The organism is Methyloversatilis discipulorum (assembly GCF_000527135.1).
Lineage (GTDB): Bacteria > Pseudomonadota > Gammaproteobacteria > Burkholderiales > Rhodocyclaceae > Methyloversatilis > Methyloversatilis discipulorum.
In genome coordinates this window covers 3,728,715-3,841,525 of the sequence record NZ_AZUP01000001.1, presented here as the reverse complement: position 1 = coordinate 3,841,525, position 112,811 = coordinate 3,728,715, and the positions used below count along the sequence as shown (strand labels likewise).

The window sequence follows — 112,811 nt, the reverse complement described above, 5'->3', positions numbered from 1 at the left end:
GCACTGCGCGACGTCGGCCAGCTGGCCGAGTGCCTGCTCCCGGTGCTGGCGCGCGGCGAAGGCGACATTGCCGCGGTGCTCGAACGCTACGGCCGGCTGCGCCGCACCGACCGTGCGGCGACCGGCGGTTTTACCGACGCGCTGGTGCGCATCTTCGGCATCGGTGCCGGCCACCCGCTGCTCGGCCCGCTGGCCGGTCACGCCCGCGGCGCCGCGCTGGCCCTGCTCGACGCCTGCCCGCCGGCCCGCCAGTTCATCGGCCGGCGCATGATGTTCGGCGCGCGCGGTTGGTAAACGGCGGCAACAGTGCGGTGAGGACGCAGTTCCTCGCCGCGGCACCGGCCGGCCCCTAGAATCCGCGCACCCGATGCCCGCCGGCTGCGCATGCTGTTCAATTCCTACGCCTTCCTGTTCGCCTTCCTGCCCGTCGCGCTGGCGGGCTACTTCCTGCTCGGCCGGCGCTCGATCACGCTGGCGGCTGGCTGGCTGGCGCTGGCGTCGCTGTTCTTCTACGGCTGGTGGGACGCGCGCTACCTGCCGCTGCTGATCGGCTCCATCCTGTTCAACTACCTGACCGGCCGGGCCATCGCGACGCGCGCCGGCACGCCGGCCGCCGGCCGCCTGCTGGCACTGGGCATCACGGCCGACCTCGCGTTGCTGGTGGGCTACAAGTACAGCGCGCTGTTCATCGACACCGCCAACAGGATGGCCGGGCTGGGCCTGCCGGTGCCCGACATCGTGCTGCCGCTGGGCATTTCCTTCTTCACCTTCACGCAGATCGCCTTCCTCGTCGACGCCTGGGCTGGCAAGGTGCATGAGACGCGGCTGGTCAGCTACACGCTGTTCGTAACCTACTTCCCGCACCTGATCGCCGGGCCGGTGCTGCATCACGGCGAAATGATGCCGCAGTTCGAAAAGGCCCGGAATTTCCGCCCGCATCTGAACAACTTCCTGATCGGCGGCAGCATTTTCGTGTTCGGTCTGGCGAAGAAGGTGCTGCTCGCCGACAACCTGGCGCCGCTCGCCGGCGCGGTATTCGACCGCAGCAGCGACCCCGGTCTGCTGGTCGCCTGGGGCGGCGTGCTGGCCTACACCTTCCAGCTCTACTTCGACTTCTCCGGCTACTCGGACATGGCCATCGGCCTGTCGCGCCTGTTCGGCGTCAAGCTGCCACTGAACTTCGACTCGCCCTACAAGGCAGCCACCATTTCCGACTTCTGGCGGCGCTGGCACATGACCCTGTCGCGCTTCCTGCGCGACTACCTCTACATCCCGCTCGGCGGCAACAAGCACGGGCCGCTGCGCCGCTACGGCAACCTGATGGTGACCATGCTGCTCGGCGGTCTGTGGCACGGCGCCGGCTGGAACTTCCTGCTGTGGGGCGGCCTGCACGGCGCCTATCTGTGCATCCAGCACGCCTGGTCGTCGATGTTCCGGCTGCCGCGACCGCTTGCGGTGCTGGTCACCTTCGTTGCGGTGGTGGTCGCCTGGGTGTTCTTCCGCGCCACCAGCCTGCCGGTCGCGCTCGATCTGCTGGCGGGCATGGCAGGCGTACATGGCGTCGGCCTGCCGGAGGCGATCGGCCTGCGCCTCGGCCCGCTGGCGCCGGTGCTGCAGCGCCTCGGTGTCGAGTTCTATGGCGGCGGCGGGGAGCAGTTCGTCACCACCTGGATCTGGGTGACGGTCGCGGCCGTCATCGCCTTCGCCTGCCCGAACACGCAACAGATCCACGCGCGTCTCAGACCGGCGATCGAGAACGTGCGACCACTGCGCCGCGGTCTGCACTTCTCGCTGCGTCCGCGCTGGGCGATCGGACTGGGCCTCGCCAGCACGCTGTGTGTGCTGGCGCTGTCGCGGCCGTCCGAATTCCTCTACTTCCAGTTCTGACCATGACGCCGCGCCGCCGCTTCGCCCGCCTGTGGATCGTCACGCTGACGCTGTCGCTGGCCGTGGTCGCGCTGTTCAACGCCGTCATCGACCCCTGGGGACTGCACGGGCTGCTGCGCGTCGACGGCGTCAATGCGATCAAGATCCGCCCCGAGCGGGCGATCGGCGAACTGAAGCTGGCGCGCGCGCTGCGGCACCGGCCGGACGCGCTCATCCTCGGCAACTCGCGCGCCGACATCGGCATCGATCCGGCGCACGGCGCGCTCGCCGCGCTGGCACGGCGCCCCTTCAACCTGGCCGAGCCGGGCGCCGCGCTGACGGCGCAGGTGCACCAGCTCGAAGCGCTGCTGGCCGCCGGACATCGGCCGCATCTGCTGCTGGTCGGGCTGGAACTGTTCGACCTGCTGAACGCCGAAGCGCTGCGCCGCACCCACTGGCGGCCACGCGATGACCTGCAGGCGCAGCTGCACGCGACGCGACTGCAGAGCGTGATCACACTGACCGCACTGGGCGACAGTCTGCTCACGCTGCGCGCGCAGCGCGATCCCCACGCGGCCACGCTGCGCGACGATGGCTTCAATCCGCTGCGCGACTATGAGGGCATGGCGGCACGCGAAGGCTACGCGCCGCTGTTCCGTCAGCGCGCCGCCGAGAACGCCCGGCGCGTCGGCGCTCACCGCTGGCCGTCACGGCTTGAGGCGACCGCCGACTTCATCGCACTGCGCCGCCTGCTCGAACTGGCCGACCAGCACGACATCCGCGTCGAGTGCTTCACCTACCCCTATCACGCGCACATCCTCGGTACGCTGCACCGCGCCGGACTGATGGACGAGGTCTCCGCCTGGAAGCAGGCGCTGGCCGGCACCGTGCAGGCCGCCGCCGCACGGGGCGCTGAGGCCCGTCTATGGGATTTCATCGCCGTCACGCCCGAAACAGCCGAAGCGGTGCCGCCGCCGGGCGACCGGCGCGGCGTCACGCGCTGGTACTGGGAGGGCGGGCATTTCAAGGCAGCGCTCGGACACCGCATGCTGGAGCGCATGCTGGGCACGGGCGGCACCGAGGACTTCGGCCGCCCGCTGCCGCCGGACGCCGTCGCCACCGATACGCTGGCGCGCGACGTCGAAGCGCTGCTGGCGGAGCGCGCCGATCTGGCCGCCGATCTTGACCGCGCCTTCGCCACCGCCGGGCTAGACTGACCCCCGGATACGCCCCACCGTCGGCGGGCTTCGCTGCAGATTTTCTCTGCACCGCCGCATCGGGGTAGAATCGCGCCCCTGCCCGTCCGTATACCGTCCCCACCCACCATGCAGTTCGTCGGCTTCAACCTGCGGAACAACCTTTTCGTCGCGCCCATGGCCGGCGTGACCGATAGACCCTTCCGCCAGCTGTGCAAGAAGCTGGGTGCCGGACTGGCCGTATCGGAAATGGTCACGTCCAATTCCCTGCTCTACGGCAGCGCGAAGACGCAGCGCCGCGCGAACCACGACGGCGAGGTGGCACCGATTTCGGTACAGATCGCCGGCGCCGACCCGAAGATGATGGCCGACGCGGCCCGCCACAACGTGGACCGCGGCGCGCAGATCATCGACATCAACATGGGCTGTCCGGCGAAGAAGATCTGCAACGTGATGGCCGGATCGGCGCTGATGCAGGACGAGCCGCTGGTCGAGCGCATCCTCGAAGCCGTGGTCAAGGCAGTGCCGGACACCCCGGTCACGCTGAAGATGCGCACCGGCTGGAACCGTGACAACAAGAACGCACCGATGCTGGCGCGCGTGGCCGAGCACTGCGGCATCCGCGCGCTGGCCATCCACGGCCGCACGCGCGCCGACCAGTACACCGGCCACGCCGAGTACGACACCATCCGCGCGGTAAAGGCCGCCGTGAACATTCCGGTGATCGCCAACGGCGACATCACGACGCCGCAGAAGGCACGCGAGGTGCTGACCATCAGCGGCGCCGACGGCGTCATGGTCGGCCGCGCCGCCCAGGGCCGGCCTTGGATCTTCCGCGAGATCGAACACTTCCTCGCCACCGGCGAACTGCTGGCACCGCCCGAAGTGGCGGAAATCCACCGCGTCTGCCGCGAACACATCGAAGACCTGTATGGCTTCTATGGCACCGACAGCGGCGTGCGCATCGCCCGCAAGCACATATCCTGGTACACGAAGGGTCTGGTCGGCTCCGCCGCCTTCCGCCACGCGATGAACCAGCTCGAAGGCACGACCGCGCAGCTGGCGGCCATCGACGAATTCTTTGGCCGCATGGCGGCCGACAACGACAGGCTCGCCTACGAGCCGGAATCCACCGAAGACGAGACGCAGGTACTGGCCGCCTGAGCGCCTGAGCACGGCGCAACATCGGGACGGACCATCAGGGAGACGCCGCCATGAGCGGACGCAGTGACATTGCCGAGTGCGTGAGGCACTCGCTGGAACGTTATTTCCGCGATCTGGATGGCGAGGCGCCGAGCGACATCTATGACATGGTCCTGCGCCAGATGGAGCGCCCCATGCTCGAGGTGGTGATGCGCGAAGCCGAAGGCAACCAGACGCGCGCTGCCGACATGCTCGGCATGAACCGCAACACGCTGCGGCGCAAGCTCACCGACCACGGCATGATCTGAGCGGCGCCCCGGGCCCGCCCCACCGAATTCCTCAACCTCCCACTGGAACGGCGCATGAAAGTACAGCGTGCATTGATCAGCGTATCCGACAAAACCGGCATCGTTGAATTCGCCACCGCCCTGACCGGGCTCGGCATCGAACTGCTGTCCACCGGCGGCACCGCCTCGCTTCTAGCCAATGCCGGCCTGAAGGTGACCGAGGTGGCCGACCACACCGGCTTCCCGGAAATGCTGGATGGCCGCGTCAAGACGCTGCACCCGCGCATCCACGGCGGCCTGCTGGCCCGGCGCGAGGTCGAGGCGCACATGCAGGCGCTGGCGGAACACGACATTCCGACCATCGATCTGCTGGTGGTGAACCTCTACCCGTTCGAGGCGACGGTGGCCAAGGCCGGCTGCACGCTGGAAGACGCGATCGAGAACATCGACATCGGCGGCCCGGCCATGGTGCGGTCCGCCGCCAAGAACTGGCGCGGTGTCGGCGTGCTGACCGACGCTTCGCAGTACGCCGGCGTGCTCGACGAACTGCGCGCGAATGGCGCGCTGTCCGACACCACCCGCTTCGCGCTGTCGGTCGCCGCCTTCAACCGCATTTCGAACTACGACGGCGCGATCAGCGACTACCTGTCGGCGCTGAACGCCGACGGCACGCGCAGCGAGTTCCCGGCCCAGTCCAACGGCCGCTTCGTCAAGATCCAGGACCTGCGCTACGGCGAGAACCCGCACCAGCGCGCCGCCTTCTATCGCGACCTTTACCCGGCCCCGGGTTCGCTGGTCAGCGCGAAACAGCTGCAGGGCAAGGAGCTGTCGTACAACAACATCGCCGACGGCGACGCCGCCTGGGAATGCGTGAAAAGCTTCGACACCGGCGCCTGCGTCATCGTCAAGCACGCCAACCCGTGTGGCGTGGCGCTCGGCGCCACGCCGCTTGAGGCCTACCGCAAGGCCTTCGCCACCGACCCGACCTCGGCCTTCGGCGGCATCATCGCCTTCAACACGCCAGTCGACGCCGCCACCGCCGAAGCGGTCAGCGGCCAGTTCGTCGAAGTGCTTATGGCGCCCGCCTTCACCGCCGACGCACTGAAGCTGCTGGCGGCCAAGGCCAATGTGCGCGTGCTCGAAATCCCGCTCGACGGCGTCGATCCGAAGGGTGCGACCGCCTGGACGCGCGGCCGCAATTCGCACGACGTGAAGCGGGTCGGCTCCGGCCTGCTGATCCAGACCGCGGACGAACCGGAATCGCTCGAAGGCCGCCTCAAGGTGGTGACCCAGCGCGCGCCGTCCGCCCAGGAAATGACCGACCTCACCTTCGCCTGGCGTGTCGCCATGTACGTGAAGTCGAACGCCATCGTCTATTGCCGCGACGGCGCGACAGTCGGTGTCGGCGCCGGCCAGATGAGCCGCGTTGACTCGACGCGGATTGCGCGAATCAAGGCCGAGAACGCCGGTCTGACCATTGCCGGTTCGGTGGTGGCGTCGGACGCCTTCTTCCCCTTCCGCGACGGCGTGGACGTGCTGGCCGAAGCCGGCGCCAAAGCCATCATCCAGCCGGGCGGCAGCATGCGCGACGAAGAAGTGATCGCCGCCGCCGACGAGCACGGACTGGCCATGGTGTTTACCGGCACCCGCCACTTCCGTCACTGAGCTGTACCCGCGCACGATTGAAGAAGGACGTGAAATGAAACTGCTGGTCATCGGTTCGGGCGGGCGCGAACACGCCATCGCCTGGAAGCTCGCGCAGAGTCCGCGCGTGCACAAGGTCTACGTGGCGCCGGGCAATGCCGGCACCGCGCTGGAACCGAATATCGAAAACCTGCCGATCACCGATTTCGCCGAGCTGATCAGCTTCGTCGAGAACGAGAACATCGCCTTCACCGTGGTCGGCCCGGAAGCGCCGCTGGCCGCAGGCGTGGTCGATTGCTTCCGCGTGCGTGGCCTGAAGATATTCGGCCCCACCCGCAAGGCGGCCCAGCTCGAAAGCTCTAAGGACTTCGCCAAGCAGTTCATGGTGAAGAACAACATCCCGACCGCCTGGTACCAGACTTTCACCGACGCCGCAGCTGCGCGCGCCTATGTCGACGAGATGGGCGCGCCCATCGTGATCAAGGCCGACGGCCTGGCGGCCGGCAAGGGCGTCGTCGTGGCGATGACGCTGACCGAAGCGCACGCCGCCATCGGCACCATGCTGCCGGGCGACGACGGCGGCAAGTCACGCGTCGTGATCGAGGAGTTCCTGCAGGGCGAGGAAGCCAGCTTCATCGTCATGTGCGACGGCATGAGCGCACTGCCTCTGGCCACCAGCCAGGACCACAAACGCCTGCTCGATGGCGACGCCGGCCCCAACACCGGCGGCATGGGCGCCTATTCGCCGGCGCCGGTGGTGACGCCGGAAATCCACGCCCGCGTGATGCGTGAAGTGATCCAGCCGGTGCTGACCGGCATGGCGCTCGACGGTCTCCCCTTCACCGGCTTTCTGTATGCCGGCCTGATGATTTCGCCGGAGGGCGACATCAAGGTGCTGGAATTCAACTGTCGCATGGGCGACCCGGAAACCCAGCCCATCATGATGCGGCTGAAGACCGACCTGGTCGACTTGATGGAAGCCGCGCTCGACTACAAGCTGTCGGAAGCCAGCACCGACTGGGACCGCCGCGTCGCGCTCGGCATCGTGATGGCCGCCGCCGGCTACCCGGATGCGCCGCGCAAGGGTGACGTGATCAACGGCCTGCCGGCGGCGACCGCGGAAGGCCACGTGTTCCACGCCGGCACCACCGAGCGTGATGGCAAGGTGGTCACCAACGGCGGCCGCGTCCTCTGCGTCACCGCGCTCGGCGATACGGTGAAACAGGCGCAGCGCGCCGCCTACGCGCTGTGCGACCAGATCCAGTTCGACGGCGCGCAGTTCCGCCGCGACATCGGCCACCGGGCGGTACGGCGATGAGCACGCGGGCGGAAAGTGTCCGCGCCTGGCTACTCGACCTGCAGGACCGCATCATTTCAGGCCTGGAGAAGGCGGACGGCTCGCCCTTTCTGACCGACGGCTGGGTGCGCGGTCCGGAGGAGAGACTGCAGGGCGACGGCCGCACGCGGCTGATCGAGGAAGGCAAGCTGTTCGAGCGCGGTGGCTGCAATTTCTCGCACGTGCGCGGCGACACGCTGCCGCCGTCGGCATCGGCCAACCGCCCGGATCTCGCCGGCGCCTCGTTCGAGGCGATGGGCGTGTCGCTGGTGCTGCATCCGCGCAACCCCTACGTGCCGACCGTTCATCTGAACGTCCGCTTCTTCACCGCGCAGCCGAAGAACGGCGAGGCCGTGTGGTGGTTCGGCGGCGGCATGGATCTGACGCCGTACTACGGCGTGGAAGAGGACGCCGCCCACTTCCACCGTACCTGCCGCGACGCGCTGGCCCCCTTCGGCGCCGACACCTGGGCACGCTACAAGAAGTGGTGCGACGACTATTTCTATCTGAAGCACCGCAAGGAAGCGCGCGGCATCGGCGGCGTGTTCTTCGACGATCTGGGTGCCGACGGCGAAGTGAGCTTCGATCACGCCTATGGGCTGACGCAGGCGGTCGGCAACGCCTTCCTCGACGCTTACCTGCCCATCGTCGAACGCCGCCGCGACACGCCCTTTGGTGAGCGCGAACGCGACTTCCAGGCCTACCGTCGCGGCCGCTACGTCGAATTCAACCTGGTGTTCGACCGCGGCACGCTGTTCGGCCTGCAGTCGGGCGGGCGTACCGAATCCATCCTGATGTCGATGCCGCCGGTCGTGAAATGGCGCTACGACTGGCACCCCGCCGACGGCTCGCCGGAAGCGAAGCTCTACACCGACTTCCTCCCGCCGCGGGACTGGGTATAGCAGGCGTGCGCGAAGCGTTGCTTCGCGCCTGCGCAGCCGCCCGTTCGTCAGTCCGGCGCGAGCGCAGCCCGATAACCAAAAAAACGGGCACCTCAAGGGTGCCCGAACCGGGACTGCAGGAAGAACTTTTTGGCTTGCCCGCCGGCCTTCAGGCTTGTGGCCCTCGACCGGCGAACCCGCTCAAACTCAGAAGCGATAGCCGATACCGACCGAATACAGCATCGGGTCGATGCCCAGCTTGGTCACCTTGGCGCCGCCGGCGCCCTTGATGAAGATGTCGGTGTCGATCGCGACATACTTGACGTCGAAGTTCAGGAACCACTTCGGCGCGATCTGCACGTCGGCGCCCACCTGTGCCGCCCAGCCGAAGCTGCTGCGGTCGATGCGCAGCGGCACGCTGCCGCCGAGAACGGTGCCGGCATCCAGATCGACGCTGGAGAAGCGCGTGTAGTTCAGGCCAAGACCGGCGTAGGGGCGAATCTGACCTTCCGGATTGAAGTGGTACTGCAGCGTCAGCGTCGGCGGCAGGTGCTTGACCGAACCGATGCCCACACCGCCCAGCTCCACGTCATGCTTCTGCGGATAGGTCAGGATCAGCTCGGCCGCGATGTTCTTGGTAAAGAAGTAGGTGATGTCGATTTCCGGGAACACCTTGTTCTCGGCTTCGACATCGATCGGCAGGCCCAGACCGCCCGAATTGTCATTATCCGGGTTCATGTACAGCGCACGTGCGCGCACCATCCAGTTGCCTTCGTCAGCCGCGTTGGCCACGCCTGCCACGGCAGCCAGTGCTGCCACGCCCACCCACTTGATCGCCTTCATTTTTACTTGCTCCAGAGGATTTAAACCGCATTCAGTGACGGCAGTATCCTCAAGAGCCGAAAACCCCACGTTGACCAAGGTCAATCGGCGGTGAAGTCTCCGCGGCGGAGCTTTTCGATACGTTGTGCGCTATCCGGATGGCTTGAAAGCCAGCCCGCAGCCGTGCCATCCTCGCGCGCGCCGTGCGCGCGAGCGAGGCGTTCGAGCATGTCGGCCAGCGGCGCCGGTGAGCGCCCCTGACCGCGCAGCGCGCGCGCCGCGTAGGCGTCGGCTTCCTCTTCCATGCCCCGGGAATAGCCCGACTGCAGCAGCACGGTCGGCGCCATCGCCAGCAGGCTGCTCACGTCACCGGCATACCAGGTCATGAACAGCGCGACGGCCGACCCCTGCAGCACCATGCGCATGCCATGCCTGAGTTCGACGTGCCCGAGTTCGTGCATCAGTACGGCCAGCACCTGTTCGTCATCGTCGGCCAGCGCGACCAGTTGGTCGGTGACGATGAGCGAGCCGTCGGGCAGCGCAAACGCGTTGGCACCGACCGATCCGCCCGAGCGGAACAACAGCCTGTGCGGCAGCGCGCTGCGCGCGGCGAGCGCCGAGCGCAACTGCTGCTGGCGCGCCTCGCCGAGTTTGCTCGGTGCCAGCAGGCGGTCGTCGAGCAGTTCGAGCGCCTGCTGTGACATGCCCGCCACCACCGCCGGCGGCACATGCGGTGCCGCCATGCCGGCAGCCCAAGGCAAGCCGTAGCGCGCGCCCAGCCAGACGATGAGGATGAGCGCTGCGACGGCACCGAGCACGAAGCGGGCGTCGAAGGCCCAGCGCACCGTCGCACGGTCGCGATGACCACTGGCGTCGAGCAGCAGCGCCAGCGCGGCGTGATCGCGCACCTCGACGTGCGCACCGTCGGCGAAGGTGATCAGCCGCGGCGCCGACCCCATGGGCTCGGACAGACGCAGCGAAGACAGCGGCTCGCGACGCGCGACGCCTTCGGCCTGCACGTGCAGCGCGTCATCGTCGAGCTCGATGGTCGCCGCATGCGCCCGCGCGCTGACACCGTCGAAATACAGGGCCGCCACCGCTGACGGCATGTCAGAGCGCGATGTCGACGTCGAACAGATCGGCCGCCTCCTCGCCAGTCGCCGCCACGTCCTGCGACTGACCGGCGACGAAGTCGTCGAGCGGACCGGCGCTGATCATCGTGACGCTCTCGATCCGGTAGCGCGCGAGGCGTATCGCGGCGAAGGGCATGAACAGACCGAAGGTGCACACGATGGCGATCAGGTTGGTCAGCGTGATCGCGTACAGCGTGCGGGCACGGGCACGCGACTCGAAGCGGTGCGGACCGAGCTGCGTGTTGTTCCACACCACGTTCTGCAGGCGTGCAAGCAGATAGGGCTGGACCAGCATGAGCACGGCCAGCCAGCCGAGAAACAGAAGCATCGGCAGCATGGACATGCTTTCCGGCCCGCCGCCACTCAGCGCGAAGAGACCCACCATCATTGCCCCCATGACGAGCAGGCCTGCCAGAAGGAGCAGGAACAGGACGCCGTACATCCTGTAAAAGGCGGACACCGGTACATCCAGACGAAAACGCGTTGCGCCGAAGCGTGCATTGTCGATCTGATAGCGCTTCATGCGCTGGTGCCACATCGGCGCCAGCAGGTAGAGCGTGATGACAGACAGCAGCGGCCACATCAGGAAGACCGAGTAAGCGCCTCTCTCGTCGCCATCGAAGGCGAAGCGCAGGCCACGCCAACTCGTATTGCGGGCGCGGAACTTCAGCGAACGCATCAGCAGCATCGGCATCACGGCCGCGAGCACGATGGCGACCGCAATGCCGAGGTAGAGCGAGAACTCGAATGACAGGTTGTAGGCGACCAGCAGGATGACGCCGATCACCCGCCCTTTCAGGATGGCGCGCGGATCGCCGTGGTAATCGAAGGCCGCTCCGCCCAGCGTGGTATGGCGATGGAAGTACTGCAGCCGCCTGACCTTGGCCCAGGCGGAGTAGATGCCCAGCGTGACGATGCTGAGCAGCAGGTTCACGATCCAGATGCCGAAGTACTCGGCGCCGCGGCCGGAGAAGATGAGCGCCTCCGCGTGCGGCGCGCCGGACGGCCCGAAGGGGTCTGCAGGCGGCTGCACCGCGACGTCACGTTCAAAGGGATTGTTCATGTCTCGCCCGCGCCGATGATCACGCGCGGATCATGACATAGGCACAGCGGCGAGGTTCACTTCATCAGTGCCGCAGCACGGAAATGTGCCCGCGCATCGTCAGGTCGCTCCAGGTGTTCGGCCAGCAGCGCCAGTTCGACATGGACGATGCGCGACGGCTGCACCGCCAGCGCCGCTTCGAGATAGCTCTGCGCCTTGCCCCACAGCTGCTGCGTGCGGCACAGGCGACCGAGTGCAAGCAGCAGTTCGGCGTCGTCCGGATGGTCGCGCAGCCAGGCCTCCGCCCGGGCGATACGCGCCAGCGCGTCGCTGCCATCGGAGTGCGCATACAGCGTCATCAGCGACGATTCCCAGCCGCGCTCGATCTGCGCCTCGATCAGCTTGCGCGCCTGCGCGAACTGGCCGGCCGCGACCAGCGCCTCGCACATTGCGCGCACGACCTGCGCGTCCTCGCGCTCGACCGACGGCAGGCTCTTCCAGTAGGCATCCAGTTCCGCCGGATCGACGTCGTGCAGCGCCCCCATATGCGCCTGGCGGCGGACCGGTGCCGCCTGTTCCGGCGTCAGCGCGCGATGCTTCTGCAGCAGTCGCACCACGCGCAACAGACCGCCCCAGTCGCCGAGGCCGCGGCGGGCGCGCATCGCCAGCCGCAGTGCGGCGACGTGGCGCTGACCGCCGGACTGCAGCACGTCGATGCGCTCCAGCGCGTCACCGTATTCGCGGCGGTCGGTCAGGATGTCGGCTTCGGTCATCAGGCGCGCGGTGCGCAGATCGTCGAAGCGCTCGGCCTGGCGCAGCCACTCGTCGGCCTGCACCTGCTCGCGCATCGCGTGCGCTGCGCGGGCGCCGATCAGCGCCGCCAGCCCGGGCGACTCGCCGCCCTCGACCGCCACCCGCGCGCTGCGCTGCGCGTGGCCGTAACGGCCTTCGAAATACAGGCGCGCGGCGTCGCGCAGCGCGGTCACCGCACGATGACGGCGCTGACGGGCGCGATAGCGCGCGGCGCGCGCCGGCATGCGCATCAGGCCGTCGATGAAGTGGAACAGGCTGTACAGCAGCGCGACACCGAGCAGCAACGTGACGATGAACAGGTTCAGCGACAGCTCGACGCGCCACGGCGACCACTGGATCAGCACGAAGCCGTCATTGTGTCGGGCGGCGATGACCAGACCGACGGCCAGCGCACACAGGCCGAGCAGCCACAGCAGCAGGCGCACCATCAGCGCTTCTCCTCGCGCGCGACGGTCGGGCGCTGACGCTGCGCCTTCAGCTGGGCCAGCGCACTCATCGATTCATTCAGCCCCGGCAATGCCTCGCCCGGATCGACCGCCGCCAGCTGGCGCAGCGTGACCAGCGCGTTCTCGGTCTGCCGGGCGCGCGTGTCGTAATAGCGCTCCACCCATTCGCGCGCCAGCCGGATGTCCTCACGCCAGACGGCACCATTGCGCTGCAGCAGCGCGACGCGCGCGTTGATCAACCGCAGTTTAAGGTTCTCGCGCAGGAAGAAGCTGTGTTCCGGCGACAGCAGCGCCGGGTCAGGACGGTCGAGACGTTCGATGCGCACCAGCAGGCGCACCTCCTCCCACACCGCCCGCGCCAGCCGCTCCACCAGCGTCGGCTCCGCTCCCTTGTCGTCACCGCCCGCTGCCGGCGCATCCCGGGCCGGCGAGCGCTCGAAGGCGAGCGGCAGCCCGTCGACGACCGCGAGCAAGGTGTCGATGCGCAGCGCCTGACCGGACAGATCGGCCATCGGTGCGCGGCGCAGCCGTTCCATGTCGTTCGCCATGGCACGGCGCAGCGGCAGGTAGCGGCCGGTATCGACGCGCGCCAGCCGTGCCTCGGCGCCGGACAGCGCGCTGAGCGCGAGCTTGGCGTCACCGGCCAGCTGCAGCTGCTGCTGACCCAGCACCAGCGCGTGCTCGACTTCGGCCAGCACGCGCTCGTCGTAGCTGCGCACCAGATCGTCGGCCAGGTACTCGTAGGCCTCGATGCGCGCCCGCAGCTCAGTCAGCTGCACTTCCTGACTGCTCAGCCGTGTACCGTAGCCGGCGATGCCTGCGGCTTCCTGTTCCGTCGCGCGGGTGGCCTGGGCCGCCTGCTCGCCGACCACCTCGACTCGCCGATGCAGCTCCGACTCCAGTGCGCGCATGCGCTGCAGCATCAGGAAGCTTGCAACGCCCAGCGCGACCAGCAACAGCAGCGACAGGCCCAGCGCCCACAGCGGGACGACGCCTTCGCGCTTCGACGACGCCGGCTGCGAGGCAGCTGCGCCGACAGGGGTGACAGGGGTATTCGGTGGTGTCTGCTCGCTCATGTCGTCAATGAAGGTCGCGCGACGGCGACGAAAAGTAATCGGTCAGACCGGCCATCAGGCCGGCATCAGCGGGATCGGTCTCGATCACGCGGGCAAAGCCCTGTTCGCGCGCCTGCTCGGCGATGCGCGCGTGTGGCGCGAACAGCGGCAGCGCGCGCAGCGCGTCGGCGCAGTCCAGACCGGGCAGCGCCAGCAGATTGCGCAGCGACTCGGACGAGGTGATGGTGAGCGCGTGCAGTGCGTTGCTTCTTACGGCCTTGCACAGCGGCGCGCCATCGCGCGGCGGCACGCGCCGGTAGCAGGCGATGTGTTCGACCGTCGCACCGCGCGCGCGCAGCGTGTCGCCAAGCAGTTCGCGCCCGCCGTCACCGCGGAAGATGAGCACCCGACGCCCGGCCAGCGCGGCCGCCGACAGTTCGGGCAGCGCCAGCAGCGCCTCGGAATCGAAACGTCCCTGCTGCGGCACCAGCACGCGGGCGATGCCGCGCGCGCGCAGCGCCTGCGCCGACTGCTCGCCCACCGTGGCGGCCGGCAGTGCAGCCGGCCAGGCACGCCGCGGCAGGATCAGGTCGAGGGCATGAGCGACCGCGTTGGCGCTGACGAACACCGCCAGCGCCGCGTCGTCCAGCGTCGCTGCGGCCGCTGTCACCGCCGCGGTGTCAGCCAGCGGCTCGATGTCGATCAGCGGAAATTCGAGCGGATGGCCGCCAGCCGCGCGTATCGCGTCGCTGAGCGCAGCCGCCTGCGCGCGCGGGCGGCTGACCAGCACGCCGCGTCCGCTCAGCGCGCCGCGCGGATTCATCGTCCGGCCAGATCGTCGAGGATGGCCTGTGCGCCGTCCGCCAGCAGGGCCTCGACACAGACGGCAGCCAGTTCGTCCGGCTGCGCGATATTGCCGCGCGCCTCGGCCATCGCGATACGCGAGCCGTCCGGCATCGCGACGCGCGCGCGCAGCCACAGCGCGCCACCGTCGAGCACGCAGTAGGCGGCCAGCGGCACTTCGCAGGAGCCGGCCAGCGCGCGCGACACCGAACGTTCGGCACGTACGCAGGCTTCGCTGGTGCCGCACACCAGCGGCGCCAGCCAGGCCGCCACTTCCGGCCGCGACGACAGCGCCTCGATGCCGAGCGCGCCCTGACCGGCTGCCGGCAGCGACAGTTCAACCGGCAGCAGCGAACGGATGCGGTCGCCCAGACCGAGCCGCTTGAGGCCGGCCGCGGCGAGAATGATCGCGTCGTACTGGCCCTCGTCGAGCTTGCGCAGACGGGTATCCAGATTGCCGCGCAGGCTGCTCACCGCGAGATAGGGGAAGTTCGCGCGCAACTGCGACTCGCGCCGCAGGCTGGAGGTGCCGACCACGGCACCCGGCGGCAGTTCGTCGAGGGTCGCGTAGCGCGACGACACGAAGGCGTCCTGCGGAACCTCGCGCTCCAGCGTGGCGACCAGCGCGAACTCGTCGGCCAGCGTCATCGGCACGTCCTTCATCGAATGCACGGCCAGATCGGCACGGCCTTCGAGCAGGGCGGTTTCCAGTTCCTTGACGAACAGACCCTTGCCGCCGACCTTGGCCAGCGGGCGATCGAGAATCTGGTCGCCGCGCGTGGTCATGCCGAGGATGTCGACGGTCGTACCCGGGTACAGCGATGACAGTCTGTCACGCACGTGTTCCGCCTGCCACATGGCGAGACGCGACTCGCGCGATGCGATCACGATGCGCCCGGGCTTCGGGTAAGCTTGGGTTTCCTGCTGCGGTACCGACTGCGCGCGATCCGCCGCAATGAGGTCCGCCGGGCCGGCCGGATGATCCATATGGAAAATAGGCGTGTGGTGATCAGTTAGGTGAACACACCGCGCGCCGGCGTGAGCGAGTGCCTACAGGCAGCGCGCGAATCGGCCCGAATTCTAGCAGCCCCGGATGGAACATCGCATCGCCTCAGCCAGAGCAGGCCGGCGGCGCGCATGAATCAGACACTCATTCAGGACCCTCTTCGAGGAAGGATTGCCAGTGAATCAACAGGCCCAGACGCCGGTTGCGGTGCACGATCGCGCCACGCACGACAAGGACCAGCCGCTGTTCGACGACATCCGCCTGCTCGGCCGCATGCTGGGCGACGTGGTGCGCGAGCAGGAAGGCAGCCGCATGTTCGAACTGATCGAGAACGTTCGCCAGCTGTGCGTGCGCTTCCGCCGCGACGACGACCTCGACGCGCGCGCCGAACTGGCCAAGCTGCTGAACGGCCTGTCGGACGACGATTCCATCATCGTCGTGCGCGCCTTCAGCTACTTCCTGCATCTGGCCAATATCGCCGAAGACCAGCACCACATCCGCCGCGCCCGCGCTCACGCCATCGCCGGCGATCCGCCGCGCCCGGGCACGCTGGCCAACGCACTGCAGAAGGCGCTCGACGCGCAGGTACCGGCCGACGAAATCCTCGCCTTCTTCCGCGACGGGCTGGTGGTGCCGGTGCTGACCGCGCACCCGACCGAGGTGCAGCGCAAGAGCATCCTCAGCCAGGAAATGAAGATCGCCCGCCTGATCGACGAGCGCGACCGCATGCGGCTGACGCCGGAAGAACTGGAAGAGCGCGACGAGGCGGTGCGCCGGACCATCACCTCGCTGTGGCAGACGCGCATGCTGCGGCGCACCCGACTGTCGGTCGCCGACGAGGTGATCAACGGCCTGTCCTTCTACGACTACACCTTCCTGCGCGAACTGCCGCGCGTCTACAACTCGGTCGAGGATCAGCTCGAAGCGGCGTTTCCGGAACACCGGCGCGAAATCGGCAACTTCCTGCGCATGGGTTCATGGATCGGCGGCGACCGCGATGGCAACCCCTTCGTCACCGCCGACGTGCTGCGCGCGACGCTGCGCGTGCAGTCGTCCAAAGCGCTCGATTACTACCTTACCCAGGTACACATCCTCGACACCGACCTGTCGCCGACCACGCTGCTCAACAACGTCAGCGACGAACTGCGCGTACTGGCCGCCACCGCGCCGGACAAGTCGCCGCACCGCGAGGACGAGCTGTACCGCCGCGCGCTGGCCGGCATCTACGCACGCCTCGCGGTCACCGCGCGCACGCTGGACCAGCACGAGGCGCTGTGGAAGGCGGTCGGTGACGCCGACCCCTACAGCAACGCCGAGGAGTTCGTGCGCGACCTCGACGTGATCCACGACTCTCTGGTCAGTCACAAGTCGGCGCTGATCGCGCGCGGCCGCCTGCGCCGGCTGCGCCACGCCGCGCGCGTGTTCGGCTTCCACCTGGCGGCACTCGACCTGCGGCAGAACTCCGACGTGCACGAGCGCGTGATCGCCGAACTGCTGGCCAACGCCCACGTCTGCGGCAACTACCTCGAACTGCGCGAGGAGCAGCGTATCGAGGTGCTGATCAACGAACTGGGCACGCCGCGCCCGCTGACCGCGCCCTTCATGCAGTTCTCGGCCGAAACAGAGGGCGAGCTGGCGATCGCGCGCACAGCCGCCGAGATGCACAAGCTGTATGGCGAGGCCGCGCTGCCGAACTACATCATCTCGAAGACCGACGGCGTGTCCGACATGCTGGAAGTCGCCCTCATCCTGAAGGAAGTCGGTCTGCTCAATGTGCATGAGCGGCAGGCGGCGATGAATATCATCCCGCTGTTCGAAACGATCGGCGACCTGCGCAACGCCCCGCGCATCATGGACCGGCTGTTCACGATTCCGATCTGGCGCGTGCTGCTGGACGCGCGCGGCGAGGCGCAGGAGGTGATGCTGGGCTATTCGGATTCGAACAAGGACGGCGGCTTCCTCACCTCCGGTTGGGAACTGTACAAGGCCGAAACCAAGCTGGTGCAGGTGTTCAAGCGCCACGGCGTGCGGCTGCGCCTGTTCCACGGCCGCGGCGGTTCGGTCGGCCGCGGTGGCGGCCCGAGCTACCAGGCCATCCTGGCGCAGCCGGGCGGTGCCGTGCAGGGACAGATCCGCATCACCGAACAGGGTGAGGTGATCGCCTCCAAGTACTCCAACCCGGATGTCGGCCGGCGCAACCTCGAAGTGCTGGCCGCGGCCACCTTCGAAGCGACGCTGCTGGGCAAGCGCGAGGCCGCCGCGCCGCCGGAGTTCACCGACGCGATGGAAGAGCTGTCGGGGCATGCCTTCAAGGCCTACCGCAACCTCGTCTATGAAACGCCGGGTTTCGAGAAGTACTTCTGGGAATCGACCGTCATCACCGAAATCGCCGAGCTGAACATCGGCTCGCGCCCTGCCTCGCGCAAGAAAGGACAGAAGATCGAGGACCTGCGTGCCATCCCCTGGGTGTTCTCGTGGTCACAGTGCCGGCTCATGCTGCCCGGCTGGTACGGCTTCGGCTCGGCGGTGAACGCCTACCGCGCCCAGCACGCCGACGGCATGGCGCGGTTGCAGGCCATGGTGAACGAATGGCCCTTCTTCGCCACACTCATTTCCAACATGGACATGGTGCTGTCGAAAACCGACATCGCCATCGCCAGCCGTTACGCCGAACTGGTCGAGGACGAGGCGCTGCGCACCGCCATCTTCACGCGCATCCGCGCCGAATGGCAGGCCACGCTGGACGCCGTACGCCAGATCACCGGCGCGCAGGAACTGCTGTCGACCAACCCGCTGCTCGCGCGCTCGATCCGCAACCGCTTCCCCTACATCGAGCCGCTGAACCACCTGCAGGTCGAACTGCTGCGCCGCTTCCGCGCCGGCAACCGCCACGAACGCACGCGCCGGTCGATCCACCTGACCATCAACGGCGTCGCGGCCGCGCTGAGAAACAGTGGGTGATGAGGTGAGGGTTTCGCCGAGCACCGCTCGGCGCTCACCGAATGAGTCGGCCATGCAGGGCCGACTTCCATAGCTTCTGTTTCGGCGAGCACTGCTCGCCGCCCATCGAACCGGTCGGCCATGCAGGGCCGACCGTCGATGATGAGGTGAGGGTTTCGCCGAGCACCGCTCGGCGCTTACCGAATGAGTCGGAGCTTACCCGCCGTCGTCAGCCCCGCTCCGTCCCCCGGATGTCGGCAAACTCCGCCCTGACCTGCGCCCACTGCCGCCGGCTCACTGGCAGGCGTTCATCCAGCCCCTTCAGCACGACCGCCCAGTGCCCTTCGGCGCCGTCGCGCACGTGCTCGAAGCCGATCACGGCGTCGCGCGCAACCAGACAGTTGCGGTGGATGCGCACGAAGCGCCGGGCGAATTCCTGTTCCAGTGCGGCGAGCGCTTCTTCCAGCAGGTATTCGCGGGCGGCGGTACGCGCGGTCACGTATTTGAGCTCGGCACGCAGGTAGAGGATGTCGGCCACGGGCAGCAACAGGATGCGGCCGCGTTCGCTGCACGACAGCTGGGTGCGCCCGGCCTCTGCCGGCTGCACCCGTCGCTCGGGTACCCGGCGCAGCGCGTCGAGCAGCCGGTTCGCGCGCACCGGCTTCATCAGGTAGTCGACCGCCTGCAGTTCGAAGGCGCGCACCGCATACTGGTCGTAGGCGGTGCAGAACACGAGTACCGGCGGCCGCGGCAGCGCCGCCAGCCGCGTCGCAAGTTCGACGCCATCCATGCCGGGCATGCGGATGTCGACCAACGCAACGTCGGCCTGATCGTCGGCCGCCAGCGCGGACAGACGTTCCAGCGCCTCCTGTCCGTTCGCCGCCTCGCCGACCACCCGGTTCGGCAGTTCGTCCGCGATGTCGGACAGCAGCGCGCGCAGGCGCAGGCGGGCCGGGGCTTCGTCGTCGGCGATGAACACGCGCAGCATGCTCAGCCCCCCACCCGGTATGGAAAGCGGATGCGCACGCGGTACAGCCCGTCCTGCTCGCCCGCCTCCAGCTGCGCTTCCAGGTCGAAGAAGAGCATCAGCCGCTCGCGGATATTGTCCAGCGCCATCCGGTTACCGCTGCCGTGGCCGGTCGTGCCGTCGCGCGGCGGCGCCGGATTGTCGATCTCGACCACGACGTCGCCACCGGCGCGCTGCACGCTCACCCTGACCTCGCCGTTGCCGGCCAGCGGCTCGACGCCGTGATAGACGGCGTTTTCCAGTAGCGGCTGCAGCATCAGCGGCGGCACCCGTGCGTCTGCCGGACAGCCCTCGGTCTGCCAGCGGACGCCCAGGCGGTCGCCTAGACGCAGGGTTTCCAGCGCGATGTACTGGCGACACAGCGCCAGTTCGTCACCGAGCGTGACCAGATCACGGTTCTCGCGCATCAGCACGCGGAACAGGTCCGACAGTTCCTCCAGCGCGCGCTCGGCCCGGCGAGGGTCGTCGCGCATGATGCCGAGCACCGCGTTCAGGCTGTTGAACAGGAAGTGCGGCCGGATGCGCGCTGACAGCGCCATCAGCCGCGCCTGCGCGATGGCCGGGCCGAGCGCGCGCTCCTGCACGGTGAAATAGATCATCGCGGCGGCAGCGGCCAGCAGCGCCCAGACCGCCTCGCGCACCGGCCACGACGGCATCGCGTCCACGTCCCAGCCGCCGAGCGAGGCGGTTGCCAGCACGCTGGCGAGCGCGACCAGACCGGTCAGCGCCCAGCCGCTGCGCGCGCTGAGCCGGGCGAACATCGGCGCGGCCAGATAGAGCAGCAGCAGTGACAGGATGAGCGCCGGCTCGACCCGCGCCGCCATCTCCGCCGCATCGAGCGGCAGCGCATCCCAGCTGCGGTTGCGCGCCAGCAGCGCCAGCGCCGCCAGCGCATTGACCAGCAGCACGGTGCGCAGCATCACGCCGAGATTGCGCCAGTCGGGCGCGCGCGCCGGCCTCACGTCCGCCCCCGCGCCGCGCGCACGCAGGCCGGCGCGTCGGGCTTTGCGCCCCGCTGGCCTATAATTGGCGGTTTCCCGCAGCGTGCCGAACTTCTTTCCATCATGAGCGCATCTTCGCAGTCCGAGCCGACCAAGGCGTGGTCGGGCCGTTTTTCCGAGCCCGTGTCCGATCTGGTGAAGCGTTATACCGCTTCGGTGTTCTTCGACCAACGCATGTGGCGGCAGGACATCCGCGGCTCGCTGGCCCATGCCGCCATGCTGGCAAAGCAGGGCATCATCGCGCAAGCCGATCTCGACGCCATCCGCTCGGGCATGGCACAGATCACGCAGGAAATCGAAGCCGGCCAGTTCGACTGGAACCTCGACGACGAGGACGTGCACCTCAATATAGAGAAGCGACTGACGGCGCTGGTGGGCGATGCCGGCAAGCGCCTGCACACCGGCCGCAGCCGCAACGACCAGGTGGCGACCGATATCCGCCTTTGGCTGCGCGACGCGATCGACACCATTCTCGCGCTGATCGCCGACTTTCAGCGCGCCGTGCTCGACCTGGCCGAACACCACGCCGCCACCCCGCTGCCCGGCTTCACCCATCTGCAGGTGGCGCAGCCGGTCACCTTCGGTCATCACCTGATGGCCTACTTCGAAATGCTGCGACGTGACGCCGAGCGCTTCGCCGACTGCCGCAAGCGCACCAACCGGCTGCCGCTCGGTTCGGCCGCGCTGGCCGGCACCACCTTCCCGATCGACCGCGAATTCGTCGCCGCCGAACTGGGTTTCGATGAAGTGTGCTTCAACTCGCTGGACGCGGTGTCCGATCGCGACTTCGCGATCGAGTTCTGCGCCGCCAGCAGCCTGCTGATGACCCACCTGTCGCGCCTGTCGGAAGAACTCATCCTGTGGATGAGCCCGCGCGTCGGCTTCATCGATCTGGCGGACCGCTTCTGCACCGGCTCGTCCATCATGCCGCAGAAGAAGAACCCGGACGTACCGGAGCTGGTGCGCGGCAAGACCGGCCGCGTGAACGGCAGCCTGGTCGCGCTGCTGACGCTGATGAAGGGCCAGCCGCTGGCCTATAACAAGGACAATCAGGAAGACAAGGAACCGCTGTTCGACACCGCCGACACGGTGATCGACACGCTGCGCATCTACGCCGACATGATGGGCAGCACGACGGCCGCCGACGGCAGCAGGGTGTTCAACGTGCGGGTCAAGGCCGAGGCAATGAAAAGCGCGCTGCGCCAGGGCTACGCCACCGCCACTGACCTGGCCGACTGGCTGGTCAAGCGCGGCCTGCCCTTCCGCGACGCGCACGAGGCAGTCGCCCGCGCAGTGCGGCTGGCCGAACAGAAGGGCTGCGACGTGTCCGACCTCACGCTGGACGAGCTCAAGTCCTTCTCGCCGCTGGTCGATGAATCGGTGTTCGCGGTGCTGACGGTCGAAGGTTCGCTGTCGGCCCGCAACCACGTCGGCGGCACGGCACCCGACCAGGTGCGCGCCGCCATCGCCCGCGCGCGAGCGCGGCTGGCGACCGGCTGAACAGGGGAATGCGCTTGAAACCGACAGGCACGATGACCACCGATATCACCGCGCGGCGCCTGTCAGCGGCCGCGCGCTGACATGGACCTGCTCGGCAAGTACCGCATCCTGCGCCTGCTCGGCGAAGGCGCCACATCCAAGGTCTTCCTTGCGCACGACCCTTTCGGCCGGCGCGACGTGGCGATCAAGATCGTCGCCCGCGGCGACGACAGCGGCGCCAGCAGCAGCAAGTCCGAGCGCTACCAGCGCAAGTTCTTCGTCGCCGAGGCCTCGCTCGCGGGCAAGCTCACGCACCCGCACATCGTGCAGATCTACGACGCGGTGGCCGACGCAGATCCGGCCTACATCGTGATGGAGTACGTGCCGGGCGGCACGCTCGAACCGTACATTTCACCGGACAGCCTGCTGCCGGTCGGCGACGTGCTGGAAATCATCTTCAAATGCTCGCGCGCGCTCGACTTCGCCTGGCGGCTGGGCGTCATCCACCGCGACCTGAAGCCGGCCAACATCATGCGGGTCGAGGACGGCGCGGCGGTCGGCGGCACCAATGTGAAGGTGTCCGACTTCGGCGCCGCGATGTCGGTGTCGGCCACCGAAACCCAGGTGTCGGGCGTCGGCTCGCCGGCCTACATGAGCCCGCAGCAGATCAAGGAACACCCGCTCAATCACCAGACCGACATCTTTTCGCTCGGCGTGGTGATGTACCAGTTGCTGACCGGCCAGCTGCCTTTTCAGGGCAGCAACAACTTCAGCATGATGTACCAGATCACCCACGCCGATCCGGTACCGCCGTCGGCGCTGCGGCCGGAGCTGCCGCCGGTGCTGGACGACATCGTGATGCGCGCGCTGCAGAAATCGCTGGACGACCGCTACCCGACCTGGGACGCCTTTTCCTTCGACCTCGCAGAGGCCTTCCGAACCGAAGCGCAGCGCGACCACGGCAACCGCATCGCCGACAGCGAGAAATTCAATTCGCTGCGCCGGCTCGCCTTCTTCCGCGATTTTTCCGACGTCGAACTGTGGGAGGTGGTGCGTCTGGGCGAATGGCACCGCGTGGCCGGCGGCCAGATGCTGCTGCGCGAAGGCGACCCGGGCGACGGTTTCTTCATCGTCGCGGAAGGCGAAGTGAAGGTGACCAAGGGCCGCAAGCTGCTCAACGTGCTGTCGGCCGGCGAATGCGTCGGCGAGATGGCCTGGCTGACGCCGGAGCGCGGCACCCGCGGCGCCGACGTGTCCACGCTATCCGAGGCGGTGGTGATCCACCTCGCCAACGCGGCGCTCGAACACGCGTCGGAAGCCTGCCGCCACCGCTTCGACCGCGCCTTCCTGCGCATCCTGGTCGAGCGGCTGTCGCTGGCCAACCAGCGCCTGACCGGTGTCTGAGCGGATGCAGACACCCGCGCCGCCGACCCCGCCCGACGCCCCCGCACCCGGCAGCTCGCTGGGCCGCTACCAGCTCAGGCGCATCATCGGCCGCGGCAGCACCAGCACCGTCTGGCTGGCATGGGATCCGCAGGCGCAGCGCGAGGTGGCGATCAAGTGCATCGACCCCGATGTGCTGAACGACCACGCGCGCGGCAGGCTGCACCGCAATCTGCTGATCAACGAAGCGTCGCTGGCCGACAAGCTGCAGCATCCGCACATCGTCGCCATCCACGACGCCGTGGTGACCGGCGATCAGGCCTACATCGTGATGGAGTACGTCGCCGGCGGCACGCTCGAGGCGCACGTGCAGCGCCCCGGTCTGCTGCCGGTGGAGCGCATCGTCGAACTGATGTTCAAGTGCACGCGCGCACTCGACTATGCGTGCCAGCTGGGCATCACGCACCGCGATATCAAGCCCGCCAACATCCTGCTCACCCGCGACGGCGAACTGAAGCTGACCGATTTCGGCGCCGCACTGTTCACCGCGAACGAGCGGACCCAGGTCGAGGGAGTCGGTTCGCCGGCCTACATGAGCCCGCAGCAGGTACGCGAGATGCCGCTGAACCACCAGACCGACATCTACTCTCTGGGCGTCGTGCTGTACCAGCTGCTGGCCGGTGAGCTGCCTTTCCAGGCGAGCAACAAGTACAGCCTGGTGTACCAGATCATCCATGTGGATCCGCCGCCGCCATCGGTGCATCGCCCGGGCCTGCCGCCGGCGCTCGACGCGGTGGTGGCGCGCGCGATGCAGAAGGACATCGCGCTGCGCTACGCGACCTGGGCCGAGTTCACGCACGATCTCGCGCAGGCCTTCCGCAACCGCCGGCTCAAGCCGCGCGAGGACGAATCAGGCGCCGCCGAGCATTTCCGGCTGTTGCGCACGCTGACCTTCTTCAATGAATTCAGCGACGTCGAACTGTGGGAGGTCGCTCACTTCGCACGCCAGGAGCGCGTCGCCGCCGGCACGCTGCTGATGAAGGACGGCGAGCAGGGCGACCGGCTCTACGTGCTGGTCGAGGGCGAACTGGCGGTGTGCAAGTCGGGCCGCACGCTGAACATACTGACCAGCGGCGAATGCTGCGGCGAAATGTCGGTGATCGCCCGCCGCGACCGCAAGCTGCGCGCCAACGACGTGCAGGCGAACACCGACAGCCTGCTGTTCGCGATCGACGGCGAACGCATCCGCCGCGCGTCGGAAACCTGCCGCATGCGCTTCTACGAAGCCTTCCTGCAGGTGCTGGCGGCGCGTCTGTCGTCGGCCAATATGCGTCTCGCCGACAGCTGGGGAGGCGGCGGCGAATGAACGTGCTCGCGACGCGGATTGCCGCCGCCCTCGGCGCCGACTGCACGGGCGCCGTCGAACTCGCGCCGGGCCGCACCCGGCGCGCACTGAAGATCGATACCGGCGACGCGCCGCTGTTCGTCAAGCTGCTGCCGGCTGACCGGACAGCCGTGTTTGAGGCCGAGACGGAGGGACTGGCGCTGCTGCGCGATACCGGCTGCTTCCGTGTGCCGGTCGTGCACGGCAGCGGCACGGCCGACGACTTCGCCTGGCTGGCACTTGAATGGCTGGACCTAAAACCGGTAACCACCGATGAAGACGGGCGCGCTTTCGGCAAGGCGCTGGCAGCGCTGCACGTAGTACACGGTGAGCTGTACGGCCTGCCGCGCGACAACTGGCTCGGCGACAGCCGTCAGGAGAACGGCACATCTACGACCTGGCCACTCTTCTATGCGCAGAAGCGTCTGCGGCCGCAGCTCGAACGGCTGATCGCCGAAGGCGTGCGCGGCGAGCTGATACGCAACCTCCAGGGCATCATCGAGCGCGTGCCGGCGCTCTTTCTCGAATACCGCCCGCCCGCCTCGCTGCTGCATGGCGACCTCTGGCATGGCAATGCGGGCATGGCCGACGGGCAGCCCGCAGTGTTCGATCCAGCCGTCCACTATGGAGACCGCGAGGCGGACTACGTGATGACGGAACTGTTCGGCGGCTTCCCGATCTCCATGTACGCCACCTATCAGAAGAGCGCTCCGCTGGACGCCGGCGCCGCATCGCGACGCGGCCTCTATCGGCTCTATCACCTTCTGAACCATACCCTTCTGTTCGGCAGCGCCTATCTGCGGGAAACCGAACGCACCGCAGCACGACTGCTCTCCGAACTGCGTTGAAGGCGCCTTGCCGCGGGCTCTCCCGCAGCGCACCCGAGGGCCTGTTGTTTTATGAACGTACGTTCACATCTCGTTGTTTAGGCGAGAAAATAATCCGGAAAAGTTTTTGTGTGCAGTGCAACAAAAACATGTTGACATCACGTCGACCCGCCCTATAATCGTGTTCATGGTGCAGCGCAATACGAACCTTCTGGCTACGTAGTGTGTCGCACGATTTAGGTGACCTCGTGGGTGTTCCCGGTTTTACCGCCCGGTCGTGGTCGCTCTTTCAACTAAATGTACGGAGATAACCACCATGGCCTTCACCCCCGAAAATTTCGCCGCCGCCAACAAGAACGGTATCGAAGCCCTGCTGACCCTGGCCAACACCGCCTTTGCCAGCACCGAGCGCCTCGCCGCTCTGAACCTGAACACCGCCCGTTCGCTGCTGGAAGACAGCGTCGCGAACGCCAAGACCCTGATGGGCGCCAAGGACGTGCAAGAGATCGTGTCGCTGCAGAGCGGCCTGGTCCAGCCGGCGATCGAGAAGGTCGTTGCCTACTCGCGCAGCGTCTATGAAATCGTTTCGCAAACCCAGGAAGAGCTGAGCAAGGTCGTCGAAGCTCAGGTCGGCGAAGTCAACAAGGCCGTCACCTCGACCCTGGACCAGGCTGCCAAGCAAGCTCCGGCCGGTTCCGACGTCGCCGTCGCCGCTGTCAAGTCGGCCATCGCCGCCGCCAACAGCGCCTACGACAGCATGGCCAAGGCTGCCAAGCAAGCCGTCGAAATGGCTGAAGCCAACGTGAACGCCGCCACCTCGGCGACCGTGCGTGCCGTCGGCGCCGCCAGCACGACCGCGAAGAAGAAGGCCGCTGCCTAAGTCTTCAAAAGCAGTCTGAAAAGAGCCCCGCCTCGTGCGGGGCTCTTTTCGTTTACGCACCCGCTTTAAGCATCCTGTTGTACGGCCTCAGTCGGACGTCATCACGAAAGCGCTCACGTCGCCCGCCACATTGACGCCATAGCCGGCGATCTGACCTCTATCGTTGATCGCTCGCGCCAGCGCCAGGCGGCGCCAGCCTGCCCGCCTCACCTCCGGCAGGTCCTCAAGCACTGTCAGCCTCTCCGTGCCGAGGTCATAGAGCACCGCGCGCCCGCCCTGTACGCCGACTACCTGCCCGCGATTGTTGATGTCGTAGGGCTCGAACGGAATCTCTATCGTCGTGCCCTGCACCTCTCCCGGTCCGGCCGGCGTCCACACGAAACCCCGCCCGTCGAACACGCCGACGACCTGTCGCTGGTCGTTGATGCCGCGTGCCTCGCCGCTGACGCTGGCCGGCGTCGGCAATTCTCCGATCGGCTGCGCACGTCCGGAAGTCGGGTTCCATAGCCACGGCGGATGCGGTGTGACGTGGGCGTGACCGGCGACCCAACCCAGCGGGGCGATCGCGCGTGCGACACCCGAGCCGCCAAGGTCCGATGGCAGCGGCGTAATGCCACGGGCGGACTGCGAACCGCCATGCTGCCATGTGAACGCCATGTCGACCACGAAGGAGCGCCCCACTTCCTCGCGAAAGCTGCCCACGACCTCACCCGTCTGATTCACCGCGAACAGCTCGCTCCCGAGCACGCGCCGGCCGGAAAACCGCACCGCTTCGACGCCCCCACCCGCCCAGACGACTGCCATCTTCCGACCGCCGGCGCTGGTCCGGCAGTGTCCGACGATCAGGCCCGCGTCATTGATGCCGGCGGCGGCGCATGCGTCCGTGCCTTCCGACCGCGGCAGCGGCGTCAGACTGGTACCGCGACGCCAGACGAAAGCACGAGTGCCGTCCGCGTCGCTGCCGTATCCGACGACCTCCCCGGCTTCGTTGATGCCGTAGGCCTCGCTGAAATGCGGACCACCGGGCAGGTCACCGACATCATCGATCTGCCAGCATCCTGCCAGCGCAGCCGCAAGCGTGAGGACTACACAGGCTCGCGCCGTCGACACGCGATTCATCGAACACTCTCCACACGGAAATTCCGTGCGGATAGTGAATCGTCGTATCGACGATGTCGACCGGATCTACGACCCGATCGTGAACGGCGTCGTGATCAGGAGCACGACAGCCCGCACGGCATCTTCAGTTCGGGTCCGCGTCGACCTCGAGACCGCGCTGGATCACCTCTGCACGCATGGCTGCCAGCGCCGGTCCGACCTTGTCCGGATCACCCTTGGCCCCGAGCTCGATGTGCGGTCGTGCCCGCTTCGCGTTGCCGAAGCTGGGCAGGCTGAATACGGTGACACCGTAGTCGCGCTCGATTGCCTGCATCAGATCGAGCAGCCGGCTCTCGTGCGCGTCGAACACGAAGAACGACGCCTCTGCCCAGTTGCGGGTGTGATGCAGGTGCCGGTACTTCGTGTCCAGCACCCATTGCATCATCGGCCACGCCATTTCCGGGAAACCCGGAACGAAGTGGTGGTCGCCACAGCTGAAGCCGGGAATCCGATTGAACGGATTGGGAATGATGTCGCACCCTGCCGGAAACTCGCCGAGACGCAGACGGTTCTCGGTCACCTCGGCGCCGAAGCGTGCGCGGATCTCGACCTCGGCCGCCGGGTGCAGCACGCAGTCGACACCCAGCGCCGCCGCCGCCGCCTGCCGCGTGTGGTCATCCGGCGTGACGCCGATGCCGCCACAGGAGAACGCGATGTCGGTCGTCGCCATCGATCGACGGAAGGCGTCGATCAGACGCGGCCGTTCGTCGCCCAGGTAGCTCACCCAGGACAGCTGCAGGCCGCGCTCGGCGAGCAGTTCGCGCACTTTGGCAAAGTGTCCATCCTGACGGCGGCCGGACAGGATTTCATCGCCGATGATGTAGAGGCCGATGGCCATGATCGCAACTCCTGTTCAGCGCTCTACGCGCTGAATGTCGTGATGAAAGGAAAAACTGAGGCGTGATCGAAGTCCGTGATTCAGAGTCCGAGCTCGGACCACATCGCATCGACCCGCCTCTTCACGTCGGCATCCATCTCTATCGTGCGTCCCCATTCGCGGCTGGTTTCGCCCGGCCACTTGTTGGTCGCATCCAGCCCCATCTTCGACCCGAGGCCGGCCACCGGGCTGGCGAAATCGAGGTAGTCGATCGGCGTGTTGTCGACGATGACGGTATCGCGTTTCGCGTCCATGCGCGTGGTCATCGCCCAGATCACTTCCTGCCAGCTGCGGATGTCGATGTCCTCGTCCACGACGATGATGGTCTTCGTGTACATGAACTGGCGCAGGAAGCTCCAGACGCCGAACATGACGCGCTTGGCGTGCCCCGGATACTGCTTGCGCATGGACACCACCGCCAGCCGGTAGGAACAGCCCTCCGGCGGCAGGTAGAAGTCGGTGATCTCGGGAAACTGTTTCTGCAACAGCGGCACGAACACCTCGTTCAGCGCCACCCCCAGCATCGCCGGCTCGTCCGGCGGCTTGCCGGTGTAGGTCGAGTGGTAGATCGGATTGCGGCGCATGGTCATGCGCGTGATCGTGAACACCGGAAACTCGGCCACTTCGTTGTAGTAACCGGTGTGGTCGCCGAACGGCCCCTCCGGCGCGTGCTCGTAGCCGGTCGGATGGCTCGCGTCCGGCCGCAGTTCGCCTTCGAGCACGATTTCGGCGCTGGCCGGCACGTCCAGATCGTTGCCGATGCACTTCACCAGTTCGGTGCGGCTGCCACGCAGCAGGCCGGCGAACTGGTACTCCGAAAGCGTGTCCGGCACCGGCGTCACCGCGCCCAGTATCGTCGCAGGATCGCAGCCCAGCACCACCGACACCGGGAAGGGCGTCCCGGGGAACTTGCGCGCATGGTCGCGGAAATCGAGCGCGCCGCCGCGGTGGGCCAGCCAGCGCATGATCACCTTGTCCTGCGCGATCACCTGCTGGCGATAGATGCCGAGGTTCTGCCGCTTCTTGTCAGGCCCGCGCGTCACCACCAGACCCCAGGTGATCAACGGTGCCGCGTCACCGGGCCAGCAGTGCTGCACCGGCAGGCGCGACAGATCGACCTGACTGCCTTCCCACACGATGTCCTGACACGGCGCCGACGACACCTTCTTCGGCGCCATCGAGAACACCTGCTTCAGCATTGGCAGCTTGTCCCAGGCGTCCTTCAGACCCTTGGGCGGCTCGGGCTCCTTCAGTATGGACAGCGTGCGCCCGATGTCGCGCAGCGCTTCCGCCCACTTTTCGCCGCTGACGCCCATGCCGAGCGCCACTCGGCCCGGTGTGCCGAACAGGTTGCCAAGCACCGGCATCGTGTGGCCGGTCGGCTGCTCGAACAGCACCGCCGGCCCCTGCGCGCGCAGCACGCGATCGCAGATTTCCGTCATTTCCAGGTGCGGCGACACCGGGCGCGCAACGCGCTTCAGTTCGCCCATCCGTTCGAGCTGCGCGATGAAGTCGCGCAAATCCGTGTATTTCATGTCGTGATACGGCTCCAGTACTCGCGCCCTGCCTCCGGCATGGTGCGCGGCCGATGGTAAGCGATAAGTGGAGGCCGCCGCACCCCGGCTGCGGCCACAGACCGCGCCGCATCGCAGGCGTTCCGATACAGCTGTCGCAACCGCCGATGCCGGCCCGCTGTCAGAATGCGCGACCGTTTCGCCCACATGCCCGACATGCTTGCCTGGTACGCCGACCACTTCGTCCTGCCGCTGCCCGAAACCCATCGCTTTCCGATGGACAAGTACCGCCGGCTGCGCGAACGCGTGGCGGCCGAGTTGCCGGGCGTCACGCTGAGCGAGCCGCCGGCGGCGACCGACGCCGAACTGTGTCGCGCCCACGACGCCGGCTACGTCGATCGCACCAGCCGGGGTGAGCTGAGCGTGAACGAGATCCGCATGATCGGCTTTCCGTGGTCGGCGCGGATGATAGAGCGCTCGCGCCGCTCCGCCGGCGCCACCATGGCCGCCTGTCGGAGCGCGTTGCGCGACGGCGTGTCGGTCAATCTGGCCGGCGGCACGCACCACGCCAAGCGCGCCAGCGGCGCCGGCTACTGCGTGTTCAACGATTCGGCGGTGGCCGCCCGCATGCTGCAGGCCGAGTGCGGCATCGAACGCGTGGCCATCGTTGACCTCGACGTGCACCAGGGTGACGGCACCGCCGAGATTCTCGGACGGGCGGACGACGTGTTCACGCTGTCGCTGCACGGCGACCGCAACTTCCCCTTCCGCAAGGAACGCAGCCACCTCGACGTCGCGCTGCCCGACGGCTGCGGCGACGACGCCTACCTCGCCGCACTCGACGACGCGCTGGCGAGGATGAGCGCGCGCTTCGATCCGCAATTCGTCCTATACCTCGCCGGCGCCGACCCGTTCGAAGGCGACCGCCTGGGCCGGCTCAAGCTCACCAAGCTTGGCCTGGCCGCTCGCGACGCCCGGGTATTCGACTACTGCCGCCGACGAGACCTGCCGCTGGCGGTGGCGATGGCCGGCGGCTACGCCGAAGACATCGCCGACATCGTGGACATCCACTTCGCCACCGTCGCCGCCGCGCTGCACCACGCCACGTCCCGCTGACGTAGCGGTTGACGCAAGCCCGCCGTGTTCTGGTAGATTCCGCCTCGGAATATGCGTTATGCATATTCATGGATTCCACCAACCGGGAGGTCAGACCGTCCGATGAACACCCGACACCTGGGCGCAGCCCTCGCCTTTGGCGTATTGCTCGGTGGTTGCGCCGCGCCGCACAGCGAAACGCCGCTCGCCACCAACTTCCCGACCACCAAGCAGCCCAAGGTCCAGGCGGCCGGCCACTGGTCGGTCATCGCCCGTGACGTCGCGGCGCAGATCGCGCGCGACCTGAAAGACGAACGCCCGCTGTTCGTACGCGAGAGCAGCGCACGCACGCACTTCAATCTCGCCTTCGAGAAGCAGCTCATCTCGGCTTTGATCGAACAGGGGCGCACCGTCCATCGCACGCCGCAGGGCGCGCTGGTGCTTGAGTTCGACACCCGCACGCTGCGTTTCTCGGCCGATCGCCCGCAGTACAAACACAGCGGCACGGCAACCATGCTGGCGACCGGTCTATGGGGTCTGGCAGTTGCCGACGCCAGCACCGCAGGCGCAGCGACCGCAGGCGTCGTCGGCGCGGATGCCTATGGCTGGTTCCGCTCCGAATTCGCGTCGGGTGCCACGCCGCAGACGGAAATCATCATCACCGCACAGGTCAGCGACGAGCAGCGCTTCCTCGCCCACCGCACCCACGTCTATTACGTCGCCGATGGCGACCGCGAGTTGTACGACGCCGGCAGCGGCACGCACACCATCCGCCTGAATGGAGACCAGTGAGATGCGTTCCTCTGCCCTCGCGCTGCTGTGTGCCGGCCTGCTGCCGCTGGCTGCATGCACCTCTTCGGTCAAACCCGACCCCACTTACGAACAGGCGGCCAGCGACCGCTTCGTGCCGGCCAACTACAAGGCGGCCGATGCGCTGCTCAGCCAGATCGACAATTCGATCGGCAGCGGCAATCCGCTCATCATCGCCACCGTGGTGAACATCGACGCGCTGGATCAGTCGTCCACGCTGGGCCGGCTGGTGTCAGAGCACGTGTCGTCACGCTTTTCGCGCGCCGGTTACCACATGGTGGAAATGAAGTTCCGCAACAACGTCTATGTGCGCCAGCACCAGGGCGAAATGATGCTCACCCGTGAGATCAAGGATCTCGCGCGCTCGCATCAGGCGCGCGCCGTCATCGTCGGCACCTATGGCGCGGCGGAAGACATGGTGTTCATCAATCTGAAGGTGATCGACCCGGCCACCAATGTCGCGCTGGCGGCGCACGATTACGTGCTGCCGAAGGACGCGGCAATGAAGTCGCTGCTGCGCAGCACGCGCTGACCGTCGCGCCCGATCAGCGGCTGCGGCGTCCGCGCAACCACTTCAGGCCGAGCGGCCACAGCGCGCGCTGCATGTCGGAATGGAAGGGCGCGAAGTGGCCGATCCGGGTCAGGCCGAAGCGGGCGGGCAGTAACTGCACCTGACGCGTGCGCGCCTGCGCGAACCAGCCGAGCAGGCGTTCCATCGCGACCGGCGTCGCGTAGGGGTCATCTGCCGACGCGCAGGCCAGCACCTCGCCGCGATAGCCGGCGAAGGCGGCGCGCGCCGCTTCGCCGTCCGGGGCGCCGGACGCGCCGGGCAACCAGCGGTAGAGCCGGTCGAACTCCGGCCACAGCCGCAGGCCCCATTCGAGCGCCACGCCGCGCGGCAAGTCCTCCAGCCAGCCCAGACGCTTGCCCGGAAAGTAGCCCATCAGCGCGGCCAGCAGCGGCATCAGCAGGTGCCAGCGCAACAGGTAGCCGAAGCGCTGGCGCGGCGCGTAGTCCGGCCAGTAGGCGTACTGCGAGCCGACCAGCAGCAGCCGCGCCAGGCGCACGTTCGACGGCGCCGATCCGAGACAGAAGCCGCCGATGCTGTGACCAACGCCGACCAGCGTGCGCCCGGGGAAGCGGGCAGCCAGCGCGCAGATCGCCGCATCGGTGTCGAGCGCGCCCCAGTCGTGCTTGGTCGCGCGCAGACCGCGCAGGCTGCCGTAGCGGCTTTCGCCGATGCCGCGGTAGTCGAAGGTCATGGCCGGCAGCCCGTGCGCGGCGAGCCAGCCGGCGAAACGTCCGTAATAGCGGGCAGCGACCCCGGTGGCACAACAGACGATGACCGCCGGTCTGCGGCCATCGTCGTGCGCGGGCTGCCATAGCCGGCCACGCAGTCGATAGCCGTCGGTCGCGGCGAACTCGATGTCTTCGGGCGCGGGCGCCTCCCGCCCGCTCACAGACCGCTCAGGCGCAGGAAGTAGACGAAATCCATCTCCGGCGCCGGCTGGCCCAGGCGCGTGGCAACCGCCGACATCTGGCCGCGGTGGTGCGTCGCGTGATTGAACACGTGCAGCAGCGTGCCGGCCCAGGGCGTGTCGCAGGGCTGACCCGCCATGTTCGGATAGCGCAGTCGGCCGCCGAAGGCCTTCTCGTCAGTGGCCTCGACAAGGTCGAGCCAGCGCGACGCCTGCGCACGCGCACGCTGCAGCAGCGCCGTACGATCGGACTCGACCTCGTCGGCGAGCGAGGCGGCCGCGTACGGCTGACCGGTGAAGCGGCCATACCAGATCAGGTCGGCCAGCAGCAGATGATTGAGGGTGCCGTGCAGGCTCTTGAAGAACAGCCCGTGGTCCGCGCGCCAGTCGGCGTCGCTGACGGCCTCGAGCGACGCGAAAAGGCGTTCGTAAGCCCAGACGTGATAGCCGGCCATGTTCAGCGTGTGCGCCTTGATCATTGCAGCTCCGGAATCAGTGCAGGCGTTCCGCCTGCGCGCGAAACCCTTCCTCGAAGCGTCCGCCGAGTACCGACGCAATGTCCGAGCGGCCGAGGCCGAGGTCGCGCAGTTCGAGATCGTTCATCGCCCGCAATTCTGCACGCGCACGACGTTGCCGGCGGGCTTCGCGCAGCCGGCGCGCCACTTCACTGAGCCAGGCGTGCGCGGACATGACGCAGCTCCTGTGTCTCGCCGGCATAGCCCCACGAATCCGCCGCCAGATCGCTGACCACGATGTAGCTGGCCGGGTGCAGCGGACCGATCAGTTCGTCCAGCGACTGCCAGACGGCGGACAGATAGTTCGCCTTCTCCGGCTTCGTATTGGTGCCAGCGGTGACGCGGACTTCGAGGTGGAAGGCGGTCAGTGCACCGCCGACCGCCTCCGCGCCGACCGACCAGTGTTCGCTGTGGCCGATGGACAGCGCGGTCAGCTCGCGCTTCTTGCCGAGTATCTCGGCCGTCAGGTCGGTCACCGCGCGGGTCACGGCGAGGCGCGTCTCGGCGTCGAGCGGGCGGGACAGTTGCAGCGTGATCATCGGCATCGCGGGACTCCTTCATGGGATGACCGGATCATGCCGTCGGCAACTGTGACGGTCGATGCACAGGAAGCGGTTTTTGGACCGGCACAATCCAGATCCGCGCGCATCTGTACTGCCAACTGTGCGCACGAACTGTACCGGTCGACAAAAAATGTCGCACAGTACAGTATCGATCGCCATCGCGAGAGGACGCCGCATGAACCGCTACGAACAACTCGCCGACCGGCTGCGCTCGGACATCCGCGCCGGTCTTTACCCACCCGGCCAGCGCCTGCCGTCCGTACGGCGCATCGCGCTGCAGCAGGGCCTGAGCATCGCCACCTGCATTTCGGCCTATCGCAAACTCGAAGCGCAGGGCTGGCTGGAGGCGCGACCGCAGTCCGGCTTCTACGCACGCACGCCGGAAGCGCTGCCGCCGCGCGCCTGCCAGACCTGCGACGACGAATCGCCGGGCGAGGTCACGATGTCGGAACGGGTCGCCCAGGTGATGCGCGCATCGCACCGCGACGACCTGCTGGTGTTCAGCACCGCGATTCCGCACGCCGACTTCCTGCCGGTGAAGGACATCCGGGCCAGCCTCGGCCGCGCCCTGCGCGCGGACGACGCCGGCAGCGCGCGCTACGGCGAGTTCATCGGCGAAGAGGCGCTGCGCGTGCAGATCGCCCGCCGCGCAGTCGATTCCGGCTGCCAGATTCACCCTGACGACATCGTCATCACCACCGGTTGCCAGGAAGCACTGACGCTGGCGCTGCGCGCAACCACCCAGCCGGGCGACGTGGTCGCCATCGAGTCGCCGGCTTTCTTCGGCACGCTGCAACTGATCGAATCGCTGGGCCTGAAGGCCCTCGAAATCCCGACCGACGCACAGACCGGCCTCAGCCCGGACGCACTCGAACTGGCGCTGGAAAAGTGGCCGGTCAAGGCCTGCCTCGCCTGCACCAGCTTCAGCAACCCGAGCGGCGCGCTGATGCCGGACGCGCACAAGCGGCGCATCGTGCAGATGCTGTCCAGTCGCGGCATCGCGCTGATCGAGGACGACATCTACGGCGAGCTGGCGCACGACGGCGAACGCCCGCGTGTGGCCAAGGCCTGGGACCGCACCGGCCACGTGCTGCTGTGCTCGTCCTTCTCGAAAACGCTGGCGCCCGGCCTGCGCATCGGCTGGATCGTCGCCGGGCGCTGGCGGCGCGAGGTCGAGCGACTGAAGTACGGCAGCACCATGGCCACCGCCCTGCTGCCGCAGCGCGCGCTTGCCGACTACCTGGCCAGCGGCCGGCCGGAGCGGCACATGGCGCGCATCCGCCGGCAGTACGCCGAACAGATGGAGCGGATGCAGACGGCGATCGCCCGCCACTTCCCGCCCGGCACGCGCTGCACGCGCCCGGCCGGCGGTTTCATCCTGTGGGTGGAGCTGCCCGAGCATATCGACGCGCTGGCGCTGCAGTCACGGGCGCTGGCCGCCGGCATCAGCATCGCGCCGGGCCCGCTGTTCTCGCCGCAAGGCAAGTACCGCAACTGCATCCGCCTGATGTGTGCCGTCCGCTGGGACGCGCGGGTCGATACCGCACTCGCCACCCTGGGTTCACTCGCCAGCCGATAGTCCGACCGGACCATAGCCATCGGCCAAACGGCCTATGACTTCCCGCGTCGAACATTAACGGGAGATTAACTGGCAGGACATCGTCGCCCGCCAGACTTTCCGCGTCTCAACCCAGACCGGAGAGTCCCATGTTCACGCGTTCCACCCTTGCGGCTGCCCTGCTGGCCGGCCTGATGTCGGCCGGCGCCCAGGCGGCCGCCCCGACCATCAGCGGCCAGTTCGGCAGCGGCAGCACGGCCGGCACAGTCGCCGCCGAAAGCTATTCCTTCATCGGCGGCGCCGAAAACTGGTCCTTCTGGACCTTCAAGGCCGATTTCCTGAGCGAAGTGTCGATCACCGTCACCCCGACGGATCCGACGCTCGACGTCATTTTCGGTATCTGGTACGGCGTCGAGAGCGATACCGCCAACTACTTCGACCTCGGCAGCAGCTCGCTGACCACGATGTTCGTGACCGGCGCTGACGGCACGCCGTCCAACCCTTTCGCCGGCGCCGGTGAAGCGGCCAGCGCGAGCTTCTTCAATGACTACGGCAATGGCCTGTTCGTGCTCGCCATCGCCGACTATAGCGACAACGTCGGCGTCGGCCAGCTCGGCTACACCATCACCGCCTCGGTGCCGGAGCCCGAAACCTACGCGCTGCTGCTGGCCGGCCTCGGCCTGATCGGTGCCGCCGCCCGCCGTCGCGCCTGATCCATCCGCACGGCCCTACACACTCACAACGGAGAGACAACAATGAACCATCAAGACGACCTGATCGACGTCCTGCGCGACTTCAGCAAGGCCGACGCCGCGAAGGACATGGACCCGCACTGGACCTACGGCCGTCGCGGCTTCCTGAAGAGCGGCGTCGCTGCCGCCGCCACCGTCGCGATGCCCTTCAGCATCCTCGGCTCGAAGAAGGCGCACGCCGTTCAGCTGCCGTTCAGCCCGGATTACGGCCCGCTCGCCCCGGTCGCCGATGAAGTGACCGGCCTGCCGCTGCTGCAACTGCCGGAAGGTTTCAAGTACTGGTCCTACGGCTGGACCGGCGACACGATGACCGACGGCATCGCCACCCCGGGTGCGCACGACGGCATGGCCGTGGTCGCCGCCGACGCGAACAAGATCGTGCTGGTACGCAACCACGAGCAGGGCAGCCGCACCGCCGGTTCGTACGCCAACCCGAAGATCACCTATGACCCGCTGTGCAACGGCGGCACGACCAACCTCGTGTTCTCGCCGCGCACCAAGCAGTGGGTCGGCGCCTACGCGTCGATCTCCGGCACCATCCGCAACTGCGCTGGCGGCCCGACCCCGTGGAACTCGTGGATCACCTGTGAAGAAACGTCGGACGGCCCGCACAACGGCGCCTCCAAACAGCACGGCTACTGCTTCGACGTGCCGGCCACCGGCGTCGCCAAGCCGGTTCCGCTGGTCGACATGGGCTGTTTCAGCCATGAAGCCGTCGCCGTTGATCCGGTCACCGGCATCATCTACGAAACCGAGGACAGCACGCCGTCCGGCTTCTACCGCTTCATCCCGAACGTCATCGGTCGTCCGGAAATGGGCGGCAAGCTGCAGATGATGAAGCTGAAGACCGCCAACAACGCGACCCGCACCATCAACGGTGTCAGCTACGGCTACTACAACACCGGCGTGGCGCAGGCTCCGGGCACCACCTTCGACGTCGAGTGGGTGAATATCGACGAGCCGAACAAGCCCTTCATCAGCGGCACCTCCTACGGTGGCGTGGTCGCCCAGGGCATCATGCAGGGTGCGTCGAGCATCGTGCGCGGCGAAGGCGTGTGGTACGGCAACGGCGTGATCTACGTGTGCTCGACCAGCGGCGGTGCCGCCGGCAAGGGCCAGATCTTCGCCTACGACCCGCGTCGAGAAACCTTCACGCTGGTCTACGAATCGTCCGGCGCTGACGTCTGCGACAACCCGGACAACATCGCATGGAGCCCGCGCGGCAGCCTGATCCTGTGCGAAGACGGCGGCAACTCGGTCTCGCGCTGCCACGGTCTGACCACCGACGGCACCGTGTTCCCGTTCATCGCCAACAACGCCGACTTCCGCAGTGGCGCCATCGGCACCTACACCCGTCCGTCCGGCCGCAGCTTCAGCAGCAACTCGATGACCTCGGAGTTCTGCGGCGCGACCTTCCACAACGAATGGCTGTTCGTGAACGTGCAGTCGCCGGGCATCACCTACGCGATCACCGGCCCGTGGGATAACGGCGCGCTGTAATCGCACTCCTGCAGTCCGCAGTTCCGGGCCGGCGCACGCGCGCCGGCCCTTTCCGATTCGAGAGGCTTCCCATGTTGAGCAAATCCCTGATCGCGGCCGCGCTGTTCGCGGCCGCACCGGCGTTCGCCGCAACCTACACCTTCCAGCAAGGCGCCGGCGGCTACGACGGCACGATGGACGTGACGATGTACAGCAGCGACCCCGACGCAAGCAGTGGCTACGAGCAGGAAGTGAGCATCGACGCCTCAGACAACGGTTCGCCGAACCACGTGTTGCTGCGCTTCGACAACCTGTTCGGCAACGCAGCGAACCAGATCAAGGCCGGTGAAACCGTCGTGTCCGCCACGCTGACGCTGCAGATCACCAGCGCCGGCAGCGGCATCCGTTTCTACGACATGCTGAGCGACTGGAACTCCGCCTCGGCCACCTGGAACACCATGGGCGACGGCATACAGACCGACGGTCTGGAAGCCGCCATGCTGCCCTTCCTCACCATCGGTGCGGACAACGGCGATGCCAACATCGAATCCGGCACCCTGGTGCTGGATTTCACCGACGCCCTGCGCCGCATGCAGGACGGCGACGTGCCGGGCTACGGCTGGGCGCTGCTGCCCTTCATGCCGAATGGCACCAACGGTATCGACTTCTACAGCGCCGAAGGCTTCATGGTCAGCGATCGTCCGCTGCTGACGGTCGAGGTCGCCGCGGTGCCGGAACCCGAAACCTACGCCATGCTGCTGGCCGGGCTGGGTCTGATCGGTCTGCGCGCCCGTCGTCGCGGCTGACACACTGCACCGCAGCCGAGTGGAAACGCGGGGCTCACGGGCCCCGCGTTTTCATTTCAGCGCGCCGATACCACGCAGGAAGGCATCGACCTGGCGCGTGTAGTCCCCCGGCAGGCCCAGCTTCTCGTTGATGTCGCCGTGCGACAGATCGATCGGCAGCTCATCGATGCGGCCGCCGGTTTCGCGCACGCGCTGCGCGAATACCTTCACCTGGTCGCAAGCCTGACGGCGCCGGCTGGAGCACACCGCCAGCCAGGGCGCGGTCGGCCCGGCAAGCTGATGCAACGGCGAGGTCGCGTGCCAGAAGGCGGGGTCCTTGCCGAAGGCTTCGTCGAACAGGCCGGCGTGGCGTTCCTGCATCAGCCGTTCGACGTCGAGCGCGCCACTGTCGAGCAGCACGCTGCCCAGCCAACGGCGTTCGCCCTGTGGCGCGGCGGCCAGCAAGGCCACCAGATGCGCACCGGCCGAATGCCCCATCAACACGAAGCGCGACGGATCGCCGCCCCAGGAGGGCGCCAGCGACTGCGCCCTGGCCAGCGCGGCAGCCACGTCGTCGCGCTGCGTCAGCACGTCGGCGTCGGGCAGCATGCGGTAATTGACCGACACGACGATGACGCCTGCCGGCAGCCAGTGCGCCAACTTGTTGCCGATCAGCCGGCCGTGCGCCTTGTCGCCGCGACGCCAGCCACCGCCATGCACGAGGAAGAGCACCGGCGCGTCGCGGGCGCCGTCGGGGATGTAGACATCCATGCGCTGGTCGGCGTGATCGCCATACGCGATATCGCGTTGCGCGCGGCTGCCGGCGGGCAGACGAACCTCGGCTCCGCTGTCGGCGCGCCGCTCCGCCAGACGCTCGCGCAGCGGACCCGCCTGCGCCTCGAAGACGCATAGCAGTGCAGCCGCCGCAAGACCCACGGCGCTCATTCTGTTCATGTCGCTCTCCTGTTGCCGGGCCGGACGCGCCCCACCCAGGTAGACGCAGGTCAGGGGCCCGCCTTACGCCGCCGCGTCAACGCAAGGCGTAGTCGGCGACGATGCCGGCGAACACCGCGGCGCCCAGCCAGTTGTTGTGCAGGAAGGCGCGGAAGCAGCGCGCGCGGTCACGGTCGCGGATCAGCGTCCAGTGATAGCCGGCGATGCCGGCGGCAACGACCAGCCCGACGTAGTAGGGCCAGTGCAGCCCTTCGAGCCGGCCGTAGAGCGCGAGCAGCGCCAGCGTGATTGCATAGCAGGCCATCACCGCCGCGACGTCGAAGCGGCCGAAGGTGATGGCCGAGGTGCGGATGCCGATCTTCAGGTCGTCCTCGCGATCGACCATCGCGTATTCGGTGTCGTAGGCGACCGCCCAGAACACGTTCGCGGCCAGCAACAGCCACGCTTCCATCGGCACCGTGTACAGCTGGGCCGCATAGGCCATCGGAATGCCGAAGCCGAAGGCGATGCCGAGATAGGCCTGCGGAATGGCGAAGAAGCGCTTGGTGAAGGGGTAGCTGGCGGCCAGGAAAAGCGCGGCGAAGGACAGCAGGATGACCAGCCGGTGCAGCGGCAGGATGAGGATGAAGGCGAACAGCGCCAGCCCGGCCGCCAGCAGCAGCGCCTCGCGCGTACCGACCTCGCCGGTGGCCAGCGGGCGGTTCTTCGTGCGCTCGACGTGACCGTCGAAGTTGCGGTCGGCGTAGTCGTTGATGACGCAGCCGGCGCTGCGCATCAGCACCGTGCCGAGCATGAATATCCAGACGATGAAGGCGGACGGCTTGCCGCCGCCGGCCACCCACAGCGCCCACAGCGTGGGCCAGGCGAGCAGCAGGATGCCGATCGGCTTGTCCAGCCGCATCAGGCGCTCCCAGGCATTCAGGCGGGCGAGCAGATTCATGGCGCAAGTTCCGAAATGGCCGGCAGGAAGACTTCGGTCACCAGCAGCGGCCGGCCGCGGCGCACGAACAGCGAGCGGCGCGCCCACAGCGGGCCGCTCACCGCGATGCCTTCCGCCTGCACGCGCCGGTACAACGGGTGACGGGCGTCGAGCCGGCGCGCCGCCAGCGGCGAGCGGGCGATGCGCGCGTCGGCGAACAGCAGCGCACCGAGCGGCCGCGTGCCGACGCCGGCGAACATGTGCCAGACGCCGCGTACGTCACGCATGTTGACCACGCTGTGCGCGAACACCACCGGCACGCCGTCGGCATGCAGCAGCACCTCGCGCGACAGCGCCTGCGCCCGGCCGCTGCCGAGCAGACAGGCCTCGTCGGCCGCCAGCGCGGCACGACCGGTGCGCAGCGGCTGCACCGCGAAGTGCCGGCAGCGCGCCCGGATGCGTGAGGTCAGCGAATGAGGGTCGGTCAGCCAGCCACGCAGTGGCGCCGGCATGAATAGCGCCGGCGAACGCCACGCGTCGCCGGCTCGATGAAAGGACATTTATTGCGACGCAGTCTTCAAGCCCGGCCTGCATGATAGCCGCGGCAGGCTGCGCCGGCGCGTCAGGCGATCTGCAGCGGGCCGTGGTCGTCGCAGTGGTCGCCGTGCGGATGATGCAGATGACCGTCCACCAGATAGTCGACATGGTCACCGTGCGGCACCGCTTCGTGGCCGCAGCCGGGCCCATGCACATGACCGGCGCCATGGCCGGCACAGTGATGCTGCGGCGTGCAGCCGTCCGGGTTGGCGGCGCTGACGGCGATCACGTGCTCGTCGACATGGTCGCCATGCACGTGGTGCAGATGGCCGTCGTGCAGGAAATCGACGTGGCCTTCGTGCCGCACCGCGGTATGACCGCATTGCGGGCCGTGCTGGTGGTCGTGATGGGCGTGCTGGGTGCAGCGGGTCATCGGCGCTCTCCGGTCGGTGGGTGCATACGCACTATAGACAGGAAATGACGCCTCGGCCGCCTCGGGCGTCACACCTTGCGCTCGTCCCTGCCGTCCGCCGGTGTGTCGTCGATGGTCTGCGCGCGGTCGTCGTCCATCAGCATGCGGTGCGCCGGCCCTTCCAGGTCATCGAACTGGCCGCTGCGCGCCGACCAGATGAACACGGCGCCGATGCCCAGCGCGATCAGCACCGACATCGGCACCAGCAACCATAGAATGTCCATCAGTTCATTTCCTTTGCGCGCCGCTGCAGGCGCAGTGCGTTGAGCACCACCATCAGCGAACTGAGCGACATGCCGATGCCGGCCATCCACGGCGTGATCCAGCCCAGCATCGCCGGCGGGATGGCCAGCAGGTTGTAGGCAAAGGCCCAGCGCAGGTTCTGCCGCACGATGGCCAGCGTCGCCTGGGCCGTGTCGAGCCCGCGCGTGAGCGCGTCGAAACGTTCGGACAGCAGCACCAGATCGCCCTGAGCGCGCGCCAGTTCGGTGCCGCCGCCCATCGCGACCGACACCTGGGCCTGCGCCAGCACCGGCGCGTCATTGACACCGTCGCCCAGCATGGCGACGACGGCGCCGCGCTGCTGCAACGCTTCTATATAAGCGCGCTTGCCCTCAGGCGTCATCCGCGCGTGCGCGTCGGCGATGCCCAGTTCCTGCGCCAGCGCCTCGACCGGTGCGTGTGCGTCGCCCGACAGCAGGCTGACCGCGATGCCGCGCTCGTGCAGCCGCGCCAGCAGTTCCGGCGCACCGGGCCGCAGCGCATCGCTGAGGTCGAAGCGGGCGAGCAGGCCGTGTTCGTCGCCCAGCCACACCGGCGTCGCGATGCCCGACGGCGTGGCCGGCAGCGGTGTCCCGGACAGCGCACAGGCGAATTCCGCGCTGCCCAGCCGCAGGCGGCGGCCAGCGATGACGCCCTGCACGCCCTGCCCGGTCACCGCCGACAGCTCATCGACGGCCGGTCGCACCTGCTCACCGGCAGCGGCGCGCAGCGCACGCGCGATCGGGTGAGTCGACGGTCCTTCCAGCGCCGCCGCCAGCGCCGTCGCCTGCGCCGCATCGAGGTCGCCCATCAGTTCGACCGCCTGCAAGGCCATGGCGCCGGTGGTGAGCGTGCCGGTCTTGTCGAACACGACGTGGGTGACGCGTGCCAGCGTTTCGATCGCGTGCGCGCGGGTAACCAGCAGGCCGCTGCGCGACAGCACGCCGGTGCCGACAGTCAGCGCCGCCGGTGTGGCCAGCGATAGCGCACAGGGGCAGCTGACGACCAGCACCGCGACGAAGACGGACAGCGCCTGCGACGGATCGAGCCACAGCCAGACGCCGGCGGTCAGCACGGCCAGCACGATGAGCGCCTTGACGAAATGCACCGCGATGCGGTCGGCGAACTGCACCACCTCCGGCCGGCTGGCCGAAGCGCGGCCGATCAGCCGGCGGATCGCCGCCAGCCGTGTCGCCTCGCCGACCTGCTCCACCGCCAGCACCACCGGCGAGCCGATATTCACGCTGCCGCCGACCACACGGTCGCCAGGGCCGCGGCCCTGCGGCCTGGATTCGCCGGTAAGCAGGCTTTCATCGACCTCGCTGCGACCATCGACCAGACGGCCGTCGGCTGGAAACACCTCGCCGGCGGCGACGACGACGTGGTCGCCGGCCAGCAGTCGCGCCACCGGCACCGCCTCGGTCGCCGTTCCGGGCCAGGCGGTGAAACGGTGCGCCAGCGCCGGCATCACGCGCGCCAGTTCCTCGACACCGCGCACCGCACGCTGACGCGCCAGCATTTCGAGATAGCGCCCGCCGAGCAGCAGGAAGACGAACATGGTGACCGAATCGAAATACACCTCGCCCGAATGCGTCACCGTGGCCCACAGGCTGGCGATGAAGGCGGCACCGATGCCGAGTGCGACCGGCAGGTCCATGCCGACGCGTTTCGCCGCCAGATCGCGCAGCGCGCGCGAGAAGAAGGGAGCGGCCGAGTAGCACACGACGGGTGCCGTCAGCACCAGACTGGCCCAGCGCATCAGCGCAGCGATGCTGCCCGGCAGTTCGGCGTCGCCGGCGGTGTATTCCGGCCACGCGTACATCATCACCTGCATCATGCCCAGCCCGGCCACCGCCAGGCGCCACAGCGCGTCGCGCCGCTCGCTGCGGGCGACCGACTCGGCGTGTGCGCGGTCGTTCGGCCAGGCTTCGTAGCCGATCTCGGTCACCGCCCGCAGGATGGCCGACAGCTGGACCCGCGCCGGGTCCCACACCACACGCGCACGGCGCGTCGCGTAGTTGATTTCGAGCACCAGCACACCGGGCAGGCGACCGACGTGCTGCTCGTTCAGCCACACGCAGGCCGCGCAGCGTATGCCCTCGATGATGAGCAGCGCCTCGCGCGCGTCGGCACAGTCCGGATGCGAAACCGTACGCACGAAATCTGCCTGCACTTCCGGCAGGTCGTACACCGACAGGTCGCGCGCACCACCCTCCGGTGCTGCTTCCGGCAAGGCGTCGCGGTGCGCGTAGAAGGCTTCGAGCCCGCCGCCGGAGATGGCTTCGGCGACGGCGGCGCAGCCGGCGCAGCACATCGGTCTGTCCTCACCGGCGACGCGGACGCGGTAGCGCACCGGGCCATCGACCGGCAGCCCGCAGTGATAGCAGGCCGTCGTCGCGGCGGCGGCATCCGGACTCAGGTTCAGCGTTGATTCCGGCGCGTTCATCACGGGGGCAGGGTTCGAATCATGGGCTCACATTCTAGGCGGCTGCGTGCCGCCCGCCCATGACGTGAGTCAAGCGCGCGCCGGCGCGCCATTTCAGGGTTTTCACGCCGCGCAACCGGACGAAAGCTTGACCTGGAACATTGCGAAGGCGCTTACCTTGGACTACGTCTAAAACTTCAGGTGGCGACGCCGGCCGCCTGCTTACGGTCACTTTTTTCCTGCCTTCGCCCTGACGAGGAAGACCACGGATGAAAAGAGAAGCGTTCGAACCACCGGCCGCCGCACCCGCGCCGGCCCCTTCGCCCCGCCTGCGGCTACTGTCCGGGCTGCTGGCCGACGCCGGCATCACGCTCGACGGTGACTCCCCCTGCGACCTGCAGATGCGCAATCCGCGCCTGCCCGAGCGCGTGTTCGCGTACGGCAGCCTCGGTCTGGGCGAGGCCTACATGGATGGCGATTGGGACGCCGGCCGGCTCGACGAATTCTTCGCCCGCCTGCTGCGCGCCCGGCTGGACACGCGGGTCAAGCCGGCGTCACTGCTGATGCACGCCTTCAGCGCCCGCCTGCTGAACCGGCAGACGCCGCGTCGCGCCTGGCAGGTCGGCGAACGCCACTACGACCTCGGCAACGATTTCTACGCGGCGATGCTGGACCCGCGCATGACCTACACCTGCGGCTACTGGCAGGACGCCGCCGACCTCGCGTCGGCGCAGGAGGCGAAGCTCGAACTGATCTGCCGCAAGCTGGACCTGCGCCCTGGCATGCACCTGCTGGACATTGGTTGCGGCTGGGGCAGCCTGCTCGGCTACGCCGCCGAGCACCACGGCGTGCGCGGCACCGGCGTCACCGTATCGCGCGAACAGGCGGAGTGGGCACGGCAACGCTACGCTGGACTGCCGGTCGAGTTCCGGCTGCAGGACTACCGCGAACTCAACGGCAGCGAAACCTTCGACCGGGTGGCCAGCGTCGGCATGTTCGAGCACGTCGGCCGGCGCAACTTTCGCACCTTCATGCAGGTGCTGCGCCGCGTGTTGAGGCCGGACGGTCTGGCGCTGCTGCATACGATAGGCAAGAACACGCGGCGCGGCGTCACCGACCCGTGGATAGACCGCTACATCTTCCCGAATGGCGAACTGCCGTCGATCGGCCAGATCGGCGACGCGGTCGATGATGTATTCGTGGTGGAGGACCTGCACAACTTCGGCGCCGATTACGACCGCACGCTGATGGCCTGGCACGCGAACTTCGAAGCGGCCTGGCCGCAGTTCGCCGAACGGCTGGGCGAACGCTTCCACCGCATGTGGCGTTACTACCTGCTGTCCTGCGCCGGCGCCTTCCGCGCGCGCGACATCCAGCTGTGGCAGTGGGTGCTGTCGCCGAGAGGCGTGGCAGGCGGCTACCGCAGCGTGCGCTGAATGCCGCCGGCCGCTTACAGCGAGGCCAGCCGCGACTTGGCCATCGGCGGATTTTTTGCCAGGTAACGGCGGATGCCGCGCAGGATGGCGTCGGCCAGCTTGTCCTGGTAGGCGTCGTCGGTCAGCCGCTTCTCTTCTTCCGGGTTGGAAATGAAGGCGGTCTCGACCAGGATGGACGGGATGTCCGGCGCCTTCAGCACGGCGAAGCCGGCCTGCTCGACATGCGGCTTGTGCAGCGTATTCACGCCACCCAGTTCGCCCAGCACGGCACGGCCGAGCTTCATCGAATCGTTCATCGTCGCCGTCTGCGACAGGTCGAGCAGCGTGCGCGCGAGATACGGGTCCTTGACGTCGAGATTGACGCCGCCGATCAGGTCGGCCGAGTTCTCGCGCTGCGCCAGCCAGCGCGCGGCCGAACTTGTGGCGCCACGGTCGGACAGCACGAACACCGAACTGCCGCGCGCGTCCGGCCGCACGAAGGCGTCGGCGTGAATGGACACGAAGAGGTCGGCGCGCACGCGGCGCGCCTTGGCGACGCGAGTGCCCAGCGGCACGAAGAAATCGGCGTCGCGCGTCAGCACGGCACGCATCGTCGGGTCGGCGTCGATCTTCTTCTGCAGGCGCTGTGCCACTTCCAGCGTCACGTTCTTCTCATAGCTGCCGCCGCGGCCAACCGCACCCGGGTCTTCGCCGCCGTGGCCGGGGTCGAGCACGATGGTGACGAGGCGGCTCACGTCGACCTCCGTCTTCTTGCTGCCCGCATCGCGCGACGCGGTCTGATTCGCCGGTTCGGGTGCCGGCTCGGCCGCCTGCGACTGTGCCGGCGCGTCGGGCTGGTCGGGAGCGACGTCGCCCTGGTACTGGATGTCGCCCTGACGCGCGAGCTGCATCAGCGGGTCGATGGGCTGCGACGGATAGATGTCCATCACCAGCCGGTGGCCGTACTGACCGACCGGCGCCAGCGTGAATACCTGCGGCTTTACCTCGGTCTTCAGTTCCATCACCAGACGCACCACGCCCGGCTTGTTGCGGCCGGCGCGGATGAGCTTGATGTAGGGATCGGTATCGGAAATCTTGCCCGGCAGGCTGCCGAGCACGTTGTTCAGCTCCACGCCCTCGATGTCGATCACCAGGCGTTCCGGGTTCTGCACCGTGAAGTGCGCGAACTTCAACGCGTCGCGGGATTCCAGCGTGATGCGGGTATATTCCAGCGACGGCCAGACGCGGACGGCCAGCAGCGAGGTGGCGGCGGCGCGCCCGACCGGGCTCACCGACAGCAGCAGTGCAGCGCCGGAAAACCCGAGAAAATCGCGCCGGCTCAGGTCGCGGGCGGAAGTCCTTCCGCGGCGACGGACAAACGGCTTAAACATGCCCGACCTCCTTCGCTGCCGGCGGACAGCCGCGCACGACGCGCCTCGCCGACCACGGCGAGCGCGATGCGCAGATCGGGCGGCGGCAGATGCGCACCCGCCTTGTCCGGCCATTCGACCAGACAGACGCCCGCGCTTTCGCCGGTTTGCCCGAAGTATTCGTCCAGACCTGCTTCGATGAATTCATCCGGATGCGTGAAGCGATAAAAATCAAAGTGATACAACGGGAAGTTTAAGCTAGAAATAGCATACGATTCAAGCAAAGTGAAGGTCGGACTTTTTACCTTTCCCGTATGGTCAAGCGCCCGGAGCAGTCCGCGCACCAGCGTGGTCTTGCCGGCGCCCAGGTCGCCGTCCAGAAACACGCACAGGCCGGGCGCCAGCGCGCGCGCCAGTTGCGCGCCCAGCGCCTCGGTGGCGGCGGTGTCGGCGAGGTCCATCGTCAGGGTCGAATCATTCATGGCGGTCTGCGCAAAATCGGATCGGCAGCCATTATCCGCCCGGGTGGCGGCGCGATGAGTGGCGCCCTGCCCTGCAGCCCGGACGAACTGGTCGCACGCATCCGCGACTGGGGGCGCGACCTGGGTTTTGCGTCGGTTGGTATCTCCGGCATCGATCTGGGCGAGGCCGAAGCCCGGCTGCTCGACTGGCTGGCCGCCGGCCGCCACGGTGAACTGGACTACATGGCGCGCCACGGCGCAATGCGGGCACGTCCGGCCGAACTGGTGCCGGGCACGCTGTCGGTCATCAGCGCGCGCATGCCGTACTGGCCGGACGACTCAGCGGACGCGCAAGCGGTGCTGGACGACGGCGATCTCGGCTATGTGTCGCGCTACGCACTCGGCCGCGATTACCACAAGGTGCTGCGCAACCGGCTGCAGAAGCTGGCGGAACGGATCGAGAGCGTGGTCGGCCCGTTCGGCCATCGGGCGTTCACCGATTCGGCGCCGGTGCTGGAGGTCGAGATCGCCCGCCGTGCCGCTCTGGGCTGGCGCGGCAAGCACACGCTGCTGATCCACCGCGACGCCGGCTCGATGTTCTTCCTCGGCGAACTGTTCACCACGCTGCCGCTGCCACCCGACGCGCCGCAGGCCGACCACTGCGGCACCTGTACCCGCTGCATCGACGTCTGCCCGACCGGCGCCATCATCGCGCCCTACCAGCTGGACGCACGGCTGTGCGTGTCCTACCTGACGATAGAACTGGACGGCCCGATTCCCGAGCCGCTGCGCCCGGCGATCGGCAACCGCATCTACGGCTGCGACGACTGCCAGCTGGTGTGCCCGTGGAACCGCCACGCGGTCATGGCCGTCGAGCCGGATTTCGCGGTGCGCAACGGACTGGACGACGCCTCGCTGACCGAACTGTTCGCCTGGTCGGAAGACGAATTCAACCGCCGCCTCGAAGGCAGCGCGATCCGGCGCATCGGCCACGAACGCTGGCTGCGCAATATCGCAGTCGCGCTCGGCAACGCGCCGTCCGCCGCCGCCCATATCGCCGCGCTGCAGGCGCGCGCCGACCATGCCTCACCGGTCGTACGCGAACACGTCGCCTGGGCGCTGGCCCGACAACATTCTCCGGACACACCGACATGACCGACCGCCTGAACGACCTCGAAGCCCGCATCGCGCTGATGGACGACATGCTGGACGCGCTGAACCGCACCGTGTTCGAGCAGCAGCGCGCCATCGAATCGCTGCAGTTGCAGCTCAAGCACGTCTATGCGCAGGTGCAGGGCATGCAGCCGGCCGAGCGCGCCGACGCGCAGCAGGACATTCCTCCGCACTACTGAGTCCATCTGCTGCTGCGCCCATCTGCTACTGCATTCCGGACAGCGCAGTCGGCGTCCACCGCTGCACCGCCCACGCGAGCAGATCCTGAAGCCCGGACGCCACGACGTCGGTCGGCGGCGGATGGCGCAGGAAAGCGAGTGCCTCCGCCAGGTCGGTCAGCGCGTCGGCCGGTTCCAGCGCCGGCGCACGTGTCTGCTTGGACAGCTTTTCGCCGTTCGCGTCGAGCACCACCGGCACGTGTGCATAGCGCGGCTGCGGCAGGCCGAGCGCGCGCTGCACCAGGATCTGCCGCGGCGTCGAGGTGAGCAGATCGGCACCGCGCACGATGTCAGTCACGCCCTGGTCGGCATCGTCCACCACCACCGCCAGCTGATAGGCGCAGTAGCCGTCGGCACGCCACAGCACGAAATCGCCGGAATCCGCCGCCACATCGACCGCGATGCGACCGAGTACGCGGTCGTCGAACGCAACCTCGCCCGCTGGCACGCGCAACCGCCAGGCGCGTGGCGCGATGCCGGCTCGATCGCGGCAGGTGCCGGGGTAACGCCGTGCGCCATCGGAGGCCAGCGGCTGCGACTCCAGATCGCGGCGGGTACAGACACAGCCGTAGGCCTGACCGCGGGCGACTAGAGCGTCGAGCGCGGCGCGGTAAAGCGCGGTACGCCGGCTCTGCCACACCACCTCGCCGTCCCAGTGCAGGCCCAGCGCGTCGAGCTGGCGCAGGATGGTGCCTGCGGCCTCGGGCGAGCAGCGCGGCTCGTCCACGTCCTCGATGCGCAACAGCCAGCGGCCGCCAGCGGCGCGCGCATCCAGCCAGCTGGCCAGCGCCGCCACCAGCGAACCCTTGTGCAGCGGGCCGGTCGGACTGGGAGCAAAACGGCCGACATACGGGCGACGCTCGGCTACCATGCCGGCTCGCCCCCGAGCGATTCACACCCAAGGACCCCCATGGCCACCATCGAACTTACCGAAGACAGCTTCAACAGCACGGTCGAGAACAACCCTTTCGTCATCATCGATTTCTGGGCACCCTGGTGCGGCCCCTGCCGCAATTTTGCCCCGGTCTACGAAGCGGCGTCGGAAAAGTATCCGGACATCGTGTTCGCCAAGGTGAATACCGAAGAGGAACAGGGCATCGCGGCCGCCTTCGGCATCCGCTCGATTCCGACCCTGATGGTGTTCCGCGACCAGATCGTGCTGTACGGACAACCGGGTGCGCTGCCCGCCGGTCAGTTCGAACAGCTGATCGAACAGGCGAAGGCGCTGGACATGGACAAGGTGCGCTCCGAAGTGGCCGCCCAGCAGAGCGACGGCGCGACGTCCTGATCGCAGCGGGTTGCCGGCGGATCCACCGGCTCAGCGATAGCCTTCTTCGGCCAGCACGCGGCGCACCACCGGCCGCTCGCGCATGCGCCGGTAGAAGGCGAGACAGCGTGGCGGCAGCGGCAGGCCGATGCGGTCGGCCCAGAAGGTGACGTAGAACAGCGCCGCGTCAGCGACCGTCAGGTCGTCGCCGAACAGATGGCCGTCGTCGTCGATGCGCGCGTCGATCAGTGCGAAGGCCTCGTCCACCAGGGCCCGGCCCTGCGCCTTGATCGCCTCCAGCCACGGCGGCTCCGCCCCCTCGTCCACGCCCGTAGGCAGGTAGCGCTCGGGCGTGAAGATGCGCGTGTAGCCGGCGCCATGCACGGTGCCCACGACATAAGTCATCAGATCGACGGCGCGCGCGGCGTCGAACGGCGACGCCGGCAACAGCCGTGCGCGCGGGAACTGCCAGGCCAGCCACAGCGCGATGGACTGGAATTCGGTCAGCGCCGGATCTTCGTCGATCTGCAGCGCCGGAATCGTGCCCTTGGGGTTGATCGCCAGATATTCCGGGCGACGGTGATCGCCGGCAGGCAGGTTCACGACGTATGCCTCGAACGGCAGCTCCAGATGTTCGAGCAGGATGTGGATGCCGGTCGAGCACGAGCCCGGCGTCATGTGGAAGCGCAATCGCATGGTCTGCCTCGGTCGGTGTGTGGCCGGCGCGCACCGCGCGCCGCATCTCTCCGGCACCGGAAAAGCAAGATGCGTGCAGCGCATGCACGGATCTTGCTGAGCGTCCCGCATCCGCCGGCCAGCGCGGATGCATGAGCCCGCTCGCCCGCCCGAATGTGGGCTTTGGCGTACGCGGCTGTCCTCATTGTCGCGTTCGCGCCGGCCGCACCTGCCGCCCGCGAAGGACATCCGATGAGCACCGACACCGCACTCGCACCGCGCAACCGACTGGCCGGTGAAACGTCCCCTTACCTGCAGCAGCACGCCGGCGATCCGGTGCACTGGTATCCGTGGGGCGAAGCCGCCTTCGCCGAGGCACGCCGGCTCGACCGCCCCATCCTGCTGTCGGTCGGCTACGCCTCCTGTCACTGGTGTCATGTGATGGCGCGCGAGTCCTTTGCCGATCCGACCACGGCTGCCGCCATCAATGAGGGCTTCATCGCCATCAAGGTGGACCGCGAGGAGCGACCCGACATCGACGGCCTCTACCAGCAGGCGCTGCAACGGCTGCGTCGCGGCAACGGCGGCTGGCCGCTCACCGTCTTCCTGTCGCCGCAGGGTGTGCCCTTCTACGGCGGCACCTATTTCCCGCGCGAGGCGTCCGGCGGACAGATCGCACTGCGCGACGTACTGGCGTCGGTCAGCACCGTGTGGACCGAAAGGCGCGCCGATCTGGCGCGCCAGGACGAAGCGCTGATTGCGGCGCTGAGCGCCGCCCTGCCGCAGCCGACCGGCGCGCCGCTGGACCCGTCGGTGCAGGAGGAGGCGATACAGCAGCTGGCGGTCGCCTTCGACGCCCGGCACGGCGGCTTCGGCGGCGCGCCGAAGTTTCCGCATCCGACCGACCTCGACTTCCTGCTGCAGCTGGACAGCGACATCGGCACACCGTCGCCGCGCACGATGGCACTGGAATCGCTGCGTCACATCGCCGAAGGCGGCCTGTTCGACCAGCTCGGCGGCGGCTTCTTCCGCTACAGCGTCGATCCGGCCTGGCACATCCCGCACTTCGAAAAGATGCTGTGCGACAGCGCGATGCTGCTGCCGCTCTACGCCAATGCCTGGCGGGCGAGCGGCGAAGCGCTGTTCCGGCGCACCGCCGAGCTCACCGGGGACTGGGCATTGCGCGAAATGCGCAGCGACGACGGACTGTTCTGCAGCGCCCTTGCCGCCGACGACGCCAGCGGCCGCGAAGGCGGCGCATATCTGTGGGAAGCCTCGGCGCTGCGCGAGGTGGTGACACCGGTCGAATGGGATCTGTGCGCGGCACACTGGGGCCTGATCGATCCGCCCGGCTTCGAGGGGAAATTCTGGCATCTGCGCGTTGCCCGTCCGGCGGAAAAGCTCGCCGCGATGCTGGGCCAGCCGGCGGACGCGGTGCAGGCGGTGATAGACGAGGCACGCAGTCGTCTGCTGGAGCGACGCGACGAGCGCGGGCGCGCCGCACGTGACGGCAAGACACCGACCGCCTGGAACGCGCTGATGGTGAGCGCACTCGCCCACGCCGGCGCCGTGCTGGGCCGCAGCGACTGGCTGGACGCCGCGCGCACCACCTTCGACGCGCTGCGCGCGGCACGCTGGCGCGAGGACATCGACGGCGCCGACCGACTGCAGTCGTTGCCCGGTATCGACGGCTTTCTCGACGACCACGCCTTCCTGCTGGACGCGGCACTGACGCTGCACGAAGCCGCGCCGCACGACGGCGACCTCGCCTTCGCCGCAAGGCTGGCCGAGGTGATGCTGCTGCGTTTCGAAGACGACGCCAGGGGCGCCTTCTTCTTCACCGCCCACGATGCGCTGCCGCTGTTCCACCGCAGCAAACCCGCGCTCGACGCCGCCACGCCCGGCGGCAACGGCGTCGCCGCGCTGGCCTTGATCAGGCTGGCACGGCGTACCGGCAACACGCGCTACGTGAACGCGGCCGAGCGCTGCGTGCGCCTGTTTGCTGCCACCGTGCGGGCCGACCCGGCCAGCCACACCCGCCTGCTCATGGCCGCGCGCTGGCTGGACGAGGGGCGTTGAGCGACGGCGCGAGCGCGTCGCTCACGCACCCTGCTGCCGGCGGTAACGGATACGCATGATGGGCGACCAGTTGCCCGCGGCGTCCTGCACATGCGAAGACAAGGTGCGCTCGTCCGGGCCGTGGACCTCTATCGTGTCGCGGTAGCGCGCGGTGCCGCTGCCGGAGAAGGCGGGTCCTTCGCTGTACAGCGACAGCACGCGGCCGGCGGCGTCCAGTTCGCCCTCGTACTGCCACAGCGTCGTCATCATCGACCCTGCCCAGTTGCCGACGAAGCGGCCGCCGTCTCCGCGCGTCGGGTCGAAGCCCAAGGTCATCAGAGTGCAGGCCGCGCTGCCATCCGGCATGTCACCGCGCCCCTCGAACAGCACCCACAGATCGCCGAGCGCGCGCACGGTTTCGCAGCCGCTCCAGCACGCGTCGTCCGGCCCTCCGTCGGCCACCGGTTCGCTCTTTCCGCGCCATTCACCCTCGAACTGCTTCAGCCATCGATGCTGATCCTGCGCTTCGATCTTCATCATGTGCTCGCCCTCCATCCTGTCGTGACGCCTGTCCCGATGACCGGCGTATACGAAGTAGACGAAGCGGAGCGGGAAGATTCGACAGCGGACGAAAAAAAGCCCCGGCAACCTCGGGTTGCCAGGGCTTCTGCCGCGGTGGGCATGCAGCTCAGACGTTGAACAGGAAGTTCAGCACGTCGCCGTCCTTGACCACATATTCCTTGCCTTCGGCGCGCATCTTGCCGGCTTCCTTCGCGCCCTGTTCGCCCTTGAAGGCGATGAAGTCGTCGAAGGCGATGGTCTGGGCGCGGATGAAGCCGCGCTCGAAGTCGGTGTGAATGACGCCGGCCGCCTGCGGCGCGGTGTCGCCCTTATGGATGGTCCAGGCTCGCACTTCCTTCACACCGGCGGTGAAGTAGGTCTGCAGGCCCAGCAGGTCGTAGCCGGCGCGGATGAGGCGATTCAGACCCGGCTCTTCGAGGCCGAGGTCGGCCAGGAACGCCTTCTTGTCCTCGTCGTCGAGGTCGGCCAGTTCGGCCTCGATCTTCGCGCACACCGCCACCACCGGCGCACCTTCCTTGGCCGCGAACTCCCGCAGGCGATCGAGGTAGGGGTTGTTTTCGAAACCGTCTTCGAGCACGTTGCCGACATACATGGCCGGCTTGATCGTCAGCAGGCACATCGGCTTGACGATGGCCTTGTCGTCGTCGGACAGGTTCAGCGTGCGCGCCGGCTTGCCTTCATTCAGGTGCGGCAGCAGCTTTTCCAGCACGGCGACCAGCTTGGCCGCGTCCTTGTCGCCGGCGCGCGCCTTCTTGGTGTCACGCGCGATGGTGCGCTCGACGGCGGCAAGGTCGGCCAGCGCCAGTTCGGTCACGATAGTTTCGATGTCGGCGATCGGGTCGACGCGGCCATTCACGTGCACCACGTTCTCGTCGTCGAAGCAGCGCACCACGTTCACGATGGCGTCGGTTTCGCGGATGTTGGCGAGGAACTGGTTGCCGAGGCCTTCGCCCTTGCTGGCGCCGGCGACCAGACCGGCGATGTCGACGAATTCGACGATGGCCGGCTGTATCTTCTGCGGCTTCACGATTTCGGAAAGCTGCGCCAGACGCGGGTCCGGCACCTCGACGATGCCGACGTTGGGCTCGATCGTGCAGAACGGGTAGTTCTCGGCGGCGATGCCGGCCTTGGTGAGCGCATTGAAAAGGGTGGACTTGCCGACGTTGGGCAGGCCGACGATGCCGCATTTTAGGCTCATGTCTGGATTCCTTGATTAGGCACTCTTGGGCGCCTTGCCGGCGCCGGGCTTCGCATTGAGCAGGGTGGACACGCGCGTCCAGTCGCCGGCGGCAATCATCGGCCAGGCGTCGAGCGCGCGCCCGATGGCGGCGTCGATATCGCGCTGTTCCTCGATGCGCGGACGGTGCAGTACATAGTCGGCCACTTCCGATCCCGGTGCCAGCTGACGCGGATGGCCGATGCCGATGCGCAGCCGCCAGTAGTCGTGCGTGGCCAGATGGGCGCTGATGTCTTTCAGTCCGTTGTGACCGCCAAGGCCACCGCCGAATTTCAGGCGCAGTTCGCCTGGCTGGATGTCGAGTTCATCGTGCACCACCAGTATTTCAGCCGGTGCGATGCGGAAGAAGCGGGCGAGCGCGCCGACCGACTGGCCGGAGCGGTTCATGAAGGTCTGCGGCAGCAGTATCGTGATGCCATCGGCACGCGACGAGCCGGTGAAGCCATTGAATCGCGCTTCACGGTTGAGCGTGACGCCCAGCTTGCGTGCCAGCCCCTCACAAAACCAAAACCCGGCGTTGTGCCGGGTTTCGGAATAGTCCGGACCGGGGTTGCCCAGTCCGACGACGAGCCGGGGCACGGCTTTGGAACCGTTCCCGGACATCGCCTGTGCTTACTTCTCTTCGCCGCCTTCGGCCGCGGCTTCGTCAGCCTTGGCGCCGCGCGGCAGCGTCAGCGTAACGATCACCGGGTCGGCGCCGTGGGTCAGCGCTTCGACGCCGGCCGGCAGCTTGATCTGCGACACGTGGATGGACTGGCCGACCGACAGGCCGGACAGGTCGACTTCGATGAATTCCGGCAGCTGGCTCGGCAGGCACTGCACGTCCAGCTCGTTCATCACGTGCGACACGATGCCACCCTGCAGCTTGACGCCCGGGGCCGCATCGGCATTGACGAAGTGGAACGGCACCTTGGTGTGCAGCTTGTGCGTGGCATCGACGCGCTGGAAGTCGACGTGCAGCACCTGCAGCTTGTAGGCGTGCATCTGGGTGTCGCGCAGCAGCACGGTTTCCTTCGTGCCTTCGACGTTCAGCGTCAGCACGGATGCGTGGAAGGCTTCCTTGCGCAGGGCGTGGAAGATTTCGTTGTGGTCGAGCGTGATCGGCGTGGCGGGCTTGTCGCCGCCGTAGATGATGGCCGGGACCTGGTCGGCGCGACGCAGGCGGCGGCTCGCTCCGGTGCCCTGCGCATCGCGCTTCTTGACGTTCATTTCGATGGACATGATGACTCCTGGTGGATGAAGGGTCGCCCGCGACCAGGCGACCCGGGGTGTCCCGCTTCAATTACTCCATGAAGAGGGACGAAACGGATTCCTCGTTGCTGATGCGCAGCAGGGTTTCGGCCAGCAGCTCGGCGATGGACACGACACGGATGCGGCCGCAGGCCTGGGCGGCCGGCGACAGCGGGATGGTGTCGGTCACGACCAGCTGGTCGAGATCGGAATTCTGGATGCGATTGACCGCCTCGCCGGACAGCACGGCGTGGGTACAGTAGGCGAGCACGCGGGCGGCGCCGTGTTCCTTCAGCGCCTGTGCCGCCTTGCACAGCGTGCCGGCGGTGTCGACCATGTCGTCCATGATGACGCAGGTGCGGCCGGTCACGTCGCCGATGATGTTCATCACTTCCGACACGTTCGCCTTCGGGCGACGCTTGTCGATGATGGCCAGATCGCACTCGAGGCGCTTGGCGAATGCGCGCGCGCGCACCACGCCGCCAACGTCGGGCGAAACGGCCATCAGGTTCGGATACTCCTGCTTCCAGATGTCGCCGAGCAGGATGGGCGTGGCGTAGATGTTGTCGACCGGGATGTCGAAGAAGCCCTGGATCTGGTCGGCGTGGAGGTCCACCGTCAGCAGGCGCTGCACACCGACGGCCTGCAGCATGTTGGCCACCACCTTGGCGGTGATCGGCACGCGCGCGCTGCGCGGGCGACGGTCCTGGCGGGCGTAGCCGAAATAGGGCATCGCCGCGGTGATGCGACCGGCCGACGCGCGCTTCAGCGCATCGACCAGGATGACCAGTTCCATCAGGCTGTCGTTGGTCGGCGCACAGGTCGATTGCAGCACGAACACGTCCTTGCCCCGGACGTTCTCGAGGATTTCGACGTTGACTTCGCCGTCGGAGAAACGGCCCACCTGCGCGCGGCCGAGCGACATGTTGAGCCGCTTGGCAACGTCCGCCGCCAGTTTGGGGTTGGCGTTGCCGGTAAAGATCATCAGGCTGTCGTAAGCCATGCTGCCTCGCGAAACTCGGTGATTGCTGAATTGAAACCGGGAGAACCGGTCCTGCTCTTTCCAGGCGGATGACCGGTTTCAACCCGTCGGCATGCCTGCTGCCCTGAAAACACATCGGGCAGGCCCGCACTCCCTGCGGGCCCGCCCGATCAAATTTGGCTGAGGAGGAAGGATTCGAACCTTCGAATGCCGGAATCAAAATCCGGTGCCTTGACCAACTTGGCGACTCCCCAAACTCTGCATCGACCGCGTCGCGCGCCTGCGCCACACGGTGTCAAACCTGTGCAGACATCCGGTACAGCGGGTGCTCGTCCAGCCCCTGTGCAACGAATCCCTGCCAGCCCGCCGGCCACGATGCCGACGACGCCTTCATCAAATCCTGTGCTGCCTGCAGATCCGCGCATTGTACAAACACGCACGCGCCCGAACCGCTCATTCTTACCGCACCGCGCCCGGCCAGTGCCGCCAGCATGTCGATGGCCTGCCTGACTTCCGGGTACAGCCTCGCTGCGACCGGCTCAAGATCGTTGCGCCCGAAAAGCGCCGCCGAATCAGCCGCTGCAGCAAAGTCCGCTATTGTGCAAGCTTCGGTATTTCGTGTCAATTCCGGGTCGGCAAAAATCCGTGGCGTCGGTACCGACACGCCGGGCGCCACGACCAGATAGGCCGCCGGCAGCAGTTCGAGCGGCTGCAGCACCTCGCCGACACCCTCGGCAAACGCGGCGCGGCCGAACACGAACACCGGCACGTCGGCGCCCAGCCGCAGCCCCAGCGCCTGCAGCTGCGTGCGCGGCAGATCCAGTTCCCACAGGCGGTTCAGCGCGATCAGCACGGTGGCCGCGTCGGAACTTCCGCCACCGAGACCGCCTCCCATCGGCAGCCGCTTGTCCAGTTCGATGTCGGCACCCCGCCGGCAGCCGGTCTCCGCCTGCAGCAGGCGGGCGGCACGCACACACAGGTCGTCGGCCTCGGGCACGCCGGGCAGTGGGTTGACGCGCCTCACCTCGCCGTCGTCTCGCGGCGAGAAGCGCAGGCGGTCACCGAAATCGACGAAGCGGAAGGCGGTCTGCAGCAGGTGGTAGCCATCCGGGCGGCGGCCGGTCACGTGCAGGAACAGATTGATCTTGGCCGGTGCGTCGAGCCAGACCTGCCAGTCGATACGCGCAGTCACGGCAACGGGTACCAGGCGTCGATGCGCAGACGGAAGCTGTGTTCGCCGTCGCTGGCGTCGATCTGCCGCGGCAGGGCGTCCGGGCCGTCGCCGTCGTATTCGGTGAATTCGACGCGCCAGGACTGTTCGGTCAGCACGGCGACACGGCCGGCGGCGTCACGCGACCGCACGTCGGCGCTGCCCGGCCGGCCGGTCACCCAGTAGGCGGCCCGCGACAGCGGCAGTTCGGCGCCGAACACCGCGCGCGACAGTTCGTCGAGCGTCGCCGCCTCGGTGACGCGCTGGCGCTCGTCGATCAGGCGCACGCCCTGCGCGTCGCGCACCAGCTGCGCCAGCACCTTGCCGAGCGGTCCGTTGATCTGCAGTTCGTCGCGGTCCTTCGCGTGCTGCCAGTCCAGCGCCGCCGAGGCGGTCTGTTCGGGCCCTTTCACGACGAAGCGCCCGCTCAGCGAAAAGGCGGGATTGACCGCGTCACGCGCACGCTCGCGCAGCGCCAGCACCTGCGGATCTTCGACAGCCGGCGGCGGCAGGGCGGCACAACCGGCCAGCGCCAGCGCGCCGGCACACAGCAGCGCCCGCATCACGGGATGTAGCGTTTGATGGTCGATTCCAGCGCAGCGTTGTCCGGGTGCTGAGCAGCAACCGTGCGCCACAGCTTCTCGGCGTCCTCGCGACGACCGAGCAGCCACTGCACTTCGCCGAGGTGAGCGGCGATTTCCGGATCGGGTCGGATCGCGAAAGCGCGCTCCAGATAGGTCAAGGCACCGTTCAGATCGCCACGCCGGAACAGCACCCAGCCCATGCTGTCGAGAATGAAGGGGTCGTCCGGCGCCAGTTCAAGCCCCTTGGCGATCAGCGCCTGCGCCTCGTCGAGGCGGATGTTGCGATCGGCGAGCGAATAGCCGAGCGCGTTGTAGGCATGGGCATGATCCGGTTTCACCTCGATCACCCGGCGCAGCCGCTGTTCGGCGACCTCGATGCGGTTCTGCCGCTCAGCGATCATCGCCGTCTCGTACAGCAGTTCGGCATTGTCCGGCTGCGCGACCAGCGCCTCTTCGAGCACGGCGTAACCTTCTTCGACCCGGTTCGCATCGCGCAGCAGCTGGAATTCCATCAGCGCGGAACGCGCCTTGTCGCCGCCCGGCCGTGCGGCAAGATCGCGCAGATGAGCGCGCGCTTCGTCGAGTCGCCCGGTGCGGCTGAGCAGCAGCACGTAACGCCCCTGCGCGCCGAGGTAGTGGTCGCCCTGCCCGACCTGGCGGTACCAGTCGAGCGCTTCGTCCGGCTGCTTCAGCTCCTCGGCCAGCTGCCCGAGATAGAGCTTGATCAGGTTCATGTCCTGATAGCGCAGCGTCAGCAGCCGCTTGAAATAGGTCTGCGCGCCGGCGTAGTCCTGCATCTGCATCGCCAGCACACCGACCGCGAACACGACGTCCGGATTGTTCGGCGCGCCGCCGAGAATGTTCTCGAACTGCTTGCGCGCCTCCGGGAAATTGCGTTCGGCCACCAGCGAACGTGCATATTGCAGCCGCACGTCACGTGCCTGCGGATACTTCTTCAGGTAGTCGCCCATCAGCCGGGTCGCGGCGTGCGGATCGCTCTCGGCAGTGGCCTGCGCCTTCAGCAACAGGCCGGGTTCCCATTCCGGGCGCATGTCGTGCGCCTTGGTCGCGTCGGCCAGCGCCCGCTTGGGCTCGCGCGCCTGCATCGCCGCCTGCGAGCGCGCGAACCAGGCCTCCGGGTACTGCAGATAGGGCTCGGTCAGGCGATCGACCATGGCCAGCACCTCGGCCTTGTCGGACAGGCGCCCCAGCACACGGTTGAGCCGCAGCAGGCTTTCGCCGATCTGGTTGCCCTCCTGCGCGAGCAGGCTGGCGAGTTGCGGTTCGAGCTCCTGCGGCCGGTTCGCATTGACCAGCAGACCGGTCAGCATCTGCCGCGCCTGTATCGATTCGGGATCGAGTTCCAGCCAGAGCTGGGTGGCCTGCAGCGCGATGTCGTTCTGTCGACTGAAGGCGGATATTTCGGCCGCGCGCTTGGCGATGCGCGGGTCACGGGTCGATTGCGCCAGATCCATATAGGCCGACGCCGACAGACCCAGCTCGCCGCGCTGTGCCGCCACCTCACCGAGCAGCAGCTGGTAGGTGATCTGGCGCGTCAGTTCGATTTCGGGCAGAGGCGGCGTGCGCGGCGGCGCGGATTCCGCCGGTGCCTCGGTCGGCGCAGCCGCCACCGGCGGCCGCTTGGCGGTCTGCGCGCAGGCGCCGAGCACGAGGGGAAGAAGGACTGCAAGCAGGAGGGGTCGGGTCGTCATGGGCATGATCGCCAGTGGCCAGGGTGATTTCGCAACGGACTGAAGCGCTTACGACCTTTGAGTGTGAGGGCTAGAATTCGTTGCAGCGCCCCCGGCGCACCGCCCTATGCGGCGCCGATGCCGGAAACGGCTTCGATCTTATTCCAAAACGCACCCCCGCCGCCGTGCCGCGGCTCACCTTTCCGATGCCCGAACTGCCCGAAGTCGAAGTAACGCGCCGCGGCATTGCCGCGCCCTTGACCGGGCACGTGGCGACCGCGGTCACCCTCCGCAACGCCCGGCTGCGCTGGCCGGTCCCCGCCGACCTGCCCGCCATGCTGCCCGGCCAGACGCTGCGCGACATCGACCGCCGGGCCAAATACCTGCTGCTGCGCTTCGACCGTGGCACGCTCATCCTGCACCTCGGCATGTCCGGCAGCCTGCGCGTGCTCGATCGCGACGTGCCGGCGGCCACGCACGATCACGTCGACATCGTCTTCGGCGACCGCGTGCTGCGGCTGCGCGACCCACGCCGCTTCGGCGCCGTGCTGTGGCACGAGGGGGCCGACGCGACCCACCCGCTGCTCGCCGGCCTCGGTCCCGAACCGCTGGGCGACGATTTCAGCGCCGCCGGGCTGCACGCCGCACTGACGCGGCGGCAGTGCGCGATCAAGCTGGCCATCATGGACAGCGCGGTGGTGGTCGGCGTCGGCAACATCTACGCCTCGGAAAGCCTGTTCCGCGCGCGCCTGCGCCCGGGCATGGCGGCCCGGCGCCTGACGCGTCCGCAGTGCGCGCGCCTGTACGACGAAATCCGCGCCACGCTGCGCGACGCGCTCGACGCCGGCGGCAGCACGCTGCGCGACTTCATGCATGCCGATGGCGAACCGGGCTATTTCCAGCAGTCCTATTTCGTCTACGGACGGGACGGCCAGCCCTGCCGCGTATGCGGCACGGCTGTGCGCAACCGCCGGATGGGCGGACGTTCGACCTTCTTCTGCCCGACCTGCCAGCGATAGCGCGCAGCGCCTGTGCTAGATTGACATTTGCGTGGAGGAGACGGCGATGGGCATGCAGGAGGAATTGTCGGCATATGGCGCCTGGCGTACGCGGGTCGAGCAGACCATCGTGCGTCTGCGCGGCTGGCTGTTCGAAAGCAACCTGAACGACAGCCACAACGATCTGTGCATCGAACAGCTGCTGCAGAAGCTGCGCGACGACCGTCTGGTCGTCGCCTTCGTCGCCGAGTTCTCGCGCGGCAAGTCCGAACTGATCAATGCCATCTTCTTCGGCGACCAGGGCGCGCGCGTGCTGCCGTCCAGCTCGGGCCGTACCACGATGTGCCCGACCGAACTGATGTACGACGGCGCCCGCCCGGCCTGCATAGATCTGCTGCCGATCGACACCCGGCGCGGCACCACCACGGTGTCCGACCTGAAGTCACAACCGGGCGCATGGAAGCGGATCGACCTCGATACCACCTTGACGGCCGCGATGCAGCAGGCGCTCGGACGCGTCAGCGAACAGCGCCGCGTGGCTATCGGCGAAGCCGAAGCACTTGGCTTCCGCATCGACCTGAGCGGCGAGAATGGCCTGCAACCCGATGCACAGGGCATGGTCGAGGTGCCGGCCTGGCGCCACGCCATCATCAACCTGCCGCACCCGCTGCTGCGCCAGGGGCTGGTCATCCTCGACACCCCGGGCCTGAACGCGATCGGCGCAGAACCTGAACTGACGCTGTCGCTGCTGCCGTCTGCACACGCCGTGCTGTTCGTGCTCGGTATGGACACCGGCGTCACGCAGAGCGACCTCGGCGTCTGGAAGACGCACGTCACCGCGGCCGGCGGGTCGCGTCAGGGCCGCATCGCCGTGCTGAACAAGATGGACAGCCTGTGGGACGGCCTGCGCACTGAAACCCAGATCGAATCGGAAATCACCCGCCAGATCGCCTCCTGTGCGGCCACGCTGGACATTCCGGAGTCGCGCGTGTTTCCGGTATCGGCGCAGAAGGGGCTGCTGGCCCGCATCCAGCAAGACGGCGCGCTGCTTGCGCGCAGCCGCCTGCCGCAGCTCGAACGCGCACTGGTCGAGGATCTGCTGCCAGCCAAGCGCGACATCGTCGGCGCCGCCGTCGACAAGGACGCACGCGAGCTGATCGGCCGCACGCGCGAAGTGCTGGCCGGACGCCGGCGCAGCATCGACGACCAGCTGGCCGAGTTCTCCGACCTGCGCGGCAAGAACCGCGGTGTCATCCAGTACATGCTGAAGCGGGTGCGGGCGGAAAAGGAGGAATTCGAACGCGGCCTCGAACGCTTCTATGCCACGCGCAACGTGTTCTCGTCGCAGACCAATGTGCTGTTCGGCCACCTCGGCATGGACGCGCTGCGCGCACGCACGAACCACACGCGCGAACAGATGGAGGCAGCCAACTTTTCGCTGCAGCTGCGCGACGCGATGAACGCCTTCTTCGACGACGTGCGCGACAGCCTGACCCGCTCTGCCGCCAGCGTGGATGAAATCTTCCGCATGATGGAAGCGATGTACCAGCGCTTCTCGACCGAGCACGACCTGCGGCTCGGCGTGCCGGTACCCTTCTCGGTCCATCGTTACGAGAAGGACATCACCCGGCTGGAAAAGGCCTTCCACCAGCAGTTCAACACCTGGCTGAACATGCTCACCACCGAAAAGCGCCAGCTCACGCAGCGCTTCTTCGAAACCGTCGCCGTGCAGGTGCGCAAGCACATGGAAGTGGTGAACCGCGACGTCGAACACTGGCTGCGCGCCATCATGGCGCCGCTCGAAAACCAGGTGCGCGAACACCAGAAGCAGCTCAAGCGCCGGCTGGAAAGCGTGAAACGCATTCACGAAGCGACCGACACGCTGGAAGAGCGGATCGAGGAATTGCGCCAGACCGGCGCAGCCATCGATCAACAGCTCGAAGAACTGGCGCGTCTCGAAAGCGCGCTCGATTCGGCGCTGAAGGCGCCGGTGCTGCGGGTCATCTCGGCCGCGGCAGCCTGAGCACGCCGGGGCCGTCGAACGTCAGGCCTTGGCGGTAAGGTGGTTGTACTTCTCCAGCAGCTGCTCGCGGGTTTCCTTGTGGTTCGGATCCAGCGGAATGCAATCGACCGGACAGACCTGCTGGCACTGCGGCTCGTCGAAGTGGCCGACGCACTCGGTGCACTTGGACGGATCGATCACATAGATTTCCGGTCCCTGCGAAATCGCCCCGTTCGGGCATTCCGGCTCGCACACATCGCAGTTGATGCATTCGTCGGTGATTATCAAAGACACTTCATTTGCCTCCACGCATTGCTTCAACCTTGTCGCCTATCCGCGCCAGCACCGAGGGCTGCACGAACTTGCTGACATCACCGCCCAGTGAGGCGATTTCCCGGACCATCGTGGCCGAGATGAACATGTACTGATCGGCCGGCGTCAGGAACACCGTTTCGACGTCAGGACGGAGCACCCGGTTCATGCCGGCCATCTGGAATTCGTATTCGAAGTCGGACACCGCGCGCAGGCCGCGCACGATGATCCGCGCCTTGCACTCGCTCAGGAAGTCCATCAGCAGGCAGGAAAACCCGCGCACCTCGACATTAGGATAGGCCGCGAGTATTTCGCGCGCCATGTCGACCCGTTCGTCGGTGGTGAAGAAGGGCCGTTTGGAACGGCTTTCCGCAACGCCAACGATGACGCGGTCGAACATCGCCGCTGCGCGCCGCACAAGGTCTTCGTGGCCGCGCGTGATCGGGTCGAAAGTGCCCGGATAGACCGCAATGGTGCCGTTCATGATCGTTCCAGCAGCTGGTAATGGACTTGCCCCGCCCGCCCTTCGCGCGTCGCCCGGTAATCGCCAAGCGCCGGCACCGGCTGTTCGGCTTCGCAATAGATCACCGCGTCGTCGGTCAGCAGATGCGGCAGATGAGCTACCACTCGATCGAGCAGACCCTTGCCGTAAGGCGGGTCGAGAAAGAGTACATCGAAGCGCCGCGGTGGCTGGGCGGCGAATTCTAGCGCATCGCCTCTGACCAGCCTGACCTGCGGCGCCGGCAGCAGTTCGACCGCTTCGCGCAGCTTGCCGAATGCGCGGGCGTCCCGCTCGACCAGCGTGACCGAGGCGGCGCCGCGGGACGCCGCCTCAAAGCCGAGCACGCCGGTGCCGGCGAAGAGATCGAGGCAATGCAGGCCGTTCAGGTCCTGGCCCAGCCAGTTGAACAGGCGCTCGCGCACCGAATCCGGAGTGGGGCGCAGCCCCGGCACTGCCGCGACCGGAAGGAGGCGGCTGCGCCACTGGCCGCCGATGATGCGTATGCGGGACATGGCGACAATTCTACCTGCGTGCCCGCACGCACTTGTGGCGGCTTGTTTCGTGTTGCCGGGCGCCGCCGGCAGCGACCCACCCTCAGTCGCCGGCGACGATCACCCGCACCATATGGTCGGCGGACAGGCGGCGCTGGAATGCTTCCTTCACCTGTGCCGCCGTCACAGCCTCGACCCGCTCCTGGAACTTGTTGAGCCAGTCCAGCGGCAGGCCGTAGAAGCCGATGGTCGCGAGGCTGTCGAGCAGCTTGCGGTTGCTGTCCAGGCGCAACGAGAAGCCGTCGACCAGATTGCGCTTAGCCGCCTTCAGTTCGTCGGCGGTCGGACCGTTGGCGATGAAGGTCGCCAGCGTTTCATCGACCACCTTCAGCGCATCGGCCGCCTGCGCACGCTGCGTCTGCAGGCCGATCTGGAAGGGGCCGGGCTGGCGCTGCGGGCTGAAGTAGCTGTAGACGCTGTAGGCGTAACCGCGCTTCTCGCGCACTTCCTTGGTCAGCCGCGACACGAAGCCGCCACCGCCGAGAATGTAGTTGCCAACCTGCAGCGGGAAGAAGTCGGGGTCGCCTCGGCGGCTCACCGGCTGACCGACGAAGATGTGGCTCTGGTTGGCCGGGTGCGCGATGCGTTCGGTGGCGGCCTTGGGCATCGTCACGTCGGCGATCGGCGGCAGCGGTTCGCCGGCCGGCAGGTCGCCGGTCAGTTGCAGCGCGATCGCTTCCGCCTGTTCGCGCGTCACGTCGCCGACGATGGACACCACCGCGCGCGAGGCGACGTAATGGCGGCGGTAGTGCGCCAGCACGTCGTCGCGAGTGATCGCGGCAATCGACTCGACGGTGGCGCTGCGGCCGTAGGGGTGGTCGCCATAGAGCGCTTTCGCGAAGCGCTTGGCGCCGATCTGGTCCGGCTTGGTGTCGGCTTCGCGCAGGCTGGCGATGGCGCGCGCCTTCTCGCGTTCGAGCACGGTAGCCGGGAATTCGGGCGCCGTCAGCACGGTGCGCATCAGCGCCAGTGCGCCTTCGCGCTCGCGCGCACTGGCCAGCGTGCGCAGCGACAGTCCGGCGCGGTCGTTGTCGGCCGAGCCCGAAAGGCGCGCGCCCAGATCGCTGAGTTTCTCGGCCAGCGCATCCTCGTCCAGACCGCCGGCCCCGGAATCGAGCAGGCCGTGGGTCATGCCGGCCAGGCCGCTGAGACCGCCGGGGTCGCGTGCCGCGCCGGCATCGAAATCGACCTGCACGTCGAGTATCGGCAACACGTGGCTTTCGACGAAATAGACGCGTGCGCCATTGGCGGCGGTCCAGTGCTGGATATCGACATTGGCCAGCGCCGGCGTTGCGAACGCCAGCACGCACACCGCGCGCAACAGCGCGCTGCGGAAGAATCGGATCATCGGAATCACCTGCAGGAAATCGTTGTGCGTACGCATCAGTGGCGCAGACCGGCCGGCTTGGCGCGGGGCTTCGCGTCCGGGTCGAGCGGCTGCGGGTCGAGCACGGCGACGGTCAGCGTGTCGTCGCCGAAATACTTGCGCGCCACCGCCTGCACCTCATCGGCGGTGACCGAACGCAGCTTTTCCAGCATGCGGTCGGCGTCCTGCCAGCGGTAGCCGGACGCTTCGAGACGCCCGATCTCCATCGCCTGCACATAGGTGGAATCGAGCTTGTAGATCTGCGCGGCGACTGTGAGCGTCTTGATGCGCTCGAGTTCGGCGGCCGACACGCCTTCGTCGGCGATGCGCTTCACTTCCGCCCGCAGCGCCGTCTCCAGTTCCGCCACCGTATGCCCCTTGGCGGGCGTACCGCCGAGCATGAAGGTGACCTCGCCGCGCGCGGTCGAATCGTAGTAGGCACCCACCTCGACCGCGATCTGGCTGCTGCGCACCAGCGCGCGCGGCAGGCGCGACGCCGCGTGGCCATCGAGAATGCCGGCCAGCACTTCCAGCGCATAGGGTTCGCGATCGTTCTCGACGTCGCTCAGCTTCGGCACCTTCCAGGCCATCGCCAGTTGCGGCAGTTCGGCCGGCGCCTTGACGACGATGCGGCGCTCGCCGGTCTGCGGCGGCTCGGCGGTCACCTTGCGCACCGGCTGCGCCACCGGCTTCATGTGCCCGTAGTGCTTCTTCACCAGTTCGAACACCCTCTTGTGGTCGACATCGCCGACCACTACCACGTAAGCGTTGTTCGGCGCGTACCAGAGCCGGTACCAGTTACGCGCGTCGTCCGGCCGCATTTTCTCCAGATCGTTCATCCAGCCGATGACCGGGCGGCGATAGGGGTGGGCGATGAAGGCGCTGGCCATCAGTTGTTCGTGCATCTGCGCCTGCGGCTGGTCGTCGGTGCGCAGCCGGCGCTCTTCCATCACCACTTTCAGCTCACGCGCGAACTCGTCGTCACCGATGACCAGATTGCGCATGCGATCCGCTTCCAGCTCGATCATCTTCGGCAGTGCAGCGGCCGGCACGCGCTGGAAATAGGCGGTGTAATCGTGACTGGTGAAGGCGTTGTCGTTGCCGCCGGCGCGGGCGACGATGTCGTTGAACTCGCCCGGCTTCAGCTTCTTCGTGCCCTTGAACATCATGTGTTCGAGCAGGTGGGCGATGCCGGTGGTGCCGTCCTTTTCGTCCATCGCACCGACGCGGTACCACACCATGTGCATGGCCACCGGCGCTCGATGGTCTTCCTTGACGATGACGCGCAGGCCGTTGCTCAAGGTGGTTTCATAGGGGTTGGCACGGGCTGGCGACGCCGCTGCCAGCGTCAGGGCCAGTGCGCCACACAGTGCGATGCCATTGGAAAAACGGCGCAAATCCATCTGATACACTCTCCGCCAAAGTACGCGATCCGGGCCAAACCCTTGATCGCGCCTGTATTTTCAAGCCGTGCGGCTGTCTGCACGGTGCTTCACTGACCGTCCCCCACATGTTTGGTTTCTTCAAGAAGGACAAGCCGGCCGCACCCGACGCGGTCGCGCAGCCGGAAACTGCGCCGGCTTCGGTCGCGCAGGATAGCGCGCCCGAGGCGGCCGCGCCGAAACTGTCCTGGGCGCAGCGCCTGCGCGCGGGGCTGTCGAAGACCCGGGCTCAGCTCGGCGGCCAGCTCAGCGCGCTGTTTTCGCGCACCAAGGTCGACGACGAACTGCTGGAAGAGCTGGAAACCCTGCTCATCACCTCCGACGTCGGTCTGGACGCCACCACACATCTGCTGGACGTGCTGCGCGAGCGCGTACGCCGCGAGCGGATCGAGGATCCGGCGAAGCTGCGCGACGTGCTGAAGGAAGAGCTGACGAAGCTGATCGCGCCGCTGGAAAAGCCGCTCGATCTTGACGCGCACAAGCCCTTCATCATCATGATCGCCGGCGTCAATGGCGCCGGGAAAACCACCTCGATCGGCAAGCTGGCAAAGCATTTCCAGGCCCAGGGCAAGAGCGTGCTGCTGGCTGCCGGCGACACTTTCCGCGCCGCCGCGCGCGAGCAGCTGGAAACCTGGGGTGCCCGTAACAACGTGGCGGTGATCGCCCAGGATTCCGGTGACCCGGCCGCCGTCGTGTTCGACGCGGTCAATGCCGCGCGCGCCCGCAATATCGACGTCGTGCTGGCCGACACCGCCGGCCGTCTGCCCACCCAGCTGCACCTGATGGACGAGATCGCCAAGGTGAAGCGGGTGATCGCCAAGGCCGATCCGACCGGCCCGCACGAAGTGCTGCTGGTGCTGGACGGCAACATCGGCCAGAACGCGCTGGCCCAGGTGAAGGCCTTCGACGCCGCCATCGGCGTGACCGGCCTGGTCATGACCAAGCTGGACGGCACCGCGCGTGGCGGCGTCATCGCCGCCATCGCCAAGCAGCACGCGCCATCGCGCCCGATCGCGCTGCGCTACATCGGTGTCGGCGAAGGCGTGGACGACCTGCAGCCCTTCCGCGTCGGCGAATTCGTCGACGCGCTGTTCGACACTCCGCAAGGCGCCTGATCGACGCATGATCCGTTTCGAACAGGTCACCAAGCGTTACCCGGGCGGCCACACCGCACTCGAACGCGTCGACATCGACATCGCGCGCGGCGAAATGGTGGTCGTGACCGGCCACTCCGGCGCCGGCAAGAGCACGCTGCTCAAGCTGCTGGCGGTGCTCGAACGCCCGACCGAAGGCCAAGTGCTGGTCGGCGGCGAAAACGTGTCGGCGCTCAAGCGCGCCGCCCTGCCCTACTGGCGCCGCTCGATCGGATTGATCATGCAGGACCAGCGCCTGCTGTTCGACCGCAGCGCCTTCGACAACGTGATGCTGCCGCTGGCCATCAGCAGCCACCCGCCGCGCGAAGCGGCGAAGCGGGTCAGCGCCGCGCTCGAACGGGTCGGCCTGGCGGGTCGCGACAAGGCGATGCCGGTCGAACTGTCCGGCGGCGAACAGCAGCGCCTCACCATCGCCCGCGCCATCGTGAACCGGCCGCAGATCCTGCTCGCCGACGAACCGACCGCTCACCTCGACGACGCCTACGCGCGTGATATCGCCGACCTGTTCCGCTCGTTCAACGAGGCGGGCGTCACCGTGCTGCTGACCACCCACGACGGCGCGTTGTTCGAGCGCTACGCACCGCGCCGGCTGTCGCTGGCGCAGGGGAAGCTGCAATGAACTGGCTGCGTCTCCAGATGCGCGCAGGGCTGCGCGCCGCCCGGCAGATGGTCCGCCAGCCCTTCAACACGCTGCTGGCCGCGCTGGTGGTCGGCATCGCCGCCGCACTGCCGGCCACCGGCTACATGCTGCTCGGAAATCTGCAGCGGCTGGCCGGCAATGTCAGCGCCGCGCCGGAAATATCGGTGTTCATGCAGCCGGGTGCCAGCGCCGACGTCGTGAAAGACAGCGAGAAGAAGATCCGCGCCCTTGCCAAGGAGGGCCGCGTCGAACTGATTTCGCGCGACGCTGCGCTGAAGCGCTTCCGCGACAACGACGCACTGGCCGAAATCCTCGACGCGCTGCCGGACAACCCCTTCGCCGACGCCTTCGTCGTACGCCTGAAGGACGCCGACGCCGATCGGCTCGAAGCGCTGCGCGCCGATCTGGCGAAACTGCCCGAAGTCGAGCATGTACAGCTCGATTCCGACTGGGCCAAGCGGCTCGACGCGCTGATCGCGCTCGGCCGGCAGGCGCTCACCATGCTGGCCGGCGCGCTCGGACTGGGCCTGGTCGCGGTCACCTTCAACACGATACGGCTGCAGTTGCTGACCCAGCGCGACGAGATCGAAGTGAGCCGCCTGCTCGGCGCTACCGACGCCTGGATACGCCGTCCCTTCCACTGGTTCGGCGCACTGCAGGGCCTGCTCGGCGGCGCGCTGGCCGGCCTGCTGGCGCTGGTCGCGACCCGCATGCTGGCGCAGCCGATGAGCGAACTGGCCGGTCTCTACAGCCTCGAGTTCGTGCTGCGGCCGCTCGGCGCGGCCGACTGGGCGGTGCTGCTGGCCCTCTGCGCACTGCTCGGCTGGCTGGGCGCCAGCGCTTCGGTGCGCCGCCACCTGTCGCGCATCGCCTGAAGCAGATGCGCTGGCTGCTCGGTGCGCTGCTGACCCTGCTGTCGCCGCTTGCGCTGGCGGTGCTGCCGGCGCCGGTGCTGCAGGCGCTGCGCGCAGCAGACATCCCGCCGTCGGCGATATCGGTGATGGTGCAGTCGGTCGAGGGCGGTCCGGCGCGCATCAGTCACCGCGCGAAGCAGCCGATGAATCCGGCGTCGGTGATGAAGCTGGTCACCACCTATGTCGCGCTCGATACGCTGGGCCCGGCCTACAGCTGGCGCACCGAACTGCTCGCCACGTCGGCGCCGCGCGACGGCGTGCTCGATGGCGACCTCTACATCCGCGGCAGCGGCGACCCGGCGCTGTCGATGGAACAGTTCTGGCTGCTGCTGCGCGAATTGCGCAGCCGCGGCATCCGCGACATCCGCGGCGACGTAGTGACCGATCGCAGCCGCTATGCCGTGCTCGCGCACGACCCCGGCGCCTTCGACAACGAACCGCTGGCGCCCTACAACGTCGGCCCGGACGCGCTGCTGCTGGCGCACAACGCACTGCGCATCCGGCTGCAGCCCACCGAGGGTAGCGCGCCTGTGCTGTGGTCGGAACCGCCGCTGGATGGCGTGCAGATCGACAACCGGGTGCAGCTGGTGGCGGGCGACTGCGGCGACTGGAAGGACACGCTGTTCGCCGCCGTCCAGCCGGCCGGCAACGGGGCACTGACCTTGCAGATCAGCGGCCGCTACGCGCGCGACTGCGGCGAGCGCATCTGGAACGTCGCACCGCTGCCGCACGCCGACTTCTTCGCCCGCGCACTGCGCGCGATGTGGGCCGAACTGGGCGGGCGCATCAGCGGCCGGGTGCGCGAGGGGGTCACGCCGATCAACGCAGCGGTGCTCGGCGGCATCGATTCGCCACCGCTGGCCGAGGTGATCCGCGACATCAACAAGTACAGCAACAACGTGATGGCGCGCCAGCTCTTCCTCGCGCTGTCCCCGCCCGGTGCGCCGGCGGACACGGTCGGCGCGGCCGCTGGCGTGCGCGCCTGGGCGGCGCAGCGCAACCTGCCGCTGCCCAGCCTGATGATGGACAACGGCTCAGGTCTGTCACGGGTCGAGCGCCTGTCGGCTTACGACCTGGCCGCGCTGCTGCGCCGCGCCTGGGCCAGCCCGGTCATGCCCGAATTCGTGTCGTCGATGCCGGTGCTGGCGGTCGACGGCACGCTGCGCCGGCGGCTGAAAACATCGCCGCTGGCCGGCCAGGCCCACCTGAAGACCGGTTCGCTGGCCGACACGCGCTCGATCGCCGGCTATGTGCTGGACCGCAACGGTCAGCGCGTGCTGATGGTCGCCTGGCTCAACCACCCGAACGCGAAACGCGCCCAGCCGGTACTCGAGGCGCTGCTCGAATGGGTGTGGAACGGCAATCCGCAGCCCTTGCCGACGACGGACTGAAGCGCGCGAAAGCAGGCGTCGCCTGCTCCGGCGCACGACCGACGCCGATCAGAGGCCTTCCAGTTCCTTCTTCAGTTCGCCCGACTGGAACATCTCTTTCATGATGTCGCAGCCGCCGATGAATTCGCCGCGGATGTAGAGCTGCGGGATGGTCGGCCAGTTGGCGTAGTCCTTGATGCCTTGGCGGATTTCGGCGTCTTCGAGCACGTTCACGGTGTGCAGGTTCTGCACGCCGAGGTGCTTCAGGATCTGGATGGCGGTGGCGGAAAAGCCGCACTGCGGGAACTGCGGCGTGCCCTTCATGTACAGCACGACCGGGTTGCCGGTGACGGTTTCCTTGATGCGTTCCTGGGCGCTCATGTCTCTTTCCTTTGCGGATGTTTGAAAGTCAGCGGTCTGACCGCGCCTGCGCACGGACAGTGTGTAGGGACGCAGACGGGGCACAGACACCCCATCCACGTCGGATCATTCCTGGGCCAGCCGTCCTCCGCTGACCCGTTCGATGCCGGCAATATCGCGCCACGACGCGACGTCGGCAAGCCCGGCGCAACGCATCAGCGCGCGCACTGCCGGTGCCTGATCGTAACCGTGTTCGCACAACAGCCATCCGCCGTCGACCAGGTGCTGCGGCGCCTGCCGGCACAGCGTGCGCAAGGCATCCAGCCCGTCCTCACCGCTGGCCAGCGCGGCCGGCGGTTCGAAACGCAGGTCGCCCTGCGCCAGATGCGGATCGTCTGCCCGAATATACGGCGGATTCGACACGATGCAATCGAAGCTTTCGCCAGCCATGGCTTCCAGCCAGTTTGAGGCGACGAAGCGGACTTCAAGCCCGAGCCGCTGCGCGTTACCGCTGGCGATCGCCAGCGCCGCATCCGAGCGGTCGAGTGCTGTCAGCTGCGCCTGCGGGCATTGCGCCTTGATCGCCAGCGCGATGGCGCCGGAACCGGTGCCGGCGTCGAGCACGCGCGGCGACGGCAGATCGCCGATGCGCGCCAGCGCCAGATCGACCAACCCCTCGGTTTCCGGCCGCGGAATCAGCACGCCCGGCGCGACCGCCAGATCCAGCCCGAAGAATTCGCGTCGGCCGACCAGATAGGCCACCGGCTCACCGGCCGCGCGCCGTTCGAGCAGCGCATCGAGGGCGACCAGCGCCGCCTCGGCCAACGCGTCGCGCCCGCGCGCGATCAGTCCGGCGCGGTCGCAACCCAGCGCGTGCGCGGCCAGCACCTGCGCGTCGCGACTGTCGATGCGAGTGCGCGCGGCGCGCAGCCAGTCGTCGAGCGTCATGCGCAGGCGCCGCTCAGGCGCCCTCCTCCGCCAGTTGCGCGAGCTGTTCGGCCTGGTGCTCGTGCGCCAGCGCGTCCATCAGCTCGGTCAGGTCGCCGTCCATGATGGCGTCCAGCTTGTACAGCGTCAGGTTGATGCGGTGGTCGGTCATCCGGCCCTGCGGGAAGTTGTAGGTGCGGATGCGCTCCGAGCGGTCGCCGCTGCCGACCAGGCTCTTGCGGGTCGAGGCGATCTGGCTGTCGCGCGCGCGCACCTGTGCATCGCGGATGCGCGCCGCCAGCACCGACATCGCCTGCGCCTTGTTGCGGTGCTGGCTGCGGTCGTCCTGGCACTCGACTACGATGCCGGTCGGGATGTGCGTGATGCGCACCGCCGAATCGGTCTTGTTGATGTGCTGCCCACCAGCGCCGGAGGCGCGGAAGGTGTCGATGCGCAGATCGGCCGGATTGATGTCGATCTCGGCCACCTCGTCGACCTCGGCCATCACCGCGACGGTGCACGCCGAGGTGTGGATGCGGCCCTGGGTTTCGGTCACCGGCACGCGCTGCACGCGGTGGCCGCCGGATTCGAACTTGAGCCGCTGATAGACACCGTCGCCGCTGACGCGGGCGATGATTTCGCGGTAGCCGCCCAGGTCCGATTCGCTGGCCGACACCACCTCGACCTTCCAGCGGTTGCGCTCGGCGTAGCGCGAATACATGCGGAAAAGATCGGCGGCGAACAGCGCCGATTCGTCGCCGCCGGTGCCGGCGCGGATTTCGAGGAACACGTTGCGACCGTCGTCCGGGTCCTTCGGCAGCAGCGCGCGCTGCAGTTCGCCTTCCAGCCGCTGCATGTCGGCGGCTGACTGCTCGATTTCGAGCTGGGCCAGCTCCTTCATGTCGGCTTCGGCCAGCAGGCCACGCGCGGCCTCGCCGTCGTCACGCGCCCGGCACCAGGCCTGGTAGAGCGCGATGACCGGCGTCAGCTCGGCGTGTTCGCGCGTGAGCTTGCGGTAATGATCGATGTCGGCGGTCACGCCGGGATCGGCCAGCGCGGCGTCGAGGTCGGCCAGACGGGTCGACAGCTGTTCGAGTTTTTCGGCGATGCGCGGCTTCATGCGGAGGAGTTCGGGGAGAGGAACGAGCGCCGGACGGGCCGGCACGGCGGACGGACGGGCGCGCCGCTAGGCGTCGCGGTCGTGCTGCGGGAACAGGCGCTGCACCAGGCCTTCGATCTGCTCGCGCGCTTCCGGCGGCGCTTCGTTGAGCAAGCGCGTCGGACCGTGCAGCAGCTTGTTGGTCAGATTGCGTGACAGCGTGTCGAGCACACGGTCCGGCGCTTCGCCGCGGGCGATGGCTCGCAGCGCGCGTTCGAGTTCGGCGGCGCGCATTTCCTCGGCGTGGCCGCGCAGCGCGCGGATGGCCGGCACCGCCTCGCGCGCCTGTACCCACTGCAGGAAGTTGGCAACCCGGGCGTCGATGATGGCCTGCGCCTCGACTACCGCCGCCTGCCGGGATTCGAGGCCGGAATCGACGATCTGTGCCAGATCATCGACGGTGTAGAGGAATACGTCGCCCAGCTTGTCGACTTCCGCTTCGATGTCGCGCGGTACCGCCAGATCGACCATCACCATCGGCCGGTGGCGGCGCTGCTTCAGCGCCCGTTCGACCATGCCCAGACCGATGATGGGCAGCGGACTGGCCGTACAGGACAGCACGATGTCGAAATCGGCCAGGCGCTCGCCCAGTTCGTCGAGGCGGATCGCACCGACCTTGAGGTCGCTGCGCGCGAAGCGCTCGGCCAGCACCTGGGCGCGGTCGAGCGTGCGGTTGGCGATCACCATGTCGCGCGGCGTACAGCCGGCGAAGTGCGCCGCACAGAGCTCCATCATTTCGCCGGCGCCGACACAGAGCACGCGCTGGCCGGAAATGCTGCCGAAGATGCGCTCCGACAGGTGGACCGCCGCCGCCGCCATCGACACGATGTTGGCGCCGATCGCGGTGGTCGAACGCACTTCCTTGGCAACGGCGAAACTGCGCTGGAACAGCGTGTGCAGCAACGCGCCCAGCGTGCCTGCGCCCTCGGCCACGCGCACCGCCTGTTTCATCTGGCCGAGTATCTGCGGCTCGCCCAGCACCATCGAATCGAGACCGCTGGCGACGCGGAACACGTGGCGCACCGCCTGCTGGTGTTCCAGCCTGTATATATAAGGGGCGATTTCTGACGGGCCGATACGGTGGTACTCGGCCATCCAGTCGAGCGCGCTGTCCGGGTCGTTGGTCGCGCAGTACAGCTCGGTGCGATTACAGGTGGACAGGATGGCCGCCTCCTGCACCGGCCGCACGCGGGTCAGCTGGCCGAGCGCATCGGGCAGGGCTTCCGGCAGGAAGGTCATGCGTTCGCGCACGGCAAGCGGTGCCGTGTGGTGGTTGAGACCGAGCGCAAACAGGGACATGGACGGGCGTTGGGGCAGCAGGTTCGGCAGGATTGATCGGCAGAATAAGCCGAAAGTGCCGCGAATTATAGCAGCCGCGGTTTTCGCCCCCGCGCCGCCTCAGCGCACCGTAGCGAGCAGGGCCGACAGATGGCTGGCCGGTATCGCGTAACTGATGCCGCTGGGCTGCGACAGCACGCTTTCCTTGCCAGCCTTGACCAGCACCATATTGATCACGCCGATCACTTCGCCGCTGTCCGGATCGAACAAGGGGCTGCCGCTGTTGCCCGGATAGGCGGTGGCGTCGAGCTGGAACACGGTGAAGGTGCCGCGCGCCAGACGGTTGCGGTTGGCCGCGTTGAGCTGGCTCACGTTGTCGACCGGAATCACGATCGGCGTGATGGCCGACACGATGCCGCGGTGGGTGACCGGGGTGAAGCCGAGCACGCTGCCGATCGGAAAACCGGTGAAGGCCACCGACTGCCCCTCGCGCACGCCGGCCGAGTCGCCGACCTTCAGCGCCGGCAGCGCCGCGCCCTGTATCTTCAGTATCGCCAGGTCGTGCTCGGCGCTCGAGGCGACGACGCGCGCCTCGCGCAACTGCTGGCGACCATCGACGCTGGCGATCACCGCCAACGTTTCGAAGCGGTCGGCGTCGAGCGGCACGCCGGCAACGTGCGCGTTGGTCGCCACCAGCGTGCCGTCACCGATGACGAAGCCGCTGCCCTTCAGTTCGAAACTGGGCGCGCGCGATCGCATATTGGTGCCGACGATGACGATGGACGGCTTGATGCGCACGATGGTGTCGCTCAGCGCGGCGCGCGCCAGCAGCGGCGACGACAGCAGCGCTGCGCAGACGAGACGGCGCCGGCGATTGTCCGGTGCGCGCTCAGCCACGACGGGACACGAGCGTGCGCAGCACCGGCGACGGCGTGGTCACGTTCTGGTCGTAGCGATGCTCGGTCTTGCGGAACAGGGTCTGGATGCGCTTCACGTACTCGCGCGTCTCGCGGTAGGGCGGCACGCCCTTGTAGCGGTCAACCGCCCCCTCGCCGGCGTTGTAGCCGGCGGTTGCCAGCACCACGTCGCCTTCGAAATAGGCGAGCAGCCAGCGCAGGTAGGCCATGCCGCCGCGGATGTTCTGCACCGGATCGAAGGTGTCGCGCACATTGAAACGCTGCGCGGTTTCCGGAATCAGCTGCATCAGGCCCTGCGCGTTCTTCGGCGAGCGCGCCTTGGGATTGAAGTTCGACTCGGTGCCGATCACGGCCAGCACCAGTTGCGGGTCGATGTCGAAGTGCGGCGCCAGTTCGCGCACGATCTCGATCACGCGCTTGCGGTCGGCGGTGGTGCCGAAAGCCGCTTCGAGATCGGGATCGATGTCGGCAACCATCACCGGTTCGGGCTCCGGCGGATCCTGCATGCACAGCGGCAGTTCGCGCGTCGGCGCACCGGTGAAGCGCAGCATGCGCTGCGCGTGTTCGTGGCCCTGACGGGCCGCCAGATCGAAGAAGGTCGCGGCCAGCGCGTCGTCGCGGTCCACACCGCGGCCGTTGGCGTACATCCAGGCCAGGTTGAACTGGGCTTCGGCGTCACCGAGCTTGGCCGCCTGGCAGTAGAGCGCCGCCGCGCGCGCCGGGTCACGCCGTACGCCCTCGCCGTGCTCGAAGGACTGCGCCTCGGCCAGCAGACTGCGCGCCGCCGCCTCGGGCTCGAGCGCCAGCACCGGCGCGCTGGCGCAGCAGGCAATCAGCAGGGCGAGTCGTACAGTCTTCATCGTCAGGCTAGCGTCGCCGGCGCAAAACGCGCCACATACCAGTTCATTGCCTCGGCCAGACCGCGCGACACGTCGTGTGTCGGCGCGTAGCCGAGCAGGGTTTGTGCGCGGGTGATGTCGGCCAGCGAGTGGCGCACGTCACCGGCGCGGAAGTCACGATAGTGCGCCCGGGCGCCGGCGATGTCCGGGAATCGTTTCACGAGTTCGTCACGCATCGCTGCAAACAATTGATTCAGCGAGGTCTGACGGTGGGCGGCGACGTTGTAGACGGTGTTCACCGCGTCGGTACGCTCGGTCAGACCGGCCAGCAGATTGGCCTGCACCGCGTTGTCGACGTAACAGAAATCGCGGCTGGTTTCGCCGTCGCCGTTGATCTGCACGGTATCGCCGAGCAGCAGCGCGCGCGCCCAGCGCGGAATCACCGCGGCGTAGGCGCCTTCCGGGTCCTGGCGCGCGCCGAACACGTTGAAGTAGCGCAGGCCGACACAGGACAGGCCGTAACAGCGACCGAACACGTCGGCGTACAGCTCGTTGATGTACTTGGTCACCGCGTAGGGCGACAGCGGCTTGCCGATCACGTCCTCGACCTTGGGCAGGTTGGGCGAATCGCCGTAGGTCGAACTCGAGGCGGCATAGACGAAGCGACCGACGCCGGCGTCGCGCGCGGCGACCAGCATGTTCAGGAAGCCGTTTACGTTCGAATCGTGCGAGGTGATCGGATCGGCCAGAGAACGGGGCACCGAGCCGAGCGCCGCCTGGTGCAGCACCACGTCGACGCCGCTGCACACCCGGGCGCAGGTCGCCAGATCGCGGATGTCGCCCTCGACGAAGTCAAGGCGCGCGGCGGCCTGCGACGGCAGGCCGCCCAGCACCTCGTCGAGGTTGCGCTGATGGCCGGTCGAGAAGTTGTCCAGCGCGACCACGTTGTGGCCGGCGTGCAGCAGCACTTCGACCAGATGCGAACCGATGAAGCCGGCGGCACCGGTCACCAGCCAGCGGCGCGGGCGCGCGGCCAGCGCAGCAGACAGGGACTCGGGCAGGGTTGCAGGCAGTGTCACGTGGGTCTCACAGACGCCAGACGCCGACGCCCTGCGCTTCCAGCGCGGCCGCGTCGAACTGGTACTTGATGTCGGCCAGCACGCCGCCGGCCTTCAGCTTGCCGACGTAGTCGGACAGCGGACGGGCGGCGAACTCCTTGTGCGACACGGCAGCCACGATAGCCTCGACCTTGGGAATGTCGTCCCAGTCGGTCAGCGACACGCCGTATTCATGCTCGGCTTCCTTCGACTCGGCCACCGGGTCATGCACGATGACCTCGACGCCGTAGCTCTGCAGTTCGCGGATCACGTCGATCACGCGCGAATTGCGCAGGTCGGGACAGTTCTCCTTGAAGGTGAGGCCAAGCACCAGCGCCTTCGCGCCCTTGACCGAGGCGCCGCTCTGGATGAGCTTCTTCACCGTCTGCTCGGCGACATACTTGCCCATGCCGTCGTTGATGCGACGACCGGCCAGGATGACCTGCGGGTGATAGCCCAGCATGTCCGCCTTGTGGGTGAGGTAGTACGGATCGACGCCGATGCAGTGGCCGCCGACCAGGCCCGGACGGAAGGGCAGGAAGTTCCACTTGGTGCCCGCCGCCTTCAGCACCTCTTCGGTATCGATGCCGATCTTGCCGAAGATGATGGCCAGTTCGTTCACGAAGGCGATGTTCAGGTCGCGCTGCGTGTTCTCGATCACCTTGGCCGCTTCCGCCACCTTGATGCTGGACGCTTCATAGACGCCGGCGGTGATGACCGCCTTGTACAGGTCGGACACCTTCTTCAGCGTATCCGGCGTGTCGCCCGACACCACCTTCAGGATCTTGGTGACCGTGCGCTCCTTGTCACCCGGGTTGATGCGTTCCGGCGAGTAGCCGACGTTGAAGTCCTGCAGCCACTTCATGCCGGAGAACTTCTCGATCACCGGAATGCACACCTCTTCGGTGGCGCCCGGATAGACGGTCGATTCGAACACGACGATGGCGCCGCGCTTCATGTGCTTGCCGCAGGTTTCCGAAGCGCCGACCAGCGGCGAGAAATCCGGCTGGTGCGCGTCATCGACCGGCGTCGGCACGGCAACGATGATGTAGTCGGCTTCGGCCAGCGCTGCACCGTCAGTGGTCACCGTCAGCTGGGTGGCGGCGCGCAGGTCCTCGCTGCTCACCTCGCCGGTCGGATCGACGAATTCGCGGTAGGCGGCCACCTTGGCGGCCGACATGTCCACACCGATGGTCGGCATCTTCTTGCCGAATTCGACAGCCAGGGGCAGGCCGACGTAGCCGAGGCCGATCACAGCAACTTTGGTCATGGTTTTCTATCCGGATTCAGTTCAAAGAGTTTTCATCAGATCGGCCACCTCGGCGGCACGTTCGTACTTGCTGCCCAGCGCAACCAGCGGCTCCAGCTCCTTGCGCGCGTCGCCCTTGCGCCCGGCGCCGGCAAGCCCCCGCGCCAGATTCAGGCGCAGATCGTTGGCGAACGGCGCCGCCGCGACCGCCTGACGCATCATCTGCAGACCCCGATCAGCGTCGCCGGCGGCGAGCAGAATGCCGCCGTAGGTGTCGAGCACGGCGGGGTTGCGCGGTGCCAGTGCGTAGGCCTTTTCCGCATAGCTGCGGGCCCGCGCATCCTTCTGCTGGGCGGCGATCCAGGCCAGGTTGTTCAGTGCGATCACATTGTTCGCCGAGCGCGCGAGCGCCGCTTCGTAACGTGTCCGCGCCTCGTCGAGCGACTTGCGGACCAGGGCGACATCGCCCAGGTAGAGCAGCACCTCGACGTCCTTCGGATTGTCCTTGAGCCAGCCATCGACCAGCGCGCGCGCGTCGGCCGCCTTGTCATCCCGCTCGAGGGCCGCGTGCAGGCGGGTGACGTTGGTGGCCGTGCGCTCGCGGCTCAAGGCCTCGCGATACGCCTTGATTGCCTGGTCCGCCTTCGACGAGGACATCATCAGCTCGCCTTCCATCACGTAACCCAGCGCCGCCTTGGGCCGCTGACGCTGGACGTCGCGCGCCACGCGGAGCGCCTCGTCGACCGCGTTCCGGCTGCGGTGGATGGTGATCAGCATGTTCTGCGCCTCGACCGTTTCCGGCTGCAGCGCCAGCACCTTGCGCAGTGTCTGGATCGCCTCGGCGTCCCGCTTCGCGGCAACCTGGGTAGCCGCCAGATTCAGTTGAGCGCGAACCGAGGTCGGGTCGCGCTCAACCAGCTTGGTACGCGTAGCGACCGATGCTTCCAGTTCGCCGGCACGTGCCTGCGCCAACGCCAGCGCGTCAAGCACTCGCGGTTCGTCCGGCAGTGCGTTGAGCGCCTCGTTTGCGGCCGCCAGCGCCTTGCCGCGGTCGCCCGAAAGCTGGTGCAGCTCGATCAGCGCAAGCCGCGGATTCACCTGCTTCGGATCGGCGTCGATGGCCTGCCGCAGCAGCTTGAGCGACTCCGGCGAGCCGTCCGGCGTGCGTGCCTTGAGACCGGCGAGCGCCATCAGCGCGTCGGCGTTCTTCGGCGACTTGGCGACGAACTGCTGCAGCACCGCTTCCGCGTCGGCGATCTTGTCCTCGGTCACGTACATGCGGGCGAGGTTGTTGGCCGCGCTGAAATATGCGGGATCGAGTTCCAGCGCACGCTTGAACTCGGCGCGCGCGCGGTCGGGGTCGTTCTTCAGCAGATAGGCGGTGCCACGCAGATTGATGCTCATGGGGTCGATCTGGCGCTTCTTTTCCAGCGCATCGATCGCCGCCAGCGCACGATCGGCGTCGCGGTTGCGCAGATGCGCAACGATCAGCACCAGGTCCGGCCGGCCGCTTTCGGTATCCAGCCTGACCGCCTGCTCCAGCGCTGCAATACCCCCCTCGCGATCGCCGGCCGCCAGCCGGCTCAGGCCCAGCCGCGATTGCGCGTCGGCATCTTCGGTCTGCTTCTTCGCGGCGATCTCGAACGCGGCCTCGGCGCCCTTGGCGTCGCCACCCGTCAGATAGACCTGACCGGCGAGCGCCTGCACTTCGGGGTTTCCCGGGCTCGACTTGAGCAGCGGCGCCAGCGCCTGTCTCGCCTTGTCCAGCCGGCCGGTCCGCAGATAGGCGCCGACCAGCACCTTGCGGATGAACAGCGAGTCACCGCCGTGCGCGATCACCTTTTCGGCGTGCTGTTCGGCCAGTGCATAGGATTGCAGCTCGAATTCGGTCAGCGCGGCCAGTCCGAGCGCCGGCACGTAGTTCGGCGCGACAGCGAGTGTCTTGTTCAGACGGTCCCGCGCCTCGACGAATTTGCGCTCCTTCACCAGCAGCAGGCCGTCGAGATAGTTGGCTTCCGGCGCCTTGGGCGACACCTTGCGCAGCGCCGCCAGCTCCTTGCGCGCTTCTTCGATCTTGCCTTCGTTCGCCAGCGCCGATACGACGACGAAGCGCGCCGTGACGTTGCTCGGCTTGACCTCGTAGACCTTGCGATAGGACGCCATCGATTGCTCGAACTGCCCCTGCGCCGATCTCATCTCCGCATCAAGGAACCAGGCTTCGGCACTTTTCGGATCAGCGGCCAGCACCTTGTCGAGCAGCGCGTGGGCACTGGCGAATTCGCGCTGCGTACCGAGCAGGCGCGCCTTGCCCAGTGCGGCATAGAGATGGTTGGGGTCGGCCGAGAGCACCTCGTCGAAAGCCGCTTTCGCGCCATCCTTGTTGCCGACGGCGAGCTGCGCATGACCGATCGCGGCCCGCAGGTCGGCACTGGCGGCCGGCGTCGACAGCTTGGTCGTGCCCAGACGTTCGATCGCCTGTTTGCTCTCGCCGGCCTCGACCATGGCGCGCGCCAGCAGCGGGGCCACCTGTTCCGCCGGATGCCCGGCATCGAGCGCACGGGTCAGTTCCTTCACCGCCGACGGTGCATCGCCGGTCAGCATGTGGAGGCGTCCCAACTCGTAGCGGGCGGCGGCGTTCGAAGGATCCTTCTGCAACAGATTCTTCAGCTGGATCGCCGTCGTCTGCAGATCGTTGCGCTCGAACGCCGAACGCGCCTCCGCCAGCAACGCCTCGGGCGGCTTGCTGCGGTCGCACGCAGCCAGCGCCGATGCGCAGAGGAGTATGGCGAGCAGTCGGCTGACTCGCGGAAGGGTCGGGAATGTGGGGTTCAAGAGCGATGCTCCAGGTCGGTTTCAGCGCAGGCCGAAACGATTCATCAGGTCGTAAAGGGTCGGCCGGCTCACGCCGAGCATTTCGGCGGCCTTGACCATATTGCCGTCGACGCGCGCCAGCACGCTGACCACGGCCTTGCGCTCGGCTTCCTCGCGGATCTGGCGCAGATTGAAGAAGCTGCCGTTCTCTTCCGCCGGCTTCAGGCCCAGGTCAGGCACCATGATCTGGTTGCCGTCGGCCATGATGGTGGCGCGCTTGATGCAGTTCTCCAGCTCGCGCACATTGCCCGGCCACTTGTGCGCCTCGATTGCCGCCACCGCCTCGCGCGACAGCGACATCGAACTGCGCCCCTGCTCGCCGGCGAAGCGCTTGACGAAGGAATGCGCCAGCAGCGCGGCGTCGCCCTCGCGCTCGCGCAGCGGCGGGATGGTGACGACGATTTCCGCCAGGCGGTAATACAGATCCTCACGGAAACGGCTTTCGCCGATCAGCGTCTGCAGGTTCTGGTGGGTGGCGCAGACCACGCGCACGTCGATCGGAATCTCGTCGCGGCCGCCCAGGCGCTCGATCACCCGCTCCTGCAGGAAACGCAGCAGCTTGGCCTGCAGCGGGCCCGGCAGGTCGCCGATCTCGTCGAGGAAAAGCGTGCCCTTGTTGGCGACCTCGATCTTGCCCGGCGTCTGCTTGGTGGCGCCGGTGAAAGCGCCCTTCTCGTAGCCGAACAGTTCGCTTTCGAGCAGGTTGTCGGGGATGGCCGCGCAGTTGATCGCGACGAAACGTTCGCCGGCCCGCTCCGAACGGTCGTGCAGCGTCTTCGCCAGCACTTCCTTGCCGGTGCCGCTCTCGCCCAGCAGCAGCACGGTGGCGCGCGTCGCCGACACCTTCTCGATGGTGCGCAGCACGCGCAGCATGTTGGCGTCGCGCGTGATGAAGCGACCTTCGACACCGAGGTTCTGATTGGCCAAGCGTGTGTTCTCGGCCTGCAGATCGTGCAGGCGGAAGGCGCGCTCGATCAGCAGCGCCAGCAGTTCGGGTTCGAAGGGCTTGGCGTAGAAGTCGTAGGCGCCCATGCCGATCGCGCGCAAGGCGTTGGCGCGGTCGTTCTGACCGGTCAGCACGATCACCTTGGACTGCGGCGCCAGCGCCATGATCTCGCCGAGCAGAGCCATGCCTTCGGTCACGTCGTCCGGCGCCGGCGGCAGGCCCAGGTCCATCGTGATGACCGCCGGTTCGTGGCGCCGTATCTGCGCCAGCGCCGATTCGCGGTCACTGGCCAGCACCACTTCGTAATCGTCGAAGCTCCAGCGCATCTGCTTCTGCAGCGCAGGATCGTCCTCGACGATCAACAGCGTACGACCCTTGTCAGCCATGTCACTCCCGGTCAGGCGACGGCCACCGTGGCCGTCTGCTGAGGAAACACGAGCCGGAACAGACTGCCCCGACCCGGCTCGCTGATTACTTCGATGCGTCCACCCAGATCCTGGATGTAGCGGAAACTTTCATAGGCGCCGATGCCCATGCCGTTCGCCTTGGTGGACTGGAACGGCTTGAACAGGCGCTCGCGCACAAACTCTTCGGTCATGCCGCAGCCGTTGTCCTCGACCTCGACCACGACGCCCTCCTGTCCGCTGCGCGCCCTGATGCTGACTTTACCGTTTTGCGGCGTGGCATCCAGTGCATTCTGCACAAGATGCCCCACAACCCGCTCTATCCGGTCTTCATGAGCACGGATCACCAGTCCGCTCTCGACTTCGAGCGCCAGCGCACAACCACTCCGCGCACGCGACCGATGCAGCCGTTCGAGCAGCGGCGTCAGCGATACCGGCGCTGCCTGCTCGATCGGCTGGGTGCCGGAACGCAGCTGCAGCAGCATGCTGTTCATGCGGCCGACCGCGTGCTCGATGGTGTCCAGCATGTCCTGCTGGAATTCCGGGTTGTCGCGGTGCTTCTGCGCGTTGCGCAACAGCAGCGTGAGCTGGGCAATGAGATTCTTCAGGTCGTGCACGACGAAGGCGCTCATCTTCGAGAAGGCTTCGAACTTCTTCGCCTCGATCAGCGCTTCCATCGCCTGCGTCTGGTTCAGCACGCCGGCCACCTGGCGGCCGGCCGTCTTCAGCAGGTCGCGCACCTCCCAGTTCAGGTCGACCAGGGCGCGCGGGCGGCACAGCACGACGAAGCCGAGCGGCATGTCCTCGCTGCCCAGCGGACAGATGAGCCAGGCCTCGGGAATCTGCGCCACCCACTCGGGCAGGCGCATGTGGCCATACACGCCAGGGCGCGAGCGATGCTCCTCGATATTGACCACCCACATGCGACCGAGCAGCAAAGCGATCAACGGACTGTCGGCCGGCTCGCGCGCCTCGATGGCCGGCAGGTTGAGCCGTGCCGCCGGCGCGTACACGCCCTGCTCGTTGCGCAGCCACAGCATGCCGCCCGGGCTTTCGACCAGGTCGGCCATCACCCGTATCGACGCTTCGCGCAGGGTGTCGACGTTGGAGGCGCTGTACAGCGTGTCGGCCAGCTTCAGCCACTCCGCCCGGTAGTCGTAGCGCAGGCTGAAGAAGTGCTTGTTCACGAATACGCGCAGCCAGGCGCGCACGCTGCCGGAGGCGATGGACGCCACCAGCCCTAGCGCACCGGCGGCCAGCACCACGGTCTGCAGTGCCGCGCCCCACTCGCCGCCGAAGAAGCGGACGTAGTAGCCGGCCAGCGCGATGATGAGCAGCGCCGCCCCGGTCATTACCAGCGCCGAGGTGTGGAACACCGCCTCGCGCGACACATTGAGCCGGATCGACCACTCGCGGATACGCGCCGACGACGCCGCGAACAGCGGGATGGCGATGGCGTGCACCAGCCCGCGCACCGCCCACAGCGTCGGGTCCAGTTCGCGGAACATCAGCGCTTCGGAGAAGAAATACAGGTCGAACACCAGCGTGAAGCCCAGACCCAGCGTCATCGGCTTGACGCCCCAGCGCCACTGCTGCGGCGTGTTGCGGTAGAACTGCTCGGTCATCACCGCGCCCAGCAGGCTCAGCGCCAGGCCGCAGCCCATCAGCCAGACCAGCACGCCCGCATCGCGCGGCAGCAGCCAGGACAGCGCGGCATAAGCCAGCGCGCAGGGCAGGACCGTGATCAGCGCCAGCCGTATCAGCCAGGAAGGTTTGCGCACCAGATCGCGCAGCGGCTGGCGCCCGTCCGGGTCGACCACGCAGGCGGCGAGGAAGAACAGGAAGAGCAGGTAGTGCAGGGCATCGGCCGCGTGCGCGAGCGTCCACCACAGCGGATGGGGGCGCCAGACGAATCCGGTCATGGCGGCACACCACAAGGCGCCGCCCACCATGCACCAGCCGAGCAGGCGGGCACGCGGAGAGCGACTGGCGCTCATGAAGAGCTGCAGGCAGAAGGCGGCGAATCCGAGCGCGGCCGCAGCGTATGCGTAAAGCGCAAAGGCAGCGGGGAGGGAATCCATCAGGACGCGGCGTCAGGAGTGTTGCAATGAACCGCATTGTGCCCGTGACCCGCCGGGCGCGCAGCGCGCGACCGACCGGACACGGGGGCGACGATCAGCGGGCGCCGTCGCCAGTCAGCACGACACGCACGGTCTGCAGCAGCACCAGGATGTCGAGGAAGAGGGTGTGGTTCTTCACGTAGTAGAGGTCGTACTGCAGCTTCTGCACCGCGTCGTCGACCGAAGCGCCGTAGCTGTAGCGCACCTGGGCCCAGCCGGTGATGCCCGGCTTGACGCTGTGACGGGCGGCGTAGAACGGGATCTGGTCGGTCAGCTGATCGACGAAGAAGGGGCGCTCCGGACGCGGGCCGACGAAGCTCATGTCGCCATGCAGAACATTGAAAATCTGCGGCAGTTCGTCGATGCGGGTCTTGCGGATGAAGTGGCCAACGCGAGTGATGCGGTCGTCGTTGCTGCCGGCCCAGCGCGGCTTGCCGTCGGCTTCGGCGTCCAGACGCATGCTGCGGAACTTGAGCACCTTGAAGGTGCGGCCGCCCTGTCCGACCCGCTCCTGGCGGTAGATGACCGGAAAGCCGGATTCGATCGCAATGGCGATGGCCGCCAGCAGCATGATGGGCGCGGTCACGACCAGCAGCACGCTGGCGGCGACGATGTCGAACACGCGCTTGACCGCGCTGCGGGCGAAACCCTGGCGGAAACCGTCGCCGTAGATGAGCCAGCTGGCACGCAGCGTATCCAGGCGGACCTGGCCGCGCATGCGCTCGAAGAAGCTCGACAGGTCATTCACCGTGACGCCCGCCAGCTTGCAGTCCAGCAATTCGCGCAGCGGCAGCACGCCACCGCGGCGCTCGCGCACCGCCACGACGATTTCGTTGGCGCGGTGGTCACGGGCCAGCTGCATCACACAGCTGCCTTCCGGCATCACCAGCGTGGTCGGCACTTCGACCGCCTCTTCGGCACCGACCGGCACGAAACCGACGATGGTGTGGGTGGCGCTGGCCGAGGTCGATACGCTGGCCCAGACGGAAGCCGCTTCGGCGCCGGTACCGACGACCAGGATGCGCCGCGTGAACATGCCGGCGCCGTCGGCCTGCAGGAAGGACGCCGCGCGCAGCAGCAGGATGCCGCCGAAACCCATGCACAGCGACACATCGAGTGCCGGCATCGCGACGCTGCCCTGCGGCAGCAGGCGGAACACCATGTAGGCAACCGGCAGGCCGAGCAGGAAGGCGAACAGCACGCGGCCGACCAGTTCGGACAGGTTACGCGGCTGTTCCCGCTGGTACAGGCCCAGCGCGCTCATCAGCAGCGTCATCAGTATTGCGAAAACCGAAGCCGGCAACAGCGCGGGCAACAGCGATTCCATGCTGGCGGGCGCGCTGATCCAGGCGGCGCCGAAACCGGCGATCAACAGCACGATCGCCTCGGCGATAAGTCTCATGAGCGTGACGGAAGGTACGTAGTGACTGAACAGTCTGACCACAATCAACCCCTTTTCGGCCGCCCGGACGATGCATCGGACCAGCCGCGAATATTGTCCCGACGCGGGGGCGCCGGCTTGTTGAGCGCGAACGATATGGGCTGAGCCGGGGATCACGCGTGAATCTGGTCACAAGACGCCGCGGCACACAGGGGCGGTGATAACTAACGCACGTTGCGACGCCGTTTCAGGGCTACCGGCGCGGCCGGGAGACACAAATTTCCACAATGAAAAAGCGCATTCCGGCGCCCGGCGGCGGCTTCAGGCGGTCAGCGCGAGCGCAAACACCGTCAGGACACAGAGCGCCAGCAGGACCTTGCGCCGGCGCCCCGTGGTGAGCAGGCGGGCCGGCAAGGCCCGGAGTCTGGCCTGCAGACCGTGGTCGAGCAGCGCCGATCCGCCGGCTGCGTAGGCGTCGGCCAGCGCCTCGACGGACACGAAACACAGCGTCGGGTAGCGCTTTCTGGCCCCGGCAATCAGGCTGTCGATCGCCGCAAGACTGTCCTGGTGACGGGCATGCCGGCCGACGAAGTTCGAGCGGTGCGTTTCCAGCAGCAGCGGGCGTCGCTGCGCCCACTTGCGCGCCAGCGCCTCCAGCCCGCGCTCGGCGCGGTGGCCGCGCACCGGTTCGTAATAGTCGTCGCGCACCAGCGCCGTCAGCCCGGACGCACAACGCTGTCCGTTCCGGTAGAACCGGCCGCTATCGACCGGCAGGCCGTCGGCGCCACGCCGCTCGTAGCGCTCGCCCGGCGTGACCAGTGCGCGCACGCCGGCCGCCGCCCAGGCGGTCTCGACCGCATCGTTCCAGACAAAGGTGGGGGGCACGGCCACCGCCGGCATCACGCCGAAGATGCGGGCGAAAGTCGATACTTCGGCCGTCGCCCGACTGACGATGTCGGCCCGTTCCAGCGCCTGCGACGGCAGGCTGGAGGCGTCGGCCCAGCGGCTCTGCAATGGCGACGGCAGGTCTTCGGTGGCCGGAAAGGGCTGGCGTCGCCACGCCCGCAGCGCCGGATCCTGCGCGCAGGCCTTTTCCAGCACCGCCGGGTGATAGTGCTGCATGCCGTGCAGCTGCAGCGAGAACACGCGGCGCGCCACGCCGGCGCGCATTTCCGCCAGCACGGGCGCCAGCCGGGCGTCGTCCAGCGCGACGCAGGCTTCGGCCTCGTCCGGCCGTGCGTCGTCCGGGCCGGCGAGGATGACGCCAAGTGTCATCACCGGATGACGGCCCTGCGCATCGGCATGCGCCGACAGCACGCGCGCAATGTCGCGCAGCGCGTCGGCCTGTTCCGGCGGACCGTAACCCCAGTCGTCGCCCTCGAACACCATGACCGGGCAACGCAGGCAGGGCTCGGCCCAGGCGCGCGCAAGATCGCGCCTGACGCAGTAAAGCGCCACCGCCCACAGCAGCAATGCCCCGTAAAGCCCGTACATCGTCCCCTCCTCCGGGTGCGCACTTTCGCACAGACCGGCCGCCGACTCGCGTTCCGGCCCGCCGCCGATCGTGACTGATGGCACTTCCGGCAGCGACAAGCCGTCGCCACCCCCTATCGGCCGCCGGTGCCGGTCCGGATAATCGCCGCGCACGTCCTCCGTCAGCCAGCCCCCTCTCCTCCGTCCATGCCCTTCGAAGCGCGCCACACCCGGAACGTCCTCGCGGCATGCGTCGTCTATACCGCGCTGATCCTGTGGGGCAGCCTCTACCCTTTTACCGGCTGGCGACCGACCGCCGACGCGCTGGCCTTTCTCGGCGTGTGGAACACGAAGGCGCTGTCGGCGCCCGATCTGGTCGTCAATGCCCTCATATACATTCCGCTCGGCATCGGGCTGCGCTGGCTGACGCGAAGCTGGCCGGCATTGCTGTCGATCGCGCTGGCGACGGCCTTCGCAGCGGCCCTCAGTTTCGGAGTCGAAGCGGCGCAGGCGCATCTGCCGCAGCGGGTGCCCTCGCTGGCCGACTTCATCCTGAACACCGCCGGCGGGCTGGTCGGCGCCACCGTCGCCGCACTGCTGACGCCGCGCTGGCGCCTGGTCGCCCGCCTGCAGGCCTGGCGCGCGCGCACTTTCCAGCCGACGCGCGACGCCGATCTGGCCCTCGCCGCCATTGCCGGCTGGGCCCTGTCGCAGCTGTCACCCTTCGTCCCTTCGCTCGACCTCGGCACCCTGCGCAACGGTCTCGCGCCGCTGGCGGCTACGCTGGGTGACCCGGCCAGCTTCGATTTCGCGCGCATGGCCGGCTACGCGCTGGCACTGTTCGCCCTCGCGCTGCTGACGCGCGACGCCCGCCAGCGCACGGCGTCGCTGCCGCGCTTTCTGTGGCTGTTCGTGCTGGCAGTGCTGCTGCTCAAGGTGGCGGTGATCAGCCGCCAGCTTTCGGCCGAAGCGCTGGCCGGCGCGGCGGCCGGCCTGCTGTCCGGGCTGGCGCTGCCGCGCCGCCTGAAACCCGCACGCCCCGCGCTGGCCGCGCTGGCCATGGTGCTGGCGCTGTCCATCGTCGAACTGACACCGGAGCCCGGTGCGCTGCGGCAGCTGAACTGGACGCCCTTCGTCGCCCACCTGAACAATCCGATGCAGGGGCTGAGTGTGCTGATCGACACCTTCTGGCCCTATGTCGCACTGGCCGCGGCGCTGCACCGACTGTCCGGCGGCGGACGCGGCGGCGCCGCAGCCATCGTGCTCACCTGCGGCGGCCTTGCCTTCGGACTGGAATGGATGCAGCAGTATGTGCCCGGCCGCACGCCCGACATCACCACGGTGGCGATGGCCCTGGCCGGCGCCGTGCTGACGGTCCGCCATCTGGCGCCGGCAGCCGGTGAGGCGTCGCGGCCGCGCTCGCCGGTGCGCCCGCGACTGGCGTTCACGCTGGTCGCCGCACTGCTGCTGAGCAGCGCCAGCGCGGTCTGGTCGCTCGCACGCACGCCGCCACCGACCGTACTCGCCTCCGCGCGCAGCAAGCCGACGCTGCCGCTGCCCGAGGAACTGCAAGTGCCCGCCTTGCCCGGCTTCCGCCACGCGCATCCGCGGCTGCCCTATCCGTCGTTCGGCGATATCGCCCGCCTGCGCGCCGACAACCCCGATTACATCGCTCAGCTCGTCAAGCGCGCCAAGGGCGGCAGCGGCGATCTGAGCGCGGCGATCGAGGCGGCGGTACTGGCGCCGGAGACGCAGGATGTGCGCGTCATCGTCGAGCGCGTCGTCCGGATGAAGCCCAACTGGCGCGGCCACGCGCAGACCAAGCCGATCGCCCAGGTCTACGACTGGCTGCACGACCGCGTGCCGCCGGAGCTGATGCCGAAGCTGAAGGACAAGGTGATCGAGGCCTGCAATCACCAGATCCGCGTCATCCGCCTGGAGGCGCTGTCGCCGTACAACGTCTATCTGTACAACGCACCCTTCCAGGCGCTGATGGCCTGCGCGCTGTCCATCCACGGTGACGATCCGCGCGCGGCGCCGGTGATGGCCTTCACTTACGACTACTGGATCAACCGCGTGCTGCCGGTGTGGCGGCAGATCGGCGGGCGCAACGGCGGCTGGCACGAAGGCAACGAATACGTCGGCATCGGCATCGGCCAGGCCATCTATCAGCTGCCGGCCATGTGGCGATCGGCCACCGGCGAGGACCTGTTCCGGCAGGAGCCGGCGCTGCGCGGCTTCCTCGACTTCCTGGTCATGCGCCAGCTGCCGGACGGCAGCAGCGTCAAGATCGGCGACGGCCGTTTCGGCCGCCGAGCGGTGGACGACGCACTGGCGCTGGCGCTCGAGTACCGCCACGCGGCCGCCTACACGCTGTACGGCAAGCCCGACCGCAAGCCGGCTCCGACCTCCTGGCCCTGGGGTCCGCTCACCGACGCCACGCTGTACTCGCCCGCCGCGGTGCAGGCGCAGCCGCTCACCCATTACGCCGACGGCCTCGGCTGGCTGCTCGTCCGCAGCAGCTGGCGCGACGACGCCACCCACCTGAGCTTCAAGGCGGGCGACAACTACTGGTCGCACAGCCATCTCGACCAGGGCAGCTTCACGCTGTACAAGGGCGCGCCGCTGGCCCTGGACAGCGGCTGCTACTGCGGCTACGGCACCGACCACCATCTGAACTACCACTACCAGACCATCGCCCACAACACGCTGACGGTGACCGACCCGGCCGACACGCTGCCGATGCCGGCGCGCCAGAACAAGAAGCCGCGCACCATCGCCAACGACGGCGGCCAACGCCGTGTCGGTTCCGGCTGGGACCTGCACGCCGCGCCGATGGATATCGAGGACTGGCGCAGCAAGTACGACGACTTCCACACCGGGCGCATGGTGCGCGTGGTCGAGCAGGACGACCTGCTGATCGCGCTGGCCGACATCACCGCCGCCTACACCAGCGCGCAGACCGGCGCCCACAGCTTCCACCACCGCACGCGGCGGGTCGAGCGCGCCTGGCGCATCTTCGTCTATGACCGCGCGGCCGACATGCTGGTGGTGCAGGACACGCTGGAATCGACGCGCGCCGGGTTCGCCAAGCGCTGGCTGCTGCACAGCGCCGAGGCGCCGCGCATCGACGGCCGGCGCTTCGTGATCGAACGCGCACCGGTGATGGAGGTCGCCGGCCTGCCACGGCTGGAGGGCGAGGTGCTCTACCCGCGCGACGCGCGCATCGTGCCGATCGGCGGCAAGGGCTTCGAGTTCTTCGTCGACGGCCGCAACTTCGACGAGAACGGCACGCTGGCCGCCAATATCGCGCGCGGCCCGGCCGATCTCGATCCGGGCGCCTGGCGGCTGGAAATCTCGCCCGCCGCGCCGGCGCTGGAAGACCGCTTCCTGGTCGTGCTGCGCCCGGGCCTGGGCGCACTGCCGCCGATGGACGCCACGGTGGTCGAACAGCCGGACGGCATCGTCGCCGACATCGCGCTGCCCGGCCGCCGGCTGTCACTTCGTTATCCGCACGACCGGCTGGCGGTCGAGGCGACCGCCACACTGGCCGACGGCAGCCGCCGCACACTCACCGTCGAAGGCGAAGGTACGCGCGCGCCGGCCGCCGGATGGATAGATCAACTTCGCGCCTGGGTGTCCCGATGAACAGAGGATGGACGGCCGCGCTCGGCCCGGCCGCATGGATTGCACTGGCCCTGCTGGCCTGCTTCGAACTGGCGCTGCACAGCGACGCGGTGCTGCAGCGGTACCGCGCCGTGTTCGCAGTCGGCCGCGCCACCGACAAGATCGATTTTGTCGAACACGCCCGGCCGTCGCTGCTGGTGCTCGGCAACAGCCGCGCCGACAACGGCATCGCGCCCGACGCCCTGCTCGCCGCGGCCGGATCGCCGAGCGGAGTACGCGCCTTTAACCTCGGCATGCCGGGTGCCAACGCACTGGTGCTGCACGGCGTGGCCGACCGCCTGCTCGAAGCCGGCGCCCGACCCAGCGACGTACTGATCACGCTGGACGAAACGCTGTTCCAGCACGAGGACTCGCTCGGCTACTACGGCTTTCTGGCCGAACGCGACGCGCTGCTGGATGCCGGCTTTCATGCCGAGCTGTTCGGTTCGCTGCTGCGCACCTGGTATTACAGCGGCAATCTGCGGCAACTGCGCGAACCGGACAAGCTGCTGCGTTTCGCCGAAGCGACCGTCGGCGAGGTCGAGCCGGTCGGCGGCGGCGCCGCGCAGAACATGGGCTACCGCGCCGGCTTCAAGGGCCGTTTCCAGAACCGCGAACAGCTGATGGCGCAGGAAGCCGGCACGCGCGCGCCGCCCGATCCGCGCATGGTCGATGCGATGCACAAGCTGGTCGATCGCCTGGTCAAGGCAGGCGTACGCGTGCACCTGATCGCCACCCCGCTGTTCGGTCGCGAATCGGCCTTCGGCCCCGGCGCCTCGCCCGGCCCCTACGCCAGCGTCACACCGGCGCTGGAAGCGCTCGGCGCGCGCTGGCTCCAGGTCGATGTGCCGCCACTCGAACCCGACCACTTCGCCGACCCCGGTCACCTGAACGACGGCGGCGCCCGCCTGTACAGCGCCGCACTGGGCGCAGCCTGGCGCAAGGACACCGCACGATGATCTTCAGCCAGCCCGTCTTCTTCGTCTTTCTCGCCGCGCTGCTGGCGATCTACGGCCTGTGCCGCACGCAGCCGCAGCGCGCGGTCGTGCTGCTGGCCGGCAGCCTCATCTTCTACGCCTCGTGGAAACCGGCCTACCTGATCCTGCTGGTGCTGTCAGTCAGCCTCAACTACCTGTTCTACAGCGCGCTGTCGCGCACGCGCAGCAAGCGCACGCTGGTGATCGCGCTGGTGCTCAACCTGACGCTTCTGGGTGCCATCAAGTATCTCGGCATGCTGATCGACACGGCGATCGCGGTCGCCGCCTTCGCCGGCCATACCGACACCGGCCTCGACAGCCACTGGACGCATTGGGCGCTGCCGCTGGGCATCAGCTTCTACACCTTCCACATGCTGTCGGTGATGATCGACGTGTACCGCGGCGAATGGACCACCCGCATTTCCTTCCGCTCGTGGTGGCTGTACATCAGCTTCTTCCCGCACATGGTGGCCGGCCCCATCCTGCGCGCCTCGGAACTGGTTGAGCAGCTGGAGCGCCTGGGGCCGCTGCAGGCGCGCGACCTCAAGGTGGGCGCGCTCATCTTCATGGGCGGCCTGATCAAGAAGATACTGTTCGCCGACAACTTCGCCGGTCTGGCCGACGAACTGTGGGCCGATCCGTCGCGGCTGGACACCGCCACCGCCTGGCTGGCGGTGACCGCCTTCGCGCTGCAGATCTACTTCGACTTCTCCGGCTACAGCGAAATGGCGATCGGTCTGGCGCGCGGCTTCGGCGTCGACCTGCCGCGCAATTTCCGCTACCCCTATATCAGCCGCAGCCCGCAGGAATTCTGGCAGCGCTGGCACATCACGCTGTCCCGCTGGCTGCGCGACTACCTCTATGTGTCGCTCGGCGGCAACCGCGCCGGCTACGCGCGCACGCTGGCCAATCTGATGATCACCATGGTGCTCGGCGGCCTGTGGCACGGCGCCGCCTGGACCTTCGTCATCTGGGGCTTCCTGCACGGCGCCTGGCTGGTGGCGCACCGCGTCGTCCAGCCCTGGCTGCCGAAGCCGCAGTCCGCCAGCGGGCGCTCCGCCTATGCGGTGCTCGCCTGGGGCTGCAGCATGGTGGTGGTCTGGATCACCTGGGTGTTCTTCCGCGCCGCATCGACCACACAGGCCTTCGACATCTGCGCCCGCATGGCCGGGCTGGCCGGCAGCGACGCCAGTCCGCCGGCGGTGCGTAGCTATGTGTGGCTGTTGACCGCGCTCACCTGCGCGCTGGTGCTGCTCGAATCGCGCATCGTCAGCGCCTGCGCCAGCGGTCTGGATCGCTGGTCGCGGGTGACCCCGCTGCTGCGCGGTGGCGTCTATGCGGCCGCGATACTGTGTGTGGTAATTTTCGGCGGCAGCACGCAGCGTTTCATCTATTTCGACTTCTGATCCGTGAGCGACATCCAGCGCTACCCCGACTCCCCGCGCAGCGAAATGCAGCGCTTCGTGCCCGCAGGCGCGCGCCGGCTGCTCGACGTCGGCTGCCATACTGGTGCCTTCGGCCACGCGCTGAAACAGGTGCGCGACATCGAGGTATGGGGCATGGAGCCGGCCGCCGACGCCGCCGCGCTGGCAGCAACCCGGCTCGACCACGTGCTGGTCGAGCCGATGGCGGCAGGCTGCGCACTGCCGGACGCCCACTTCGACGCCATCGTGTTCAACGACGTGCTCGAGCACATGGAATCCCCCTGGCAGACGCTCGAACTGGCGCGGCGCTGGCTGGCGCCGGACGGCGTCGTCATCATTTCGCTGCCCAATCTGCTGCACGTCGACAACGTCGAACACATGCTGTTCGAGCGCGATTTCCGCTACGAGGGTCGTGGCGTGCGCGACCGCACCCATCTGCGCTTCTTCACCCGCAAGAGCGCGCTGCGCATGATCCAGGACTGCGGCTACCGGGTGGACACCGTCGAAGGCATCAACGAATCGTGGTGGTCGCCGTCGCCGCTGCGCCGCTTCGCCTTCCGCCTGTTCGACCGCTGGCTGGCTGAATTCAAGCCGCAGCAGTTCGCCTTCGTGGCGCGGCCACAACACTGAGCTGCCATGGCTGCGCCGTCGATCAGCGTCGTCATGCCGGTGTACAACGGTGCTGCGCATCTGGCCCAGGCCATCGACTCGGTGCTCGCGCAGACTTTGCCGCCAGCGCGCGTCGTCGTCGTCGATGACGGCTCGACCGATGACAGTGCAGCGCTGCTGCAGCGCTACGGCGACCGGATCACGCGGTTATCGCAGACCAATCACGGCCAGGCGCACGCGCGTCGCACCGGCGCCGATGCCGCCGCCGGCGACCTGATCGCCTTCATCGACCAGGACGACTTGTGGGATGTCGACAAGCTGGCACGCCAGGCCGATCTGATGCAGCGCTTCCCGGACGCCGGCGCCACCTACTGCGATCACCGGCGCATCGACGCCGACGGCAAGCTGCTGGCCGCCACCGGCTCGGGCTACGGCCTGCGCGGCAGCGGTCGCATCCTCGACGCACTGCTGCGCGGCAATTTCATCCTCAGTGCCTCGCTGGTGATGATCCGCCGCAGCACCTACGAAACAGCCGGCGGCTTTCTGCCACAGCGCGGCTTCTGGGCCGACGACTACAGCCTGTGGCTGCGCACGGCCGCGCACGCCCCCATTCTCTATCAGGCGGAAACGCTGGTGAGTTACCGCCAGCATGCCAACAACACCTCGGGCGACCGCTATGAACAGGCGCGCGGCGACATACGGGCGCTGGAGGAGTTGTGCGCCCATCTGCAGTCGGCAGACATGACCCAGGCACTGCCGGCCGCCCGGCGTGCCCTGCGCGATGCGCGCATCGGCACCGCGATGCTGGCGCGACAGCGTGGCGAATGGCGGCAGGCGCTGCGCCATCGCGTCGCGGCCTGGCGGACATGAGCGCAATCTCGGACAACGCCGCGCCGCGCGTGTCGGTGGTGATACCGACGCACAACCGGCCCGCACTGCTGCGCGAGGCGCTCGCCTCGATCGCGGCGCAGACCTGCACCGACTGGGAGGTGGTGGTGGTGGACGACGGCTCGTCGCCGCCGATCGACGCCGCTGCGCTGGAAGCCATCGTCGGTGCGCGGCTGCGCCTGATCCGTCACGAACAGCCGCGCGGCGTCGCCGCTGCGCGCAACAGCGGCTTCGCCGCCGCCCGCGGCGACCTGATCGCCCAGCTCGACGACGACGACAGGCTGGCGCCGGAAGCCCTGTCCGCCGCCGCAGCGGCACTGCGTGAGGCCGACGTGGCCTTCATCGGGGTGGAGGCATTCGGCGACGAGGCGGATGACGTCAATCTGCGACAGCGCAGTGCCACTCGACGCACGCTGCGCCTCGCCGGGGCCTCCGCCGGAAACGACGAATGCGTCATCACCTTCGATGATCGCTTGTTTGCCGCGCTGCTGCTCGGCGTACCGGCGGCCTTCCAGCACCCGGTGTTCCGGCGCACCGCACTGGATGCGGTCAGCCCGATGGACAACGACCACTGGCCCGAATCGGCCTGGGCGATCGAGGCCGCTGCGCGCGGGTTGCGCTGCGTGCTGGTCGACCATCCGCTCTACCAGTGGCGGCGCGACGGTCAGAGCTACTTTTCACAGGCCACGCTGGCCAGCCGCATGCACGAGCACGACGTGGAAATGAAACGCGCGCTGTTCGAGCGCCTGCAGCCGGTACTGCAAGCCGAACAGCGCAGGCTGCTTGGACGCGCACTGGGCAACGCCCTGTTCGACCGCTTCTGGGCCACTCCGGGTGCCGCGCCCGGTTTCTGGCGAGACTTCATCCGTTCGCTGCGCCTGGCACCGCGGGCAGGTCATCTGGCTCTTCTGCTCAGGCGACTGCGCGCCGACTGAGAACGCTTACTCGGCCGCTGCGGGCGCGGGCTCAGCCGCGGGAGCGTTCGTCGCGCCCGGCTCTGCTGCGGGCGCGGACTCGGCGGCCGACGCCGCTTCCGGAGCCGCTGCGCCCTCGGCGGCCGGCGGAGCTTCCGCCGGCTTGGGCTTGGGAACGGGCACCACCTCGATCGCCGCCGGCTTGATTCCGGCCGCACGCATCTCGGCGACGCGCAGGTCTATCTTCTTGTTCTCACCGCAGTACTCACTCGCCTGCAGGAGCACCGACAGCGCATCCGCCTTCTTGCCCGCCTGGTAGTACATGTCGCTCATCGCGACCCAGGCGTCGACCAGCTTGGGATTGAGCTTGAGCGCCTCGTAGAACTTCTGCCGTGCAATGTCGTACTCCCCGCGGAGCTGGTGGCCGCGGCCGAGATTCACGTAGGCGTCCGGTCGCAGATAGAAGGTTCTTTCCGTGCTGTCGATGATGTAGTTGAAGTTGCCGACCACCGCATTGGCCATGAACTCGCGCTGCTGCTTGTTGTTCAGATTGGCGTAAGCCAGATTCAGCGCCTTCAGCCCGAAACAGAAGTGGTGGATGTGCAGGTAGTTCTTGGGCCCCAGCCGCTGGGTCCAGTAATCCACCAGTTCCTTCGGCTCGCGTTCAATGCGTGCGCGACAGAACGGCGGATACAGCGCAAAGTCCTGCTCCGTCCAGTTGGTGGTCTCATTTCTGCGCGCTGAGACATCTGCGGCGAACACGAACAGCGGGAGCATCCAGACAAGGTGCCGCCAGCGACGGGAGTTTGGGGATCGCAGGATCGACGGAAGCATGCGAGGTCTCTCCGGTGGGTCACAAGGTCGTCCAGTAGACCACGCGAAGCGTGGCGCGAACAGCGACGCAGCTAACGCTTGGCTTCAGACCGGCAACACTGGCCTGCGCCACGGCGTGACAGGGTGTGCAAGGTATCGGCCCCGTCTGATGCGATACTTTCGCGCTCACTCCCGCCGCCGAGGCGGATCTTCCGGAACCAGCCCCTTCATTCGCCCGCATGGCCGCCAGTCACAGCTTCAGACACAGCGTCGGTTGGCTCTTCCTGGGCAACACCAGCATCCAGATACTCACCTTCGCCTTCGGCATCGTACTGGCGCGCCTGCTCGCGCCGGCCGAATTCGGCATGCTGGTGACGATACAGGTGTTTACCGGCCTGGCCGGCTTCGTGTCCGGCGGCGGCATGGGTCAGGCGCTGGTGCGCGCCAAGGACGCGACGAAACACGACTACGACGTGGTGTTCACGCTGCAGCTGCTGATCGGCATCGCCATCTACGCGGTGTTCTTCTGCGCCGCGCCCTGGTTCGCCCGCTGGTACGACACGCCCTTGTACGAACAGCTGCTGCGCGTGTCGGCCCTCACCTTCATCACGCGCCCGCTGGTCAATCTGCCGAACAGCATCCTGCACCGGGAGATGCGCTTCAAGGCACAGACGGTCGCCCGCGTCCTCACGCTGTTCGTGGCCAGCGGTACCAGCATCGGGCTGGCCTTTGCCGGCTGGAGTGTGTGGAGTCTGGTGCTCGGCGGGCTCGCTGGCTCCTTCACCAACGCGCTGGCGCTGTCGCTGATCGCGCGCTGGCGGCCGGGTCTGAGCTTCGAGTTCGCACGCGGCCGGGAGCTGGCGCGCTACGGTTTTCTGGTGTCGGTGAATGACATCGTGGTCTACCTGCGCAACCAGGCGTCGAACTTCGTGCTCGGCCGCACGCTGGGCATGAGCGCGGTCGGTCTGTTCAACAAGTCCGACAGCCTGGTGCGCATGCCCAATATGTTCATCGTCGGCTCGGTCTATCAGGTGCTGTTCCGCGCGCTGGCGCGGGAGCAGCACGACGACGCGAAGTCGCGTCACATGTTCCTGCACAGCATCCGGCTGGTCGCCGTGTACGCGGCGCCGTTCTATGTGCTGCTGCATCTGCTGTCGGCACCGATGATGAACGTGCTGTACGGCGCGCGCTGGATCGAAGCCGCCGGGCCGCTGTCGCTGCTGGCCATCGCCAGCCCCTTCCTGATGATCGCCAATCTGTGCGGGGCGGTACTGGCCGCGCGCAACTGGCTTCATCGCGAACTGAAGGTGCAGATCGCACTGCTGCTGCTGACCGGCGGCGCGACACTGGCCGGCCTCGAGTACGGACTGAACGGCGTCGCGGCAGCGCTGATCCTGGTCGCCGTCTATAACGCCGCGCATATGTACTGGCTGGCGTCGCGCTGCCTCGGCACCCGCTGGCGCGAACTGTTCGGCGCGCTGACGCCGGCGCTGCTGCTGGCCGCAGTGATGGTCGCCGTCGCACTGCCGCTCGAGCACTACGCGCGGAACCTGCCGGAACTGCTGCACCTGATCGTCGTCGGCGGCTGCAGTGCAGCCGTCTACGGCTTGTGCTTTCTCTTCCTGCCGATCGGAGCGCTTGCCGGCGAGCAGCAGAAGTGGAAGGCGAAGATTCCCTTCCTGCGTTCGGAGCCGCGCAAATGAGCGATCCGGTCTCGCGCCTGCTGCTGCGCCGGGCCGGCGGGCACGGCCCGGTGATGCTGATGTACCACTCGGTGGCTGCCGGCACCGCGCGCCCGGACTGGCCATGGGCGATTTCGATGCAGCAGTTCCGTGCGCAGATGGACATCCTGCAGGCCGGTGGCTGGGCCACGCCCAGCATGGGCGAACTGCTGGCCGAGCCATCGCGCTGGCAGGGCCGGGTGGCGGTGATCACCTTCGACGACGGCTACGCCGACAATCTGGCCGCCTTCGACCTGCTGCGCGAACGACAGATGCGTGCCACCTGCTTCGTCGTGACCGGCTCGATCGGCGAAGCGCCCCGCTGGAGCTCGAAGAACCGGCCGCCGCTGACGCTGCTCGACCGCCCGCAATTGCGTGCCCTCGCGGAATCGGGCATCGAGATCGGCTCGCACACGGTGAACCACCTGCGCCTGCCCGCACTCGACGACGGCGCATTGGTCAGCGAGCTGCGCGATTCGCGCGCAGCGCTGGAAGACATCACCGGTACGCCGGTGCACAGCTTCGCCTACCCCTACGGCGCCTGGGACGCACGCTGTGCCGCGGCCGTACGCGACGCGGGTTACGCCGGCGCCTGCACCACGCGCACCGGCTGGGCGCTGCGCGATGGAGATCCGTTCAGCCTGCGCCGCCTGACGGTTTACAACTCGGACAACAGCGGCAGCTTCATGCGCAAGCTGGCGGCCGGCACCAACGACGTGGGCTGGTCGGCGACACTGCGCCGGCTTCTGCTCGGAAGAGGCTGAGCCGGGATGCTGTTCAACTCGTGGGAATTCCTGCTCGGCTTCCTGCCGCTCACCTTTGCCGGCTTCTTCCTGCTGGCACGCGTCGGCCGCGCAATCGCCGCCGGCTGGCTGTTCATCGCCTCGCTCGCCTTCTACGGCTGGTGGGAACCGATACACGTCCTGCTGCTGCTCGCCTCGATCGCCTTCAATTTCACTGTCGGTTCGGCCATCTCTTCGGCGCATGCGGCCGGCGCGACGGCACGCGCAAAGCGTCTGCTTTGGCTGGGCATCGCCGCCGACCTGGCGCTGCTGGGCTGGTTCAAGTACGCGAACTTCGTCGTGAACAGCGCGAATGCGGTCGGCGACTTCGGCTGGCAGCTCGAACACATCGTGCTGCCACTGGGCGTCTCCTTCTTCACCTTCACCCAGATCGCCTTCCTGGTCGACGCCTTCCGCGGCGAGGTGAAGGAACGCAACCCGGTGCATTACGGCCTGTTCGTGACCTGGTTTCCTCACCTGATCGCCGGGCCGGTGCTGCATCACAAGGAAATGATGCCGCAGTTCGCCGCCGCGGCGACCTACCGCTTCAGCTGGGAAAACATCGCCGTCGGCGGCACGATGTTCGTCATCGGGCTGTTCAAGAAGGTGGTGCTGGCCGACGGCGTGGCGGTGTACGTGGCACCGGTTTTCTCGGCCGCCGGCAATGGCGTGCAGCCGGGCGTCATCGAAGCCTGGTGCGGTGCGCTCGCCTACACGCTGCAGCTCTACTTCGACTTTTCCGGCTACTCGGACATGGCGATCGGCCTGTCGCGCATGTTCGGCGTGCGCCTGCCGCTGAACTTCGATTCGCCCTACAAGGCAGCCAACATGATCGAGTTCTGGCGGCGCTGGCACATGACCTTGTCGCGCTTCCTGCGCGATTACCTGTACTTCGCACTGGGCGGCAACCGGCGCGGCCCGCTGCGCCGCTACATCAACCTGCTGCTCACCATGGTGCTGGGCGGTCTGTGGCATGGCGCCGGCTGGACCTTCGTCGTCTGGGGTGCGCTGCACGGGGCCTATCTGTGCATGAACCACGGCTGGCGCACGCTGCGTGCGCGCATCCTTGCTCGCCCGGCCGGCAGCGCCGAGCGTTTAGCCGGCGCGGCGCTCACCTTCGTCGCCGTGGTGCTGGCCTGGGTGTTCTTCCGCGCCAGCGACTTCGACACCGCCTGGCGGCTGATCGACGCGATGCGCGGCGACGCTGCCTTGCAGGTACCGGCGAACTGGCCGCTGGCCTGGCAGCTGACCGCCGCGCTGAACGCCCTCGGCCTGAACGCGACACAGGGCGTACCGGTCACCGCCTTCGATCCGTCCGGTCACGCACCGTTCTGGATCGCTGGCCTGCTCGCCATCGTCTGGCTGGCACCGAATTCGCAGCAGATCATGGCGCGCTTCGAGCCCGCGCTCGAACGGGCACAGGCGTCGCGGCTGGCCTGGCGACCAACCCGGCTGACCGCGATCGGCGCCGGCTGTGCCTTCGGCTTCGCGCTGCTGCATCTGAATCGCGTCAGCGAGTTTCTGTACTTCCAGTTCTGACGCGCATGAGCCGACCGGTCATTTCCTTCCGCCGCTACATGGCCCTGACGGCACTCAGCGCGGCGGCGGTCTGCGCCCTCGCCTTCGCCATCAATGCGGCGGTCGATCCGCTGTGGCATTTTGGCGGCAACCGCTTCAGCGGCGTCAATCCGCACTTCAACGAGCGCCTGTCCAAGATCAACCTGCTGCAGCGCCGGTTGGCCGATTACGACTGCGTGATCTTCGGCAGCTCGCGCGGCACGCTGATGCCGGGTGACGCCTTCTCGCCGCACCGCTGCTTCAACCTGTCCTTCGCCAGCGGACAGATCGAGGAATTCGTCGCCTACGCCGACTACCTGCGCCACCTCGGCATGCGGCCGAAGCTCGTCGTGGTCGGTGTCGATGGCTTCAATTTCCTGCGCGACGGGCGCGACCCGCCGTCGATTCCGGATTTCGTCCGCGAACTGCGCGCGCCGCCCGGCGTGCTGGCCGACTACCTGTCGGCCGGCAGCCTCGCGCTGTCCTGGCAGGCGCTGACCCAGCCCGGCACGCCGCGCTATTACGACCGCAATTTCGACTGTGTCATCCGCGCCGACGCCCCGGCCTTCGACCCGGCGCGCTTTCGCAGCGCGGAAGGCCTGCAGCGCAACGACGCCCGGCGCCGCCAGTCGATTCCGTTCGACAGCGCCAACGCGCGCCTGTACGGCGAACTGGCGAGCCGCTTTCCGGACGCGCGTGTGCTTGCCTACGTGCCGCCGGTCAGCGCCTGGCGCATCGACGAAATGGAGCGCCACGGCCTGCTGGACGGCTATCTGGACGCGCTGTACGCGACCGCCCGGCACTTCCCGCGCCTGATCGACTTTTCGCTGCCCGGCGAACAGACGGCGCGCACCGACAACACCTACGACGGCTCGCACTACGCGGTGGCGGTGAACCGCGACATGGCCACACAACTGATGTCGGACGGGACGCCCGCCTGGGGCGTCGAGGTCACCGGCGCGGGCCGTGACGTATACCAGCGCGCCTACCGGCAAGCGCTGCTAGCATTCCGGGACGCCAAAGAGCTTCGCGCATCCGCCCACGCACCGTGACCGCCGCCGTCCGACCGTCCTTCGCCCCGTCCGCCCCCCTGCCGCCTCCAGCCCCGCGGAGCAGCGCAGCGTGACGCCTGCCATCTCCATCGTCATGCCGTGCTACAACGGCGCCGGTCACCTCGCGCAGAGCGTGGCGAGCGTGCAGGCCCAGACGCGTGGCGACTGGGAACTGATCATCGTCGACGACGGCTCGCGCGACGACTCCTGGCAGGTCATGCAGGCGCTGGCCGCCGCTGACCCGCGCATCGTGCCGCTGCAGCAGACGAACGCCGGTGCCGCCGCCGCGCGCAATACCGGTCTGGAGCAGGCACGCGGTCGCCTGCTGGCCTTTCTCGACTCGGACGACACCTGGCATCCGGAATTCCTCGAACGCATGTCGGCCGCGCTGGCCGGCCGCGAAGACGAAGCACTCGCCTACTGCGGCTGGCAGAACATCGGCGTCGGCCGCGAGGGCAGCCAGCCCTTCGTACCGCCCGACTACGAAACACCGGACAAGGTCGAAGCGCTGCTCGGCGGCTGCCGCTGGCCCATCCACGGCGCCATGCTCGGCATGGCGGCGATACGCCGCCACGGCGCCTTCGACACCGCGCTCAGTTCGTGCATGGATTACGACCTGTGGCTGCGGCTGGGTAGCGTGCTGCCACTGGTGCGTGTCCCCGAGGTGCTGGCCTTCTATCACTTCCACGATGGCGAGCAGATCACCAAGAACCGCTCGCGCATTGCTTTCAACCACCTGCGCGCGCAGCGCAAGTTTCTCGCCGGGAATCCTGACATTGCCGCCCGCCTGGGCCCGCAGAAGGTGCGGGACATCACCGACGGCGAACTGCTGCACCGCGCCTACACCAGCTACTGGAAGGGCGACCTGCTGACCGCGCGTCCGCTGTTCCGCGCCGTCATGAAGAGCGGCTACGGTGGCGCGAAGGACTGGCTCTACATGCTGCCCGCCCTGCTGCCGCTGCCGCTGCACCGCCTGTTGCTGAATACCCGGCGCCGCCCGAATGCGGCAGACACCCGGAGCAAGTCGTCATGATCAGTTTTGCCTTCTGTACCTACAACCGCTCGGACCGGCTCGAGGCACTGGTCGCCGCGATGCGCGCGCAGCAGTGTGCCGAGCCCTTCGAAATCCTGGTCATCAACAACAACAGCAGTGACGACACGCTGGCCGTGCTCGAGCGTCTGGCAGCCCAGCCGGGCGTACCGCTGCGCTACGTGACCGAATCGACCCAGGGTATCGTCCCGGCACGCAATCGCGGGCTGGCCGAAGCGATGGACAGCGACATCCTCATCTACATGGATGACGACGAACTGCCGCATCCAGGTCTGGTCGAGGCGGCGCGGCATGCGATACGCGAAGAAGGCGCCCAGTGCGCCGGCGGCCGGGTCGAGGTGAGCTTCGCGCCGGGCCAGCGCCCGCGCTGGCTGGAGAACAATCTGCTCGGTTTCCTCGCCGAAGTGAATCACGGCCCGGATGCATTCTGGATCAAGGACGACACGACGCCGGTATGGACCGCGAACGTCGCCTACGACATGCGCATCTTCCGCGAGGATCCGACCCTGCGCTTCGACAAGCGCTTCGACCGCGTCGGCAACGTGATAGGTGGCGGATCCGACGCGGTCATGTTCCGCGCCCTGCTTGAACGCAAGCTCAAGCTGCGCTATCGGCCGGACATGGTGGTCGACCATTTCGTCGAGACCTGGCGCCTGAAACGCAGCTACTTCCTGCGCCTGCATTACCGCGGCGGCCTGCGCTTCGGCGAACACCGGATGGAACGCGCCTCGAAGGAACTGTTCGGGGTACCGCCCTTCCTGCTGCGGCAGCTGCTGTCGCACACGGCACGCTGGCTGCGCATGTGGGTGACCGCTCAACCCGGCGCGTTGCGCCAGGGCATGAATGCGGCGCACACCTTCGGCATGCTGCGCGGCTACCGCCGGCGCGGCCGCAGCGGCGCGCCGCAAGGCAGCGCCGCCTGAGGCTTCGCGCTGCGCAATGCCGTCACTGACCATACTGATCTGCACGCATAACCGCCGCGCGCTTTTGGCGAAGGCGCTGGCTTCGCTCGACGCAGCACGCCGGCCAGCGGGCTGGTCGGTGCGCATCATGGTCATGGCAAACGCCTGCAGCGACGACACACTGGACTGGCTGGAAACGCGCCAGCACGGCCTGCCACTGCTCGCCGACCACGAACCGACGCCCGGCAAATCGCATGCGCTGAACCGTGCGCTGTCACGCATCGACAGCGACTGCGTCACCTTCGTCGACGACGACCATCGCGTCGATGCGGGCTATATCGAGGCGGTGTGCGCGGCCTTCGACGGTCACCCGGAAGCCGCCCTGCTGTGCGGCCGCATCCTGCCCGACTGGGACGGCAGCGAGCCGGCATGGGCACGCGATACCGGGCCCTACCGCGTCTATCCGCTGCCGGTGCCGCGCTTCGATCTCGGCGATGACGGCATGGAAGTGCCGGTTGGCAAGGCCGTGCCCGGCGGCGGCAATCTGGCGGTGCGAACGGAATGGGCGACCCGCATCGGCCGCTTCTCGACCGAACTGGGCCCGCAGGGGCACGACCTCGGTGGCGCCGAGGACTTCGACTGGGTGACCCGCGGGCTCGCGATGGGCGCACGGCTCGTGTACGTACCCGACATGATCCAGTATCACTATGTCGACGGCGCGCGGCTGCGCACCGGCTACGTCGTGCGCAAGGCCTTCATCCGCTCGTCCTCGGTCGCCCACGTCGAGGGCATCCGGCCGGCCGCCTACATGCTGCGCAAGGCGCTGGGCTATTTCGGCGCGGTCGCGACCTCGCTGTCGGCCGATCGTCGCCGTCACTACCTCGTGCGCCTCGCGGCCTCGCTGGGCGAGCTGCACGGCGCACTGAAGAATCGCTGAACGGACCCCGATGCTGAACAAACTGGTCAAGCTGCGCGATCCGGACATTGTCGCCAAGAACCTCGTCGAACTGCAGCGCGACGCACGCGGCCTGTGGTGGGACCTGACCCGCCCGACGCCGCAGCCGCCGGTCTTCCTGGTCGGCTGTTCGCGCTCCGGCACCACGGTCACCTTCGAAACCATCGGTGCGTCGACACAGCTGGTGAACCTCGGATTCGAAATCCCGCAGTTCTGGAACGAGCTGTACGGCCCGCTCAACAACGGCTGGCATTCGGAAGCCGCTGGCGCCGAACACGCGAAGCCGGAACATCGCGACGCCGCGCTGCGCTTCTTCTACCGCCGGCTCGGCGGCGGCCGCGTGCTCGACAAGACCTGCATCAACGTGATGCGCATCGGCTACCTGCACGCGCTGTTCCCGGAAGCGAAGTTCGTGTTCATTCAGCGCGACGGCCGCGACAACATCAGTTCGATGATCGACGGCTGGCGCCTCGGCCGCACCGACGGCGACTTCCACCTGTCGCAGTTCCTCGGCGACTTCCCGGAGCCGGTGGCGATCAACGGCGGCGAGTACACCGACTGGGCCTTCTTCCTCGCGCCCGGCTGGCAGGCCTACAACCGCGCGCCGATCGAGGAGGTGTGCGCCTTCCAGTGGATCAGCGCCAACCAGCTCGCGCTCGACGCCGCCGCAGCGCTGCCGGCCAACCGCTGGATACACCTGCGCTACGAGGACCTGTTCGAGCGGCCGGTCGACATGTTCCGCGACGTCTATGCGCGGCTCGACCTCGAGTTCACGCCGGACATCGAACAGCGCTGCCGCACGCTGGACCAGCGCCCGACCAGCATCGTCAAGGGCAAGCCGGCGAAGGCGAAGTGGAAGCAGCAGAACCCGGAGCTGATCGAGCGCATCCTCGACCGCATCGCGCCGATGCAGACGCGCCTCGGTTACGACACCGACGCATGAGCACGCCGCGCGTCAGCATCGTCATGCCGGCGTACAACTGCGCCTGGTGCATAGACCGCGCGATCGATTCGGTACAGGCGCAGACCTTTACCGACTACGAACTGATCGTCGTCGACGACGGCAGCACCGATGAAACACCCACCCTGCTCACCCGCCGCGGCGACGCGCTGCGCGTCATCCGCCAGCCGAACGCCGGCATGTCGGCCGCGCGCAATACCGGCATCGCCGCCGCCCGCGGGGACTACATCGCCTTTCTCGACAGCGACGACTGGTGGCGTCCGCACAAGCTCGCGCAACAGGTCGCGCTGCTCGACGCCGAACCCGACCTCGGCTTCTGCTCGCACGCCACCGAACTGCAGTCGCCGGAGGGCGTCAAGGTCGGCGAATGGGGCTGTCCGCCGGAAGCCGACAATCTGGTGGCGCGCATACTTGGCGGTCATTCTGCAGTCGCCGGCGGCGCGTCGTCGGTGATGGTCCGGCGCGCCCTGCTCGAGCGCGCTGGCGGTTTCGATGCGAGCCTGCGCGGCGCCGAGGATACCGACCAGTGGGTGCGCCTCGCCGCCGCCGGCCGCTACGCCTGTCTGCCCGATCTTCAGGTCGTGGTGACGCGCAATCCGGGCAGCGTCAGCCGTAACCGCGAGGCGATGCGCCGCGGCGCACTCGACTGTCTGGACAAGAACCGGCCGCTGTTGCCGCTGGCGCAACAATCCGCCTTCTGGCGCAGTTGCCGCGCCAGCGTGCTGGCCGACTACGCCAAGTGGCGCTACCGCGACGGTGAACGCGCGGCCGCGCTGCGCGATCTCGCACAGGCTTTCGCGCTGGCGCCGCTGGCGCGCGGCCGCCTCATCCTGTCATTGGCGCTGGCCATGCTGACCGGCCGCCCGGTCTGACGCAGCGATGCTGAGCGTCGTCATCCCGGCGCACAACGCGGCCCGCTGGATCGCCGACGCGATCGCGAGCGTGCAGGCTCAGCCGCTGTCTTTCGCCCCTGACATCATCGTCGTCGCCAACCACTGCAGCGACGACACCGCCGCCATTGCGCAGGCCGCCGGCGCGCGCGTCATCGACAGCCCGGCGCCCGGACCCGCCGCCGCGCGCAATGCCGGCGTCGCCGCGGGCCGCGGCGAATTCATCGCCTTCCTCGACGCCGACGACCTGTGGCCGGCCGACAGCCTGCCGGCGCGGCTCGCGCTGCTGGAGGCGACGCCCGATGCAGCGCTGGTATTCGGCGACTGCCGCCAGTTCGACGACGCTGGCGACGGCACGACTCGGCCGCACGCACGAACGCTGTTCGAGCAGGGCGGCCTGGGTGCGGACTTCTTCGGCGACGCCAATCGCGTCGTCGATCCGCTGGACAAGCTGCTCGACGCCGACTTCGTCACCACCGGCGGCGTCGTGATGCGTCGCAGCGCCTTCGAAGCGCTCGGCGGTTTCGACACCTCGCTCGCGCTGGTCGAGGATCTCGACCTGTGGCTGCGCTGCGCAGCGCGTTTCCCGCTGCTGTGGCATCCGGGCCTGGCGCTGCTGCGCCGCCGTCATGACAGCAATCTGTCGCGCGACACCACGGCCATGCAGCGCGCCTACATCGACGTGCTTGACCGCCTCGCGCAATGGCCCCAGGCGCAGCACCTCGCGGCGCGCGTCGATGCGCTGCGCCGGCGCGAACTGCGCTCGCTGGCGCGGCAATCGCTGTCTGCCGGTCACCCGCTGAGCGCGCTGCGCCAGTGGCTCAGGGCGATATCGACATGAACGCGACGGCGCATGGACATTTCGATCCGCGCAGCGGCCAACTGACGCTGTCGCCGGAATGGTCCCGACCGCCTGCGGCAGCGGGCGATCTGCATCTCGCCGGCGAGCTGTTCCGCGGCGAAACGCTGAACGACCCGCTGCGTGACGGCGTCGCGCCGGACGCCGACGGCCGCTACGCGCTGGCCGCCTGCGACGGCGCACAACGCCGCCTGCTGCTGGCGCGCGACCCGGCCGGCTCGGTGTCGCTGTTCTGGCATCGCGACGCACAGGGCTGCCTGCACTTCGCCACCGGTCTCGACGCACTGCTCGCGCAGCTGCCGACCCGGCCCGGCACCTCGCCGCGCGGACTCGACGAATTCTTGCGCTTTCTCGACATCGCTGCACCGAACACGATTCATGACGGCGTCTACGCGCTCGAAGCCGGCGCCGCGCTGGTGTTCGACAGCAGTGGCGTGCGCGCGCTGCCGCATGCGGCAGCGCCGCCCTTGCCGACGGACTACGGCGCCGCCTGCGACGAAATCCATGACCGCCTGCTGGCCGCCATCGCGCGCCGCCTGGACGGCGCACGCGCACCAGCCGCCTTCCTCAGCGGCGGCGTCGATTCGGCCCTGCTGTGCGCACTGGCCCGGCACGGCGGTCACACGATCGAAGCGTGGTCGGTCGGCTTCGACGACGCGGCACTGGATGAATCCGCCACCGCGGCGCGCATCGCCGCCCACCTCGGCCTGCGCCACCATGTGCTGCGCCCCGACCTCGACGCGCTGGAAGCCGTGTTCGAGCGGGCGCACGCGCATGCCGAACAGCCCTACTGCGACCCGGCCGGCATGCCGACGCGGCTGCTGTACGAAGCGTGCGTGCAGCAGTCCGACCGCGCGCTCGACGGCACCGGCGCCGAAGCGTTGGCCGGACTGATGCCGGCGCGCTGGCGGCGCATCGCCCACGACCACGTGGCCCGCGTCCCGGCGCCGCTGCGCCGCGTCATCGCCGGCACCTTGCAGGCACTGCCGCTGCTCGGCGGCTACGCGCGGATGTTCCGCTTCGACGTGGCGCAGGACCTGTTCATCCGCTGGAACGGCTTCACCGCCACCGACATCGCCCGCCTGACCGGTCGCGCGGCCGACCTTTCGGCCACCCGCTTCTACCGCGAACACGCGGCGTTGGCCGGCAGTTCGCATCTGCAGCGCCTGTCGGTGCTGCAGGGCGAGGCGCAGCCGGACGACCGCATCCGTCAGGCCGCGCTGGCGACCGGACTGCGTGTCGAGCACCCGTTCGGCGCCGCCGACGTCAGCCGCCTGCTGCAGGCGATGCCGGAGGCGTGGAGTTGGCAGGCCGGACGCGAAAAGCGCCTGCTGCGCGACCTGCTGGCGCGGCACGTGCCGGAAGCCATCTGGGATACACCGAAACGCGGCTTCAATATCGACCTCGTCGCGCTGCTGCGCGGCCACGACCATCGCCTGGTGCAGCGCCATCTGGGCGACGCTGCCGCCATCGAACGAACCGGCCTCGATCCGGCCGAGGTGATCCGCTGGCGCGATCGCTTCATCGCCGGCGACACGAACGCGGCACACCGCGTATGGGGGCTGATCAACCTCGCGGCGTGGCGGGCGCGGCACGACAGCTGACCGGCCGAACATCCGGCAGTGCGGCATCTTCCCTCGTCGCTGGGGCGCAGGCTCGGCTACAGTAGGCGCCCATTACGCACCCGACCGCCTCCGGCCCGCATGAGCCTGCACAGCGCATCGAGCACACCGTCCCAGCAGGACCTCACGCCCGCCAGTCTGGCCGCGGCGCGGCCGCTGCGCGTGCTCATGTACTCGACCTATTTTCCGCCCGAGTTCAGCGGCGCTGCGCAGCAGGCGCTGATGCTGGCGCGGCAGTTGCGGAGACTCGGCCATCATGTCGAATTCGTGACGGTGCGCTGGCGCGATCTGCCTGAGCACGACACGGTGGATGGCTTTCCGGTCACCCGTCTGTATGCCGGGCGCGGCGTGAAGCATCGCGAACTGCGGCTGTGGGCCAATCTGTGTGCCTATGTGTGGCGACGCCGCCACGAGTTCGACGTGCTGCACAGCCACGGCGCCTATTACACGAATGCCATCGTCGGTCCGCTGGCACGCGCCGCCGGTCTGAAGTCCATCGTCAAGGCCAGCCTGGCCAACGACGACCTGCACGACATCGGCCGCACGCTGAGCGGCCGGCTGCACCGTGCGCTGCTGCGGCAGGTCGACGCCTGCGTCGCGATCAGCCGCGATCTGGTGCGCGAATTCAATGACTGCGGCCTGCCTGCCGAACGCATCCACTATCTGCCGAATGGCGTCGATACGGCGCTCTTTCATCCGGCGGACGCGGCCGACCGGCAGGCGCTGCGCACCGAACTCGGTCTGCCGGCCGACGTGCCGGTCGCGCTGTACGCAGGGGTGATGGACGCACGCAAGAATATCGAGTGGCTGGCCACGCAGTGGGTGCAGCAGGACGCCTTCGGCACCTGCGCCCTGCTGGTCGCCGTCGGCCCGCAGAGTCGCGAAGATCCGAACGGCGAACTGATCGCCCGCCTGAACGCACTCGGCAGGCAGGCGCCACAGCGCTTCATGCTGCGGCCGCGCAGTGCCGACGTCGAGCGCTATCTGCGCGCGGCCGACCTGCTGGTGCTGCCCTCGCACCGCGAAGGCCTGCCCAACGTGGTGCTGGAAGCGATGGCCAGCGGCCTGCCCTGCGTCGCCGCGGATGTCAGCGGCACCCGCGATCTGGTGCAGCACGGCCGCACCGGTTACACCTATTCGCCGGACGATCCGCAGGCGCTGGCACTGGCCGTCTGCAGCGGCCTGTCACCGGCCGGTCGCGCCTTGGGCGAGAACGGCCGGCGCATCGCCGAAGAGCAGTTCTCGCTGCACAGCGTCGCGCAGGGATACAGCAGGCTGTACGACCGCCTGGTTGGAGCACACCGATGAAGACGTACCGCGAAGGTGACACCGGCGAGTACGTCCGCACTGAAAGGGAAGAACGATGAGCAAGATCTGTGGCTGGCTCGACGGCCCGAATCCTCCCAATGCACCGCTCGACGATCGCACCGGGCTGATCGGCAGCATGGCCGAGCGCCTTGGCGGCCTGTCCGATGCGGGCGTGCAGTTCCGTCTCGGAGGCCGCGCCGCGGTGGCGGTACGCGCCCGTCCCGGCGATACGGAAGTGTGCAAGGACGGCGACCTGCTGCTGGCACTGGCCGGCAAGCCGTCGTGGGCGGACGCCGACCTGGCCGCGCGCGCCGCGCACACCGGCATGGCGCAGTCGCTGCTGCAGGCCTGGCGCGAGCGCGGCCCGGCATTGCTCGAATCGCTGCGCGGACGCTTCTCGCTCGCCGTGGTCGACGGCGCACGGCACGAAGCACTGCTCGCCATCGATCGCGTCGGCGCGCAGGAGCTGTGCTACGCGCTGCGCGGCAGCACACTGGTGTTCGGTGCAACGACCGACGCGGTGACCGCGCATCCCGCGGTGCGCCCGGCGATCGATCCGCAGTCGCTGTACGACTACCTCTACTGCCACATGGTGCCAGCGCCGGCCACCATCTACCGCGACGTGTTCAAGCTGCTGCCGGCGCAATACGTGCACCTGCGCGACGGCGCACTGCGCACCGGCTTCTACTGGAGCATGCCCTACGCCGACGATACGCCCGACGACTATGCCCGCTACGCGGCGCAGTTCCGCGAACTGCTCGAATCGTCGGTGCGCGACGCGACCACCCGTGACAGCGTCGGCGCCTTCCTCAGCGGCGGCACCGACAGCTCGACCGTCGCCGGCATGAT

104 protein-coding genes and 1 tRNA gene (2 of these 105 cut by a window edge) are annotated in these 112,811 nt (G+C 67.9%); 51 read left to right on the top strand and 54 right to left on the bottom strand.

Translation table 11 applies throughout. The annotated features are described in order from the left end of the window. The 8 genes from METFAM1_RS0117965 to hemF all read left to right on the top strand — a co-directional run. Positions 1-294 carry the 3' portion of an FAD-dependent monooxygenase gene (locus tag METFAM1_RS0117965; protein ID WP_019916868.1) on the top strand. 882 nt of this gene lie to the left of the window's left edge, so only the last 294 of its 1,176 coding nucleotides appear in the window; its start codon lies off the left edge, out of view; its stop codon occupies positions 292-294. 90 nt (positions 295-384) lie between these two features. Next, a complete protein-coding gene (locus METFAM1_RS0117960; protein ID WP_019916867.1) occupies positions 385-1,887 on the top strand; it encodes an MBOAT family O-acyltransferase in 1,503 nt (500 codons plus the stop codon). 2 nt (positions 1,888-1,889) lie between these two features. Continuing rightward, positions 1,890-3,083 carry a hypothetical protein gene (locus METFAM1_RS0117955; protein ID WP_019916866.1) on the top strand — a complete coding sequence of 398 codons (1,194 nt, stop codon included), beginning with the start codon at positions 1,890-1,892 and terminating at the stop codon, positions 3,081-3,083. A gap of 108 nt (positions 3,084-3,191) precedes the next feature. Continuing rightward, positions 3,192-4,226: a tRNA dihydrouridine synthase DusB gene (gene dusB, locus METFAM1_RS0117950; protein ID WP_019916865.1), complete on the top strand. Its 1,035-nt coding sequence runs from the start codon at positions 3,192-3,194 to the stop codon at positions 4,224-4,226. Positions 4,227-4,276: 50 nt separating this feature from the next. After that, positions 4,277-4,513 carry a Fis family transcriptional regulator gene (locus METFAM1_RS0117945; RefSeq protein WP_019916864.1) on the top strand — a complete coding sequence of 79 codons (237 nt, stop codon included), beginning with the start codon at positions 4,277-4,279 and terminating at the stop codon, positions 4,511-4,513. A 54-nt stretch (positions 4,514-4,567) separates the two neighbouring features. Next, positions 4,568-6,157, top strand: a complete 1,590-nt coding sequence (purH, locus tag METFAM1_RS0117940; RefSeq protein WP_019916863.1) for a bifunctional phosphoribosylaminoimidazolecarboxamide formyltransferase/IMP cyclohydrolase — start codon at positions 4,568-4,570, stop codon at positions 6,155-6,157. 34 nt (positions 6,158-6,191) lie between these two features. Further along, positions 6,192-7,454: a phosphoribosylamine--glycine ligase gene (gene purD, locus METFAM1_RS0117935; RefSeq protein ID WP_019916862.1), complete on the top strand. Its 1,263-nt coding sequence runs from the start codon at positions 6,192-6,194 to the stop codon at positions 7,452-7,454. Beyond that, positions 7,451-8,374 carry an oxygen-dependent coproporphyrinogen oxidase gene (gene hemF, locus METFAM1_RS0117930; protein WP_019916861.1) on the top strand — a complete coding sequence of 308 codons (924 nt, stop codon included), beginning with the start codon at positions 7,451-7,453 and terminating at the stop codon, positions 8,372-8,374. The genes purD and hemF overlap by 4 nt, the downstream gene beginning before the upstream one ends. A 186-nt stretch (positions 8,375-8,560) precedes the next feature. On the opposite strand, the gene METFAM1_RS0117925 is transcribed toward hemF, so the two are convergent. The 7 genes from METFAM1_RS0117925 to hemC all read right to left on the bottom strand — a co-directional run bounded on the left by METFAM1_RS0117925 (position 8,561) and on the right by hemC (position 15,494). Then, complete coding sequence (locus METFAM1_RS0117925; protein WP_019916860.1) at positions 8,561-9,196, bottom strand: OmpW/AlkL family protein; 636 nt, start codon at positions 9,194-9,196, stop codon at positions 8,561-8,563. An 80-nt stretch (positions 9,197-9,276) separates the two neighbouring features. Next, positions 9,277-10,284, bottom strand: coding sequence for a M48 family metallopeptidase (locus tag METFAM1_RS0117920; RefSeq protein WP_029644383.1), 1,008 nt, complete (start codon positions 10,282-10,284; stop codon positions 9,277-9,279). A 1-nt stretch (position 10,285) separates the two neighbouring features. After that, the gene (locus tag METFAM1_RS0117915) at positions 10,286-11,371 is read right to left on the bottom strand and encodes a YjgN family protein (protein WP_019916857.1); all 1,086 of its coding nucleotides are present in this window, start codon (positions 11,369-11,371) and stop codon (positions 10,286-10,288) included. 56 nt (positions 11,372-11,427) lie between these two features. Further along, positions 11,428-12,591, bottom strand: a complete 1,164-nt coding sequence (locus METFAM1_RS0117910) for a heme biosynthesis HemY N-terminal domain-containing protein (protein WP_019916856.1) — start codon at positions 12,589-12,591, stop codon at positions 11,428-11,430. Beyond that, positions 12,591-13,685, bottom strand: coding sequence for a uroporphyrinogen-III C-methyltransferase (locus METFAM1_RS0117905; protein WP_019916855.1), 1,095 nt, complete (start codon positions 13,683-13,685; stop codon positions 12,591-12,593). Before METFAM1_RS0117905 ends, METFAM1_RS0117910 begins: the two co-directional genes overlap by 1 nt. 4 nt (positions 13,686-13,689) lie before the next feature. Then, positions 13,690-14,487, bottom strand: coding sequence for a uroporphyrinogen-III synthase (locus METFAM1_RS0117900; protein ID WP_019916854.1), 798 nt, complete (start codon positions 14,485-14,487; stop codon positions 13,690-13,692). After that, positions 14,484-15,494 (bottom strand): hydroxymethylbilane synthase, encoded by a 1,011-nt coding sequence (gene hemC, locus METFAM1_RS0117895; RefSeq protein WP_019916853.1) that lies wholly within the window; start codon positions 15,492-15,494, stop codon positions 14,484-14,486. Before hemC ends, METFAM1_RS0117900 begins: the two co-directional genes overlap by 4 nt. Positions 15,495-15,690: 196 nt before the next feature. Here hemC and ppc point away from each other — a divergent pair, with 196 nt between their 5' ends. After that, positions 15,691-18,474 (top strand): phosphoenolpyruvate carboxylase, encoded by a 2,784-nt coding sequence (gene ppc, locus METFAM1_RS0117890; protein WP_019916852.1) that lies wholly within the window; start codon positions 15,691-15,693, stop codon positions 18,472-18,474. A gap of 208 nt (positions 18,475-18,682) precedes the next feature. On the opposite strand, the gene METFAM1_RS0117885 is transcribed toward ppc, so the two are convergent. Together METFAM1_RS0117885 and METFAM1_RS0117880 are read right to left on the bottom strand one after the other, a co-directional pair. Next, positions 18,683-19,441: a LytR/AlgR family response regulator transcription factor gene (locus METFAM1_RS0117885; RefSeq protein ID WP_019916851.1), complete on the bottom strand. Its 759-nt coding sequence runs from the start codon at positions 19,439-19,441 to the stop codon at positions 18,683-18,685. A 2-nt stretch (positions 19,442-19,443) separates the two neighbouring features. After that, positions 19,444-20,442 carry a sensor histidine kinase gene (locus METFAM1_RS0117880; RefSeq protein ID WP_019916850.1) on the bottom strand — a complete coding sequence of 333 codons (999 nt, stop codon included), beginning with the start codon at positions 20,440-20,442 and terminating at the stop codon, positions 19,444-19,446. A gap of 102 nt (positions 20,443-20,544) precedes the next feature. Here METFAM1_RS0117880 and argH point away from each other — a divergent pair, with 102 nt between their 5' ends. The 5 genes from argH to METFAM1_RS0117855 all read left to right on the top strand — a co-directional run bounded on the left by argH (position 20,545) and on the right by METFAM1_RS0117855 (position 26,434). Next, positions 20,545-21,981 carry an argininosuccinate lyase gene (argH, locus tag METFAM1_RS0117875; RefSeq protein WP_019916849.1) on the top strand — a complete coding sequence of 479 codons (1,437 nt, stop codon included), beginning with the start codon at positions 20,545-20,547 and terminating at the stop codon, positions 21,979-21,981. 81 nt (positions 21,982-22,062) lie between these two features. Further along, the gene (locus tag METFAM1_RS0117870) at positions 22,063-23,364 is read left to right on the top strand and encodes a protein kinase domain-containing protein (protein WP_019916848.1); all 1,302 of its coding nucleotides are present in this window, start codon (positions 22,063-22,065) and stop codon (positions 23,362-23,364) included. 4 nt (positions 23,365-23,368) lie between these two features. Then, positions 23,369-24,709: a protein kinase domain-containing protein gene (locus METFAM1_RS0117865; RefSeq protein WP_019916846.1), complete on the top strand. Its 1,341-nt coding sequence runs from the start codon at positions 23,369-23,371 to the stop codon at positions 24,707-24,709. Next, positions 24,706-25,575, top strand: coding sequence for a fructosamine kinase family protein (locus METFAM1_RS0117860; RefSeq protein WP_019916845.1), 870 nt, complete (start codon positions 24,706-24,708; stop codon positions 25,573-25,575). The genes METFAM1_RS0117865 and METFAM1_RS0117860 overlap by 4 nt, the downstream gene beginning before the upstream one ends. 295 nt (positions 25,576-25,870) lie before the next feature. Continuing rightward, the gene (locus METFAM1_RS0117855) at positions 25,871-26,434 is read left to right on the top strand and encodes a phasin family protein (RefSeq protein WP_019916843.1); all 564 of its coding nucleotides are present in this window, start codon (positions 25,871-25,873) and stop codon (positions 26,432-26,434) included. Between the two features lie 87 nt (positions 26,435-26,521). Here METFAM1_RS0117855 and METFAM1_RS0117850 read toward each other — a convergent pair whose 3' ends face one another. From METFAM1_RS0117850 to ubiD, 3 genes are all read right to left on the bottom strand, one after another. Continuing rightward, entirely contained in the window at positions 26,522-27,553 is a 1,032-nt protein-coding gene (locus tag METFAM1_RS0117850) for a hypothetical protein (RefSeq protein WP_019916842.1), read from the bottom strand. A 124-nt stretch (positions 27,554-27,677) separates the two neighbouring features. Further along, the gene (locus METFAM1_RS0117845) at positions 27,678-28,430 is read right to left on the bottom strand and encodes a competence/damage-inducible protein A (RefSeq protein WP_019916840.1); all 753 of its coding nucleotides are present in this window, start codon (positions 28,428-28,430) and stop codon (positions 27,678-27,680) included. An 80-nt stretch (positions 28,431-28,510) separates the two neighbouring features. Then, entirely contained in the window at positions 28,511-30,004 is a 1,494-nt protein-coding gene (gene ubiD, locus METFAM1_RS0117840) for a 4-hydroxy-3-polyprenylbenzoate decarboxylase (RefSeq protein ID WP_019916839.1), read from the bottom strand. A gap of 165 nt (positions 30,005-30,169) precedes the next feature. Between ubiD and METFAM1_RS0117835 the strand changes: the two genes are divergently transcribed. The 3 genes from METFAM1_RS0117835 to METFAM1_RS0117825 all read left to right on the top strand — a co-directional run bounded on the left by METFAM1_RS0117835 (position 30,170) and on the right by METFAM1_RS0117825 (position 32,420). After that, positions 30,170-31,099: a histone deacetylase family protein gene (locus tag METFAM1_RS0117835; RefSeq protein WP_019916838.1), complete on the top strand. Its 930-nt coding sequence runs from the start codon at positions 30,170-30,172 to the stop codon at positions 31,097-31,099. A 102-nt stretch (positions 31,100-31,201) separates the two neighbouring features. Then, a complete protein-coding gene (locus METFAM1_RS0117830; RefSeq protein WP_019916837.1) occupies positions 31,202-31,870 on the top strand; it encodes a hypothetical protein in 669 nt (222 codons plus the stop codon). A 1-nt stretch (position 31,871) separates the two neighbouring features. Next, the gene (locus METFAM1_RS0117825; RefSeq protein WP_024300818.1) at positions 31,872-32,420 is read left to right on the top strand and encodes a FlgO family outer membrane protein; all 549 of its coding nucleotides are present in this window, start codon (positions 31,872-31,874) and stop codon (positions 32,418-32,420) included. Between the two features lie 13 nt (positions 32,421-32,433). Here METFAM1_RS0117825 and METFAM1_RS0117820 read toward each other — a convergent pair whose 3' ends face one another. From METFAM1_RS0117820 to METFAM1_RS0117805, 4 genes are read right to left on the bottom strand one after another with little or no spacing between them, the layout of a single operon-like run. Then, positions 32,434-33,348: an alpha/beta hydrolase family protein gene (locus METFAM1_RS0117820; RefSeq protein ID WP_019916835.1), complete on the bottom strand. Its 915-nt coding sequence runs from the start codon at positions 33,346-33,348 to the stop codon at positions 32,434-32,436. Then, positions 33,345-33,845 carry a DinB family protein gene (locus METFAM1_RS0117815; protein ID WP_019916834.1) on the bottom strand — a complete coding sequence of 167 codons (501 nt, stop codon included), beginning with the start codon at positions 33,843-33,845 and terminating at the stop codon, positions 33,345-33,347. Before METFAM1_RS0117815 ends, METFAM1_RS0117820 begins: the two co-directional genes overlap by 4 nt. Before the next feature lie 13 nt (positions 33,846-33,858). Further along, positions 33,859-34,056 carry a YjiS-like domain-containing protein gene (locus tag METFAM1_RS0117810; protein WP_019916833.1) on the bottom strand — a complete coding sequence of 66 codons (198 nt, stop codon included), beginning with the start codon at positions 34,054-34,056 and terminating at the stop codon, positions 33,859-33,861. Further along, positions 34,031-34,426 (bottom strand): tautomerase family protein, encoded by a 396-nt coding sequence (locus METFAM1_RS0117805; RefSeq protein WP_019916832.1) that lies wholly within the window; start codon positions 34,424-34,426, stop codon positions 34,031-34,033. Before METFAM1_RS0117805 ends, METFAM1_RS0117810 begins: the two co-directional genes overlap by 26 nt. Before the next feature lie 193 nt (positions 34,427-34,619). On the opposite strand from METFAM1_RS0117805, the gene METFAM1_RS0117800 reads away from it, so the two are divergent. The 4 genes from METFAM1_RS0117800 to METFAM1_RS0117785 all read left to right on the top strand — a co-directional run bounded on the left by METFAM1_RS0117800 (position 34,620) and on the right by METFAM1_RS0117785 (position 39,039). Continuing rightward, on the top strand, positions 34,620-36,023 hold the full coding sequence (locus tag METFAM1_RS0117800) for an aminotransferase-like domain-containing protein (RefSeq protein WP_019916831.1): 1,404 nt from the start codon (positions 34,620-34,622) through the stop codon (positions 36,021-36,023). A gap of 128 nt (positions 36,024-36,151) precedes the next feature. Then, on the top strand, positions 36,152-36,715 hold the full coding sequence (locus tag METFAM1_RS0117795; protein WP_019916830.1) for a PEPxxWA-CTERM sorting domain-containing protein: 564 nt from the start codon (positions 36,152-36,154) through the stop codon (positions 36,713-36,715). 42 nt (positions 36,716-36,757) lie between these two features. Then, entirely contained in the window at positions 36,758-38,254 is a 1,497-nt protein-coding gene (locus METFAM1_RS0117790; RefSeq protein ID WP_019916828.1) for a PhoX family protein, read from the top strand. 71 nt (positions 38,255-38,325) lie between these two features. Continuing rightward, positions 38,326-39,039, top strand: coding sequence for a DNRLRE domain-containing protein (locus METFAM1_RS0117785; RefSeq protein WP_019916827.1), 714 nt, complete (start codon positions 38,326-38,328; stop codon positions 39,037-39,039). 51 nt (positions 39,040-39,090) lie between these two features. On the opposite strand, the gene METFAM1_RS0117780 is transcribed toward METFAM1_RS0117785, so the two are convergent. From METFAM1_RS0117780 to METFAM1_RS0117755, 6 genes are all read right to left on the bottom strand, one after another. Further along, a complete protein-coding gene (locus METFAM1_RS0117780; RefSeq protein WP_232419805.1) occupies positions 39,091-39,972 on the bottom strand; it encodes an alpha/beta hydrolase in 882 nt (293 codons plus the stop codon). Positions 39,973-40,048: 76 nt separating this feature from the next. Further along, on the bottom strand, positions 40,049-40,912 hold the full coding sequence (gene ubiA / locus METFAM1_RS0117775) for a 4-hydroxybenzoate octaprenyltransferase (protein ID WP_019916825.1): 864 nt from the start codon (positions 40,910-40,912) through the stop codon (positions 40,049-40,051). Continuing rightward, positions 40,909-41,403: a chorismate--pyruvate lyase family protein gene (locus tag METFAM1_RS0117770; RefSeq protein WP_019916824.1), complete on the bottom strand. Its 495-nt coding sequence runs from the start codon at positions 41,401-41,403 to the stop codon at positions 40,909-40,911. Before METFAM1_RS0117770 ends, ubiA begins: the two co-directional genes overlap by 4 nt. Positions 41,404-41,513: 110 nt before the next feature. Beyond that, on the bottom strand, positions 41,514-41,861 hold the full coding sequence (locus METFAM1_RS0117765; RefSeq protein WP_019916823.1) for a hypothetical protein: 348 nt from the start codon (positions 41,859-41,861) through the stop codon (positions 41,514-41,516). A gap of 68 nt (positions 41,862-41,929) precedes the next feature. Next, positions 41,930-42,124 carry a cbb3-type cytochrome oxidase assembly protein CcoS gene (ccoS, locus tag METFAM1_RS0117760; RefSeq protein WP_024300816.1) on the bottom strand — a complete coding sequence of 65 codons (195 nt, stop codon included), beginning with the start codon at positions 42,122-42,124 and terminating at the stop codon, positions 41,930-41,932. After that, positions 42,124-44,607 carry a heavy metal translocating P-type ATPase gene (locus METFAM1_RS0117755; protein WP_019916821.1) on the bottom strand — a complete coding sequence of 828 codons (2,484 nt, stop codon included), beginning with the start codon at positions 44,605-44,607 and terminating at the stop codon, positions 42,124-42,126. The genes ccoS and METFAM1_RS0117755 overlap by 1 nt, the downstream gene beginning before the upstream one ends. Positions 44,608-44,855: 248 nt before the next feature. Between METFAM1_RS0117755 and cfa the strand changes: the two genes are divergently transcribed. Beyond that, positions 44,856-46,022, top strand: a complete 1,167-nt coding sequence (gene cfa, locus METFAM1_RS0117750) for a cyclopropane fatty acyl phospholipid synthase (protein WP_019916820.1) — start codon at positions 44,856-44,858, stop codon at positions 46,020-46,022. Positions 46,023-46,036: 14 nt separating this feature from the next. Here the strand turns inward: cfa and METFAM1_RS0117745 are convergent, their stop codons facing one another. Together METFAM1_RS0117745 and tsaE are read right to left on the bottom strand one after the other, a co-directional pair. Beyond that, positions 46,037-47,392, bottom strand: coding sequence for an N-acetylmuramoyl-L-alanine amidase (locus tag METFAM1_RS0117745; RefSeq protein ID WP_024300815.1), 1,356 nt, complete (start codon positions 47,390-47,392; stop codon positions 46,037-46,039). Next, on the bottom strand, positions 47,341-47,853 hold the full coding sequence (tsaE, locus tag METFAM1_RS0117740; RefSeq protein ID WP_019916817.1) for a tRNA (adenosine(37)-N6)-threonylcarbamoyltransferase complex ATPase subunit type 1 TsaE: 513 nt from the start codon (positions 47,851-47,853) through the stop codon (positions 47,341-47,343). The genes METFAM1_RS0117745 and tsaE overlap by 52 nt, the downstream gene beginning before the upstream one ends. A 54-nt stretch (positions 47,854-47,907) precedes the next feature. Between tsaE and queG the strand changes: the two genes are divergently transcribed. Beyond that, a complete protein-coding gene (gene queG / locus METFAM1_RS0117735; protein ID WP_019916816.1) occupies positions 47,908-48,987 on the top strand; it encodes a tRNA epoxyqueuosine(34) reductase QueG in 1,080 nt (359 codons plus the stop codon). After that, complete coding sequence (locus tag METFAM1_RS0117730) at positions 48,984-49,184, top strand: SlyX family protein (RefSeq protein ID WP_019916815.1); 201 nt, start codon at positions 48,984-48,986, stop codon at positions 49,182-49,184. Before queG ends, METFAM1_RS0117730 begins: the two co-directional genes overlap by 4 nt. A 25-nt stretch (positions 49,185-49,209) precedes the next feature. Here the strand turns inward: METFAM1_RS0117730 and gluQRS are convergent, their stop codons facing one another. Further along, positions 49,210-50,094 (bottom strand): tRNA glutamyl-Q(34) synthetase GluQRS, encoded by an 885-nt coding sequence (gene gluQRS / locus METFAM1_RS0117725; protein ID WP_019916814.1) that lies wholly within the window; start codon positions 50,092-50,094, stop codon positions 49,210-49,212. Between the two features lie 39 nt (positions 50,095-50,133). On the opposite strand from gluQRS, the gene trxA reads away from it, so the two are divergent. Beyond that, positions 50,134-50,511 carry a thioredoxin gene (gene trxA, locus METFAM1_RS0117720; RefSeq protein ID WP_019916813.1) on the top strand — a complete coding sequence of 126 codons (378 nt, stop codon included), beginning with the start codon at positions 50,134-50,136 and terminating at the stop codon, positions 50,509-50,511. A gap of 30 nt (positions 50,512-50,541) precedes the next feature. Here trxA and METFAM1_RS0117715 read toward each other — a convergent pair whose 3' ends face one another. Beyond that, positions 50,542-51,186, bottom strand: coding sequence for a glutathione S-transferase family protein (locus METFAM1_RS0117715; RefSeq protein WP_232419803.1), 645 nt, complete (start codon positions 51,184-51,186; stop codon positions 50,542-50,544). 231 nt (positions 51,187-51,417) lie between these two features. Here METFAM1_RS0117715 and METFAM1_RS0117710 point away from each other — a divergent pair, with 231 nt between their 5' ends. Continuing rightward, complete coding sequence (locus METFAM1_RS0117710; protein ID WP_019916811.1) at positions 51,418-53,244, top strand: thioredoxin domain-containing protein; 1,827 nt, start codon at positions 51,418-51,420, stop codon at positions 53,242-53,244. A 21-nt stretch (positions 53,245-53,265) separates the two neighbouring features. Here the strand turns inward: METFAM1_RS0117710 and METFAM1_RS0117705 are convergent, their stop codons facing one another. From METFAM1_RS0117705 to METFAM1_RS0117665, 9 genes are all read right to left on the bottom strand, one after another. Next, positions 53,266-53,763, bottom strand: a complete 498-nt coding sequence (locus METFAM1_RS0117705) for a DUF1579 domain-containing protein (RefSeq protein ID WP_232419802.1) — start codon at positions 53,761-53,763, stop codon at positions 53,266-53,268. A gap of 148 nt (positions 53,764-53,911) precedes the next feature. Then, positions 53,912-55,003, bottom strand: coding sequence for a redox-regulated ATPase YchF (gene ychF / locus METFAM1_RS0117700; protein WP_019916808.1), 1,092 nt, complete (start codon positions 55,001-55,003; stop codon positions 53,912-53,914). A gap of 15 nt (positions 55,004-55,018) precedes the next feature. After that, entirely contained in the window at positions 55,019-55,645 is a 627-nt protein-coding gene (pth, locus tag METFAM1_RS0117695) for an aminoacyl-tRNA hydrolase (RefSeq protein ID WP_019916807.1), read from the bottom strand. 9 nt (positions 55,646-55,654) lie between these two features. Continuing rightward, the gene (locus tag METFAM1_RS0117690; protein ID WP_019916806.1) at positions 55,655-56,263 is read right to left on the bottom strand and encodes a 50S ribosomal protein L25/general stress protein Ctc; all 609 of its coding nucleotides are present in this window, start codon (positions 56,261-56,263) and stop codon (positions 55,655-55,657) included. Between the two features lie 61 nt (positions 56,264-56,324). Next, complete coding sequence (locus tag METFAM1_RS0117685; RefSeq protein WP_019916805.1) at positions 56,325-57,275, bottom strand: ribose-phosphate pyrophosphokinase; 951 nt, start codon at positions 57,273-57,275, stop codon at positions 56,325-56,327. Positions 57,276-57,431: 156 nt separating this feature from the next. Next, positions 57,432-57,508 (bottom strand) — tRNA-Gln (locus METFAM1_RS0117680). Between the two features lie 41 nt (positions 57,509-57,549). After that, complete coding sequence (ispE, locus tag METFAM1_RS0117675) at positions 57,550-58,446, bottom strand: 4-(cytidine 5'-diphospho)-2-C-methyl-D-erythritol kinase (RefSeq protein WP_019916804.1); 897 nt, start codon at positions 58,444-58,446, stop codon at positions 57,550-57,552. Continuing rightward, positions 58,443-59,027, bottom strand: coding sequence for a lipoprotein insertase outer membrane protein LolB (lolB, locus tag METFAM1_RS0117670; protein WP_019916803.1), 585 nt, complete (start codon positions 59,025-59,027; stop codon positions 58,443-58,445). The genes ispE and lolB overlap by 4 nt, the downstream gene beginning before the upstream one ends. Further along, positions 59,027-60,760, bottom strand: a complete 1,734-nt coding sequence (locus tag METFAM1_RS0117665; RefSeq protein ID WP_024300813.1) for a tetratricopeptide repeat protein — start codon at positions 60,758-60,760, stop codon at positions 59,027-59,029. Before METFAM1_RS0117665 ends, lolB begins: the two co-directional genes overlap by 1 nt. A gap of 185 nt (positions 60,761-60,945) precedes the next feature. On the opposite strand from METFAM1_RS0117665, the gene mutM reads away from it, so the two are divergent. Together mutM and METFAM1_RS0117655 are read left to right on the top strand one after the other, a co-directional pair. Then, a complete protein-coding gene (gene mutM, locus METFAM1_RS0117660) occupies positions 60,946-61,758 on the top strand; it encodes a bifunctional DNA-formamidopyrimidine glycosylase/DNA-(apurinic or apyrimidinic site) lyase (protein WP_024300812.1) in 813 nt (270 codons plus the stop codon). 46 nt (positions 61,759-61,804) lie between these two features. Continuing rightward, positions 61,805-63,760 carry a dynamin family protein gene (locus tag METFAM1_RS0117655; RefSeq protein ID WP_019916800.1) on the top strand — a complete coding sequence of 652 codons (1,956 nt, stop codon included), beginning with the start codon at positions 61,805-61,807 and terminating at the stop codon, positions 63,758-63,760. 21 nt (positions 63,761-63,781) lie between these two features. Here METFAM1_RS0117655 and METFAM1_RS0117650 read toward each other — a convergent pair whose 3' ends face one another. The 5 genes from METFAM1_RS0117650 to METFAM1_RS0117630 all read right to left on the bottom strand — a co-directional run bounded on the left by METFAM1_RS0117650 (position 63,782) and on the right by METFAM1_RS0117630 (position 67,873). After that, complete coding sequence (locus tag METFAM1_RS0117650) at positions 63,782-64,033, bottom strand: YfhL family 4Fe-4S dicluster ferredoxin (RefSeq protein WP_024300811.1); 252 nt, start codon at positions 64,031-64,033, stop codon at positions 63,782-63,784. 1 nt (position 64,034) lies between these two features. Continuing rightward, a complete protein-coding gene (coaD, locus tag METFAM1_RS0117645) occupies positions 64,035-64,535 on the bottom strand; it encodes a pantetheine-phosphate adenylyltransferase (protein WP_019916798.1) in 501 nt (166 codons plus the stop codon). Then, complete coding sequence (gene rsmD, locus METFAM1_RS0117640; protein ID WP_019916797.1) at positions 64,532-65,065, bottom strand: 16S rRNA (guanine(966)-N(2))-methyltransferase RsmD; 534 nt, start codon at positions 65,063-65,065, stop codon at positions 64,532-64,534. The genes coaD and rsmD overlap by 4 nt, the downstream gene beginning before the upstream one ends. An 82-nt stretch (positions 65,066-65,147) precedes the next feature. Next, positions 65,148-66,488, bottom strand: a complete 1,341-nt coding sequence (locus METFAM1_RS0117635) for a M16 family metallopeptidase (RefSeq protein WP_019916796.1) — start codon at positions 66,486-66,488, stop codon at positions 65,148-65,150. Then, entirely contained in the window at positions 66,488-67,873 is a 1,386-nt protein-coding gene (locus tag METFAM1_RS0117630; RefSeq protein WP_019916795.1) for a M16 family metallopeptidase, read from the bottom strand. Before METFAM1_RS0117630 ends, METFAM1_RS0117635 begins: the two co-directional genes overlap by 1 nt. 107 nt (positions 67,874-67,980) lie before the next feature. Here METFAM1_RS0117630 and ftsY point away from each other — a divergent pair, with 107 nt between their 5' ends. Genes ftsY through dacB form a run of 4 tightly spaced genes read left to right on the top strand, consistent with a single transcriptional unit; the run spans position 67,981 to position 72,011 of the window. Continuing rightward, complete coding sequence (gene ftsY / locus METFAM1_RS0117625) at positions 67,981-69,027, top strand: signal recognition particle-docking protein FtsY (RefSeq protein ID WP_019916794.1); 1,047 nt, start codon at positions 67,981-67,983, stop codon at positions 69,025-69,027. 7 nt (positions 69,028-69,034) lie between these two features. Further along, on the top strand, positions 69,035-69,685 hold the full coding sequence (locus METFAM1_RS0117620; RefSeq protein WP_019916793.1) for a cell division ATP-binding protein FtsE: 651 nt from the start codon (positions 69,035-69,037) through the stop codon (positions 69,683-69,685). Continuing rightward, on the top strand, positions 69,682-70,581 hold the full coding sequence (gene ftsX, locus METFAM1_RS0117615; RefSeq protein ID WP_019916792.1) for a permease-like cell division protein FtsX: 900 nt from the start codon (positions 69,682-69,684) through the stop codon (positions 70,579-70,581). Before METFAM1_RS0117620 ends, ftsX begins: the two co-directional genes overlap by 4 nt. A gap of 5 nt (positions 70,582-70,586) precedes the next feature. Next, complete coding sequence (dacB, locus tag METFAM1_RS0117610) at positions 70,587-72,011, top strand: D-alanyl-D-alanine carboxypeptidase/D-alanyl-D-alanine endopeptidase (protein ID WP_019916791.1); 1,425 nt, start codon at positions 70,587-70,589, stop codon at positions 72,009-72,011. Between the two features lie 48 nt (positions 72,012-72,059). Here the strand turns inward: dacB and grxD are convergent, their stop codons facing one another. The 13 genes from grxD to METFAM1_RS0117545 form a co-directional block, all read right to left on the bottom strand. After that, the gene (gene grxD, locus METFAM1_RS0117605) at positions 72,060-72,371 is read right to left on the bottom strand and encodes a Grx4 family monothiol glutaredoxin (protein ID WP_019916790.1); all 312 of its coding nucleotides are present in this window, start codon (positions 72,369-72,371) and stop codon (positions 72,060-72,062) included. A gap of 105 nt (positions 72,372-72,476) precedes the next feature. Then, positions 72,477-73,298, bottom strand: a complete 822-nt coding sequence (gene prmC / locus METFAM1_RS0117600; protein WP_019916789.1) for a peptide chain release factor N(5)-glutamine methyltransferase — start codon at positions 73,296-73,298, stop codon at positions 72,477-72,479. 13 nt (positions 73,299-73,311) lie between these two features. Further along, positions 73,312-74,397 (bottom strand): peptide chain release factor 1, encoded by a 1,086-nt coding sequence (gene prfA / locus METFAM1_RS0117595; RefSeq protein WP_019916787.1) that lies wholly within the window; start codon positions 74,395-74,397, stop codon positions 73,312-73,314. 66 nt (positions 74,398-74,463) lie between these two features. After that, entirely contained in the window at positions 74,464-75,735 is a 1,272-nt protein-coding gene (gene hemA, locus METFAM1_RS0117590) for a glutamyl-tRNA reductase (protein ID WP_019916786.1), read from the bottom strand. A 99-nt stretch (positions 75,736-75,834) separates the two neighbouring features. Continuing rightward, entirely contained in the window at positions 75,835-76,611 is a 777-nt protein-coding gene (locus tag METFAM1_RS0117585) for a S1C family serine protease (protein WP_019916785.1), read from the bottom strand. After that, complete coding sequence (locus tag METFAM1_RS0117580; RefSeq protein WP_019916784.1) at positions 76,604-77,491, bottom strand: transglycosylase SLT domain-containing protein; 888 nt, start codon at positions 77,489-77,491, stop codon at positions 76,604-76,606. The genes METFAM1_RS0117585 and METFAM1_RS0117580 overlap by 8 nt, the downstream gene beginning before the upstream one ends. Before the next feature lie 2 nt (positions 77,492-77,493). Further along, positions 77,494-78,549 carry an SDR family oxidoreductase gene (locus METFAM1_RS0117575; RefSeq protein WP_019916783.1) on the bottom strand — a complete coding sequence of 352 codons (1,056 nt, stop codon included), beginning with the start codon at positions 78,547-78,549 and terminating at the stop codon, positions 77,494-77,496. Between the two features lie 7 nt (positions 78,550-78,556). Further along, positions 78,557-79,837 carry a nucleotide sugar dehydrogenase gene (locus tag METFAM1_RS0117570; protein ID WP_019916782.1) on the bottom strand — a complete coding sequence of 427 codons (1,281 nt, stop codon included), beginning with the start codon at positions 79,835-79,837 and terminating at the stop codon, positions 78,557-78,559. A 21-nt stretch (positions 79,838-79,858) separates the two neighbouring features. Further along, entirely contained in the window at positions 79,859-82,648 is a 2,790-nt protein-coding gene (gene prsT, locus METFAM1_RS0117565) for an XrtA/PEP-CTERM system TPR-repeat protein PrsT (protein ID WP_157256643.1), read from the bottom strand. Between the two features lie 21 nt (positions 82,649-82,669). Continuing rightward, entirely contained in the window at positions 82,670-84,019 is a 1,350-nt protein-coding gene (prsR, locus tag METFAM1_RS0117560) for a PEP-CTERM-box response regulator transcription factor (RefSeq protein WP_019916780.1), read from the bottom strand. 11 nt (positions 84,020-84,030) lie between these two features. Further along, positions 84,031-86,118 carry an XrtA/PEP-CTERM system histidine kinase PrsK gene (gene prsK, locus METFAM1_RS0117555; RefSeq protein ID WP_019916779.1) on the bottom strand — a complete coding sequence of 696 codons (2,088 nt, stop codon included), beginning with the start codon at positions 86,116-86,118 and terminating at the stop codon, positions 84,031-84,033. Between the two features lie 94 nt (positions 86,119-86,212). Beyond that, positions 86,213-87,559, bottom strand: coding sequence for a TIGR03013 family XrtA/PEP-CTERM system glycosyltransferase (locus METFAM1_RS0117550; RefSeq protein ID WP_019916778.1), 1,347 nt, complete (start codon positions 87,557-87,559; stop codon positions 86,213-86,215). Positions 87,560-87,859: 300 nt separating this feature from the next. Further along, positions 87,860-89,032, bottom strand: a complete 1,173-nt coding sequence (locus tag METFAM1_RS0117545) for a hypothetical protein (RefSeq protein ID WP_024300809.1) — start codon at positions 89,030-89,032, stop codon at positions 87,860-87,862. Positions 89,033-89,218: 186 nt separating this feature from the next. Between METFAM1_RS0117545 and METFAM1_RS0117540 the strand changes: the two genes are divergently transcribed. The 6 genes from METFAM1_RS0117540 to METFAM1_RS0117515 are packed head-to-tail and all read left to right on the top strand — an operon-like array spanning position 89,219 to position 97,510. Further along, the gene (locus METFAM1_RS0117540; protein ID WP_019916775.1) at positions 89,219-92,659 is read left to right on the top strand and encodes a VanZ family protein; all 3,441 of its coding nucleotides are present in this window, start codon (positions 89,219-89,221) and stop codon (positions 92,657-92,659) included. After that, positions 92,656-93,636, top strand: coding sequence for a hypothetical protein (locus tag METFAM1_RS0117535; RefSeq protein WP_019916774.1), 981 nt, complete (start codon positions 92,656-92,658; stop codon positions 93,634-93,636). Before METFAM1_RS0117540 ends, METFAM1_RS0117535 begins: the two co-directional genes overlap by 4 nt. Next, a complete protein-coding gene (locus tag METFAM1_RS0117530; protein ID WP_019916773.1) occupies positions 93,633-95,060 on the top strand; it encodes an MBOAT family O-acyltransferase in 1,428 nt (475 codons plus the stop codon). The genes METFAM1_RS0117535 and METFAM1_RS0117530 overlap by 4 nt, the downstream gene beginning before the upstream one ends. A 3-nt stretch (positions 95,061-95,063) precedes the next feature. After that, positions 95,064-95,708, top strand: a complete 645-nt coding sequence (locus tag METFAM1_RS0117525; RefSeq protein ID WP_019916772.1) for a class I SAM-dependent methyltransferase — start codon at positions 95,064-95,066, stop codon at positions 95,706-95,708. A gap of 6 nt (positions 95,709-95,714) precedes the next feature. Next, a complete protein-coding gene (locus METFAM1_RS0117520) occupies positions 95,715-96,557 on the top strand; it encodes a glycosyltransferase (RefSeq protein WP_019916771.1) in 843 nt (280 codons plus the stop codon). Next, the gene (locus METFAM1_RS0117515) at positions 96,554-97,510 is read left to right on the top strand and encodes a glycosyltransferase family 2 protein (protein WP_024300808.1); all 957 of its coding nucleotides are present in this window, start codon (positions 96,554-96,556) and stop codon (positions 97,508-97,510) included. Before METFAM1_RS0117520 ends, METFAM1_RS0117515 begins: the two co-directional genes overlap by 4 nt. Positions 97,511-97,516: 6 nt before the next feature. On the opposite strand, the gene METFAM1_RS0117510 is transcribed toward METFAM1_RS0117515, so the two are convergent. Further along, entirely contained in the window at positions 97,517-98,323 is an 807-nt protein-coding gene (locus METFAM1_RS0117510) for a tetratricopeptide repeat protein (RefSeq protein ID WP_232419800.1), read from the bottom strand. A gap of 218 nt (positions 98,324-98,541) precedes the next feature. On the opposite strand from METFAM1_RS0117510, the gene METFAM1_RS0117505 reads away from it, so the two are divergent. The 13 genes from METFAM1_RS0117505 to METFAM1_RS0117445 form a co-directional block, all read left to right on the top strand. Then, positions 98,542-100,005: a lipopolysaccharide biosynthesis protein gene (locus METFAM1_RS0117505; protein WP_019916767.1), complete on the top strand. Its 1,464-nt coding sequence runs from the start codon at positions 98,542-98,544 to the stop codon at positions 100,003-100,005. Then, a complete protein-coding gene (locus METFAM1_RS0117500) occupies positions 100,002-100,787 on the top strand; it encodes a polysaccharide deacetylase family protein (protein ID WP_019916766.1) in 786 nt (261 codons plus the stop codon). Before METFAM1_RS0117505 ends, METFAM1_RS0117500 begins: the two co-directional genes overlap by 4 nt. 6 nt (positions 100,788-100,793) lie before the next feature. Continuing rightward, positions 100,794-102,344: an MBOAT family O-acyltransferase gene (locus METFAM1_RS0117495; RefSeq protein ID WP_019916765.1), complete on the top strand. Its 1,551-nt coding sequence runs from the start codon at positions 100,794-100,796 to the stop codon at positions 102,342-102,344. A gap of 5 nt (positions 102,345-102,349) precedes the next feature. Then, entirely contained in the window at positions 102,350-103,414 is a 1,065-nt protein-coding gene (locus tag METFAM1_RS0117490; protein ID WP_019916764.1) for a hypothetical protein, read from the top strand. A gap of 70 nt (positions 103,415-103,484) precedes the next feature. Next, the gene (locus METFAM1_RS0117485) at positions 103,485-104,447 is read left to right on the top strand and encodes a glycosyltransferase family 2 protein (RefSeq protein WP_024300807.1); all 963 of its coding nucleotides are present in this window, start codon (positions 103,485-103,487) and stop codon (positions 104,445-104,447) included. Next, positions 104,444-105,388 (top strand): glycosyltransferase family 2 protein, encoded by a 945-nt coding sequence (locus METFAM1_RS0117480; RefSeq protein WP_019916762.1) that lies wholly within the window; start codon positions 104,444-104,446, stop codon positions 105,386-105,388. The genes METFAM1_RS0117485 and METFAM1_RS0117480 overlap by 4 nt, the downstream gene beginning before the upstream one ends. 16 nt (positions 105,389-105,404) lie before the next feature. After that, positions 105,405-106,304, top strand: a complete 900-nt coding sequence (locus tag METFAM1_RS0117475) for a glycosyltransferase family 2 protein (protein WP_019916760.1) — start codon at positions 105,405-105,407, stop codon at positions 106,302-106,304. A 10-nt stretch (positions 106,305-106,314) separates the two neighbouring features. Continuing rightward, complete coding sequence (locus METFAM1_RS0117470) at positions 106,315-107,265, top strand: sulfotransferase family protein (RefSeq protein ID WP_019916757.1); 951 nt, start codon at positions 106,315-106,317, stop codon at positions 107,263-107,265. Next, a complete protein-coding gene (locus METFAM1_RS0117465; RefSeq protein WP_019916756.1) occupies positions 107,262-108,155 on the top strand; it encodes a glycosyltransferase family 2 protein in 894 nt (297 codons plus the stop codon). The genes METFAM1_RS0117470 and METFAM1_RS0117465 overlap by 4 nt, the downstream gene beginning before the upstream one ends. 7 nt (positions 108,156-108,162) lie before the next feature. After that, positions 108,163-109,014 (top strand): glycosyltransferase family 2 protein, encoded by an 852-nt coding sequence (locus METFAM1_RS0117460; protein ID WP_019916755.1) that lies wholly within the window; start codon positions 108,163-108,165, stop codon positions 109,012-109,014. After that, complete coding sequence (locus METFAM1_RS0117455; RefSeq protein WP_019916754.1) at positions 109,011-110,636, top strand: asparagine synthetase B family protein; 1,626 nt, start codon at positions 109,011-109,013, stop codon at positions 110,634-110,636. Before METFAM1_RS0117460 ends, METFAM1_RS0117455 begins: the two co-directional genes overlap by 4 nt. 99 nt (positions 110,637-110,735) lie before the next feature. Continuing rightward, positions 110,736-111,962 (top strand): glycosyltransferase family 4 protein, encoded by a 1,227-nt coding sequence (locus METFAM1_RS0117450; RefSeq protein ID WP_019916751.1) that lies wholly within the window; start codon positions 110,736-110,738, stop codon positions 111,960-111,962. Positions 111,963-112,017: 55 nt separating this feature from the next. Then, positions 112,018-112,811, top strand: the 5' portion of a protein-coding gene (locus METFAM1_RS0117445) for an asparagine synthetase B family protein (protein ID WP_019916748.1). It continues 1,075 nt past the right edge of the window; the window shows 794 of its 1,869 coding nt (coding positions 1-794); it begins with the start codon at positions 112,018-112,020; its stop codon lies beyond the right edge, outside the window.

Bases quoted from the DNA above. Each gene is read 5' to 3' on its own strand.
- rsmD (WP_019916797.1), bottom strand. From the start codon at position 65,065: ATGTCCCGCATACGCATCATCGGCGGCCAGTGGCGCAGCCGCCTCCTT.
- trxA (WP_019916813.1), top strand. From the start codon at position 50,134: ATGGCCACCATCGAACTTACCGAAGACAGCTTCAACAGCACGGTCGAG.
- prsR (WP_019916780.1), bottom strand. From the start codon at position 84,019: ATGGCTGACAAGGGTCGTACGCTGTTGATCGTCGAGGACGATCCTGCG.
- ftsX (WP_019916792.1), top strand. From the start codon at position 69,682: ATGAACTGGCTGCGTCTCCAGATGCGCGCAGGGCTGCGCGCCGCCCGG.
- METFAM1_RS0117845 (WP_019916840.1), bottom strand. From the start codon at position 28,430: ATGGCCATCGGCCTCTACATCATCGGCGATGAAATCCTGTCCGGCCGC.
- METFAM1_RS0117780 (WP_232419805.1), bottom strand. From the start codon at position 39,972: ATGAACAGAATGAGCGCCGTGGGTCTTGCGGCGGCTGCACTGCTATGC.
- METFAM1_RS0117960 (WP_019916867.1), top strand. From the start codon at position 385: ATGCTGTTCAATTCCTACGCCTTCCTGTTCGCCTTCCTGCCCGTCGCG.
- prmC (WP_019916789.1), bottom strand. From the start codon at position 73,298: ATGACGCTCGACGACTGGCTGCGCGCCGCGCGCACTCGCATCGACAGT.
- METFAM1_RS0117815 (WP_019916834.1), bottom strand. From the start codon at position 33,845: ATGATCAAGGCGCACACGCTGAACATGGCCGGCTATCACGTCTGGGCT.
- METFAM1_RS0117470 (WP_019916757.1), top strand. From the start codon at position 106,315: ATGCTGAACAAACTGGTCAAGCTGCGCGATCCGGACATTGTCGCCAAG.
- ychF (WP_019916808.1), bottom strand. From the start codon at position 55,003: ATGAGCCTAAAATGCGGCATCGTCGGCCTGCCCAACGTCGGCAAGTCC.
- METFAM1_RS0117450 (WP_019916751.1), top strand. From the start codon at position 110,736: ATGAGCCTGCACAGCGCATCGAGCACACCGTCCCAGCAGGACCTCACG.
- dacB (WP_019916791.1), top strand. From the start codon at position 70,587: ATGCGCTGGCTGCTCGGTGCGCTGCTGACCCTGCTGTCGCCGCTTGCG.
- METFAM1_RS0117870 (WP_019916848.1), top strand. From the start codon at position 22,063: ATGGACCTGCTCGGCAAGTACCGCATCCTGCGCCTGCTCGGCGAAGGC.
- METFAM1_RS0117500 (WP_019916766.1), top strand. From the start codon at position 100,002: ATGAGCGATCCGGTCTCGCGCCTGCTGCTGCGCCGGGCCGGCGGGCAC.
- METFAM1_RS0117795 (WP_019916830.1), top strand. From the start codon at position 36,152: ATGTTCACGCGTTCCACCCTTGCGGCTGCCCTGCTGGCCGGCCTGATG.
- METFAM1_RS0117800 (WP_019916831.1), top strand. From the start codon at position 34,620: ATGAACCGCTACGAACAACTCGCCGACCGGCTGCGCTCGGACATCCGC.
- hemC (WP_019916853.1), bottom strand. From the start codon at position 15,494: ATGGATCATCCGGCCGGCCCGGCGGACCTCATTGCGGCGGATCGCGCG.
- METFAM1_RS0117755 (WP_019916821.1), bottom strand. From the start codon at position 44,607: ATGAACGCGCCGGAATCAACGCTGAACCTGAGTCCGGATGCCGCCGCC.
- METFAM1_RS0117490 (WP_019916764.1), top strand. From the start codon at position 102,350: ATGAGCCGACCGGTCATTTCCTTCCGCCGCTACATGGCCCTGACGGCA.
- argH (WP_019916849.1), top strand. From the start codon at position 20,545: ATGAGCGCATCTTCGCAGTCCGAGCCGACCAAGGCGTGGTCGGGCCGT.
- METFAM1_RS0117805 (WP_019916832.1), bottom strand. From the start codon at position 34,426: ATGCCGATGATCACGCTGCAACTGTCCCGCCCGCTCGACGCCGAGACG.
- METFAM1_RS0117835 (WP_019916838.1), top strand. From the start codon at position 30,170: ATGCGCGACCGTTTCGCCCACATGCCCGACATGCTTGCCTGGTACGCC.
- METFAM1_RS0117910 (WP_019916856.1), bottom strand. From the start codon at position 12,591: ATGGTGCGCCTGCTGCTGTGGCTGCTCGGCCTGTGTGCGCTGGCCGTC.
- ubiD (WP_019916839.1), bottom strand. From the start codon at position 30,004: ATGAAATACACGGATTTGCGCGACTTCATCGCGCAGCTCGAACGGATG.
- ccoS (WP_024300816.1), bottom strand. From the start codon at position 42,124: ATGGACATTCTATGGTTGCTGGTGCCGATGTCGGTGCTGATCGCGCTG.
- METFAM1_RS0117705 (WP_232419802.1), bottom strand. From the start codon at position 53,763: ATGATGAAGATCGAAGCGCAGGATCAGCATCGATGGCTGAAGCAGTTC.
- METFAM1_RS0117690 (WP_019916806.1), bottom strand. From the start codon at position 56,263: ATGTCCATCGAAATGAACGTCAAGAAGCGCGATGCGCAGGGCACCGGA.
- hemF (WP_019916861.1), top strand. From the start codon at position 7,451: ATGAGCACGCGGGCGGAAAGTGTCCGCGCCTGGCTACTCGACCTGCAG.
- METFAM1_RS0117580 (WP_019916784.1), bottom strand. From the start codon at position 77,491: ATGAAGACTGTACGACTCGCCCTGCTGATTGCCTGCTGCGCCAGCGCG.
- METFAM1_RS0117465 (WP_019916756.1), top strand. From the start codon at position 107,262: ATGAGCACGCCGCGCGTCAGCATCGTCATGCCGGCGTACAACTGCGCC.
- METFAM1_RS0117855 (WP_019916843.1), top strand. From the start codon at position 25,871: ATGGCCTTCACCCCCGAAAATTTCGCCGCCGCCAACAAGAACGGTATC.
- METFAM1_RS0117475 (WP_019916760.1), top strand. From the start codon at position 105,405: ATGCCGTCACTGACCATACTGATCTGCACGCATAACCGCCGCGCGCTT.
- METFAM1_RS0117535 (WP_019916774.1), top strand. From the start codon at position 92,656: ATGAACAGAGGATGGACGGCCGCGCTCGGCCCGGCCGCATGGATTGCA.
- ubiA (WP_019916825.1), bottom strand. From the start codon at position 40,912: ATGAATCTGCTCGCCCGCCTGAATGCCTGGGAGCGCCTGATGCGGCTG.
- pth (WP_019916807.1), bottom strand. From the start codon at position 55,645: ATGTCCGGGAACGGTTCCAAAGCCGTGCCCCGGCTCGTCGTCGGACTG.
- METFAM1_RS0117920 (WP_029644383.1), bottom strand. From the start codon at position 10,284: ATGCCGTCAGCGGTGGCGGCCCTGTATTTCGACGGTGTCAGCGCGCGG.
- METFAM1_RS0117830 (WP_019916837.1), top strand. From the start codon at position 31,202: ATGAACACCCGACACCTGGGCGCAGCCCTCGCCTTTGGCGTATTGCTC.
- METFAM1_RS0117790 (WP_019916828.1), top strand. From the start codon at position 36,758: ATGAACCATCAAGACGACCTGATCGACGTCCTGCGCGACTTCAGCAAG.
- purH (WP_019916863.1), top strand. From the start codon at position 4,568: ATGAAAGTACAGCGTGCATTGATCAGCGTATCCGACAAAACCGGCATC.
- queG (WP_019916816.1), top strand. From the start codon at position 47,908: ATGAGTGGCGCCCTGCCCTGCAGCCCGGACGAACTGGTCGCACGCATC.
- METFAM1_RS0117860 (WP_019916845.1), top strand. From the start codon at position 24,706: ATGAACGTGCTCGCGACGCGGATTGCCGCCGCCCTCGGCGCCGACTGC.
- METFAM1_RS0117955 (WP_019916866.1), top strand. From the start codon at position 1,890: ATGACGCCGCGCCGCCGCTTCGCCCGCCTGTGGATCGTCACGCTGACG.
- METFAM1_RS0117665 (WP_024300813.1), bottom strand. From the start codon at position 60,760: ATGACGACCCGACCCCTCCTGCTTGCAGTCCTTCTTCCCCTCGTGCTC.
- mutM (WP_024300812.1), top strand. From the start codon at position 60,946: ATGCCCGAACTGCCCGAAGTCGAAGTAACGCGCCGCGGCATTGCCGCG.
- METFAM1_RS0117900 (WP_019916854.1), bottom strand. From the start codon at position 14,487: ATGAATCCGCGCGGCGCGCTGAGCGGACGCGGCGTGCTGGTCAGCCGC.
- METFAM1_RS0117545 (WP_024300809.1), bottom strand. From the start codon at position 89,032: ATGTACGGGCTTTACGGGGCATTGCTGCTGTGGGCGGTGGCGCTTTAC.
- METFAM1_RS0117460 (WP_019916755.1), top strand. From the start codon at position 108,163: ATGCTGAGCGTCGTCATCCCGGCGCACAACGCGGCCCGCTGGATCGCC.
- METFAM1_RS0117510 (WP_232419800.1), bottom strand. From the start codon at position 98,323: ATGCTTCCGTCGATCCTGCGATCCCCAAACTCCCGTCGCTGGCGGCAC.
- METFAM1_RS0117455 (WP_019916754.1), top strand. From the start codon at position 109,011: ATGAACGCGACGGCGCATGGACATTTCGATCCGCGCAGCGGCCAACTG.
- METFAM1_RS0117495 (WP_019916765.1), top strand. From the start codon at position 100,794: ATGCTGTTCAACTCGTGGGAATTCCTGCTCGGCTTCCTGCCGCTCACC.
- METFAM1_RS0117480 (WP_019916762.1), top strand. From the start codon at position 104,444: ATGATCAGTTTTGCCTTCTGTACCTACAACCGCTCGGACCGGCTCGAG.
- METFAM1_RS0117540 (WP_019916775.1), top strand. From the start codon at position 89,219: ATGCCCTTCGAAGCGCGCCACACCCGGAACGTCCTCGCGGCATGCGTC.
- METFAM1_RS0117850 (WP_019916842.1), bottom strand. From the start codon at position 27,553: ATGAATCGCGTGTCGACGGCGCGAGCCTGTGTAGTCCTCACGCTTGCG.
- METFAM1_RS0117685 (WP_019916805.1), bottom strand. From the start codon at position 57,275: ATGGCTTACGACAGCCTGATGATCTTTACCGGCAACGCCAACCCCAAA.
- METFAM1_RS0117515 (WP_024300808.1), top strand. From the start codon at position 96,554: ATGAGCGCAATCTCGGACAACGCCGCGCCGCGCGTGTCGGTGGTGATA.
- prsK (WP_019916779.1), bottom strand. From the start codon at position 86,118: ATGGATTCCCTCCCCGCTGCCTTTGCGCTTTACGCATACGCTGCGGCC.
- METFAM1_RS0117865 (WP_019916846.1), top strand. From the start codon at position 23,369: ATGCAGACACCCGCGCCGCCGACCCCGCCCGACGCCCCCGCACCCGGC.
- METFAM1_RS0117810 (WP_019916833.1), bottom strand. From the start codon at position 34,056: ATGTCCGCGCACGCCTGGCTCAGTGAAGTGGCGCGCCGGCTGCGCGAA.
- METFAM1_RS0117765 (WP_019916823.1), bottom strand. From the start codon at position 41,861: ATGACCCGCTGCACCCAGCACGCCCATCACGACCACCAGCACGGCCCG.
- lolB (WP_019916803.1), bottom strand. From the start codon at position 59,027: ATGCGGGCGCTGCTGTGTGCCGGCGCGCTGGCGCTGGCCGGTTGTGCC.
- METFAM1_RS0117745 (WP_024300815.1), bottom strand. From the start codon at position 47,392: ATGTTTAAGCCGTTTGTCCGTCGCCGCGGAAGGACTTCCGCCCGCGAC.
- METFAM1_RS0117710 (WP_019916811.1), top strand. From the start codon at position 51,418: ATGAGCACCGACACCGCACTCGCACCGCGCAACCGACTGGCCGGTGAA.
- METFAM1_RS0117635 (WP_019916796.1), bottom strand. From the start codon at position 66,488: ATGCGTACGCACAACGATTTCCTGCAGGTGATTCCGATGATCCGATTC.
- METFAM1_RS0117505 (WP_019916767.1), top strand. From the start codon at position 98,542: ATGGCCGCCAGTCACAGCTTCAGACACAGCGTCGGTTGGCTCTTCCTG.
- METFAM1_RS0117885 (WP_019916851.1), bottom strand. From the start codon at position 19,441: ATGCTGCGCGTGTTCATCGCCGACGACGAAGCCCCGGCCCGCCTGCGC.
- gluQRS (WP_019916814.1), bottom strand. From the start codon at position 50,094: ATGGTAGCCGAGCGTCGCCCGTATGTCGGCCGTTTTGCTCCCAGTCCG.
- ftsY (WP_019916794.1), top strand. From the start codon at position 67,981: ATGTTTGGTTTCTTCAAGAAGGACAAGCCGGCCGCACCCGACGCGGTC.
- coaD (WP_019916798.1), bottom strand. From the start codon at position 64,535: ATGAACGGCACCATTGCGGTCTATCCGGGCACTTTCGACCCGATCACG.
- METFAM1_RS0117570 (WP_019916782.1), bottom strand. From the start codon at position 79,837: ATGACCAAAGTTGCTGTGATCGGCCTCGGCTACGTCGGCCTGCCCCTG.
- METFAM1_RS0117550 (WP_019916778.1), bottom strand. From the start codon at position 87,559: ATGAGACTTATCGCCGAGGCGATCGTGCTGTTGATCGCCGGTTTCGGC.
- METFAM1_RS0117915 (WP_019916857.1), bottom strand. From the start codon at position 11,371: ATGAACAATCCCTTTGAACGTGACGTCGCGGTGCAGCCGCCTGCAGAC.
- METFAM1_RS0117905 (WP_019916855.1), bottom strand. From the start codon at position 13,685: ATGAGCGAGCAGACACCACCGAATACCCCTGTCACCCCTGTCGGCGCA.
- METFAM1_RS0117945 (WP_019916864.1), top strand. From the start codon at position 4,277: ATGAGCGGACGCAGTGACATTGCCGAGTGCGTGAGGCACTCGCTGGAA.
- METFAM1_RS0117655 (WP_019916800.1), top strand. From the start codon at position 61,805: ATGGGCATGCAGGAGGAATTGTCGGCATATGGCGCCTGGCGTACGCGG.
- METFAM1_RS0117730 (WP_019916815.1), top strand. From the start codon at position 48,984: ATGACCGACCGCCTGAACGACCTCGAAGCCCGCATCGCGCTGATGGAC.
- METFAM1_RS0117785 (WP_019916827.1), top strand. From the start codon at position 38,326: ATGTTGAGCAAATCCCTGATCGCGGCCGCGCTGTTCGCGGCCGCACCG.
- prfA (WP_019916787.1), bottom strand. From the start codon at position 74,397: ATGAAGCCGCGCATCGCCGAAAAACTCGAACAGCTGTCGACCCGTCTG.
- METFAM1_RS0117530 (WP_019916773.1), top strand. From the start codon at position 93,633: ATGATCTTCAGCCAGCCCGTCTTCTTCGTCTTTCTCGCCGCGCTGCTG.
- purD (WP_019916862.1), top strand. From the start codon at position 6,192: ATGAAACTGCTGGTCATCGGTTCGGGCGGGCGCGAACACGCCATCGCC.
- METFAM1_RS0117770 (WP_019916824.1), bottom strand. From the start codon at position 41,403: ATGCCGGCGCCACTGCGTGGCTGGCTGACCGACCCTCATTCGCTGACC.
- grxD (WP_019916790.1), bottom strand. From the start codon at position 72,371: ATGAGCGCCCAGGAACGCATCAAGGAAACCGTCACCGGCAACCCGGTC.
- METFAM1_RS0117620 (WP_019916793.1), top strand. From the start codon at position 69,035: ATGATCCGTTTCGAACAGGTCACCAAGCGTTACCCGGGCGGCCACACC.
- METFAM1_RS0117520 (WP_019916771.1), top strand. From the start codon at position 95,715: ATGGCTGCGCCGTCGATCAGCGTCGTCATGCCGGTGTACAACGGTGCT.
- METFAM1_RS0117630 (WP_019916795.1), bottom strand. From the start codon at position 67,873: ATGGATTTGCGCCGTTTTTCCAATGGCATCGCACTGTGTGGCGCACTG.
- hemA (WP_019916786.1), bottom strand. From the start codon at position 75,735: ATGTCCCTGTTTGCGCTCGGTCTCAACCACCACACGGCACCGCTTGCC.
- cfa (WP_019916820.1), top strand. From the start codon at position 44,856: ATGAAAAGAGAAGCGTTCGAACCACCGGCCGCCGCACCCGCGCCGGCC.
- dusB (WP_019916865.1), top strand. From the start codon at position 3,192: ATGCAGTTCGTCGGCTTCAACCTGCGGAACAACCTTTTCGTCGCGCCC.
- METFAM1_RS0117825 (WP_024300818.1), top strand. From the start codon at position 31,872: ATGCGTTCCTCTGCCCTCGCGCTGCTGTGTGCCGGCCTGCTGCCGCTG.
- METFAM1_RS0117715 (WP_232419803.1), bottom strand. From the start codon at position 51,186: ATGCGATTGCGCTTCCACATGACGCCGGGCTCGTGCTCGACCGGCATC.
- tsaE (WP_019916817.1), bottom strand. From the start codon at position 47,853: ATGAATGATTCGACCCTGACGATGGACCTCGCCGACACCGCCGCCACC.
- METFAM1_RS0117925 (WP_019916860.1), bottom strand. From the start codon at position 9,196: ATGAAGGCGATCAAGTGGGTGGGCGTGGCAGCACTGGCTGCCGTGGCA.